This is a genomic window from Nocardioides litoris (assembly GCF_006346315.1).
Classification (GTDB): domain Bacteria; phylum Actinomycetota; class Actinomycetes; order Propionibacteriales; family Nocardioidaceae; genus Nocardioides; species Nocardioides litoris.
Genome location: NZ_VDMR01000003.1, coordinates 57,032 through 168,879, shown reverse-complemented (window position 1 = coordinate 168,879; position 111,848 = coordinate 57,032). Strand labels below are relative to the sequence as shown.

At 73.6% G+C, this 111,848-nt stretch carries 109 protein-coding genes, 1 tRNA gene and 1 pseudogene (2 of these 111 running past the window's edge); 69 read left to right on the top strand and 42 right to left on the bottom strand.

From position 1 onward, the window contains the following. Positions 1-450 carry the 3' end of a DUF4192 domain-containing protein gene (locus FJQ57_RS12975; RefSeq protein ID WP_139980931.1) on the top strand. The gene continues 582 nt to the left of window position 1, outside the view, so the window shows 450 of its 1,032 coding nt (coding positions 583-1,032); the start codon falls outside the window, past its left edge; its stop codon occupies positions 448-450. Between the two features lie 53 nt (positions 451-503). Further along, positions 504-1,985 (top strand): glutamate-cysteine ligase family protein, encoded by a 1,482-nt coding sequence (locus FJQ57_RS12970; protein WP_139980929.1) that lies wholly within the window; start codon positions 504-506, stop codon positions 1,983-1,985. 53 nt (positions 1,986-2,038) lie between these two features. On the opposite strand, the gene FJQ57_RS12965 is transcribed toward FJQ57_RS12970, so the two are convergent. After that, positions 2,039-2,464, bottom strand: a complete 426-nt coding sequence (locus FJQ57_RS12965) for a hypothetical protein (protein ID WP_139980927.1) — start codon at positions 2,462-2,464, stop codon at positions 2,039-2,041. 131 nt (positions 2,465-2,595) lie between these two features. On the opposite strand from FJQ57_RS12965, the gene FJQ57_RS12960 reads away from it, so the two are divergent. The 3 genes from FJQ57_RS12960 (at position 2,596) to FJQ57_RS12950 (ending at position 5,285) form a co-directional block, all read left to right on the top strand. Beyond that, the gene (locus tag FJQ57_RS12960; RefSeq protein WP_139980925.1) at positions 2,596-2,970 is read left to right on the top strand and encodes a universal stress protein; all 375 of its coding nucleotides are present in this window, start codon (positions 2,596-2,598) and stop codon (positions 2,968-2,970) included. Between the two features lie 36 nt (positions 2,971-3,006). Next, a complete protein-coding gene (locus tag FJQ57_RS12955; protein WP_211348915.1) occupies positions 3,007-3,624 on the top strand; it encodes an HhH-GPD-type base excision DNA repair protein in 618 nt (205 codons plus the stop codon). A 131-nt stretch (positions 3,625-3,755) separates the two neighbouring features. Next, positions 3,756-5,285 (top strand): RNA polymerase sigma factor, encoded by a 1,530-nt coding sequence (locus FJQ57_RS12950; RefSeq protein ID WP_139980921.1) that lies wholly within the window; start codon positions 3,756-3,758, stop codon positions 5,283-5,285. Positions 5,286-5,369: 84 nt separating this feature from the next. On the opposite strand, the gene FJQ57_RS12945 is transcribed toward FJQ57_RS12950, so the two are convergent. Both FJQ57_RS12945 and FJQ57_RS12940 read right to left on the bottom strand, forming a co-directional pair. Further along, a complete protein-coding gene (locus tag FJQ57_RS12945; RefSeq protein WP_139980919.1) occupies positions 5,370-6,221 on the bottom strand; it encodes an EamA family transporter in 852 nt (283 codons plus the stop codon). A 90-nt stretch (positions 6,222-6,311) separates the two neighbouring features. Beyond that, entirely contained in the window at positions 6,312-6,539 is a 228-nt protein-coding gene (locus FJQ57_RS12940) for a DUF7455 domain-containing protein (RefSeq protein ID WP_139980917.1), read from the bottom strand. A 305-nt stretch (positions 6,540-6,844) separates the two neighbouring features. On the opposite strand from FJQ57_RS12940, the gene FJQ57_RS12935 reads away from it, so the two are divergent. Continuing rightward, complete coding sequence (locus FJQ57_RS12935; protein ID WP_139980915.1) at positions 6,845-8,974, top strand: DNA gyrase/topoisomerase IV subunit B; 2,130 nt, start codon at positions 6,845-6,847, stop codon at positions 8,972-8,974. Positions 8,975-8,983: 9 nt separating this feature from the next. On the opposite strand, the gene FJQ57_RS12930 is transcribed toward FJQ57_RS12935, so the two are convergent. Genes FJQ57_RS12930 through FJQ57_RS12915 form a run of 4 tightly spaced genes read right to left on the bottom strand, consistent with a single transcriptional unit; the run spans position 8,984 to position 14,440 of the window. Next, positions 8,984-9,478 (bottom strand): beta-class carbonic anhydrase, encoded by a 495-nt coding sequence (locus FJQ57_RS12930; protein ID WP_139980913.1) that lies wholly within the window; start codon positions 9,476-9,478, stop codon positions 8,984-8,986. Positions 9,479-9,492: 14 nt separating this feature from the next. Then, on the bottom strand, positions 9,493-11,202 hold the full coding sequence (locus FJQ57_RS12925) for an MFS transporter (protein WP_139980910.1): 1,710 nt from the start codon (positions 11,200-11,202) through the stop codon (positions 9,493-9,495). Next, positions 11,199-11,942: an LppX_LprAFG lipoprotein gene (locus FJQ57_RS12920; RefSeq protein WP_139980908.1), complete on the bottom strand. Its 744-nt coding sequence runs from the start codon at positions 11,940-11,942 to the stop codon at positions 11,199-11,201. Before FJQ57_RS12920 ends, FJQ57_RS12925 begins: the two co-directional genes overlap by 4 nt. 5 nt (positions 11,943-11,947) lie before the next feature. Further along, the gene (locus FJQ57_RS12915) at positions 11,948-14,440 is read right to left on the bottom strand and encodes a DNA gyrase/topoisomerase IV subunit A (RefSeq protein ID WP_139980906.1); all 2,493 of its coding nucleotides are present in this window, start codon (positions 14,438-14,440) and stop codon (positions 11,948-11,950) included. Positions 14,441-14,517: 77 nt separating this feature from the next. Between FJQ57_RS12915 and FJQ57_RS12910 the strand changes: the two genes are divergently transcribed. The 4 genes from FJQ57_RS12910 (at position 14,518) to FJQ57_RS12895 (ending at position 20,467) form a co-directional block, all read left to right on the top strand. Further along, positions 14,518-17,223, top strand: coding sequence for a bifunctional acetate--CoA ligase family protein/GNAT family N-acetyltransferase (locus FJQ57_RS12910; RefSeq protein WP_139980904.1), 2,706 nt, complete (start codon positions 14,518-14,520; stop codon positions 17,221-17,223). 286 nt (positions 17,224-17,509) lie between these two features. Continuing rightward, entirely contained in the window at positions 17,510-18,550 is a 1,041-nt protein-coding gene (locus FJQ57_RS12905) for a hypothetical protein (protein ID WP_139980902.1), read from the top strand. 189 nt (positions 18,551-18,739) lie between these two features. Then, complete coding sequence (locus FJQ57_RS12900; RefSeq protein WP_139980900.1) at positions 18,740-19,330, top strand: DUF5998 family protein; 591 nt, start codon at positions 18,740-18,742, stop codon at positions 19,328-19,330. Between the two features lie 3 nt (positions 19,331-19,333). Continuing rightward, positions 19,334-20,467: an alkaline phosphatase family protein gene (locus FJQ57_RS12895; protein WP_246081787.1), complete on the top strand. Its 1,134-nt coding sequence runs from the start codon at positions 19,334-19,336 to the stop codon at positions 20,465-20,467. A 13-nt stretch (positions 20,468-20,480) separates the two neighbouring features. On the opposite strand, the gene FJQ57_RS12890 is transcribed toward FJQ57_RS12895, so the two are convergent. The 3 genes from FJQ57_RS12890 to FJQ57_RS12885 are packed head-to-tail and all read right to left on the bottom strand — an operon-like array spanning position 20,481 to position 25,110. Continuing rightward, positions 20,481-21,134 carry a thymidine kinase gene (locus tag FJQ57_RS12890; protein WP_139980898.1) on the bottom strand — a complete coding sequence of 218 codons (654 nt, stop codon included), beginning with the start codon at positions 21,132-21,134 and terminating at the stop codon, positions 20,481-20,483. A 3-nt stretch (positions 21,135-21,137) separates the two neighbouring features. Further along, complete coding sequence (locus FJQ57_RS22540; RefSeq protein ID WP_170215395.1) at positions 21,138-21,314, bottom strand: DUF6104 family protein; 177 nt, start codon at positions 21,312-21,314, stop codon at positions 21,138-21,140. Positions 21,315-21,324: 10 nt separating this feature from the next. Next, complete coding sequence (locus FJQ57_RS12885) at positions 21,325-25,110, bottom strand: multifunctional oxoglutarate decarboxylase/oxoglutarate dehydrogenase thiamine pyrophosphate-binding subunit/dihydrolipoyllysine-residue succinyltransferase subunit (protein ID WP_139980896.1); 3,786 nt, start codon at positions 25,108-25,110, stop codon at positions 21,325-21,327. 179 nt (positions 25,111-25,289) lie between these two features. Here FJQ57_RS12885 and FJQ57_RS12880 point away from each other — a divergent pair, with 179 nt between their 5' ends. Both FJQ57_RS12880 and FJQ57_RS12875 read left to right on the top strand, forming a co-directional pair. After that, a complete protein-coding gene (locus FJQ57_RS12880) occupies positions 25,290-25,907 on the top strand; it encodes a hypothetical protein (protein WP_139980894.1) in 618 nt (205 codons plus the stop codon). Continuing rightward, positions 25,907-26,830: an LCP family protein gene (locus FJQ57_RS12875; RefSeq protein WP_139980892.1), complete on the top strand. Its 924-nt coding sequence runs from the start codon at positions 25,907-25,909 to the stop codon at positions 26,828-26,830. Before FJQ57_RS12880 ends, FJQ57_RS12875 begins: the two co-directional genes overlap by 1 nt. On the opposite strand, the gene FJQ57_RS12870 is transcribed toward FJQ57_RS12875, so the two are convergent. The 3 genes from FJQ57_RS12870 to FJQ57_RS12865 form a co-directional block, all read right to left on the bottom strand. Continuing rightward, positions 26,814-27,464: a response regulator transcription factor gene (locus tag FJQ57_RS12870; RefSeq protein WP_170219423.1), complete on the bottom strand. Its 651-nt coding sequence runs from the start codon at positions 27,462-27,464 to the stop codon at positions 26,814-26,816. The two genes, FJQ57_RS12875 and FJQ57_RS12870, sit on opposite strands and share 17 nt — an antisense overlap. Before the next feature lie 56 nt (positions 27,465-27,520). After that, positions 27,521-28,504 (bottom strand): hypothetical protein, encoded by a 984-nt coding sequence (locus FJQ57_RS22535; protein WP_170219422.1) that lies wholly within the window; start codon positions 28,502-28,504, stop codon positions 27,521-27,523. Between the two features lie 1,001 nt (positions 28,505-29,505). Next, positions 29,506-29,578: transfer RNA gene (locus FJQ57_RS12865), tRNA-Arg, on the bottom strand. 87 nt (positions 29,579-29,665) lie between these two features. Between FJQ57_RS12865 and argS the strand changes: the two genes are divergently transcribed. From argS to FJQ57_RS12740, 25 genes are all read left to right on the top strand, one after another. Then, positions 29,666-31,333: an arginine--tRNA ligase gene (argS, locus tag FJQ57_RS12860; RefSeq protein ID WP_139980888.1), complete on the top strand. Its 1,668-nt coding sequence runs from the start codon at positions 29,666-29,668 to the stop codon at positions 31,331-31,333. Further along, positions 31,330-32,730 (top strand): diaminopimelate decarboxylase, encoded by a 1,401-nt coding sequence (gene lysA, locus FJQ57_RS12855; protein WP_139980886.1) that lies wholly within the window; start codon positions 31,330-31,332, stop codon positions 32,728-32,730. Before argS ends, lysA begins: the two co-directional genes overlap by 4 nt. After that, positions 32,730-34,043, top strand: a complete 1,314-nt coding sequence (locus tag FJQ57_RS12850) for a homoserine dehydrogenase (protein WP_139980884.1) — start codon at positions 32,730-32,732, stop codon at positions 34,041-34,043. The genes lysA and FJQ57_RS12850 overlap by 1 nt, the downstream gene beginning before the upstream one ends. Beyond that, on the top strand, positions 34,040-35,101 hold the full coding sequence (gene thrC / locus FJQ57_RS12845; RefSeq protein WP_139980882.1) for a threonine synthase: 1,062 nt from the start codon (positions 34,040-34,042) through the stop codon (positions 35,099-35,101). Before FJQ57_RS12850 ends, thrC begins: the two co-directional genes overlap by 4 nt. Positions 35,102-35,118: 17 nt before the next feature. Next, on the top strand, positions 35,119-36,042 hold the full coding sequence (gene thrB, locus FJQ57_RS12840) for a homoserine kinase (protein WP_139980880.1): 924 nt from the start codon (positions 35,119-35,121) through the stop codon (positions 36,040-36,042). A 104-nt stretch (positions 36,043-36,146) separates the two neighbouring features. Further along, positions 36,147-38,126 (top strand): transcription termination factor Rho, encoded by a 1,980-nt coding sequence (gene rho / locus FJQ57_RS12835; protein WP_139980878.1) that lies wholly within the window; start codon positions 36,147-36,149, stop codon positions 38,124-38,126. A gap of 1 nt (position 38,127) precedes the next feature. Continuing rightward, on the top strand, positions 38,128-38,493 hold the full coding sequence (locus FJQ57_RS12830) for a response regulator transcription factor (RefSeq protein WP_139980876.1): 366 nt from the start codon (positions 38,128-38,130) through the stop codon (positions 38,491-38,493). 279 nt (positions 38,494-38,772) lie between these two features. Continuing rightward, positions 38,773-38,994: a 50S ribosomal protein L31 gene (rpmE, locus tag FJQ57_RS12825; RefSeq protein ID WP_139980874.1), complete on the top strand. Its 222-nt coding sequence runs from the start codon at positions 38,773-38,775 to the stop codon at positions 38,992-38,994. 85 nt (positions 38,995-39,079) lie between these two features. Continuing rightward, the gene (prfA, locus tag FJQ57_RS12820) at positions 39,080-40,156 is read left to right on the top strand and encodes a peptide chain release factor 1 (RefSeq protein ID WP_139980872.1); all 1,077 of its coding nucleotides are present in this window, start codon (positions 39,080-39,082) and stop codon (positions 40,154-40,156) included. Beyond that, positions 40,153-40,998 carry a peptide chain release factor N(5)-glutamine methyltransferase gene (gene prmC, locus FJQ57_RS12815; protein WP_139980870.1) on the top strand — a complete coding sequence of 282 codons (846 nt, stop codon included), beginning with the start codon at positions 40,153-40,155 and terminating at the stop codon, positions 40,996-40,998. The genes prfA and prmC overlap by 4 nt, the downstream gene beginning before the upstream one ends. A 4-nt stretch (positions 40,999-41,002) precedes the next feature. Then, the gene (locus FJQ57_RS12810; RefSeq protein ID WP_139980868.1) at positions 41,003-41,770 is read left to right on the top strand and encodes an L-threonylcarbamoyladenylate synthase; all 768 of its coding nucleotides are present in this window, start codon (positions 41,003-41,005) and stop codon (positions 41,768-41,770) included. Then, entirely contained in the window at positions 41,763-42,902 is a 1,140-nt protein-coding gene (locus FJQ57_RS12805) for an MraY family glycosyltransferase (RefSeq protein WP_139980866.1), read from the top strand. The genes FJQ57_RS12810 and FJQ57_RS12805 overlap by 8 nt, the downstream gene beginning before the upstream one ends. A gap of 78 nt (positions 42,903-42,980) precedes the next feature. Then, entirely contained in the window at positions 42,981-43,448 is a 468-nt protein-coding gene (locus FJQ57_RS12800; RefSeq protein WP_139980864.1) for a hypothetical protein, read from the top strand. A gap of 30 nt (positions 43,449-43,478) precedes the next feature. Next, positions 43,479-43,700 (top strand): hypothetical protein, encoded by a 222-nt coding sequence (locus tag FJQ57_RS12795; protein ID WP_139980862.1) that lies wholly within the window; start codon positions 43,479-43,481, stop codon positions 43,698-43,700. Positions 43,701-43,722: 22 nt separating this feature from the next. Beyond that, positions 43,723-44,547, top strand: coding sequence for a F0F1 ATP synthase subunit A (atpB, locus tag FJQ57_RS12790; protein ID WP_139980860.1), 825 nt, complete (start codon positions 43,723-43,725; stop codon positions 44,545-44,547). A gap of 79 nt (positions 44,548-44,626) precedes the next feature. Then, positions 44,627-44,866, top strand: a complete 240-nt coding sequence (gene atpE, locus FJQ57_RS12785) for an ATP synthase F0 subunit C (RefSeq protein WP_425465422.1) — start codon at positions 44,627-44,629, stop codon at positions 44,864-44,866. 5 nt (positions 44,867-44,871) lie between these two features. Beyond that, positions 44,872-45,432, top strand: a complete 561-nt coding sequence (locus FJQ57_RS12780) for a F0F1 ATP synthase subunit B (RefSeq protein WP_139980859.1) — start codon at positions 44,872-44,874, stop codon at positions 45,430-45,432. 21 nt (positions 45,433-45,453) lie between these two features. After that, positions 45,454-46,263 carry a F0F1 ATP synthase subunit delta gene (locus FJQ57_RS12775; RefSeq protein WP_139980857.1) on the top strand — a complete coding sequence of 270 codons (810 nt, stop codon included), beginning with the start codon at positions 45,454-45,456 and terminating at the stop codon, positions 46,261-46,263. 45 nt (positions 46,264-46,308) lie between these two features. Then, the gene (gene atpA / locus FJQ57_RS12770) at positions 46,309-47,940 is read left to right on the top strand and encodes a F0F1 ATP synthase subunit alpha (RefSeq protein WP_139980855.1); all 1,632 of its coding nucleotides are present in this window, start codon (positions 46,309-46,311) and stop codon (positions 47,938-47,940) included. Positions 47,941-47,948: 8 nt separating this feature from the next. Then, a complete protein-coding gene (locus FJQ57_RS12765; RefSeq protein ID WP_139980853.1) occupies positions 47,949-48,866 on the top strand; it encodes a F0F1 ATP synthase subunit gamma in 918 nt (305 codons plus the stop codon). A 2-nt stretch (positions 48,867-48,868) separates the two neighbouring features. Further along, positions 48,869-50,323, top strand: coding sequence for a F0F1 ATP synthase subunit beta (gene atpD, locus FJQ57_RS12760; RefSeq protein WP_139980851.1), 1,455 nt, complete (start codon positions 48,869-48,871; stop codon positions 50,321-50,323). 1 nt (position 50,324) lies between these two features. Further along, positions 50,325-50,711, top strand: coding sequence for a F0F1 ATP synthase subunit epsilon (locus FJQ57_RS12755; protein WP_139980849.1), 387 nt, complete (start codon positions 50,325-50,327; stop codon positions 50,709-50,711). 62 nt (positions 50,712-50,773) lie between these two features. Then, entirely contained in the window at positions 50,774-51,214 is a 441-nt protein-coding gene (locus FJQ57_RS12750; protein ID WP_139980847.1) for a DUF2550 domain-containing protein, read from the top strand. Next, positions 51,215-52,357 (top strand): MFS transporter, encoded by a 1,143-nt coding sequence (locus tag FJQ57_RS12745; RefSeq protein ID WP_139980845.1) that lies wholly within the window; start codon positions 51,215-51,217, stop codon positions 52,355-52,357. Further along, on the top strand, positions 52,354-53,070 hold the full coding sequence (locus FJQ57_RS12740; RefSeq protein ID WP_211348914.1) for an alpha/beta fold hydrolase: 717 nt from the start codon (positions 52,354-52,356) through the stop codon (positions 53,068-53,070). Before FJQ57_RS12745 ends, FJQ57_RS12740 begins: the two co-directional genes overlap by 4 nt. Here the strand turns inward: FJQ57_RS12740 and FJQ57_RS12735 are convergent. Beyond that, positions 53,067-56,255: a DEAD/DEAH box helicase gene (locus FJQ57_RS12735; RefSeq protein WP_139980843.1), complete on the bottom strand. Its 3,189-nt coding sequence runs from the start codon at positions 56,253-56,255 to the stop codon at positions 53,067-53,069. The two genes, FJQ57_RS12740 and FJQ57_RS12735, sit on opposite strands and share 4 nt — an antisense overlap. Positions 56,256-56,491: 236 nt before the next feature. On the opposite strand from FJQ57_RS12735, the gene FJQ57_RS12730 reads away from it, so the two are divergent. Continuing rightward, positions 56,492-57,046, top strand: a complete 555-nt coding sequence (locus FJQ57_RS12730) for a hypothetical protein (protein WP_139980841.1) — start codon at positions 56,492-56,494, stop codon at positions 57,044-57,046. 260 nt (positions 57,047-57,306) lie between these two features. After that, positions 57,307-57,840, top strand: a complete 534-nt coding sequence (locus FJQ57_RS12725; RefSeq protein WP_139980839.1) for a hypothetical protein — start codon at positions 57,307-57,309, stop codon at positions 57,838-57,840. 4 nt (positions 57,841-57,844) lie between these two features. On the opposite strand, the gene FJQ57_RS12720 is transcribed toward FJQ57_RS12725, so the two are convergent. After that, entirely contained in the window at positions 57,845-58,417 is a 573-nt protein-coding gene (locus tag FJQ57_RS12720) for a cob(I)yrinic acid a,c-diamide adenosyltransferase (RefSeq protein ID WP_139980837.1), read from the bottom strand. Between the two features lie 18 nt (positions 58,418-58,435). Between FJQ57_RS12720 and FJQ57_RS12715 the strand changes: the two genes are divergently transcribed. The 6 genes from FJQ57_RS12715 (at position 58,436) to FJQ57_RS12690 (ending at position 63,157) form a co-directional block, all read left to right on the top strand. Continuing rightward, complete coding sequence (locus FJQ57_RS12715; protein ID WP_139980835.1) at positions 58,436-59,053, top strand: hypothetical protein; 618 nt, start codon at positions 58,436-58,438, stop codon at positions 59,051-59,053. Between the two features lie 31 nt (positions 59,054-59,084). Then, complete coding sequence (locus FJQ57_RS12710) at positions 59,085-59,390, top strand: STAS domain-containing protein (RefSeq protein WP_139980833.1); 306 nt, start codon at positions 59,085-59,087, stop codon at positions 59,388-59,390. Positions 59,391-59,466: 76 nt separating this feature from the next. Further along, the gene (locus tag FJQ57_RS12705) at positions 59,467-61,500 is read left to right on the top strand and encodes a protein meaA (RefSeq protein WP_139980831.1); all 2,034 of its coding nucleotides are present in this window, start codon (positions 59,467-59,469) and stop codon (positions 61,498-61,500) included. Positions 61,501-61,525: 25 nt separating this feature from the next. Beyond that, a complete protein-coding gene (locus FJQ57_RS12700) occupies positions 61,526-61,726 on the top strand; it encodes a hypothetical protein (RefSeq protein WP_139980829.1) in 201 nt (66 codons plus the stop codon). Continuing rightward, positions 61,726-62,250 carry a ferritin gene (locus FJQ57_RS12695; RefSeq protein ID WP_139980827.1) on the top strand — a complete coding sequence of 175 codons (525 nt, stop codon included), beginning with the start codon at positions 61,726-61,728 and terminating at the stop codon, positions 62,248-62,250. Before FJQ57_RS12700 ends, FJQ57_RS12695 begins: the two co-directional genes overlap by 1 nt. Positions 62,251-62,263: 13 nt before the next feature. Beyond that, on the top strand, positions 62,264-63,157 hold the full coding sequence (locus FJQ57_RS12690) for an FAD-dependent oxidoreductase (RefSeq protein WP_139980825.1): 894 nt from the start codon (positions 62,264-62,266) through the stop codon (positions 63,155-63,157). Here the strand turns inward: FJQ57_RS12690 and FJQ57_RS12685 are convergent. From FJQ57_RS12685 to FJQ57_RS12665, 5 genes are all read right to left on the bottom strand, one after another. Further along, on the bottom strand, positions 63,097-63,525 hold the full coding sequence (locus tag FJQ57_RS12685) for a hypothetical protein (RefSeq protein ID WP_139980823.1): 429 nt from the start codon (positions 63,523-63,525) through the stop codon (positions 63,097-63,099). The genes FJQ57_RS12690 and FJQ57_RS12685 overlap by 61 nt on opposite strands. A gap of 26 nt (positions 63,526-63,551) precedes the next feature. Further along, positions 63,552-63,887: a hypothetical protein gene (locus FJQ57_RS12680; RefSeq protein WP_139980821.1), complete on the bottom strand. Its 336-nt coding sequence runs from the start codon at positions 63,885-63,887 to the stop codon at positions 63,552-63,554. Between the two features lie 9 nt (positions 63,888-63,896). Then, positions 63,897-64,490 (bottom strand): DUF952 domain-containing protein, encoded by a 594-nt coding sequence (locus tag FJQ57_RS12675; RefSeq protein ID WP_139980819.1) that lies wholly within the window; start codon positions 64,488-64,490, stop codon positions 63,897-63,899. Between the two features lie 10 nt (positions 64,491-64,500). After that, positions 64,501-65,184: an endonuclease NucS gene (nucS, locus tag FJQ57_RS12670; protein WP_139980817.1), complete on the bottom strand. Its 684-nt coding sequence runs from the start codon at positions 65,182-65,184 to the stop codon at positions 64,501-64,503. A 111-nt stretch (positions 65,185-65,295) separates the two neighbouring features. Beyond that, positions 65,296-65,757 (bottom strand): hypothetical protein, encoded by a 462-nt coding sequence (locus FJQ57_RS12665; RefSeq protein ID WP_139980815.1) that lies wholly within the window; start codon positions 65,755-65,757, stop codon positions 65,296-65,298. Positions 65,758-65,854: 97 nt separating this feature from the next. On the opposite strand from FJQ57_RS12665, the gene FJQ57_RS12660 reads away from it, so the two are divergent. Further along, positions 65,855-66,397, top strand: a complete 543-nt coding sequence (locus tag FJQ57_RS12660) for a GNAT family N-acetyltransferase (protein WP_139980814.1) — start codon at positions 65,855-65,857, stop codon at positions 66,395-66,397. A 67-nt stretch (positions 66,398-66,464) separates the two neighbouring features. Continuing rightward, the gene (locus tag FJQ57_RS12655; RefSeq protein WP_246081786.1) at positions 66,465-68,282 is read left to right on the top strand and encodes a 3-hydroxyacyl-CoA dehydrogenase family protein; all 1,818 of its coding nucleotides are present in this window, start codon (positions 66,465-66,467) and stop codon (positions 68,280-68,282) included. 200 nt (positions 68,283-68,482) lie between these two features. Here FJQ57_RS12655 and FJQ57_RS22530 read toward each other — a convergent pair whose 3' ends face one another. Both FJQ57_RS22530 and FJQ57_RS12650 read right to left on the bottom strand, forming a co-directional pair. Continuing rightward, a complete protein-coding gene (locus tag FJQ57_RS22530; RefSeq protein ID WP_170219417.1) occupies positions 68,483-69,991 on the bottom strand; it encodes an MXAN_6640 family putative metalloprotease in 1,509 nt (502 codons plus the stop codon). Positions 69,992-70,076: 85 nt separating this feature from the next. Next, positions 70,077-70,472, bottom strand: a complete 396-nt coding sequence (locus FJQ57_RS12650; RefSeq protein WP_139980810.1) for an FAD synthase family protein — start codon at positions 70,470-70,472, stop codon at positions 70,077-70,079. A 97-nt stretch (positions 70,473-70,569) separates the two neighbouring features. On the opposite strand from FJQ57_RS12650, the gene FJQ57_RS12645 reads away from it, so the two are divergent. From FJQ57_RS12645 to FJQ57_RS12635, 3 genes are read left to right on the top strand one after another with little or no spacing between them, the layout of a single operon-like run. After that, positions 70,570-71,139 carry a hypothetical protein gene (locus tag FJQ57_RS12645; protein ID WP_139980808.1) on the top strand — a complete coding sequence of 190 codons (570 nt, stop codon included), beginning with the start codon at positions 70,570-70,572 and terminating at the stop codon, positions 71,137-71,139. Next, positions 71,136-72,407, top strand: coding sequence for a DUF445 domain-containing protein (locus tag FJQ57_RS12640; RefSeq protein ID WP_246081785.1), 1,272 nt, complete (start codon positions 71,136-71,138; stop codon positions 72,405-72,407). Before FJQ57_RS12645 ends, FJQ57_RS12640 begins: the two co-directional genes overlap by 4 nt. Positions 72,408-72,412: 5 nt before the next feature. Continuing rightward, on the top strand, positions 72,413-72,658 hold the full coding sequence (locus FJQ57_RS12635; protein WP_139980806.1) for an RNA-binding S4 domain-containing protein: 246 nt from the start codon (positions 72,413-72,415) through the stop codon (positions 72,656-72,658). 20 nt (positions 72,659-72,678) lie between these two features. Here FJQ57_RS12635 and FJQ57_RS12630 read toward each other — a convergent pair whose 3' ends face one another. Continuing rightward, positions 72,679-73,056: an FKBP-type peptidyl-prolyl cis-trans isomerase gene (locus FJQ57_RS12630; RefSeq protein ID WP_211348913.1), complete on the bottom strand. Its 378-nt coding sequence runs from the start codon at positions 73,054-73,056 to the stop codon at positions 72,679-72,681. A 91-nt stretch (positions 73,057-73,147) separates the two neighbouring features. Between FJQ57_RS12630 and FJQ57_RS12625 the strand changes: the two genes are divergently transcribed. Beyond that, positions 73,148-76,303 carry a hypothetical protein gene (locus tag FJQ57_RS12625; RefSeq protein ID WP_139980802.1) on the top strand — a complete coding sequence of 1,052 codons (3,156 nt, stop codon included), beginning with the start codon at positions 73,148-73,150 and terminating at the stop codon, positions 76,301-76,303. Here the strand turns inward: FJQ57_RS12625 and FJQ57_RS12620 are convergent. The 3 genes and pseudogenes from FJQ57_RS12620 to hisN all read right to left on the bottom strand — a co-directional run. After that, on the bottom strand, positions 76,277-77,719 hold the full coding sequence (locus FJQ57_RS12620) for an MFS transporter (RefSeq protein WP_246081784.1): 1,443 nt from the start codon (positions 77,717-77,719) through the stop codon (positions 76,277-76,279). The two genes, FJQ57_RS12625 and FJQ57_RS12620, sit on opposite strands and share 27 nt — an antisense overlap. A 50-nt stretch (positions 77,720-77,769) precedes the next feature. Next, on the bottom strand, positions 77,770-78,201 hold the full coding sequence (locus FJQ57_RS12615) for a CBS domain-containing protein (RefSeq protein WP_139980799.1): 432 nt from the start codon (positions 78,199-78,201) through the stop codon (positions 77,770-77,772). 177 nt (positions 78,202-78,378) lie between these two features. Then, positions 78,379-79,197 (bottom strand): annotated as a pseudogene (gene hisN / locus FJQ57_RS12610) (histidinol-phosphatase); the annotation flags it as partial. A 9-nt stretch (positions 79,198-79,206) separates the two neighbouring features. On the opposite strand from hisN, the gene FJQ57_RS12605 reads away from it, so the two are divergent. Next, positions 79,207-79,665: a DUF2231 domain-containing protein gene (locus FJQ57_RS12605; RefSeq protein ID WP_139980795.1), complete on the top strand. Its 459-nt coding sequence runs from the start codon at positions 79,207-79,209 to the stop codon at positions 79,663-79,665. On the opposite strand, the gene rsgA is transcribed toward FJQ57_RS12605, so the two are convergent. The 3 genes from rsgA to FJQ57_RS12590 are packed head-to-tail and all read right to left on the bottom strand — an operon-like array spanning position 79,653 to position 82,464. Further along, positions 79,653-80,654 (bottom strand): ribosome small subunit-dependent GTPase A, encoded by a 1,002-nt coding sequence (gene rsgA / locus FJQ57_RS12600; RefSeq protein ID WP_139980793.1) that lies wholly within the window; start codon positions 80,652-80,654, stop codon positions 79,653-79,655. The genes FJQ57_RS12605 and rsgA overlap by 13 nt on opposite strands. Before the next feature lie 3 nt (positions 80,655-80,657). Next, the gene (aroA, locus tag FJQ57_RS12595; protein WP_246081783.1) at positions 80,658-81,908 is read right to left on the bottom strand and encodes a 3-phosphoshikimate 1-carboxyvinyltransferase; all 1,251 of its coding nucleotides are present in this window, start codon (positions 81,906-81,908) and stop codon (positions 80,658-80,660) included. A 52-nt stretch (positions 81,909-81,960) separates the two neighbouring features. After that, positions 81,961-82,464, bottom strand: a complete 504-nt coding sequence (locus tag FJQ57_RS12590) for a DoxX family protein (RefSeq protein ID WP_139980789.1) — start codon at positions 82,462-82,464, stop codon at positions 81,961-81,963. A gap of 162 nt (positions 82,465-82,626) precedes the next feature. Here FJQ57_RS12590 and FJQ57_RS12585 point away from each other — a divergent pair, with 162 nt between their 5' ends. The 5 genes from FJQ57_RS12585 to FJQ57_RS23805 all read left to right on the top strand — a co-directional run bounded on the left by FJQ57_RS12585 (position 82,627) and on the right by FJQ57_RS23805 (position 85,223). Next, positions 82,627-83,397: an SOS response-associated peptidase gene (locus tag FJQ57_RS12585; protein WP_139980787.1), complete on the top strand. Its 771-nt coding sequence runs from the start codon at positions 82,627-82,629 to the stop codon at positions 83,395-83,397. After that, positions 83,394-84,044, top strand: a complete 651-nt coding sequence (locus FJQ57_RS12580) for an alpha/beta hydrolase family protein (RefSeq protein WP_139980785.1) — start codon at positions 83,394-83,396, stop codon at positions 84,042-84,044. Before FJQ57_RS12585 ends, FJQ57_RS12580 begins: the two co-directional genes overlap by 4 nt. Positions 84,045-84,107: 63 nt before the next feature. Then, the gene (locus tag FJQ57_RS12575) at positions 84,108-84,749 is read left to right on the top strand and encodes a sigma-70 family RNA polymerase sigma factor (RefSeq protein ID WP_139980783.1); all 642 of its coding nucleotides are present in this window, start codon (positions 84,108-84,110) and stop codon (positions 84,747-84,749) included. Continuing rightward, entirely contained in the window at positions 84,746-85,063 is a 318-nt protein-coding gene (gene rsrA / locus FJQ57_RS12570; RefSeq protein ID WP_246081782.1) for a mycothiol system anti-sigma-R factor, read from the top strand. The genes FJQ57_RS12575 and rsrA overlap by 4 nt, the downstream gene beginning before the upstream one ends. Before the next feature lie 85 nt (positions 85,064-85,148). After that, a complete protein-coding gene (locus FJQ57_RS23805) occupies positions 85,149-85,223 on the top strand; it encodes a 50S ribosomal protein bL37 (protein ID WP_425465425.1) in 75 nt (24 codons plus the stop codon). A 70-nt stretch (positions 85,224-85,293) separates the two neighbouring features. Here the strand turns inward: FJQ57_RS23805 and FJQ57_RS12565 are convergent, their stop codons facing one another. The 4 genes from FJQ57_RS12565 to FJQ57_RS12550 are packed head-to-tail and all read right to left on the bottom strand — an operon-like array spanning position 85,294 to position 88,693. Next, positions 85,294-85,662 (bottom strand): thioesterase family protein, encoded by a 369-nt coding sequence (locus FJQ57_RS12565; RefSeq protein WP_139980781.1) that lies wholly within the window; start codon positions 85,660-85,662, stop codon positions 85,294-85,296. Then, positions 85,659-86,147: a GNAT family N-acetyltransferase gene (locus FJQ57_RS12560; protein ID WP_139980779.1), complete on the bottom strand. Its 489-nt coding sequence runs from the start codon at positions 86,145-86,147 to the stop codon at positions 85,659-85,661. The genes FJQ57_RS12565 and FJQ57_RS12560 overlap by 4 nt, the downstream gene beginning before the upstream one ends. 11 nt (positions 86,148-86,158) lie before the next feature. Then, complete coding sequence (locus FJQ57_RS12555; RefSeq protein ID WP_139980777.1) at positions 86,159-87,841, bottom strand: acetolactate synthase; 1,683 nt, start codon at positions 87,839-87,841, stop codon at positions 86,159-86,161. 9 nt (positions 87,842-87,850) lie between these two features. After that, complete coding sequence (locus tag FJQ57_RS12550) at positions 87,851-88,693, bottom strand: DUF2785 domain-containing protein (RefSeq protein WP_139980775.1); 843 nt, start codon at positions 88,691-88,693, stop codon at positions 87,851-87,853. 86 nt (positions 88,694-88,779) lie between these two features. On the opposite strand from FJQ57_RS12550, the gene FJQ57_RS12545 reads away from it, so the two are divergent. Next, a complete protein-coding gene (locus FJQ57_RS12545; RefSeq protein WP_139980773.1) occupies positions 88,780-90,276 on the top strand; it encodes a PAS domain-containing sensor histidine kinase in 1,497 nt (498 codons plus the stop codon). Positions 90,277-90,306: 30 nt separating this feature from the next. Here the strand turns inward: FJQ57_RS12545 and FJQ57_RS12540 are convergent, their stop codons facing one another. Continuing rightward, positions 90,307-90,558, bottom strand: coding sequence for a WhiB family transcriptional regulator (locus tag FJQ57_RS12540; protein ID WP_027863177.1), 252 nt, complete (start codon positions 90,556-90,558; stop codon positions 90,307-90,309). 201 nt (positions 90,559-90,759) lie between these two features. Here FJQ57_RS12540 and FJQ57_RS12535 point away from each other — a divergent pair, with 201 nt between their 5' ends. After that, on the top strand, positions 90,760-91,155 hold the full coding sequence (locus tag FJQ57_RS12535) for a hypothetical protein (protein ID WP_139980771.1): 396 nt from the start codon (positions 90,760-90,762) through the stop codon (positions 91,153-91,155). A gap of 31 nt (positions 91,156-91,186) precedes the next feature. Here FJQ57_RS12535 and FJQ57_RS12530 read toward each other — a convergent pair whose 3' ends face one another. The 4 genes from FJQ57_RS12530 to sodN all read right to left on the bottom strand — a co-directional run bounded on the left by FJQ57_RS12530 (position 91,187) and on the right by sodN (position 94,233). Continuing rightward, a complete protein-coding gene (locus FJQ57_RS12530; RefSeq protein WP_139980769.1) occupies positions 91,187-91,996 on the bottom strand; it encodes an RNA polymerase sigma factor SigF in 810 nt (269 codons plus the stop codon). 2 nt (positions 91,997-91,998) lie between these two features. Beyond that, positions 91,999-92,427, bottom strand: a complete 429-nt coding sequence (locus tag FJQ57_RS12525; protein WP_139980767.1) for an ATP-binding protein — start codon at positions 92,425-92,427, stop codon at positions 91,999-92,001. 79 nt (positions 92,428-92,506) lie between these two features. Further along, the gene (locus tag FJQ57_RS12520; RefSeq protein WP_139980765.1) at positions 92,507-93,496 is read right to left on the bottom strand and encodes an aldo/keto reductase; all 990 of its coding nucleotides are present in this window, start codon (positions 93,494-93,496) and stop codon (positions 92,507-92,509) included. Positions 93,497-93,828: 332 nt separating this feature from the next. After that, positions 93,829-94,233, bottom strand: coding sequence for a superoxide dismutase, Ni (sodN, locus tag FJQ57_RS12515; RefSeq protein WP_139980763.1), 405 nt, complete (start codon positions 94,231-94,233; stop codon positions 93,829-93,831). A 39-nt stretch (positions 94,234-94,272) separates the two neighbouring features. Between sodN and FJQ57_RS12510 the strand changes: the two genes are divergently transcribed. From FJQ57_RS12510 to FJQ57_RS22525, 3 genes are all read left to right on the top strand, one after another. After that, the gene (locus FJQ57_RS12510; protein ID WP_342775392.1) at positions 94,273-94,635 is read left to right on the top strand and encodes a S24/S26 family peptidase; all 363 of its coding nucleotides are present in this window, start codon (positions 94,273-94,275) and stop codon (positions 94,633-94,635) included. Positions 94,636-94,756: 121 nt separating this feature from the next. Further along, positions 94,757-95,872: an NAD(P)-dependent malic enzyme gene (locus FJQ57_RS12505; RefSeq protein WP_139981314.1), complete on the top strand. Its 1,116-nt coding sequence runs from the start codon at positions 94,757-94,759 to the stop codon at positions 95,870-95,872. A 69-nt stretch (positions 95,873-95,941) separates the two neighbouring features. Next, entirely contained in the window at positions 95,942-96,832 is an 891-nt protein-coding gene (locus tag FJQ57_RS22525) for a hypothetical protein (RefSeq protein WP_170219421.1), read from the top strand. 17 nt (positions 96,833-96,849) lie between these two features. Here the strand turns inward: FJQ57_RS22525 and zwf are convergent, their stop codons facing one another. Further along, positions 96,850-98,289 carry a glucose-6-phosphate dehydrogenase gene (gene zwf, locus FJQ57_RS12490; protein WP_211348912.1) on the bottom strand — a complete coding sequence of 480 codons (1,440 nt, stop codon included), beginning with the start codon at positions 98,287-98,289 and terminating at the stop codon, positions 96,850-96,852. Positions 98,290-98,346: 57 nt separating this feature from the next. On the opposite strand from zwf, the gene FJQ57_RS12485 reads away from it, so the two are divergent. From FJQ57_RS12485 to FJQ57_RS12470, 5 genes are all read left to right on the top strand, one after another. After that, positions 98,347-99,315: a zinc-binding dehydrogenase gene (locus FJQ57_RS12485; RefSeq protein ID WP_139980759.1), complete on the top strand. Its 969-nt coding sequence runs from the start codon at positions 98,347-98,349 to the stop codon at positions 99,313-99,315. After that, entirely contained in the window at positions 99,315-100,004 is a 690-nt protein-coding gene (locus FJQ57_RS12480; protein WP_211348911.1) for an SDR family oxidoreductase, read from the top strand. Before FJQ57_RS12485 ends, FJQ57_RS12480 begins: the two co-directional genes overlap by 1 nt. Before the next feature lie 120 nt (positions 100,005-100,124). Continuing rightward, positions 100,125-100,892: a hypothetical protein gene (locus FJQ57_RS22980; protein ID WP_211348910.1), complete on the top strand. Its 768-nt coding sequence runs from the start codon at positions 100,125-100,127 to the stop codon at positions 100,890-100,892. Then, positions 100,889-101,683 carry a HoxN/HupN/NixA family nickel/cobalt transporter gene (locus tag FJQ57_RS12475; RefSeq protein ID WP_211348909.1) on the top strand — a complete coding sequence of 265 codons (795 nt, stop codon included), beginning with the start codon at positions 100,889-100,891 and terminating at the stop codon, positions 101,681-101,683. The genes FJQ57_RS22980 and FJQ57_RS12475 overlap by 4 nt, the downstream gene beginning before the upstream one ends. Before the next feature lie 55 nt (positions 101,684-101,738). After that, a complete protein-coding gene (locus FJQ57_RS12470) occupies positions 101,739-106,526 on the top strand; it encodes an Ig-like domain repeat protein (protein ID WP_139980755.1) in 4,788 nt (1,595 codons plus the stop codon). A gap of 21 nt (positions 106,527-106,547) precedes the next feature. On the opposite strand, the gene FJQ57_RS12465 is transcribed toward FJQ57_RS12470, so the two are convergent. Together FJQ57_RS12465 and FJQ57_RS12460 are read right to left on the bottom strand one after the other, a co-directional pair. Beyond that, positions 106,548-108,020 carry an amidase gene (locus FJQ57_RS12465; protein WP_139980754.1) on the bottom strand — a complete coding sequence of 491 codons (1,473 nt, stop codon included), beginning with the start codon at positions 108,018-108,020 and terminating at the stop codon, positions 106,548-106,550. A gap of 10 nt (positions 108,021-108,030) precedes the next feature. After that, positions 108,031-108,657, bottom strand: coding sequence for an HAD family hydrolase (locus FJQ57_RS12460; protein WP_139980752.1), 627 nt, complete (start codon positions 108,655-108,657; stop codon positions 108,031-108,033). A gap of 47 nt (positions 108,658-108,704) precedes the next feature. Here FJQ57_RS12460 and FJQ57_RS12455 point away from each other — a divergent pair, with 47 nt between their 5' ends. Next, positions 108,705-109,850 (top strand): metallophosphoesterase, encoded by a 1,146-nt coding sequence (locus FJQ57_RS12455; RefSeq protein WP_139980749.1) that lies wholly within the window; start codon positions 108,705-108,707, stop codon positions 109,848-109,850. A 342-nt stretch (positions 109,851-110,192) separates the two neighbouring features. On the opposite strand, the gene FJQ57_RS12450 is transcribed toward FJQ57_RS12455, so the two are convergent. Further along, entirely contained in the window at positions 110,193-110,837 is a 645-nt protein-coding gene (locus FJQ57_RS12450) for a TetR family transcriptional regulator (protein WP_139980747.1), read from the bottom strand. Positions 110,838-110,990: 153 nt separating this feature from the next. Between FJQ57_RS12450 and FJQ57_RS12445 the strand changes: the two genes are divergently transcribed. Next, positions 110,991-111,848, top strand: partial view of a ferredoxin reductase gene (locus FJQ57_RS12445; protein WP_139980745.1) — the 5' portion only. Its footprint extends 264 nt past the window's final position; 858 of the gene's 1,122 nt are visible here — the first part of the coding sequence; its start codon is at positions 110,991-110,993; its stop codon lies off the right edge, out of view.

Genomic DNA, 111,848 nt, shown 5'->3' with positions numbered 1-111,848 from the left:
TCGGCCGAGGTGCTCGCCTCGGTCGCGGTGCAGGCCGACGAAGGTGCCTGGACCCACGCGCTCGTCGACCGCCACCTGGCCGACCCGGCGCGTCCCGCCCCGAGCGACGCGGAGGCGGCGCGACTGCTGGGCGGCATGGCCTCACTGCGGGTGCGCGACGCTGCGTGGGCGGCGATCACGCGCGACCGGGCGCCGGTGGCGACGGCCTTCTTCACCGACCTGCTGCGCCGCGCGCCCGAGCACCTGCGCGCCGCACCGGCGACCCTGACCGCCTGGTCGGCCTGGCAGGCCGGTGACGGCGCGCTGGCGTGGTGCGCGCTCGAGCGTTGCGAGGCCGTCGACCCCGACTACGGCCTGGCCGCCCTGCTGACCGACGCCCTCGAGCGGGCCGTGCCCCCGACGGTCTGGGCCGGGGGCTTCGACTGGCGGGAGGGTCTCGACCTCACCTGATGGGGGGCGCGGGGGTCCTGTCCTGCGGCGCCGGCGGGCTCTAGATTCGGCGCATGGGCGAAGAGGTCGACCACCAGGAGTTCACTCCCGCCGACCGCACGCGCCACCGCGAGAAGGTGCGTCGTTGCCTCGACGTGTTCGCCCGGATGCTGCGCGAGGCCGCGTTCGACACCGACGACCCGATGACGGGGCTCGAGGTCGAGCTCAACCTCGTCGACGAGCAGGGCGACCCCGCCCTGAAGAACGCCGAGGCGCTCGCCGCGATCGCCGACCCCGACTTCCAGACCGAGCTCGGCCAGTTCAACATCGAGATCAACGTGCCGCCCGGCAAGCTGCGCGAGGGAGCCCTCGAGGCCTTCGAGCACGACCTGCGCCGCAGCCTCAACGACGCCGAGACCAAGTCGGCCGCGGTCGGGGCCCACCTGGTGATGATCGGCATCCTGCCGACGCTCGCCGAGGGCCACATGGGCCTGCACAGCATCAGCGCCAACCCGCGCTACCGGCTGCTGAGCGAGCAGATCCTGCACGCGCGGGGCGAGGACCTGGCGATCGTCATCAGCGGTCGCGACCGCCTCGACACCACCTCCGACTCGATCCTGCCGGAGGCGGCCTGCACCAGCACCCAGCTGCACGTGCAGACCGCGCCCGACCAGTTCGCCGCCTACTGGAACGCCTCCCAGGCGATCTCGGCGGTCCAGCTCGCGGTCGGGGCCAACTCGCCCTACCTGCTCGGCCAGCAGCTGTGGCGCGAGACGCGGATCCCGCTGTTCGAGCAGGCCACCGACACCCGCAGCGAGGAGCTCAAGGCGCAGGGCGTGCGGCCGCGGGTCTGGTTCGGCGAGCGGTGGATCACCTCGGTCTTCGACCTGTTCGAGGAGAACGTCCGCTACTTCCCGGCCCTGCTGCCCGTCACCGAGGACGAGGACCCGCTGGCCGTGCTGGAGGCCGGCGGCACCCCCGAGCTGGCCGAGCTCCGGCTGCACAACGGCACCATCTACCGCTGGAACCGTCCGGTGTACGACGTCACCGGCTCCGACGACCAGCGCACACCCCACCTGCGCGTGGAGAACCGCGTGCTGGCCGCCGGCCCCACCGTCGCCGACACGATGGCCAACGCGGCCTTCTACTTCGGGCTGGTCCGGGCCCTGGCCGAGAGCGAGCGTCCGCTGTGGTCGCAGATGTCCTTCAGCGCCGCCGAGGAGAACTTCCACGTCGCCGCCCAGCACGGGGTCGACGCCCAGGTCTACTGGCCGGGTGTCGGCCAGGTGCGGGCGACCGAGCTGGTGCTGCGACGGCTGCTGCCGCTGGCCCAGCAGGGCCTCGAGGCCTGGGGCGTCGACGGCGCCACCGTCGACCGGCTGCTCGGCATCATCGAGCAGCGCTGCCTGCTCGGCACCAACGGTGCGGAGTGGTTCGTGGCCGCCATGGACCGCCGTCGTGACCAGGACCGCTGGGACGGTCTGCGGGCGACCCTGCTCGACTACCGCGAGCGCATGCACACCAACGAGCCGGTGCACACCTGGGACGAGGCCTAGGACGGGCCTCCCGCTCGGGGTGGATGCCGCCCGGGCGGACGAGAAGTCCGGACCTAGCCCGACACCGGCGGCCGGGGGCGCGCCCACGCCCGCCCCACGCCGGTCGAGGGGTCGCGCCACGCCCGGCGGGTCACGACGACCATGGGGAGCGCCGTCGCGAGCTCGGCCGCGGCGGTGCGGGCCGCGGCAAGCCATCGCAGGTCGACGTCACGGACCTCGAGGTCGCCGGACCGGGTGAGCCAGACCAGGGGAGCGGGCACCACACGCCGGACGCGCCGCACCATCGCCTCGAGGGCGTCGACGCGGAGCGCGTGGTCGAGGCGCTGGTCGCCCAGCTCGAGCCGGGCCGAGCCGTCGGGGCGGCCGGGCAGGCCCACGTGCACCACCGGCGGGTGCACCCGCCGTCGCTCCGTCGCGCCGTGGTCGACGACGGCTCGGCGCAGGAGCGCCTCCAGGGCACGGCCGACCGGCTCGGTCACCGCCGAGGCGGGCGGGGCCGGGGCTGGTGGGGCCGGGGCTGGTGGAGGTGGAGCCGGCAGGTGCACGACGCCAGCCTGCCGCACCCGGCCGGTGGGTCGCGGCGTCCTCCACAGGCGGGTAGGTTGCCCGCATGACGGTGGTGGTCGGGTACGTGCCCAAGCCCGAGGGCGAGGCGGCCCTCGACCGCGCGATCGAGGAGGCCCGGCTGCGCGGCTCGGCGCTGGTCGTCGTCCACTCCCACCGCGCCCGGGGCGACGAGGCCGAGCCCGACCTGTCGGGGGTGCAGGCCAAGCTCGAGGCCTCCGGGGTCGAGCACGAGGTGCGTCAGCTGGTGCGCGGGTTCGAGGCGGCCGAGGACCTCGTCAGCGTGGCGGAGTCTGCCGACGCCGAGCTGATCGTAATCGGGCTGCGCCGCCGCACCCCGGTCGGCAAGCTCATCCTGGGCTCCAACGCCCAGCGGGTGCTGCTCGACGCGCACTGCCCGGTGCTGGCCGTCAAGGCCTGAGCCGCTCCTCCGGCCCCGCCAGGCACAATGCCTGGCATGGCGATCCACACCGGCGACGACACGGCCGACCAGCTGCTGCGCGACGACCCGTTCGCGCTGCTGGCCGGGATGATGCTCGACCAGCAGTACCCGATGGAGCACGCCTTCCGCGGCCCGGCCAAGGTCGTCGAGCGGTTCGGGACCTTCGACCCGCAGGCCGTCGCCGACGCCGACCCCGACGAGTTCGCCGCGCTCTGCTCGCAGACCCCGGCCATCCACCGCTTCCCGGGCTCCATGGCCGCCCGGCTGCAGGAGCTCGCCCGCCTCGTCGTCGAGGAGTACGACGGCCACGCCGAGCGCATCTGGACCGAGGCCGCCGACGGGCGCGACCTGGCCGAGCGGCTCCAGGCGCTGCCCGGCTTCGGCGCGCAGAAGGCCCGCATCTTCGTGGCCGTGGTCGCCAAGCACGAGGACGTGCGGCCGGAGGGCTGGGAGAAGGCGGCCGGCGACTACGCCCTCGACGGGTTCCGCTCGGTCGCCGACGTCGTCGACGCCGCCAGCCTGCAGAAGGTGCGGGACTTCAAGAAGGAGCAGAAGGCCGCCGCCAAGGCCTCCCCGGCCTCGTCGAAGGCCTCGTCGTCGTCGCCGTCGAAGGCCTCGGGAGCGGCTACCTGAGGCGTCGGGGCACGCACCTCACCCCGACCGTGGCAGAATCATCCAGGCGGCTCTTGACGACAGGGGTCCTTGTCGCGCCCCGAACCGCCGCACTGCTGGAAGACCCTGATTGACGACCTGCCTGACGAGAGGTGTTCGTGTCCTCGAACGCACGCAAGATCCCCACCGAGGTGCTGGCGCACCCCGCCGTCCTCGAGCTCATCGAGCAGGCCCGCCCGACCGGGGCGTTCAGTCCCGACCAGGTGCGCCGGGCCAGTGACGACGCCGGCGTCGAGCCGCGCCACCTCAAGTCGCTGCTCGAGCACCTCTCCTCGCTCGGCCTGAGCGTCGAGCTGCCCACGGCCTCGCGCGCCGCCGCGGCCGCGAGCACCCGCAAGACCGCGACGGCGACGGCCAAGAAGCCGGCCGCCAAGAAGGCCGCACCGGCAGCCGCTGCGCCGGCCGAGGCCGCGCCCGCCGCGCCCGCCGCGCCCGCCGCGCCCGCCGCACCGGCCAAGAAGGCCGCGGCGAAGAAGACCACGGCCAAGACCGCCGCCAAGAAGGCTGCCGCGCCGGCCGAGACCGCGGCGCCCGCGGTCGGCCCCGACGGCAAGAAGGTCCTGCCCGACGTCCCCGACGACCAGTTCGAGAAGGACGTCGAGGCCGACCCGACCATCAAGGAGGCGGAGGAGGAGGCCACGGCCACCTCGACCTTCGTCATCTCCGCCGCCGACGACACCGACGAGCCCGCCCAGCAGGTCATGGTCGCCGGTGCGACGGCCGACCCGGTCAAGGACTACCTCAAGCAGATCGGCAAGGTCCCGCTCCTCAACGCCGAGATGGAGGTCGAGCTCGCCAAGCGCATCGAGGCCGGCCTGTTCTCGGAAGAGAAGCTGGCCAAGGGCGGCAAGATCACGCCCAAGGTCACCGAGGAGCTCGAGTGGATCGCCGAGGACGGTCGGCGCGCCAAGAACCACCTCCTCGAGGCCAACCTCCGCCTCGTCGTCTCGCTGGCCAAGCGCTACACCGGCCGCGGCATGCTCTTCCTCGACCTGATCCAGGAGGGCAACCTCGGTCTGATCCGGGCGGTCGAGAAGTTCGACTACACCAAGGGCTACAAGTTCTCGACCTACGCGACGTGGTGGATCCGCCAGGCCATCACCCGCGCGATGGCCGACCAGGCCCGCACGATCCGCATCCCGGTGCACATGGTCGAGGTCATCAACAAGCTCGCCCGCGTCCAGCGCCAGATGCTGCAGGACCTCGGTCGCGAGCCCACGCCCGAGGAGCTCGCCAAGGAGCTCGACATGACCCCCGAGAAGGTCATCGAGGTCCAGAAGTACGGCCGCGAGCCCATCTCGCTGCACACCCCGCTCGGCGAGGACGGCGACTCCGAGTTCGGTGACCTCATCGAGGACTCCGAGGCCATCGTCCCGGCCGACGCGGTGTCGTTCACGCTGCTCCAGGAGCAGCTGCACGCCGTCCTCGACACCCTCTCCGAGCGCGAGGCCGGCGTGGTCTCCATGCGCTTCGGCCTGACCGACGGCCAGCCCAAGACCCTCGACGAGATCGGCAAGGTCTACGGCGTCACGCGCGAGCGCATCCGCCAGATCGAGTCCAAGACGATGTCCAAGCTGCGCCACCCGAGCCGGTCGCAGGTCCTGCGCGACTACCTCGACTGAGCCGCTCCACCTGACCTGCGGGTCCCTGCTGGTTTCAACGCAGCAGGGGCCCGCAGCTGTCTTCCGGCCCGGTCCCCAGCGTCCTCAGGCGGCGGCGATCAGGGCGACCGCCACGGCGCACAGCGCGAGCCCGACCGCCTGCGCCCGGTGCACGTGCTCGCGCAGCAGGGCGGCCGCCAGCAGCACCGTGAACGCGGGGTAGAGCGAGGTGATGACGGCCGCGACCGTCAGGTAGCCCGACTGGGTGGCCACCAGGAACAGCCCCGTCGCGCTCGCGCCGAGCGAGCCGCTCACGAGCCCGACGTACGCCGCCGGCTCGCGCGGCACCCAGGGGCTGCGCAGGGACGCGGCGACGGCCGCCACCACGGCGGCCCCGACGACCTGGTTGGCCGCCAGCGGGCCGAAGCCGGAGGCCTCCGGCACCTGGCCCAGGGCGGCGAACAGCACGCCGAACCCGAGCCCGGCCAGCACGCCGTCCAGCACGCCGGTGGCGACCGAGGCGCGGGGTGCGGCCGCGGAATCGACCTCGGGCACCGGCTCCCGCGCGACCAGCCAGATCGCCGGGAGCGCCGCCGCGAAGCCGACCCAGGCCAGCGGCCCGGGCCGCTCGCCGGTGGCCAGGCCGACGACGAGCGGCACGACGGCGGCACCGACACCCGAGACGGGCGCCACGACGCCCATCCGGCCGCCGGACAGGCCGCGGTAGAGGAAGGCGGTGCCGACGCCGTTGCCGGCGCCGGCGAGCACCGCCCAGCCCCAGTCGGCGGGTCGCGGGTCGCCGCCGAGGAGGAGGGCCAGGACCAGGGCGACCCCGCCGCCGCCGAGCTGCGAGAGCAGCGCGATCGCCCACGGGCTCGCGCGACGCGAGGCCAGCCCGCCGACGAAGTCGGACAGGCCGTAGGCCAGGGCCGCGCACAACGACAGCAGGACGGCCACGGCGCAGAGCCTGGCAGACCGGGACACCGCAGACGCACGACGGCCCCGGACCAACAGGTCCGGGGCCGTCGTGGACGGGCGGGTGGGCGCTCAGCGCTCCGAGTCGGTGGTGCCCCCGGTGCTGGAGAGCTTGTGGGTCTCGTCCTGCACGGTGGCGGCGACCTCCTTGAGCTTCTCGCCGTGCTCACGGGCGTGGTGGGCGCAGAAGAGCAGCTCACCACCGCTCTGGAGCTCGACACGGAGGTAGGCCTGGGCACCGCAGCGGTCGCAGCGGTCCTCAGCAGTCAGGGTGGTGCTGGGGGCGGTCGCAGTCGTCACTTGGGGCCTCTTCTCTCATTCAGTCGGTGCCATGTCCAACCTAGCGAGCGGGAGCAAGATTCCCGTTCTGAGGTGGTGCACGCCACGCGATCCCATCACGCTGGTCCTTCCCCGACCGGAGGCCTTCCATGCCGTGGACCTCGGTGTCCGTGGCAGCCGCCGCCGGGGCTGTTCAGTTGTCGTGCCAGGGGTGTCTCGATTGTGCGGGTACGTGCGGTGCCACGGGAGTCGAACGCGCGGACGACCTCGGATCGTGTCCACTTCGTGACGGTCGGGTGAGGGGCGAGCCTGCACCGGGCTGGGGGATGTCTTCCGTAGGATCAACGGTGCCCCGGCACCCTGCGGGGCCACACCACCCCGAAGGGAGCCCGGCGATCGCCGACACGTACAACGCCGCCCACCTGCTGGTCCTCGAGGGCCTGGAGGCGGTGCGCAAGCGCCCCGGCATGTACATCGGGTCGACCGACACTCGCGGCCTCATGCACTGCCTGTGGGAGATCATCGACAACGGTGTCGACGAGGCGCTGGCCGGCGCCGCGCGCCGGGTCGAGGTGACGCTGCACGCCGACGGCTCGGCCGAGGTGCACGACGACGGCCGCGGCATCCCCACCGACAAGGAGCCCAAGACCGGGCTCCCGGGCGTCGAGGTGGTCGCGACCAAGCTGCACGCAGGCGGCAAGTTCGGCGGCGGCTCGTACGTCGCCACCGGCGGCCTGCACGGCGTCGGCCTGTCCGTGGTCAACGCGTTGTCGGCCCGGATGGACATCGACGTCGAGCGCTCACCGGCCCAGCAGGGCCTGAGCTTCCGGCACGGGGCACCCGGCGTCTTCGACGGCGAGGGCCCCGACGCCGGGTTCACCGAGCAGAGCGGCATGACCCGCAAGGGCAGGCGGGTGGCCAAGGGGACCTCCGGCACCCGCATCCGGTTCTGGCCCGACCGGCGCATCTTCACCAAGGACGCCACCTTCGAGATCGACGGACTCGTCGGGCGCGCCCTGCAGACGTCGTTCATCGTGCCGGGCCTCGAGCTGGTGATCCGCGACCTGCGCGGCGAGACGCCGTCGGAGGAGAAGTTCCGCCACGACGGTGGCATCGGCGACTTCTGCCAGTACCTCAGCAAGGACGAGCCGGTCACCGAGGTGCTCCGCATCCAGGGTGCGGGCTCGTTCACCGAGACCGTGCCGATGCTCGACGAAGCCGGCCACATGACCCCGCAGGACGTCGACCGCGAGCTCGGCGTCGACATCGCGGTGCGCTGGGGCACCGGCTACGACACCGAGCTGCGCTCCTTCGTCAACGTCATCGCCACGCCCAAGGGCGGCACCCACGTCGCCGGGTTCGAGGCGGCGCTGGTCAAGCCGTTCAACGAGGCGATGCGCGCCGCCAAGGTGCTCAAGGTCAACGACGCCGACGTGGAGAAGTCCGACATCCTCGAGGGCCTGACCGCCGTCGTCACGGTGCGCCAGGCCGAGCCCCAGTTCGAGGGCCAGACCAAGGAGATCCTGGGCACGCCTGCGGTGCGCTCCGAGGTCCGCAAGATCGTCGTCCGCACGCTCACCGAGTGGCTCGGCAGCACCCGGGCGGCCGACAAGAAGCAGACGCGCCCGCTGATGGACAAGGTCTACGGCGCGGCCAAGACCCGCATCGCCGCGCGCCAGCACAAGGAGACCCAGCGCCGCAAGAACGCCCTGGAGTCCTCGACGCTCCCGGCCAAGCTGGCCGACTGCCGGGCCAACGACAACGAGCGCACCGAGCTGTTCATCGTCGAGGGCGACTCGGCCCTCGGCACGGCCAAGCTGGCGCGCGACTCCGAGTTCCAGGCGTTGCTGCCGATCCGCGGCAAGATCCTCAACGTCCAGAAGGCCTCGGTCGGCGACATGCTCAAGAACGCCGAGTGCGCCTCGATCATCCAGGTCGTCGGTGCCGGCTCGGGGCGCACGTTCGACCTCGACGCCACCCGCTACGGCCGGGTCATCTTCATGGCCGACGCCGACTCCGACGGCGCCCACATCCGGTGCCTGCTGGCCACGCTGTTCTTCAAGTACATGCCCGACCTGATCCGCGAGGGCCGGGTCTACACCGCGGTGCCGCCGCTGCACCGGATCGAGATCTCCAACCCCCGCAAGGGCCAGGACAAGTACGTCTACACCTACTCCGACGACGAGCTGCAGCGCCGGTTGGCGGAGCTGAAGAAGAAGAACGTGAAGTGGAAGGACCCGGTCCAGCGCTACAAGGGCCTCGGCGAGATGGACGCCGACCAGCTGGCCGAGACCACCATGGACCCGCGACGCCGCACGCTGCGCAAGCTCACCGTCGACGACGCCGACGTCGCCGCGAGCGTCTTCGAGCTGCTCATGGGCAGCGAGGTCGCCCCGCGCAAGGAGTTCATCGTGCAGGGCGCCTACGAGGTCGACGTCGAGGCCCTCGACGCCTGAGACCGGGCGTCAGAACCTGCGGTCGAGCAGCCCGGTGTCGACGTCGTAGATGAACCCGCCCACCTCGACGGTGCCGGGGACGAGTCGGTGGGTCCGGATCTTCTGGACGTCGTCGGCCAGGGCCTCGAGCTGGTCGCGCACGACCGGCATCGTGACGTCGGCGGCCGAGTCGCCCGCGGACTCCTCGACCCGGCTGCGCAGCTCCTCCGCGGTGCTGGAGGCGACGGCGCAGCGGGTGTGCGGGATGACCAGGATCCGCTGGACACCGAGCAGGTGCACCGCGAGCACCAGCGCCTCGAGGGTGTCGTGGTTCACGCGTCCGCCGGGGTTGCGCAGGATCTTGGCGTCGCCCTGGGTCAGGCCGAGCATGGCCAGCGGCTCGATGCGGGAGTCCATGCAGGTCACGACGCCGACGCCCGCGCGGGCGATGCCGTCGAACCCACCGAGGGAGAAGCTGGCTGCGTAGTCCTGGTTGGCGCGGATGAGGTCGTCGAAGTCGGGCACGGCCAGGAATGTAGTCAGCCGACGCGGAGGGCCTCGCGGGTGTCCACCCCGCGAGTCGCCGCACCCCGGAACAGCGCGACCGCGGCCACCGCGGCGACCAGGGCGACCAGGGCGGCGCCCTCGAAGACCGCCCGCTCCTGCAGCAGCCCGAGCTCCCGCAGCCCGAGGGAGGGGTCGGCCCGGCGCTCGTCGTACAGGCGGGCCAGGCCGTAGGTCGTCAGGACGCTGATGCCGACGAGCATGCCGATCATCCGGGCGACCACGACGAGCGCACTGGCCAGGCCGTGGGCGTCGTCGCGGGTGGAGGCGAGCATCGCGGCGTTGACCGGCGCGAGGGCCAGGCCGAACCCGAGGCCGCCGAGGACCAGTGGGAGGGTGCTGAGGGTGGAGTCGAGCGAGCCCTGGTCCCACTGCGCCATCCACCAGAAGGCGCCGGAGGCGGCGAGCATGCCGCCGGCGGTGACGGCGCCCGCGGGGAGGCGGCGCACGAGGAGGCCGCCGACCACGGCCCCGACGGGCAGGGCGAGGAGGAACCGCACCAGCACCAGCGCGGCGTCGAGCTGGTCGTAGTCGCGCTCGGCGGTGCGGGCGAAGAGCGGGATGTCGACCAGGGCCGCGATGAGGGCCCAGCCGACCAGCAGGCTGACGACCAGGGCACCCCAGGCCGGACGGGGGGCCAGGGTGCCCCGGGGGACCAGGGGCGAGGCGGCGCGACGCAGGTGGCGCACCAGCCCGACCACCGCCACCGCCGAGCCCAGCAGGAACCACGGCGCCTGGGGGCTGATCGCCGACTGCTCGGGGTCGGCGCTGGCGAAGGCGAGCACCACCCCGCCCAGGGCCACAGCCAGCCAGGCCGCGCCCGCGAGGTCGGCCTCGACCAGGGTGCGGCCCCACGACCGCACGTCGACGAGTGGGCGGCGGGCGAGCAGGCAGCGCAGCGCGAACGCCGCGGCGGCCGCCACCGCGACGAGGCCGACGGGCTGGGTCCACCGGCTGCCGTCGTCGACCAGCGGGATGAACAGCTCGCCCCAGGTCAGGTCGGTGTAGAGCGAGCGCGGCGGCGCCAGCAGGAGGTACGTCGCCCCCACGGCGACCACGACGAGCGCGGCCCCGAGCAGGTCCGGGCGGCCCTCGCGCGGCGGCACCTCGCTGCGGGCCTGCACCCGCACGGCTGCCCACAGCAGCAACCCGCCCGCGCAGGTCAGCCCGAAGATGCTGCGCCACGAGCCGAAGGCCAGCACGGCGGCGCCCGCCAGGGGTCCCAGGACGCTGCCCAGCTCCTGGACGGCCGAGACGAGGCCGAGGGGCAGCCCGCGGCGCTCGACGGGGTAGAGCGCGGCGACCAGGGTCATCGTGGCCGGCACCAGGCCGCCGCCGCCGACGCCCTGGACGAACCGGCCGAGCACCATCGTCACCAGGTCGTACGACGCCGCGGTGACCGCCGAGCCGACGGCGAGGACGACGAGGGAGGCGAGCAGCACCGGCACCGGTCCGCGCAGGTCGGCCACCCGGCCCACGAGGGGGAGCACGGCGACGTACCCGAGCAGGAAGCCGGACACGATGGGGGCCGCGCGCTGCAGCTGCTCCACGTCGATGTCGACGGCGACCATCATGTCGGGCAGGGCCAGCACGACGACGTAGGTGTCGACGGCGGCGAACCCGACCGCGACCGCGGCGAGCGCGAGCAGCGCGCGCGTGCCGACCGGGCTGGTCGGGGTGGTCACGGGCCGTCGGTGGGGGCGGTGACGTCCTGCTCGACGCCGTAGTCGCTGAGGAAGATCGTGTAGGTGAGCTCGGGGGCGCCGGAGAAGAACTCGCCGGTGAGCACCGCCTCGCGCAGCCGACCGTCGGCGTCGACGAGGAAGGTGCCCTCAAAGGTGTCGCCGGGGGCGCAGGGCAGGACGTTCTTCATCGCCGAGCCCGGCACGGTGGCGGTGTAGCGGGTGCCGGTGACCTCGTTGTCGGACTCGGCGCGGGCCTCGTCGCCCTGCTCGACGTCGGTGGCCTCCGCCAGCACCGACGAGACACCGGCGTCGGGGTCGATCAGGGTGGCCGGGTCGGGCGCGCACAGGGTGGCGGGGTCGAAGTCCTGCCACCCGACGATGGGCAGCTCGGCGTAGAAGGTGCCGTCGACCGAGCGCACGGCCACCGTGGCGCTCTGGCCCTGGAAGGTGCCGCTGGCCTGGCCCTCGAACGCCGGCGCCCGGGTGACCACGCCCTCGGCGCTGCCCAGGAACGGGTCGACGTCGGGGGTGTCGGTGGTGGACAGGCGGAGCCGCACGCCGGCGGTCTCGCCGAGCTGCTCCCCGGCGAAGGCCAGGACCTCCGCGGGGCTGGCCTCGCCGCTGCCGTCGGCGTCGGCGTCGGCGTTCTGGGACGGGTCGTCACCGCCGCTGCAGGCCGCCAGCGCGGGCAGCGCGAGGGCCAGGGCTGCGGCGGCGGCGAGGCGGCGCAGGGAGCTCATGGCGGTCAGCCTGGCACAGCGTCGTCGGCCGGGGCCTCGGGCAACCGCGCCGCGAGCGGACCGGCCACGGCCGCGACGGGCTGCGAGCCGGGCAGGCCCGAGCCGTCGCGCCGCGGGTCGGGAGCGGGCAGCTCGACCGGGGCCCCGCTGGCCGCGGCCGCCCGCGGCGGGGCGGCGCCGGCCCAGGCCAGGACGAGCACGTCCTCGCCCTTGAGGAAGCGGTGGCAGCGGACGCCGCCGGTGGCCCGGCCCTTGGCCGGGTAGAGGTCGAACGGCGTGACCTTGACCGAACCGGGCTCGGTGCCGGGCAGGGCGGTCGAGGCGCCGGAGGAGGTGACGACGACCGACCCCTGCGGGGCGGCCGGGTCGATGGCGCCGAACCAGGCGACGCGCTCGTCGGCCCCGAGCTTGATGCCGGCCATGCCGCCGCCGGAGCGGCCCTGCGGCCGCACGGCCGAGGCCGGGAAGTGGAGCAGCTGGGCGACGCTGCTGATGAAGCAGAGGGTCTCCTCGCCGGTGGTGAGCTCGACGGCTCCGACGACCTCGTCGCCGTCCCGGAGGCCGATGACCTCCCACTCGTCGCGGCCCAGCACCTCGGGGTTGACCCGCTTGACCACGCCCTGGCGCGTGCCGAGCGCGAGGCCCGGGCCGGAGGTGGCGAGGGTGCACAGCGCCAGGACCCGCTCCCCGGCGGCGAGGGTGAGGACCTCGCTGACCGGCAGCCCGCCCGACAGGTTGGGGTCGTTGGCCGAGGGCGGCAGCGTCGGGAGGTCGAGGACGGCGAGCCGCACCAGGCGCCCGGCCGAGGTCAGCACCCCGACCTCGCCCCGGGCGGTCGCGGCGACGGCCGAGACGACGACGTCGTGGTTGGCCCTGCCCTCGCCCGTGGCCGGCGGTTCCGCGGAGCTGGTGCGCGCCATCAGCCCGCTGGAGGACAGCAGCGCGTAGCACGGGTCGTCGGGCACCTCCAGGGGTGCGGCGGCCGCGCTGACTGTCGTACCGGCGGACTCGAGCAGGACGGTGCGGCGCGGGGTGCCGTAGGTCTTGGCGACGTCGGCGAGCTCGTCGGAGACGAGCCGGCGCAGCAGCGCGTCGTCACCGAGGATCGCGTCGAGCCGCTCGATCTCGGCCAGCAGCTCGGCCTGCTCCTTCTCCAGCTCGATGCGGGAGAACTTGGTGAGCCGGCGCAGCGCCATGTCGAGGATGTAGTCGGCCTGCAGCTCGGAGAGGTCGAAGACCGTCATCAGCCGCTCGCGCGCCTCGGCGGCGTTGTCGGAGGAGCGGATGAGCTGGATGACCTCGTCGATGTCGAGGATCGCGACGAGCAGGCCCTCGACCAGGTGCAGCCGGTCGGCGGCCTTGCCGCGCCGGAACGTCGTGCGGCGGCGTACGACGTCGAAGCGGTGCCCCAGGAAGACCTCGAGCATCTCCTTCAGGCCCAGGGTGCGCGGCTGGCCGTCGACGAGCGCGACGGCGTTGATGCCGAACGAGTCCTCCATCGGGGTCAGCCGGAACAGCTGCTCGAGCAGGGCCTCGGGGACGAAGCCGTTCTTGACCTCGATGACCAGGCGCAGGCCCTTCTCGCGGTCGGTGAGGTCCTTGATGTCGGCGATGCCCTGCAGCTTCTTGCCCTGCACGAGGGTCTTGATCCGGTCGACGACCTTCTCGGTGCCGACGCCGTAGGGCAGCTCGGTGACCACGATGCCCTTGCGGCGGCCGACGGCCTCGACCCGCGCGGTGGCGCGCATCTTGAAGGTGCCGCGGCCGGTCTCGTAGGCGTCGCGGATGCCGTCGAGGCCGACGATCTTGCCTCCCGTGGGCAGGTCGGGGCCGGGCACGAAGCGCATCAGGTCGTCGACGGAGGCCGCCGGGTGGGCGATGAGGTGGCGCAGCGCCTGGACGACCTCGACCAGGTTGTGCGGCGCGCAGTTGGTGGCCATGCCCACCGCGATGCCCGTGGTGCCGTTGACCACCAGGTTGGGGATGGCCGCGGGCAGCACCGACGGCTCGAGCTCGCGGCCGTCGTAGTTGGGCCGGAAGTCGACGGTGTCCTCGTCGATGTCGGCGGTCATCGCCACCGCCGGCGGGGCCATCCGGCACTCGGTGTAGCGCATGGCGGCCGGCGGGTCGTCGGGCGAGCCGAAGTTGCCGTGGCCGTCGATCATGGGCAGCCGCAGCGACCACGGCTGCGCGGTGCGGACCAGGGCGTCGTAGATCGCGCCGTCGCCGTGCGGGTGGAGGCGGCCCATGACCTCGCCCACGACGCGGGCGCTCTTGACGTGGCCGCGGTCGGGCCGCAGGCCCATGTCGTTCATCGTGTAGAGGATCCGGCGCTGCACCGGCTTGAGGCCGTCGCGGGCGTCGGGCAGCGCGCGGGAGTAGATGACGGAGTAGGCGTACTCGAGGAAGGAGTTGCGCATCTCCTCGCCCACGTCGATGTCGAGGATGTGCTCCTCGAAGTCCTCGGGGGGCTCCTGCTGCGTCGTACGCCGTGCCATGGCGGCATTCTCGCGCCCTCCGCGGCCGCTCCCGACGGGGGCACGCCGGGTCGCCCCGTCCCGGTAGCGTGGGACCCGTGACCGCGGACCCCCACACCGACGCCCCGTCGGCGCCCCGGCACTGGGAGGCCGACGTCCTGCTGCGCGACGGCCGCACGGCCCACGTGCGCCCGATCCGTCCCGACGACGCCGACCTGCTGGTCGACTTCTACGCCCGGGTCAGCGACCGCTCGAAGTACTACCGGTTCTTCTCGCCCATGCCGACGCTGTCCCAGCGCGACGTCAAGCGCTTCACCGAGGTCGACCACGACCAGCGGGTGGCCCTGGTGATGATCCTGCAGGGCCGGATGATCGCCGTCGGCCGCTACGACGTCGTGGGGGAGTCCGAGGCCGAGGTGGCCTTCCTCGTCGAGGACCAGCACCACGGCCGCGGCATCGCCCAGCTGCTCCTCGAGCACCTGGCCCAGGCCGCCCGCGAGCGCGGCATCGGCAAGTTCACCGCCGAGGTGCTGCCCGACAACAGCCGGATGATCCACACGTTCCGCGAGGCCGGCTACAAGGTGGTCAGCGGGTACGAGGACGGGGTGCTCTCCCTCGAGTTCCCCATCGACCTCACCGACACCTCGATCGGCGTCATGCAGAGCCGCGAGCACCGGGCCGAGGCGGCCTCCATCGAGCGGTTCTTCAACCCCCGCTCGATCGCGATCATCGGCGCCAGCCGTCGCCAGGACACGATCGGCCAGGTGCTGGTGCGCAACCTGGTCACCGGTGACTTCACCGGACGCGTGTACGCCGTCAACCCCAGCGCGGCCGCCGTCTCGGGCCTGCCGGCGTTCAAGTCGGTCGGCGACATCCCCGACGACGTCGACGTCGCCATCGTCGCGGTGCCCGCCGACTCGGTGACCGACGTCGTGCTCGACTGCGCAGCCAAGGGCGTGCACGGGATGATCGTCATCTCCAGCGGCTTCGCCGAGACCGGCGAGGAGGGCCGCCGCCGCCAGCGCCACCTCGTCGGCCTGTCCCGCTCCTACGGCCTGAGGCTGATCGGCCCCAACTGCCTCGGGGTCATCAACACCGACCCGGCGGTCTCGGTCAACGCCTCGCTCTCGCCCGTCATGCCGCCGCGCGGCCGCGCCGGGTTCTTCTGCCAGTCCGGCGCCCTGGGCTCGGCGATCCTGGAGAAGGTCCGCAACCGCGGACTGGGCCTGACGACGTTCGTCTCGGCCGGCAACCGCGCCGACGTGTCCGGCAACGACCTCCTGCAGTACTGGGAGGAGGACGACGCCACCGAGGTCGTCCTGCTCTACCTCGAGTCCATCGGCAACCCGCGCAAGTTCTCCCGCATCGCCCGCCGGGTCTCGCTGCGCAAGCCGATCATCGCCGTCCGCTCCGGGCGCACCACCCAGGGCGTGCCGATGGGCCACGCCGTACGCCGCATCGCCGCGCCGCCCGAGGCGCTCGACGCGATGTTCCGGCAGGCCGGGATCATCCAGGTCGACACGCTGGAGGAGATGTTCGACGTCGCCCAGCTGCTGGCCCACCAGCCGCTGCCGCGCGGACGCCGGGTCGCCGTCGTCGGCAACTCCGACGCCCTCGGCCTGCTCGCCGCCGACGCGGCCGCCGCGGTCGGTCTGCTGGTCACCCGGTCGGTGACCCTGAGCGCCGAGCCGACGGCCGAGGACTTCGAGGACGCCCTCGACGACGTCATCGACGACCCCGAGGTCGACTCGGTCATCGCGGTCTACATCCCGCCGCTCAACGTCTCCGGCGAGGACGTCGCCAACGTGCTGGCCGCGGTGGGCGAGCAGTCCGACAAGCCGCTCGTCTCGTCCTTCCTCGGCGCCGAGGGCGTGCCTGAGCTGCTGCGGGTCCCCGACGTGGCGGGCGCCTCGGCCGGGCGCGGCTCGGTGCCGTCGTACCCCGCGGTCGAGGCGGCCGTGCGCGCGCTGGCCAGCGTCGTCGACTACGCCGTGTGGCTGCGCACCCCCGACGGGGCCCCGCCCGACCCGGCCGAGGTCGACACCGGCCGGGCCCAGCGCGTCGTCGCCGAGGTGCTCGACGCCCACCCCGACGGCGCCGACCTCGGCCGCGAGCAGCTCGGTGCCCTGCTCGCCGCCTACGGCATCGAGCTGTGGCCCGCTCTGCCGGTCACCTCCGTCCGGCAGGCGCAGTCGGCCGGCCGCAAGCTCGGCTGGGACGTCGTCCTCAAGGCCACCGCCGAGGGCCTGCGCGAGCGCCCCGACCTCGCCCACGTGTGGCGCAACATCGACAGCACCGCCGAGATGCGCACCGCCTGGGAGTCGCTGACCTCCCTGGTGCGCGACGCCGACGGCGCGGAGTTCGTGGTGCAGAAGAACGCGCCGCCCGGCGTCCCCGTGGCGATCCGCACCATGGAGGACCCGCTCTTCGGGCCCGTGGTCTCCTTCGGCATCGGCGGGCCGATCATCGACCTCCTGTCCGACCGCAGCTACCGCATCCCGCCGCTCGGCTCGCGCGACGTCTCCGCGATGGTGCGCGAGGTCAAGAGCTCGCCCATCCTCTTCGGCTACCGCGGCGCCGAGCCCGTCGACGTCGGCGCCGTCGAGCGGCTCATCAGCCGGGTCGCGCAGATGCAGGACGACCTGCCCCAGCTCAGCTCCCTCGAGCTCTCCCTCGTCCTCGCCGGTGCCCACGGCTCGACGGTGCTGACCGCCGTCGGTCGGGTCGCCCCGGTCACCGAGCCGCGCTCCGACCTCTTCGTGCGCCGCATGGCCGACCACCCGAGCGACACGATCCCGGAGTAGGCGCGCGGTCCTGTCGCTGGCGCTGGCGCCGGCGCTGGGGTGGGCCTGGGCGGCCCGGGGCGAGGAACACCCGGTCGACCGGGTGTTCCGTCAGCCTGCCAGGGAGTTCTCGCGCTGGGAGGGCAATGCACTGCCCACCCAGCGCGAGTTCTCCCTGGCAGGCTCGACCGGGGCTGTGCGGGTCCGGTGCTCCCGGGCAGCGCGCGCCACGCTCGTCGCCGGCTGGCTGTCCACAGGCCGCGGGTGGTCAGGTGTGGCCGGCACCGGGCTGAGCACCGTGGTGGGCGTGACCATCGACGTGCGACCCACCGCCGAGTCCAGCGCCGAGCCGGCGCCGCTCGTGCTCCTGCCCGCGCCACCGGTCTCCGCCGCGCTGGCCGCGCGGCGTACGGCGTGGATGCTGCGGATGTCGCTGCGCCGCGAGCTCGTGGTGCAGGGGTGGTCGGACCGCGCGTTGCTGTGCGGGGTCCGCGACCGGCAGCTGGCCCGGCCCCGGCGAGGGGCCTACTCGCCGTACGACGGGTTCGTCGCCCTCGACAGGCTCGGCCGCCACGCGGTGACCTCGCGCGCGGTGCTCGCGCAGGCCGACGTCCCGGTCGCGCTGTCCCACCTCAGCGCTGCCGTGTGGTTCGGCGCTCCCGAGTGGGGACTCGACCTCTCCGAGGTGCACGTGACCCGCTTCGACCGTCGGTCCGGTCGACGCGAGGCGGGCGTCGTGCAGCACCGAGGGGCGCTCCTGCCCGGCGACCTGGTCGAGGTGCACGGCCTGCCGATGGTGAGCCCGACCCGGGCCGCGATCGAGCTGACGACTGCCGTCGACACCGAGGTCGGCCTGGCCCAGGTCAACCACCTGCTGCACACCCGGCAGACCACCCCCGAGGCGCTGCGTGAGCGGCTGGACCTGATGCGGGACTGGCCCGAGACCCTGCGGACCGAGATCGTGCTCAGGCTGGCCGACCCCCGCATCGAGAGCGTCCTGGAGTCGCGGTTCGTGCACTTCTGCTACCGCAACAGCCTGCCCCGACCCGAACCGCAGGTCGAGGTGAGGTGTGACGAGACCGGTGACCTGCTGGCCTGCCTCGACTTCGTCTGGAAGGCCGGCCGCCGTCGGCCGAAGTACGCCGAGCTGGACGGCAAGGTCAAGTACGGCGAGCTCCTCCGGCCCGGTCAGACCGCGGCGGACGTCGTCCTGCGCGAGAAGGAGCGCGACAAGATGGTCAAGCGCCGGACGGGCATGGACGGCGAGCGGTTCAGGTGGGCGGACCTCGAGCCGGCCCGCGAGGCCATCACCGCCGAACGAGTTCGTCGGCTCCTCGCCGACGACTGACCAGGTCCGGTGACCCGGGCCGGACAGGGAGAACGTGCGCTGGGTGGGCGTTGCACAGGCCTCCCAGCGCAGGTTTTCCCTGCCGAGCCGGAGGAACACCCGGTCGACCGGGTGTTCCTCGCCCGGCCCCGGCTGGGCACGTCCGCCCTCGGCGTCGAGACAACCGCGTGGCAGTGACAGACTGCGGCCATGCGTCCCCTCCGACCCGCGGCTGACGACGTCGACCACGCGCGTGAGCTGAAGAAGGCGATCGACCGCACGGGCTACTACCCCGAGGTCGTCGCCGACGCGGTCCACGACGCGGTGGCGGGGGAGCAGGTGGTCTCGTTCTACGTCCACCACGAGCCGACGTTCGACAACGACGAGGTGCGCCGTCACCAGAGTGTCGTGGTGCTGACGCCGACCCGGCTGATCCTGGCCCACACCGACGAGCACGCCGGCGACGACCTGCTGCCCGAGCCCTACACCTCCACCTCCACCGAGGCGATCAGCCTCACCTCGGTGAAGTCGGTGGTGGTGACCCGGATGACCGCCAACCCGACCCGCGGCCCGCAGCCGCCCGCCGAGGCCGTCATGACCATCGGCTGGGGCGGGGTCTCGCGGCTCGACCTCGAGCCCGCCGGGTGCAGCGACCCCGACTGTGACGCCGACCACGGCTACACCGGCGTCCTGGCCTCCGACGACTTCTCGCTGCGCGTCTCGGCCGCCGCCGACGGCCGCGACGCCGTCGGGGGCCTGCTGTCCTTCGCCGCCTCCCTCGCCGCCCGCACCCAGCACTGACCCGTGGCCGAGGTGCCGTCCGGGCTCGTCGAGCCCGCCTACGGGCGTCGGTCGCTGGCCGACGTCGTCCCCGCCGTGGCCCGCGCGCTCGGCGCGCCGGTCGGCGTGCCGCCGTCGGGCCTCGAGCTGCCCGACGCGTCGTCGTACGTCGTGCTGCTGGTCGACGGCCTCGGGGCACGGCTGCTGCAGAAGCACGCCCACGCGGCGCCGTACCTGGCGGGGCTGCTGGCGTCCTCCGGCGGCCCCGGTACGGCGGGGGTCCCGTCGACCACCGCGACCAGCCTGACCTCGCTGGGCACCGGGCTGGCGCCGGGGCAGCACGGGCTGGTGGGCTTCACCGCGCGGGTGCCCGGCACCGACCAGCTGCTCAACCACCTCGCCTGGGACGCCGACGTCGACCCGTTGGAGTGGCAGCCCCACCCCACCGCGTTCGCCCGGCTGGTGCAGGCCGGGGTCGAGGTCACGGTGGTCAACAAGCGCGAGTTCCGGGGCTCGGGGCTGACCGTCGCCTCCAGCCGCGGCGGTGAGTTCGTCGGGGCCGACAAGGTGGGGGAGCGGCTCGCCGCGGCCGTCGCCGCGTCGGTCTCGCGCCCGTCGCTGACCTACCTCTACGACAGCGACCTCGACTGGACCGGCCACCGCTGGGGCGTCTCGTCGAGCCAGTGGCTGCAGCAGCTGGCCATGGTCGACGCCGAGGCCGAGCAGCTGCGCGAGACCCTGCCGTCCGACACCCGGCTCGTCGTGGTGGCCGACCACGGCATGGTCGACTGCCCCGACGACCGGCGCGTCGACGTCGACGACCACGCCGACCTGCTCCACGGGGTCGCCCTGCTCGGCGGCGAGGCGCGCTTCCGGCACCTGTACTGCCGCGGCGGCGCCGTCGACGACGTCCTGGCCGCCTGGACGGCGGTGCTCGGCGACCGGGCCACCGTGCTGACCCGCGACGAGGCCTGCCGACGGGGCTGGTTCGGGACGGTCGATGCCGCCGTACGACCGCGGCTCGGCGACGTGCTCGTCGCCTGCCACGACGACCACGGCGTCTTCTCCTCCGAGCGCTTCCCCTACGAGAAGACGCTCGTCGGGCTGCACGGCTCGCTCACGCCCGAGGAGATGCTGATCCCGGTCCTGGTCGACTGAGCGCGCAGGCGGGCTAGCCGAAGGGGAGCGGCTCCGGCGCCAGGCTGACCGCCTGCGCCCGCGCGGCGGTGAGGCGTCGGCGGTGGTGCTGGCGGCAGAGCACCTCGTAGGCGACCTCCGCCGGTGGGCCGCCGCCCTCGTCGACGTCGCCCACCACGATGACCTCGCCCTCGACGACCATCCGGCCGTCCTCGGTGCGCGCGTTGTGCGTGGCCCGCTTGCCGCACCAGCACAACGCCTCGACCTGCAGCACGTGCATCCGGTCGGCCAGCTCGACCAGCCGCCGGCTGCCGGGGAACAGGTCGGTGCGGAAGTCGGTGAGGATGCCGAACGCGAACACGTCGACCTGGAGCTCGTCGACGACCTTGGCCAGCTGGTCGATCTGCGCCGCGGTGTAGAACTGCGCCTCGTCGCAGATGAGGTAGTCGATGCGCCCGCCGTGGGTCAGCGAGTCGACGACGTAGGTCCAGAAGTCGAAGTCGGCCGGCACCTCGACCGCCTCGTGCACCAGCCCGAGGCGGCTCGACAAGATGGCCTCGCCGGCCCGGTCGTGGGCGGTGAAGATGCGGCCGTGTCGGCCGCGCGCGGCGTGGTTGTGGTTGGTCTGCAGGGCCAGGGTGCTCTTGCCGGAGTCCATCGTGCCCGTGAAGAACTGCAGCTCGGCCACGCCTCAGTCCTCGGGGTCATCGAGGCGTGCCAGCCAGGTGGCGAAGCGCTCGACGGGCGTCTCGAACTCGGGGTGCGCGTCGACGAACCCCTGCAGCTGCTCGGCGACCCACGCCAGGGTGACCTCCTCGTCACCCCGGCGCTTCTCGAGCTCCTCGATGCCGCGGTCGGTGAAGTACACGCCCGTCCCGTCAGCGGAAGGCCCGCTCGACGAGCTCCTTCTGCTCGGCGAGGTGCCGCTTGACCGTGCCGACGGACGGCGACGACGACTGCGGACGGGTGACGGGCTCGACCTGCGCGTCGACGTCGTTCCAGACGTTGAGCGCGTAGTGCGGCCACGGACCCATGTTCTCGGGCTCGTCCTGCACCCAGCGGACCGCCTTGAGCTTGGGGAAGCGCGCGATCTCGGCCTTGATCTCGTCGACCGGGCGCGGGTAGAGCTGCTCGACGCGGGCGATGGCGAAGCGCTGCTTGTCCTCCCGCTTGGCCCGCTCGACCATGAGGTCCCAGGTCACCCGGCCCGAGCACAGCAGCAGGGTGTCGACGGCGTCCTGGTCGGCCTCCGCGTCGCCGATGAACGGCCGGAAGGTGCCCTCGGTGAAGTCGTCGGGCTGCGAGGCCGCCTCCTTGCGCTTGAGCATCGACTTCGGCGTGAAGACGATGAGCGGGCGGTGGGCCTCGCCCAGCGCCTGCTTGCGCAGCAGGTGGAAGTACGACGCCGGCGTGGACGGCTGGGCCACGGTGAAGGCGTCGTCGGCGGCCATCTGCAGGAACCGCTCGATGCGGGCCGAGGAGTGGTCGGGGCCCTGGCCCTCGTAGCCGTGGGGGAGCAGCAGGACGACGCCCGACTGCTGGCGCCACTTGGTCTCGCCGGAGGAGATGAACTCGTCGATGACGGTCTGCGCGCCGTTGACGAAGTCGCCGAACTGCGCCTCCCACAGCGTCAGCGCCTCGGGCCGGGCCACGGAGTAGCCGTACTCGAAGCCGAGCGCGGCGTACTCGGAGAGCAGCGAGTCGTAGACGTAGAACTTCGCCTGGTCCTCGGTGAGGGAGGACAGCGGGGTCCACTCGTCGGCGTTGGTGCGGTCGATGATGGTGGCGAACCGGGACACGAACGTGCCGCGCCGGGAGTCCTGGCCCGCGAGCCGGACCGGTCGGCCGTCCATCAGCAGGGCGCCGAAGGCCAGGACCTCGCCGGTGCCCCAGTCGATGGGGCCCTCGGTGATCGCCTTCGCCCGGCGCTGCAGCTGGGGCATCACCTTCGGGTGGACGGTGAAGCCGTCGGGCGGGGAGACGTAGGCGTCGCTGATGCGCTTGAGCACCTCGCGCGAGATCGCCGTGGTCGTCTCGGCCGCCGGCTTGTCGGGGTAGTCGGGGACGGTGGTCCACTCGCTGGGCTGCGAGGTGGCCTCCTTGACCTCGGTGAACACCCGCTCCAGCTGCTGCTGGTAGTCGGCCAGCACCCGCTCGGCCTCGTCGATGGTGATGTCACCGCGACCGATCAGCGACTCGGTGTAGAGCTTGCGCACCGAGCGCTTCTGCTCGATCAGGTCGTACATCAGCGGCTGGGTGTACGACGGGTCGTCGCCCTCGTTGTGGCCGCGGCGGCGGTAGCAGACCAGGTCGATGACGACGTCCTTGCGGAACGCCTCGCGGTACTCGAAGGCGAGCCGGGCGACCCGGATGCAGGCCTCGGGGTCGTCGCCGTTGACGTGGAAGATCGGCGCCTGCACCATCCGGGCGACGTCGGTGCAGTACAGCGAGGAGCGCGAGGAGCCGGGGGAGGTGGTGAACCCGACCTGGTTGTTGACGACGACGTGGATGGTGCCGCCGGTGCGGTAGCCGCGCAGCTGGCTCAGGTTGAGCGTCTCGGCCACGACGCCCTGGCCGGCGAAGGCGGCGTCGCCGTGGATGAGCAGCGGGAGGACGGGGAACTCCTGGCCCCGGTCGAGCACGTCCTGCTTGGCGCGGGCGATGCCCTCGAGCACCGGGTCGACCGCCTCGAGGTGCGAGGGGTTGGCGGCCACGGAGACCTTGACCGTGGCACCCTTCTCGGAGGTGAACTCGCCCTCGGCGCCGAGGTGGTACTTCACGTCGCCGGAGCCCTGCACCGTGCGCGGGTCGATGTTGCCCTCGAACTCGCGGAAGATCTGGCTGTACTTCTTCTGCACGATGTTGGCGAGCACGTTGAGGCGGCCGCGGTGGGCCATGCCGATGGTGACCTCGTCGAGGTCGGCCTCGGCTGCGGCCTCGCAGATCTCGTCGACGACCGGGATGGTGGTCTCGCCGCCCTCGAGGCTGAAGCGCTTCTGCCCGACGAACTTGGTCTGCAGGAACGTCTCGAAGGCCTCGGCCTGGTTGAGCTTGAGCAGGATCCGCAGCTGCTCCTCGCGAGGCGGCTTGGTGTGCGGCTGCTCGACCCGCTCCTGGATCCAGCGCCGCTGCTCGGGGTCCATGATGTGCATGTACTCGATGCCGGTGGTGCGGCAGTAGGAGTCGCGCAGGATGCCGAGGATGTGGCGCAGCTTCATGAAGCGGCGGCCCTCGCCGCCGAACTGGCCGGTCGGGAACTCGCGGTCGAGGTCCCACAGGGTCAGGCCGTGGGACTCGATCTGCAGGTCGGGGTGGCTGCGCTGGCGGTACTCCAGCGGGTCGGTGTCGGCCATCAGGTGCCCGCGCACCCGGTAGGCGTGGATCAGCTCGAGGATCCGGGCCTGCTTGTCGATCTGGTCGTCGTGCGACGCCGCGATGTCGGCGTTCCAGCGGATCGGCTCGTAGGGGATGCGCAGCGAGCGGAAGATGTCGTCGTAGAAGCCGTCGGCCCCCAGCAGCAGCTGGTGCAGGCGCTTGAGGAACTCACCCGACTGCGCGCCCTGGATCACGCGGTGGTCGTACGTCGAGGTCAGCGTCATGACCTTGCTGATGCCGTTGCGCGCGATCGCCTCCTCCGAGGCGCCCTGCCACTCGGCGGGGTACTCCATCGCGCCGACCCCGATGATCGCGCCCTGGCCCGCCATCAGGCGCGGGACCGAGTGGACCGTGCCGATGCCGCCGGGGTTGGTGAGGCTGATCGAGGTGCCCTTGAAGTCCTCGACCGTGAGCTTGTTGTCGCGCGCCTTGCGCACGATGTCCTCGTAGGCGGTCCAGAAGGCCGCGAAGTCCATCTGCTCGGCGGCCTTGATCGACGGCACGAGGAGCTGCCGGCTGCCGTCGGGCTTGGGCACGTCGATGGCCAGGCCGAGGTTGATGTGGGCCGGGGTGATCAGGTTGGGCTTGCCGTCGACGGTCTCGAAGCCGTTGTTCATCTCCGGCATCGACGTGACGGCCCGGACCAGCGCGTAGCCGATGAGGTGGGTGAAGGAGACCTTGCCGCCGCGCGCCCGGGCGAGGTGGCTGTTGATGACGATGCGGTTGTCCCACAGGAGCTTGACCGGCACGGAGCGGACCGAGGTGGCCGTCGGCACCGCGAGCGAGGCGTCCATGTTGGCCGCCGTGCGTGCAGGGGCACCGCGGAGCACGGTGTAGGTCGGCTCGTCGCTGGCCGCGCTCGGCTCGGCCGGCGCCGGCTCCTTGGGCGTCGGGTTGGCCTTGGCCGCGGGCTTGGCGGCGGGCTTGGCCTCGGGCTTCTTCGGCTCGGGCTTCTTCGGCTCGGGCTTGGCGGCCTCGGCCTTCGCGGCGGGCTTGGCCTCGGGCTTCTTGGTCTCCGGCTTCGCCGGCTCCGACCCGGCCTCGGGCTTCGTGGTCTCGGGCTTCGTGGTCTCGGGCTTCGTGGCGGCGGCCGTGCCGTTGCCGTTGCCCCCGCTCGTCTGGCCGTTGCCCTGCCCGCCCTCGAAGTACTCCCGCCACGCGGCGTCGACGCTCGCGGGATCCGCGTCGTAGGCCTCCCGCATCGCCTCCACGAGCCACTCGTTGGGCCCGAAGTCCGAGCCGGGTTGCGGAGCGGTGGAGCTGGTGGACGGGCCTGACGACTGCGGCACGGCTGGGTTCGCCTCTTCCGAAGGTGATGTGGTGGGCTTGAGCGCAACGTTGCTCGGGGCGCCTCAAAGGCTAGACCCACGGGCCAGCAAATGCGCGGCCCCGGGTGGACTTTCAGGCACCCTGTCACCGACGCCACATCCGTCCCACCGTTGTCCGACCGCTGGAGCGCCCACCCGCCATGTCCCGACCTCCCGGCCCCTGGCCCCACCGCGCCCGTCCGGCCCTCGCCGGACTCGCCGTCGCCGCCGTCCTGCTGACGGGCTGCAGCGGGGGCGACGACTCCCCGGGCGGCCCGCCGGGTTCCTCCGGTGGAGGCGGTGCGTCCGCGTCCGGCCTCGCCGAGACCACCGCCACCGTGCGCACGGTCTCGGGCGGCAAGCTGTCGGCCAAGGCGCAGCGCACCATGACCCAGGAGCTGACCGCGGTGGTCGACGCCTGGTTCGACGCGGCCTACCTCGGCGGCGAGTACCCCCGCGACGACTTCGACGACGCGTTCCCCGGGTTCACGCCGGGAGCGGCGGCTCGCGCCCAGGGTGACCGGCAGCTCATGAGCAACCGCGGGGTCGGGCCCACGACGTACGCCGTGGCCGCCACCACGCGCCAGGTCGAGATCGACACCCTCGCCGAGAAGGGCCGCACCAGCACCGCCTCGGTCCAGTTCGAGCTCGGCATGGACCGCACCGGCGAGACCGGCTCGGTCCGCTCCGAGGTGGTCACCGGCCACCTCTACCTGACCAAGTCGAAGGGCAAGGGCTGGCAGGTCTTCGGCTACGACGTCCAGCGAGGAGACGCCTGATGAGCACCCCCCAGCGCACCCGGTCCCCACGGCTGCGCCGCGTCGCGGCGCTCGGCCTGCTGCTGGCCGCGGTCGGCCTCGCGGTGCCCGACGCCGGCACCGCCTCGACCCAGGCCAGCCTCACCGAGTTCCGTAAGGCCGCGGGTGTCGCGGTCGGCGACGACGACGTCGTCTGGATCCTCGGCGTCGGCTCCGACGCCCGGCCCGGCGAGGACATGACCCGGGTCCGCGGCGACGCGATCCAGCTGGTCGGCATGGACACCGCCACCGGTGCGGCGACCTCCATCGGCATCCCGCGCGACGCCTACGTGCAGATCCCGGGCTACGGCTCCGACCGCATCAACGCCGCGATGGTCTACGGCGGGCCGCAGCTGCTCGGCGAGGCGGTCCAGGAGCTGGTCGGCGTCGCCCCCGACTACATCTTCGTCACGCGCTTCCCGTTCTTCGAGGCGATGGTCGACGACATCGGCGGCATCAGCGTCGACAACCCCCGCGCCTTCTCCGACTCCAACCTCAAGGACGACGGGTTCGACGAGGGCCGGATCAAGCTCAACGGGTACGACGCCATGGCGTTCTCCCGCATCCGCAAGACCCTGTCCGACGGCGACTTCGGCCGCTCGGCCAACCAGCAGCGGGTGCTCGCCGGCATCCAGCGCAAGATCGGGGCCAAGGTCGACGAGCCGGGCTTCGTGGACCGGGGCGTCCTCACGGTCATGAAGCACACGCAGACCGACCTGCCGCCGGCCGACCTGTTCCGCATCGCGCACGCCATCGCCCAGGTCAAGCCCAAGAAGGTGACCGGCTGCGTGGTGCAGGGCGGCATCGGCGACGTCGGGGGCGCGAGCGTCGTGCTGCCCGACACCGCCGCGGCCCAGCGCTACGGCGACGACGCCCGCGACGACGCGGTCATCGAGAGCTGCTGAGGTCGAGCCAGCCGCTGCGACGGGCGGCGGCCACGGCCTCGAGCTGGCTGCCGACGCCGAGCTTGGTCAGCACGCCCCGCACGTGCGAGCGCACGGTGGCCTCGCTGACGCACCACGCCTCGGCCAGCCTGCCGACCGAGGTGCCGTCGGCGAGCTCGCGCAGCACCTCGGCCTCGCGCTGGCTGAGGCGGTCGAACGGCGCCAGGGCCTGCTCCTCCTGATGGCGTGACGCCCGGGCCGCGGCGACCACGTCGCGGCGCTCCTGCAGGCCCATCACGGCCTCCCCGCGCGCGGCGGCCACGACGGTGGCGACCAGGCGGTCCAGGGCGACGTCCTTGCGCAGCGACCCCACGGCACCACGCTCGATCGCCCGGGCCGCCCGGTCCGACGACGACCCGGTCAGCACCAGCACCCGAGCCCCGGTGGCCAGCAGCGGCGCGACGAGCGTCGTGCCGTCGACCAACGGCTCGCCCAGGTCGAGGTCGAGCAGCACGAGGTCGGCCGGGAGCGCGACCGCGGCGGCCGTGACGGCCTCGACGGAGTCGAGCGGGGCCACCTCCGCCCGGATGCCCCGCGCCGTGAGCGCGAGCTGCAGGGTCTGGGCGAGCAGCGCGTGGTCGTCGACGACGAGCACGCGCGCCCCCTCCCCGGGAGCCTGGCCCGTGGCCCTGCCGGTGGTCTCGCCGGTGCTCACGCCGTGCGCCGCAGGCTGCCGGCCACCACCAGGCCCTCGAGCTGGTCGAGGCTGCCGACCGCTGCCTGCCGCAGCCGGAGCGCGGTGTCGCGGTCGAGGTGGTCCTCGTCGGTGAGCAGGTCGACGGCCATCCGCACGACTGCGCAGGTGTTGCGCGCGTCGTGCACCAGGGCCGAGGTCCGGGCCGCGCCCTCCTCCTCCGCGGCCCGTACGACGGCGAGGGCCGCGCCGGCGCTGCGTCGCGCGCCGGCCCACGACCGCACCAGGTGGGCCGTCGCCACCAGGAGCACGAGCCCGGCGGCGAGCAGGGCGAACGTGCCGGACTCCGGGCCGTCGAGGCCGCGGAGCACCGGAAGGGTGCCCACGGCCAGCACGAGGACCAGGGACGCCGGGGGCGGTTCACCGGGGGCCAGCCGGCGGGCGGTGCCGACCGCCACCACGGCCCACCCGACCGACAGGAGCCCTCCGGTGAGGAGGTGGTCGGTCGCGTCGAGCGGCTGGCGCCAGGCGCCGTCGGCCGCGACGAGCACCACGAGGGTCACGAGCGGCGCGAGCACCGCGAGCTCCCGGCGCCCGGGTCGCGCCCGGCCCAGCAGGACCGCGCCGACGGCGAGCAGCGCCAGGGCCTGGCCCGCGCGCCCCACGGGCACGGCCGGGCCGTGGCCGACGAGCAGGCTGGCCAGGGGGCCGACGGCGAGGTAGCCGGCCAGGCCGAGCGTCACCGGGCCCGGCGACCGCCGTCCCTGGGTCGGGCCGACGACCTGCAGCAGCAGGCCGCTGGCGAGGAGCAGGGCCGCGGCCACGAGCAGCACGCCGGCGACGTGGGCGGGGGTCGGCGAGGCGACCTCGACGGCCGCGGCGTCGAGCCGGCCGGCGGCCACCGCCAGGCCGCCGGCCTGGGCGACGCACGCCGCGGTGACGACGATGCGGAGGCGGCGGTCGTGCGGGATGGGCCGCGGGGTCTGGTTGCTGTCCGTCATTGGAGTCTCCCTGGTCAGGTGCCGCGTCCCCGGCACCTGCGCCGCATCCTGGGGTCCAGGTCCGGCGCAAGACGCGGTATTACGGGATTTGTCCGAGCGGGGACGCGAACGGTCCAGACCGCACCCGGCCGCGCCTCATCAATCTGGATGATTCCGGCCCGTTCCGCTCCCATCAGTCCCGACGGTGACCACGGTTCGCGGTCCCCGGCACGGTGGCCCCATGAGGTTCGTGTCGCTGGTGGTGGCGCTCGTGCTCGTCGCCCTCGGCGCCGGCGGCGCGGCCGCTGCCACGGACCCCTGGTTGACCGTGCGCATCGAGGGCGGTGGCTCGGCGCTGCAGTTCGCCCCGATGGCGCCCGGCGAGCCCGTCTCGCAGGACGTGGCGCTGACCGTGGCCGAGGGAGCCGCGGGGCGCCTCGCCCTCGGCGTGGCCGACGTCGTCTCCCACGAGGGCGGCTGCCTCGACAACGAGGTCCGTGCCGGGGACACGACGTGCGGGACCGAGGCCGGCGAGGGCGAGCTCCTGCCCTGGTTGAGGGTGCGGGTCGAGCGGCTCGACGGCGGCGTGCCGGCGATCGCGGAGGCCGCCTTCGCCGACCTTGTCGACGACCGCCTCGACCTGGGCGACGCGCGTGCGGGCGTGCCCGTGCCCCTGCGCATCAGCGTCTGGCCCGACCGGGCCGCCGGCAACGACACGATGACCGACGAGATCACCTTCGCGCTGCGCTGGTACGGCGCCGGGCGGGTCGCCACCGCCGACGCCGGTGGCGCGGCCGGCACGGGCGTGGGCGATGCCCCGCTGGCGGACGGGCCGGGCCGGGAACGCTCGTCGGGCTGGGCCGGGCTCGGGGACCTCGGTGACCTCGGGGACCTGGCCGGGCTGGGCCGGACGCTGCCGGGGACGGGCACGCCCTTCGGGCCGTGGCTGCCGGCGGGGGGCGTGGCGGCGCTGGTGACCGGTCTGGCGCTGCTGCGCCGACGTCCGGCGCGGGAACGGGGGGCGCCTCCGGCAGGAATCGAACCTGCGACACCTGGTACCGGAAACCAGTGCTCTATCCCCTGAGCTACGGAGGCAACGCGCCCGGCGGGCCGGGCGCGCCACGGACACTACCCGCCGAAACCGGCGGGAAGCGAACCGGTACCCGTCGATAGTCTTGGACGGTGAACCCAGCCGAGCTGTCTGCCACCGTCGTCGGCGCCCTCGCGGCGCTCGTGGACCGGGGTGCGCTCGTCCTGCCGGACGGCGTCCCGGCCGAGGTGACGGTGGAGCGACCGCGCGACGCCAGCCACGGCGACTACGCCACCAACGTCGCGCTCAAGCTCGCCAAGGCCGCCGGCACCAAGCCGCGCGAGCTGGCCGACCTGCTCGCCGAGGAGCTCCGGGACGCACCGGGCGTCGGCGCGGTCGACGTGGCCGGGCCGGGCTTCATCAACGTCACCGTGGCCGCCGACGCCCAGGGCAAGGTGGCCGCCGAGGTGTTGGCCGCCGGGGCGGCGTACGGGCGGTCGGAGACGCTGGCCGGGCAGAAGATCAACGTCGAGTTCATCTCGGCCAACCCCACCGGGCCCCTGCACCTGGGCCACACCCGGTGGGCGGTGCTGGGCGACGCCATCGCGCGGGTGCTGGCCGCGGCCGGGGCCGAGGTGCAGCGGGAGTTCTACATCAACGACCGCGGCGTCCAGATGAACCACTTCGCCGACTCCATCGTCGCCTCGGCGCTGGGCGAGCCCACGCCGCCCGACGGGTACGCCGGCGCCTACATCGCCGACCTGGCCACCGCCGTCCAGGCCGCCGACCCCGAGGCCATGTCGCTGCCGGCCGACGAGCGGCGGGTGCGGGTGCGCGAGCTGGGCTACGAGATCCAGCTGCGCGAGCAGCGCGAGTCCCTCGAGGCCTTCAACACCAGCTTCGACACCTGGTTCTCCGAGCAGTCCCTGCACGCCTCCGGGTCGGTGCCCGAGACGTTGCAGCGCCTGCGCGACCTCGGCCACGTCTACGACCAAGACGGCGCGCTGTGGATGCGCACCACCGACTTCGGCGACGACAAGGACCGGGTGCTCATCAAGTCCGACGGCGAGCTCACCTACTTCGCCTCCGACACCGCCTACTACCTCGACAAGCGGGCGCGGGGCTTCGACCGCTGCCTGTACCTGCTGGGCGCCGACCATCACGGCTACGTCGGGCGGCTCAAGGCCATGGCGGCGTGCGTGGGCGACGACCCGGCGCTGACCCTCGACGTGATGATCGGCCAGCTGGTCAAGATCCTCCAGGACGGTGCCGAGCTGCGGCTGTCCAAGCGGGCCGGCACCATCGTCGCCCTCGACGACCTGGTCGCTGCGGTCGGCGTCGACGCGCTGCGCTACTCCCTCGCGCGCTACCCGGCCGACTCCCCGCTGGTGCTCGACGTCGCCGAGATCACCAAGGCCAGCAACGACAACCCGGTCCACTACGTCCAGTACGGCCACGCCCGGACCGTGCGGATGATGGAGAACGCCGTCGACCTCGGCGTCACGCTGCCCGACGACTTCGACCCCGCGCTGCTCGCCCACGAGCGCGAGCGCACCCTGCTGCGCGCCCTGGCCGACTTCCCCAAGGTCGTGGCCAGCGCGGCCGAGCTGCGCGAGCCCCACCGGGTCGCGCGCTACCTGGAGGACACCGTCTCGGCGTTCAACAAGTGGTACGACACCAAGGAGTGCCGGATGCTGCCGATGGGCGACGAGCCCGTCAGCCCGCTCAACCAGGCTCGCCTGGTGCTCGTGGTCGCCGCCCGCACCGTCATCGCCAACGGCCTCGACCTGCTCGGCGTCTCCGCCCCGGAGCGGATGTGAGCACCACGCACGAGGCCGGATGGGCCCACGCGCCCGGCGGCCTGCGCGGCCCGGCCTGGCTCAGCCCACCCGCCGACCCCAACGCGCTGGTGCCGTCGCTGTGGAGCAGCACGGCCCACAAGCGCGACGGCGACCTCGTCGTCGGCGGCGTCGCGGTGGCCGACCTGGTCGCGGAGCACAACACGCCGGCGTACGTGCTCGACGAGGAGGACTTCCGGGCCCGGGCCCGCGCCTTTCGCGACGGGTTCGCCGGCTGGAAGGTCTACTACGCCGCCAAGTCGTTCCTGTGCACCACCGTCGCGCGGTGGGTGGTCGAGGAGGGGCTGCGCCTCGACGTGTGCAGCAACGGCGAGCTGACGGTCGCCCTGCGGGCGGGGGTCGACCCGGCACTGCTGGAGTACCACGGCAACAACAAGTCGCTGCCCGAGCTGCGCCGCGCCGTCTCGGCCGGGGTGGGCGCGATCGTGGTCGACTCCCTGGTCGAGGTCGAGCGCCTGGCCGCGGCGACCGCCGACCTCGGCGCGACCCAGGCCGTCATGGTCCGCGTCACCGCCGGCGTCGAGGCCCACACCCACGAGTACATCGCCACCGCCCACGAGGACCAGAAGTTCGGCTTCTCCATCACCAACGGAGACGCGCTCGAGGCCGTGCGCCGCGTGCTGGCCGCCCCGGGCCTCGACCTGCGCGGCCTGCACTCCCACATCGGCAGCCAGATCTTCGACGCCGCGGGCTTCGAGGTCGCCGCGCGGCGGGTGCTGCGCCTGCACGCGCGGGTCTCCGACGAGCTCGGCACGACGATGCCGGAGATGAACCTCGGCGGCGGGTTCGGCATCGCCTACACCACCCAGGACCGGCCGATGAGCCCGGCGCAGCTGGCGGCCGAGATGACCCGGATCGTCGGGGAGGAGTGCCGCGGCCTCGGGCTGGAGCCGCCGCAGCTGTCCATCGAGCCCGGCCGGGCCATCGTCGGGCCCTCGATGTGCACCGTCTACACCGTCGGCACGGTCAAGCCCGTCACGCTCGACGGGGGAGCGGTGCGCACCTACGTCAGCGTCGACGGCGGCATGAGTGACAACGTCCGCACCGCCCTGTACGACGCCGACTACTCCTGCACCGTCGCGGGCCGCGCGAGCGAGGCGCCGCCGGTGCTGGCGCGCGTGGTCGGCAAGCACTGCGAGGCGGGCGACGTGGTCGTGCGCGACGAGTTCCTGCCCGCCGACGTGGCCCCGGGCGACCTGCTGGCGGTGCCCGGCACGGGTGCCTACTGCCGCTCGATGGCCTCCAACTACAACCACGCGCTGCGGCCCCCGGTGATCGCGGTGCGGGACGGGCAGGCCAGGATCCTCCTCCGGCGGGAGACTGAGGACGACTTGCTGGCGACGGACGTGGGTGCGTGATGGGTGAGGGCGACGGCGCCCTGAGAGTGGCGGTGCTCGGCTGCGGGGTCGTGGGGTCCCAGGTCGTGCGGCTGCTGCAGCAGCAGGCGGGCGACCTGGCCGCGCGGGTCGGCCGACCCGTCGAGCTGGCGGGCGTGGCCGTGCGGCGCCTCGACGCGCCGCGCGACGTCGACCTGCCCGAGGGGCTGATCACCACCGACGCCGCGGGCCTGGTCGCCCGCGACGACGTCGACCTGGTCGTCGAGGTCATCGGCGGCATCGAGCCCGCCCGCGGTCTGATCCTCTCGGCCCTCGAGCACGGCGCGAGCGTGGTCACCGCCAACAAGGCGCTGCTGGCCGAGGACGGCCCGACCCTGTTCGAGGCGGCCGAGAAGGCCGGGCGCGACCTCTACTACGAGGCCGCGGTGGCGGGCGCGATCCCGATCCTGCGGCCGCTGCGCGAGAGCCTCGCCGGCGACCGGGTGACCCGCGTCCTCGGCATCGTCAACGGCACCACCAACTACATCCTCGACGCCATGGACACCTCCGGCGCCGGCTTCGCCGAGGCGCTCGAGGCGGCGCAGCGGCTCGGCTACGCCGAGGCCGACCCCACCGCCGACGTCGAGGGCTTCGACGCCGCCGCCAAGGCCGCGATCCTGGCCTCGTTGGCCTTCCACTCCCGGGTCACCGCCTCCGACGTGCACCGCGAGGGCATCAGCGAGGTCACCGCGGCCGACATCGCCTCGGCCCGCGAGATGGGCTGCGTGGTCAAGCTGCTCGCCATCTGCGAGCTGCGTGAGGACGACGGGGGCGAGGAGTCCGTCGCCGTGCGGGTGCACCCCGCGATGATCCCGCGCAGCCACCCGCTGGCCAGCGTGCGCGAGGCCTACAACGCCGTCTTCGTCGAGTCCGACGCGGCCGGCCAGCTCATGTTCTACGGTCCCGGCGCCGGCGGCGCGCCCACGGCGAGCGCGGTCATGGGCGACCTGGTGACGGTCGCCCGCAACCAGGTCGCGGGCACCAAGGGCGCCGGCGAGTCGGCGTACGCCGACCGGGCGGTGCTGCCGATGGGGGAGACCCGCACCCGCTACCACGTCGCCATCGACGTCGACGACCGTGCGGGCGTGCTCGCCTCGGTCGCGCTCGCGTTCAGCGAGCACGGCGTCTCCATCCAGACGGTGCGCCAGGAGGGCCGCGGCGACGACGCCCAGCTCGTCGTCGTGTCCCACGGCGCCACCGACGCCCAGCTGAGCGCGACCGTCGACCACCTGCGCGGCATGGACATCGTCCGCGAGGTCACCTCGGTCATGCGTGTCGAAGGAGCAGACGAATGAGCCAGTGGCGCGGGGTCATCGAGGAGTACCGCGAGCTCCTCGACCTGCCCGACGGGGTCGAGGCCGTCACCCTGCGCGAGGGCGGTACCCCGCTGGTGCACTCGGCCTGGCTCTCCGGCCTCACCGGCGGGCAGGTCCACCTCAAGGTCGAGGGCGACAACCCCACCGGGTCCTTCAAGGACCGCGGCATGACCGCCGCCATCTCCTGCGCCGTGGCCGAGGGCGCGCAGGCCGTCGTGTGCGCCTCCACCGGCAACACCTCGGCCTCGATGGCGGCGTACGCCGCGAAGGCCGGCCTCAAGCCGCTCGTGCTGGTGCCCGAGGGCAAGATCGCCGCCGGCAAGATGGCCCAGGCCATCCTGCACGGCGCCCAGGTGGTCATGGTGCGCGGCAACTTCGACGACTGCCTCTCCATGGCCCGCGGGCTCGCCGTCGACTACCCCGTGGCCCTGGTCAACAGCGTCAACCCCGTGCGCCTCGAGGGCCAGAAGACCGCCGCGTTCGAGGTCGTCGACTTCCTCGGCGACGCCCCCGACGTCCACCTGCTGCCGGTCGGCAACGCCGGCAACGTCTCGGCCTACTGGCTCGGCTACACCCAGTACGCCGAGCTCGGCCGCGCGAGCAAGAAGCCGGTCATGCGCGGCTTCCAGGCCGCCGGTGCCGCCCCGCTGGTCACGGGTGAGCCGTTCCCCGACCCCGACACCAAGGCCACGGCGATCCGCATCGGCAACCCCGCCTCCTGGCACCTCGCCGAGCAGGCGGCCAAGGAGTCCGAGGGTCGGTTCGAGTCCGTCACCGACGACCAGATCCTGGCCGCCCAGCGCGACCTGGCCCGCCGCGACGGCGTGTTCGTCGAGCCCGCCTCGGCCGCCGGCGTCGCCGGGCTGCTCCAGGCCCTCGAGCGGGGCGAGTCCTTCGCCGGCGCCACCCTGGTCGTCACCGTGACCGGCCACGGCCTCAAGGACACCGCGACCGCGCTCGAGGGCGTCGGTCCGCTGGTCGACACCGTCGTCGACGCCGACGTCGACGCCGCGGCGGCCGCCGCCGGCCTCGCCTGAGACCCGCGGCGCGCCCCATGACCTTCGTCGCCGGCCCGGTGCGGGTCGACGTCCCGGCCACCTCGGCCAACCTCGGGCCCGGGTTCGACACCCTCGGCCTGGCGCTCGACCTGCACGACGAGCTCGAGGGCGAGGTCGTCGACCGGCCCGGGCTCGAGGTCGTCGTCGACGGGGAGGGGGCCGGCGGCGGCGTGCCCCTCGACGAGACGCACCTCGTCGTCCGCGCCATGCACGCCGCCTTCGACGCCCTGGGGGAGCGCCCGGCCGGGCTGCGGCTGCGCTGCCGCAACCGGGTCCCGCACGCCCGCGGGCTCGGCTCGTCGTCCGCGGCCATCGTCGGCGGCGTGGTGCTGGCCCGCGCGCTCGTGGTCGACGGCGCCGAGCGCCTGGCCGACGCCGACGCCTTCGACCTCACGGCCCGGCTCGAGGGCCACCCCGACAACGTCGCTCCCGCGTTCTTCGGCGGCTTCACGGTCTCCGGCCACGCCGAGGGGCGGTTCTGGAGCGTGCGCTCGCCCGTGGCCGACGGCATCGCCGCGGTGGCGTTCGTCCCGCCCGACGGCGTCTCGACCGAGGCCGCCCGGGGCCTGCTGCCCGACGCCGTGCCGCACCGCGACGCCGCGGCCAACGCCGGTGCCGCAGCGCTGCTGGTGACCGCGCTGGCGGGAGCGCCCGAGCGGCTGCTGCTCGCCACCGCAGACCGGCTCCACCAGGACTACCGCGAGCCCGCGATGCCGGCCTCGCTGGCGCTCGTCCGTGCGCTGCGGGGGGAGGGGCACGCCGCCGTCGTGTCGGGCGCCGGACCCACCGTGCTCGTCCTGACGACGCCGACGAGCGACGTCGACGGACTGGTGCGCCGGGTGCCGGAGGGCTGGCGGGTGCTGCGCCTCGCCGTGTCCGACCGCGGCGCGGCGGTGCACGGCGCTCCCGGTGTAGCCTGACCGCGCTCCTTCCTCGGAGCGGCGTCTGCGGCTTCCGCGCGACGCGACCCCGCACGGGCGTCGGCCCCGTGCCCCTGGCCCCACGACTGTCTGAAGGACGCCACGTGACGGAGACGACCGAGCCCGACCAGTCCGCCCAGCCGGACAAGCCCAGGAAGCGTCCGGGCGGGTTGAACGGCATGCTGCTCGCTGACCTCAAGGCGATGGCGGGCGGCATGGGCATCGCCGGCGCCGGGTCGATGAAGAAGGCGCAGCTCGTCGAGGCGATCAAGTCGGCCCAGGCCGGGTCGTCCCCGTCGGCGGACCGCCCCCCGCGTGAGGAGGCGCAGCGCGGGCGCCCCCGCCGCGACCCCGACCAGCCGACCCTCGACGAGGCCACCACGGAGCAGCCCACCCAGGACCGTCCCCGGCGGGACCGTCCGAAGCAGGACCCGCCCACCCAGGAGCAGCCCAGCCAGGAGCAGCCCAGCCAGGAGCAGCCCAGCCAGGAGCAGCCCGCGCAGGGCCAGGAGAAGCAGGAGCGGGTCAAGCGGGACCGGCCGAAGCAGGGCAAGCAGGACCAGCCCCAGGAGGGCACGCAGGACCAGGGCGCCCAGGACCAGCCCCGGCAGGGCAAGCAGGACCAGCCCCAGCAGGGCAAGCAGGACCAGGGCGCCCAGGACCAGCCCCGGCAGGACCAGCCCGACCACGGCGACCGCGGCCAGGACGACGGCGGTCAGGACGACGGGGAGGGCCGCACCGGTCGCAACCGGCGTCGCCGCGGCCGCGACCGCAACCGGGCCGGCGGGCAGCAGGGCCCGGGCAGCGGCCAGCAGGGCGGTCAGCAGCAGGGGGGCCAGTCCCAGGGCAGCCAGCAGGGCAGCGGCCAGCACGGCGGCGGCCAGCAGGGCGGCCAGCAGGGTGGCGGCCAACAGGGCGGCCACGGCGGCCAGGGCCAGCGCCACGAGCCCGACACCACGATCCTCGAGGACGACGTCGTCGTGCCGGCGGCCGGCATCCTCGACGTCCTCGACAACTACGCCTTCGTGCGCACCAGCGGCTACCTGCCCGGGCCCGACGACGTCTACCTGTCGCTGTCGATGGTCCGCCGCTTCGGCCTGCGCCGCGGTGACGCGCTGGTGGGCCAGGTGCGCCACCCTCGCGAGGGCGAGCGACGCGAGAAGTTCAACCCGATGGTCCGCATCGACAGCGTCAACGGGCAGGACCCCGAGACGGCCAAGACCCGGGCCGACTTCACCAAGCTCACCCCGCTATTCCCCTCCGAGCGCCTGCGCCTGGAGACCGGCGCGGGCGACGTGCTGGGCCGCGTGGTCGACCTCGCCGCCCCGCTCGGCAAGGGCCAGCGCGGCCTGGTGCTCGCCCCCGCCGACGCCGGCAAGACGACGCTCCTGCGCTCGGTGGCGGCGTCGATCTCGGCCAACCACGCCGACTGCCACCTCATGGTCGTCCTCGTCGACGAGCGCCCCGAGGAGGTCACCGAGTTCGAGCGCTCCGTCAAGGGCGAGGTGATCGCCTCCACCTTCGACCGTCCGCCGGCCGACCACGTCACCGTGGCCGAGCTGGCCATCGAGCGGGCCCGCCGGCTCGTCGAGCTGGGTCACGACGTCGTCGTGCTGCTCGACGGCCTGACCCGCCTCGGCCGCGCCTACCACCAGACGGTGGCGGCCTCGGGCCGGGCCCTCGGCACGGGTGGCCTCGAGCCGGCCGCGCTGCACCCGCCCAAGCGGTTCTTCGGGGCCGCCCGCAACGTCGAGAACGGCGGCTCGCTCACCATCCTCGCCACGGCCCAGGCCGACACCGGCTTCCCGACCGACGAGGCGTTCCTCGAGGCGCTGCAGGGCACGGCCAACCACGTCGTCCACCTCGACGGCGACCTGGCTGCCCAGAGCCTGTGGCCGGCCGTCGACCTCGGTCGCTCGGGCACCCGCCGCGAGGAGCTGCTGCTGGGCGAGGGGGAGCGCGAGGTGCTCGCCCGCCTCCGCTCCTCGGTCGCCGACCTCGCCCCCGCCAAGGCCCTGACGACCGTGCTCGACCGGGTCCGCGGCACCCAGAGCAACATCGAGCTGCTGAGCAGGAAGGCCTGAGGTGGCCCGCATCGTCGTCGCGGACGACGACATCGACATCCGCGAGCTCGTCGAGTTCAAGCTGAGCAGCCTGGGCCACGACGTCACCGTCGTCGGTGACGGCGCGGCGGCCCTCGAGGCCTGCCGGGCCGAGCGCCCCGACCTGTGCGTGCTCGACGTGATGATGCCGGGCGTCTCCGGCCTCGACGCGATCCGGCTCATCCGCGAGGACGACGCCCTGCGTGACCTGCCCGTCATCCTGCTCACCGCGCGTGCCCAGCAGGCCGACGTCGCCACCGGCCTCGACTCCGGCGCTGACGACTACATCACCAAGCCGTTCTCACCCCGCGAGCTGGCGGCACGGGTCGAGGCGCTGCTCGCGCGTTGAGCCGGCCTGCGGGCCGGCGTGGTCGGTGTTGGTGGGTGGGGTCGGGTGGCCGCGCGCGTGGCAGGCCGCGTCTCGGCGTCAAGGACGCCGGCGGTGCCGCTTCGCGGCCGCTTCGCGGTCCTTGACGCGGAGACCCGATCGACTACGCGCGCGGCCGCCACACCAGCCACCCAAGACCCCAGGAATTGTCCGGACACCTCCGGTGTTCCTACGATCGTCAGTCGGTCCCGGTTCACGTGGCGCGCCGTGCCACGACCCGGGACATCGTGAGAGGACACCATGAAGAACGACATCCACCCCGACTACGTCACCACCGAGGTCCGCTGCACCTGCGGGGCGACGTTCACCACCCGCAGCACCGTCACCTCCGGCACCATCCGGTCCGACGTGTGCTCCCAGTGCCACCCGTTCTACACGGGCAAGCAGAAGATCCTCGACACCGGCGGTCGCGTCGCCCGCTTCGAGGCCCGGTACAAGAAGAAGGCCGCCGACTCCAAGTAGTCGCCCTGCCGAGCGCCGACCCCCGTCCGCGGGGGTCGGCGTCTTCTTTTCCCGCCGCCCCACCGATCCCCCGAGGAGGAGTCCCGTGTTCGAGGCTGTCGAGGGGCTGCTCGACGAGCACCGCGAGCTCGAGGGCCGGCTCGCCGAGCCCGAGACCCACGCGGACGCCCGCCTGGCCAAGCAGCTCAACCGCCGGTACGCCGAGCTGAGCGCGATCATCGCCGCCTGGCGTGACTGGACGACCCTCGGCGACGACCTCGGCGCGGCCCGGGAGCTGGCGGGGGAGGACCCCGCGTTCGCCGAGGAGGCGGCCGCGATCGAGGCCCGGCTGCCCGGGGCCGAGGAACGGCTGCGCCGCCTCCTGGTCCCGCGCGACCCGGCCGACGGGAACGACACCCTGCTCGAGGTGAAGTCGGGCGAGGGCGGCGAGGAGTCGGCACTCTTCGCCGGCGACCTCCTCCGCATGTACACCCGGTACGCCGAGCGGCGCGGCTGGTCCGTCGAGGTCCTCGACGCCACCGAGTCCGACCTCGGTGGCTACAAGTCGGTGACCGTGGCGGTCAAGGCCAAGGGCCAGGTCGAGCCGGGCCAGGCGCCGTACGGGCTGCTGAAGTTCGAGGGCGGCGTGCACCGCGTCCAGCGGGTGCCGGTCACCGAGTCCCAGGGCCGCGTGCACACCAGCGCCGCGGGCGTGCTGGTGCTGCCGGAGGCCGAACAGGTCGACGTGGAGATCCACGACAACGACCTGCGCGTCGACGTCTTCCGCAGCAGCGGCCCGGGCGGCCAGAGCGTCAACACCACCGACTCCGCGGTCCGCATCACCCACCTGCCCACGGGCATCGTGGTCAGCTGCCAGAACGAGAAGAGCCAGCTGCAGAACAAGGAGCAGGCCCTGCGCATCCTCCGGGCCCGGCTGCTCGCGGCCGCCCAGGAGGAGGCCGACGCCGCCGCCGGAGAGGCCCGGCGCAGCCAGGTGCGCACCGTCGACCGCTCCGAGCGCATCCGCACCTACAACTACCCGGAGAACCGGATCTCCGACCACCGCACCGGCTACAAGTCCTACAACCTCGACCAGGTGCTCGACGGCGACCTGCAGCCGGTCCTCGACTCCTGCGTCGAGGCCGACCTCGCCGAGCGGCTCGCCGCCCTCGAGCAGTCGTGAGGCCCCGCGCGCTGCTCGCCGCCGCAGCGGCGCGGCTCGAGGCCGCCGGCGTCGCCAGCCCGCAGCACGACGCCGCCGAGCTGCTGGCCCACGTGGTCGGCGTGCCCCGCGGCCGCCTCCCGCTGCTCGACGAGGTGGGCGAGCGCCACCTCGCGGCGTACGACGCGCTGCTGGCCCGCCGGGCCGCCCGCGAGCCCCTGCAGCACCTGACCGGGGTCGCGGGGTTCCGCCACGTCGACCTGGCCGTCGGCCCGGGGGTGTTCGTGCCGCGGCCGGAGACCGAGCTGCTGGCCGGGTGGGCCGTCGAACAGGCCGGGCCCCTGGCCGCGCCCGTCGTGGTGGACCTGTGCACCGGCTCCGGAGCGATCGCCAAGGCGGTGGCCGACGAGGTGCCGCACGCCCGGGTGCACGCGGTCGAGCTCGACGAGGGGGCGCTGGCCTGGGCCGAGCGCAACCTGGCCGGCACGGGGGTCGACCTGCGGGCGGGCTCGCTGGCCGACGCGTTCGACGACCTGCTCGGCACCGTCGACGTGGTCGTCTCCAACCCGCCGTACGTCCCCCTGGAGGCGTGGGAGTCCGTTGCCCCGGAGGCCCGCGACCACGACCCGCACCTGGCGTTGTTCTCCGGCGACGACGGCCTCGACGCGATCCGGCTCATCGCCGTCCGCGCCCGCGCCCTGCTGCGCCCCGGTGGCGTGGTGGGGGTCGAGCACGCCGACGTCCAGGGGGAGTCGGCGCCGGCCGCGTTCGTGGCGGCGGGCGGGTGGAGCGACGTCCGTGACCACCGCGACCTCGCCGGTCGGCCACGGTTCACCACGGCCCGACGTGTGCTGGCAGGATGACCGGGTGACGTCCGAGCGCTACCCGACGACGACCGACGAGGAGCGGGAGGCGGCGGTCCAGGCCGCGACGGTGGCGGTGCAGCGCGGAGACCTCGTCGTGCTGCCCACCGACACCGTCTACGGCATCGCCGCCGACGCCTTCGACCCCGACGCGGTGGCCGACCTGCTCGAGGCCAAGGGCCGGGGCCGCGAGATGCCGCCGCCGGTCCTGGTCAGCAACGCCACCACCCTCGACGCCCTGGCCCGCAACGTGCCGGGGTGGGCCCGCGAGCTGGTCGACGCGTTCTGGCCCGGCCCGCTCACGCTGGTCTGCAAGCAGCAGACCTCCTTGATGTGGGACCTCGGCGACACCCGCGGCACGGTCGCGGTGCGCATGCCCGACCACGACGTCGCCCTCGAGGTGCTGGAGCGCACCGGCCCGCTGGCCGTCAGCTCGGCCAACCTGACCGGCTCGCCCGCCGCCACCGACGCCGACCAGGCCGAGGAGATGCTGGGCGAGGCGGTCGCGGTCATCGTCGACGCGGGGGAGTCGCCGGGGGGCGAGGCCTCCACGATCGTCGACGCCACCGGCCCGCAGGGCCGGGTGCTGCGCGTCGGTGCCCTCAGCATCGAGCAGCTCAACGAGGTCCTCGAGCCGCTCGGCGCCACCATCACCGACGGCGCCGACGGCGCCGACGGTTCCGATGGCGTCGTTGGCGCCGGCGGTTCGGAGGACGCCGGACCGCCGAGCCTGGCCAAGCGCGAGACCCCCGACAGCGGTGCCGATGCGTGAGTACCTCGTCGTCTTCCTCGTCGCCGGCACCGTCACCTTCCTGCTGACGGTCATCGCCCGCGAGATCGCGGTGCGCACCGGCGCGGTCGCGCAGGTGCGCGACCGCGACGTGCACGACGAGCCGATCCCCTACCTCGGCGGCATCGCCATGCTGGGCGGGCTGGTCGCGGCCTACCTCGTGGCGCGGGAGCTGCCGTTCCTGTCCAACAGCGGCGCCTTCACGTTCTCCGACGCCCGTGCGGTGATCCTCGCCGGGGCGTTGATCTGCGGCGTCGGCATCCTCGACGACATCTTCGACCTCGACGCGCTGACCAAGTTCGGCGGCCAGGTCATGGCGGTCGGGCTGCTGGTCTACTCCGGCGTCCAGTTCCGCTTCTTCTTCCAGACCGACTCCGAGCAGTTCGTGCTCGACCCCGCCCAGGGCGCGATCCTGACCGCGATCATCGTGGTCGCCACCGTCAACGCGGTGAACTTTGTCGACGGCCTCGACGGCCTGGCCGCTGGCGTCGTCGGCATCGCCGCCCTCGCCTTCTTCGTCTACTGCTACGAGCTGAGCGCGGCCAACGGCGTCACCCTCGCCACCTCCGGCGCGCTGCTCTCGGCGGCGCTGGCGGGCGTGTGCGGCGGCTTCCTGGTGCACAACTTCCACCCCGCGCGGCTGTTCATGGGTGACAGCGGGTCGATGCTCATCGGCCTGGTCCTCTCGGCCTCGGCCATCACCGTGACGACCCAGTTCAGCGCCGAGGACATCGCGCTCGGGTCCGACGGCGCGCGGGCCAGCTTCCTCCCGATGCTCCTGCCGGTGGCCCTGCCGATCCTGATCCTCATCGTGCCGCTGGCCGACCTCGTCCTCGCCGTCGTGCGCCGCACCCGGGCCGGCCGGTCGCCGTTCGCACCGGACAAGCAGCACCTGCACCACCGGCTGCTCGAGATCGGCCACTCCCACCGTCGTGCGGTCCTCATCATGTGGGCCTGGGCCGGGCTCATCGCCTTCTCCACGGTGCTGGCGAGCCTGCGCACCGGGCCGGTCGTGCTGGTCGCGATCGGCCTCGGGTTCGCCGTCACGCTCCTGCTGACGTTCGTGCTGCCGGTGCTGCGCAAGCCCCGGGTGCTGGCCGACGAGACTTTGTGATAGCATTCACAAGCACCTGAAGGGCTCCTGAGAGGGGTCCTCCCCGAGCACCGACCCCGCACAGGACGGCCGCCGACGATGACGACCGAAGCCCCCTCCGCCGATCGACGCACCCGCCCCTACGGCGTGGCCGCGCTCGGCCTGGCGGTGCTCGCAGCCGTCGCGGTGGCCTTGGTCGTGGCCCTGCTCGGCCTGCTGCTCGGCGGCTCGACTGCCCTCGTCGGTGCCCTCGTCGGCGCGGGGGTGACGCTGCTCGTGCTGGCCACCGGCTTCGCCGTCGTCGACATGGTCGCGGGCCTGCTGCCGCAGGCCTCGATGGTCGTCGCGCTGCTCACCTACACCCTGCAGATGGTCGCCCTGGCCGCCCTGCTGGTCGTCCTGCGGGGCAGCGACGACCTCGCCGGGACGCTGTCCCCGGAGTGGTTCGCCGCCGGCGTCATCGGCGTCGCGCTGGCCTGGACGGTGTGCCTGCTCGTGCACGCCACGCGGGCCCGCGTGCCCCTCTACGACCTCCCGTCCCCCCGCGCGACGGCGAGTGAACGATGACCGGCGGTCACTGCTATCGTCCGGCACGCGATGAGTCAGCCCGACGACGCTCCGGCAGGGACGCCGACCGGCGACCCGTGGCTCGCCTTCGGCTACCTCGTCGCGGGAGTGCTGCTCTACGGCGCGGTCGGGTTCCTGCTCGACCTCTGGTGGGGCACCAGCTTCATGGTCGTGATCGGCATCCTGACCGGCGCCGGTTTGGCGATCTTCCAGACTTTCGCGCGCTTCCGGGCGCCCACCGACGAGACGTAGCCGAGAACCAGGAGTGCACGAGATGATCCTTCGCGCCGCCAGCGGTGAAGAAGGGGGATTCACCCCGCCCGGCCCCGCTGAGTTCGACCTCCCGCCCATCGGCGGCAGCCTTGGCTCCTTCGACGCCTTCGGCCAGACCTTCGAGATCGGCGTCACCAAGCCGATGATCCAGCTGGTCCTCGTGGCCCTCCTCGTCTTCGGTCTGTTCTTCGCCGCCTCGCGCAAGCAGGCGATGGTCCCCGGCAAGCTGCAGTTCGTGGGCGAGGAGGCCTACGGCTTCGTCCGCAACTCCCTGGGCCGCGACATCATCGGCAGCCGCGACTTCCAGCGCTTCGTGCCCTACCTGTTCGCGCTGTTCTTCTTCGTGCTGTTCAACAACCTGATGGCCACCATCCCGGTCATCCAGTTCCCGACCTTCTCCCGCTCGGGCATGGTCTACGCCCTCGCGGCGCTGACCTGGATCGTCTACAACGCGGTCGGCATCCAGCGCCACGGCTTCGTGGGCTACTTCAAGCACCAGTCGGTCCCGCACGGCGTCAAGGGCCCGATCCTGCTGCTCCTGGTCCCGCTGGAGTTCCTCTCCAACATCTTGGTCCGCCCGGTCACGCTGGCGCTGCGTCTGTTCGCCAACATGTTCGCCGGCCACCTGCTGCTCATCCTCTTCGCGCTCGGCGGCGAGTACCTCGTCCTCGAGATGGGCGGCGCCTACGCCGCGGTGGGCGTGCTGGCCTGGATCCTCTTCATCCTCGTCGCCTTCCTGGAGCTGCTGATCCAGTTCCTGCAGGCCTACGTCTTCGTGCTGCTGACCGCGATGTACATCGGCAGCGCGCTCGCCGACGAGCACTGACCCGTCAGGGCCTCGGCGCCGCACGACCCGCACCACCTCTGATACACCACCGCAGTTCCACCACCGAAAGGGAAACCTGATGTTCCTCCCCATGGCCATCGAAGGCACTCTCGCCGACCTGGGTAGCCTCAACATGATCGGCTACGGCCTCGCGGCCATCGGCCCGGGCGTCGGCATCGGCCTCATCTTCGCGGCCTACATCAGCGGCGTCGCGCGCCAGCCGGAGGCCCAGGGCCGCCTGCAGTCGATCGCGATCCTCGGCTTCGCGCTCGCCGAGGCGCTGGCGATCATCGGTATCGCCCTCGCCTTCGTGCTCTGACGACCATGGACGCACTCACCGCTCAGACGCAGGTGATGGCGGCCGCGGGCGAGGAGCTCAACCCGCTGCTCCCGCACCTGATCGAGATCCCGCTCGCCCTGATCGTCTTCGGCATCTTGCTGTTCGGCGTGAAGAAGTACGTCGTCCCGAACTTCGAGGCGACCTACAACGCGCGCACCAAGGCGATCGAGGGTGGCCTGGCCGCGGCCGAGACCAAGCAGGCCGAGGCCGACGCCAAGCTCGCCGAGCTCGAGCAGCAGCTCGCCGACGCCCGGCACGAGGCCGCGCGCATCCGCGAGGAGGCGCGCGAGCAGGGGGCCACGATCATCGCCGAGATGCGTGAGCAGGCCCAGACCGAGGCGGCGCGGATCGTCGAGCACGGCAAGACGCAGATCGAGGCCGAGCGCCAGCAGGCGGTCACCTCCCTGCGGGCCGAGGTCGGCACCCTCGCCACCACGCTGGCCGGTCGCATCGTGGGGGAGAGCCTCGACGACGACGCCCGCCAGAGCCGGGTCGTCGAGCGCTTCCTGGCCGACCTCGAGGCCGGCACGCCGGCTCAGAACTAGCGCGAGAAGAAGGGGTAGACGATGGACCTGCGCGGAGCCTCCGCCGAGGCGCTCGACGCCCTCACCGACGAGCTCGAGCAGCACCTGGGCTCGGGCGAGACCAACGCACGGCTGGCCGACGAGCTGTTCTCCGTCGCCGGCACCCTCCGCGCGGAGGGCACCCTGCGCCGGTTCGCCACCGACGGCTCGATCCCGGCCGAGGCCAAGCAGGGCCTGGTCGGGCAGGTCTTCGGTGGCAAGGTCGGCGAGGGCGCCCTGGGGGTGCTCACCTCGGCGGTGTCCCGCAGGTGGACCGCCACGCGCGACCTGGCCGACTCGCTGGAGCACCTCAGCGTCGTCGCGCTGGTCAAGGCCACCGACGCCGACGGGGCCCGGCTGGCCGATGAGCTGTTCGCCTGGTCGCGTGCGGTCAAGGACAACCCCGAGCTGCGCGACGCCCTGTCCGACCCCGCCCGCTCCAACGCCGACAAGGCCGGCCTCGTCCGCGGCCTGCTCGAGGGGCGTGCCCTGCCCTCGACGGTGACCCTGGCCGTCCAGGCGCTCTCCGGCAGCTTCCGCACGGTCTCGGCCGCGCTGGAGGACTACCAGCGCACCATCGCCCGCGTCCACGGCGAGGGCGTGGCCACCGTGCGGGTCGCCCGCGAGCTCTCCGAGGACGAGACGCGTCGGCTCGCCGACGTACTCTCGACGCAGTACGGCCGTCCCGTCCACCTCAACCTGCTCGTCGACCCCTCGGTGCTCGGCGGCATCCGGGTCGAGATCGGTGACGACGTCATCGACGGCACCGTCGTCAGCCGGCTCGACGACGCCCGACGCCAGCTCGCCGGCTGACCCCTTTACCACTCACGACGTTCCACCCAAGAGAGAAGGCAGATGATGACGGAGCTCTCGATCCGTCCGGACGAGATCCGGGACGCGCTGCAGAAGTACGTCGCCGACTACCAGCCCGACGCCGCCAGCAAGGAGGAGGTCGGCACCGTCGCCCAGACGGCCGACGGCATCGCCCGCGTCAGCGGCCTGCCCTCCTGCATGGCCAACGAGCTCCTCGAGTTCGAGGACGGCACGCTCGGCCTCGCGCTCAACCTCGACACCCGCGAGATCGGCGTCGTCGTGCTCGGCGACTTCGACAAGATCGAGGAGGGCCAGACGGTGCGGCGCACCGGCGAGATCCTCTCGGTCCCCGTGGGTGACGCCTTCCTCGGCAGGGTGGTCGACCCGCTGGGCGCCCCGATCGACGGCCTGGGCGACATCGCCTCCGAGGCCCGCCGTGCCCTGGAGCTGCAGGCGCCGTCGGTGATGCAGCGCAAGTCCGTGCACGAGCCGCTCGCGACCGGCATCAAGGCCATCGACTCGATGACCCCGATCGGCCGCGGCCAGCGCCAGCTCATCATCGGCGACCGCGCCACCGGCAAGTCGACGATCGCGATCGACACGATCATCAACCAGAAGCAGAACTGGGAGACCGGCGACCCGGCCAAGCAGGTCCGCTGCATCTACGTCGCCATCGGCCAGAAGGGCTCCACCATCGCCGCGGTGCGCGGTGCCCTGGAGGAGGCCGGCGCCCTGGAGTACACCACCATCGTCGCGGCCCCCGCCTCCGACAGCGCGGGCTTCAAGTACCTCGCCCCCTACACCGGCTCGGCCATCGGCCAGCAGTGGATGTACGACGGCAAGCACGTCCTGATCATCTTCGACGACCTGACCAAGCAGGCCGAGGCCTACCGCGCGGTCTCGCTGCTGCTGCGCCGCCCGCCGGGCCGCGAGGCCTACCCGGGTGACGTCTTCTACCTGCACAGCCGGCTGCTCGAGCGCTGCGCCAAGCTCTCCGACGACCTCGGCGCGGGCTCGATGACCGGTCTGCCGATCATCGAGACCAAGGCCAACGACGTCTCGGCGTTCATCCCGACCAACGTCATCTCGATCACCGACGGCCAGATCTTCCTGCAGTCCGACCTCTTCGCGGCCAACCAGCGGCCCGCGATCGACGTCGGCGTGTCGGTCTCCCGCGTGGGTGGTGCGGCGATGACCAAGGCGATGAAGGCCGTCACCGGCTCGCTCAAGGTCGACCTGGCGCAGTTCCGCGCCATGGAGGCGTTCGCGATGTTCGCCTCCGACCTCGACGCCGCCTCCCGGCAGCAGCTCGACCGCGGCCAGCGCCTGATGGCCCTGCTCAAGCAGCCCGCCTACTCGCCGTACCCGCTGCCCGAGATGACCGTCTCGCTGTGGCTCGGCACGACCGGCCGCCTCGACAAGATCGCCGTCGACGACGTGCTGCGCTTCGAGCGCGAGTTCATCGACTACGTCCGTCGCTCGCACGAGGGCATCCTCAACGCGATCCGCGAGTCGACGAAGTTCGAGGACGAGGCCGGCCTGGAGTCCGCCTACGACGAGTTCCTCGGCCAGTTCGAGCCCTCGGACGGCAGCTCGGTCGAGCCGGGCTCCGAGCCCGCTGCCGAGGCGCTGGACTCCGAGGAGCAGGAGACCGTCGTCAAGCAGAAGCGGGGCTGAGCGCCGCCATGGCAGTTTCGCTGCGTGAGTACCGCGCGAGGATCAAGTCGGTCGAGTCGACCAAGAAGATCACCCGCGCCATGGAGCTCATCGCTGCGTCCCGCATCATCAAGGCGCAGCAGCGGGCCCAGGCCGCCGCTCCGTACGCCCGCGAGCTCACCCGGGCCGTCACCGCGGTGGCGACGTTCTCCAACGTCGACCACCCGCTGACGACCGAGGTCGAGAACCCGACCCGGGCCGCGGTGCTGGTCGTGACCAGCGACCGCGGTCTCGCGGGGGCGTACTCCGCCAGCGTGCTCAAGGAGGCCGACCGCCTCCGCGAGAAGCTGAAGCAGGAGGGCAAGGAGGTCCAGACCTACCTCTGCGGCCGCAAGGGCGTGGCGTTCTACAAGTTCCGCCAGCGTCCCGTGGTGCAGGCGTGGACCGGCTTCTCCGACCAGCCGTCCTACGACGCGGCCGACGAGGTCGCCGACGCGCTGATCGCGGCCTTCTTGACCGAGTCGGGCGAGCCGGTCGAGGGGCACGAGGGCGTGGGGGTCGACGAGGTGCACGTGGTCTACACGCGCTTCCGCTCGATGCTCACCCAGGAGCCCACCGCGACGCGGCTGCTGCCGCTCGAGGTGGTCGAGAAGCAGACCGGCATCCTGCCGCTCTACGAGTTCGAGCCCTCCCCGGAGGCCGTGCTCGACGGGCTCCTGCCGCAGTACGTGCGCAGCCGGGTGTTCTTCGCCTTCCTGCAGTCGGCCGCCTCCGAGCTGGCCGCGCGGCAGAAGGCGATGAAGTCCGCCACGGACAACGCGGAAGAGCTCATCAAGAAGTACACCCGTATCGCCAACCAGGCCCGCCAGGCCGGCATCACCCAAGAGATCAGTGAGATCGTCGGCGGCGTGAACGCGCTCGCCGATGCGAACGCAGGGAGTGAGTGACCATGACCGCAACGCTTGACAAGTCCCCCGAGGCTGGGGCGGCCGGCACCGGTCGCATCGCCCGCGTGATCGGGCCGGTGGTCGACGTGGAGTTCCCCGTCGACGCCATGCCCGAGATCTACAACAAGCTCGAGGTCACCGTGACCCTGAGCGGCGAGGACACCGTCCTCCCGCTCGAGGTGGCCCAGCACATCGGTGACGGCATGGTGCGAGCCATCTCGCTCAAGCCCACCGACGGCCTGGTCCGCGGCGGCCTGGTCACCGACACCGGCGAGCCGATCATGGTGCCCGTGGGCGACGCGACCCTCGGCCACGTGTTCAACGCCACCGGCGACGTGCTCAACCTCGAGGAGGGCGAGTCGTTCGAGGCCGCCGAGCGGTGGGGGATCCACCGCAAGGCGCCGGCGTTCGACCAGCTCGAGGCCAAGACCACGATGTTCGAGACCGGCATCAAGGTCATCGACCTGCTCACGCCCTACGTGCAGGGCGGCAAGATCGGCCTCTTCGGTGGTGCGGGCGTCGGCAAGACAGTGCTCATCCAGGAGATGATCGCCCGCGTCGCCAAGGACCACGACGGTGTGTCGGTCTTCGCCGGGGTCGGCGAGCGCACCCGCGAGGGCAACGACCTCATCGTGGAGATGCAGGAGGCCGAGGTCTTCGACAAGGTCGCCTTGGTCTTCGGCCAGATGGACGAGCCGCCGGGCACCCGGCTGCGCGTGGCCCTCTCGGCTCTGACGATGGCGGAGTACTTCCGCGACGTCCAGGGCCAGGACGTGCTGCTGTTCATCGACAACATCTTCCGGTTCACCCAGGCCGGCTCCGAGGTCTCGACCCTGCTGGGTCGCATGCCCTCCGCCGTGGGCTACCAGCCCAACCTCGCCGACGAGATGGGCACGCTCCAGGAGCGCATCACCTCCACGCGTGGTCACTCGATCACCTCGCTGCAGGCGATCTACGTGCCGGCCGACGACTACACCGACCCGGCCCCGGCCACGACGTTCGCCCACCTGGACGCCACCACCGAGCTGTCGCGCGAGATCGCCTCGCTCGGCATCTACCCGGCCGTGGACCCGCTGACCTCGACCTCGCGGATCCTCTCCGCCGAGTACATCGGCCAGGAGCACTACGACTGCGCCATCCGGATCAAGCAGATCCTGCAGCGCAACAAGGAGCTCCAGGACATCATCGCGATCCTCGGTGTCGACGAGCTGTCCGAGGAGGACAAGGTCATCGTCAGCCGGGCCCGCCGCATCCAGCGGTTCCTGTCGCAGAACACCTACGTGGCCAAGCAGTTCACCGGCATCGAGGGCTCCACGGTCCCGGTCTCGGAGACCATCGAGGCGTTCAACAAGATCGCCGACGGCGAGTACGACCACGTCGCCGAGCAGGCGTTCTTCATGTGCGGCGGTCTCGACGACGTCGAGGCCAAGTGGGCCGAGATCCAGAAGAACCTCTGACATGGCAGGCGAAGGCTCGCTCCAGGTGGAGCTCGTCGCGGCCGACCGGACCGTGTGGTCCGGCGAGGCCACGTCGGTCATCGCCCGCACCGTCGAGGGTGACATCGGCATCCTGCGGGGCCACGCTCCGTTGCTCTCGCTGCTGACCGAGTCGGCGGTGGAGATCGACGGCGTCGACGGCAAGATCGTCGCCGCCCTCGACGGCGGGTTCGTCTCGGTCGCCGACGACCGGGTCTCGATCCTCTCGGGCCGGGCCCTGCTCGCCGAGGAGATCGACGAGAACGCGGTGCGGGCGGAGCTCGGCGAGCTCCGCACCGCCGCGGAGCTCGACGACGACCGCATCCGGCACTACGAGGCCCAGCTCCAGGCCGTCGACCGGGCCCGGTGAGGCACCCGCTAGTCTGACGCTCCCCGGCACCGGGGAGGGAGCAGAGGGGCAGACCCATCGACATGCCGTGGTGGCAGTGGACCATCGACGTCGCGGGCGCCCTCCTGATCCTCGTCCTCCTGTACGGCCTCGCGCTGGTGGTCCGCCGCCGCGTCATCGGCCGCCAGGGCGGCACCTTCGAGCTCAGCCACCGCGTCCGTCCCTCCGGGGACGGGCGCGGTTGGGTTCTCGGGGTCGGTCGCTACTCCGGCGAGACCCTCGAGTGGTTCCGGGTGTTCTCGCTGTCCTCGCGGCCCCGCCGGGCGTGGCCGCGGGAGTCGCTGAGCTACGACGGTCGTCGGCAACCCCTGGGCGCCGAGCAGACCTCGCTCTACCCCGACCACCTCGTCATCTGCTGCCAGTCGACCGACGGCCCGGTCGAGCTCGCCATGAGCGAGGCATCGCTGACCGGCTTCCAGTCCTGGCTCGAGGCCCGGCCTCCCGGCACCGACTGGAACCGCTGAGTGGTCGGCCGCGTCGCGGCGGTCTTCGCGCTCAACGGCGCGTTGTTCGCCTCCTTCGTCTCGCGGGTCCCCGACCTGCGTGAGGCCCTCTCGCTCGGCAACGGCGGGCTCGGCCTGCTGCTGCTCGCCATCGCGGTCGGCTCGCTGGTCGCGCTGCCCACCACCGGCGCGCTCGTGGCGCGGTGGGGCCCCGCGCCCGTGCTGCGCGGCGGCCTCGCCCTGGCCACGGCCGGGTTGGTCCTCGCGCCGCTGGGGGCCGACCTGGCTGCCTCGGTGCCGGTGACGGTCGCCGGCCTCGTGCTGTACGGCGCCGGGGTGGGGGTCTGGGACGTGGCGATGAACGTCGAGGGCGCCGAGGTCGAGCGCCGGGTCGGGCGCACGGTGATGCCGCGCTTCCACGCCGCCTTCAGCCTCGGGACCGTCGGCGGGGCGCTTCTCGGCGTGCTCGTCGTCCGGGTCGGTGTACCGATGTCGGTGCACCTGCCGGTGCTCGCTCTGCTGTCGGTACCGGTGGTCCTGGCCGCCACGGCCGGGTTCCTGCCCGCGGTGCGGGTCGAGGGCGGCTCGGGCGCCGCGGGGGCCTGGCTCGAGCCGCGCACCCTGCTGGTCGGCCTGATGGTGCTGACCTTCGCCGCGGGCGAGGGCTCGGCCAACGACTGGCTCGCGCTGGCGCTCGTCGACGGCCACGGGGCGGCCGACTGGGTGGGGGTGGCCGGGTACGCCGGCTTCGTGAGCGCGATGACGCTGGGCCGGCTGGTCGGCCCCCAGGTGCTCGACCGGTGGGGCCGGGTGCCCGCCCTGTGGGCCACGGCCGGTCTCGTCGCCGTCGGGGTCGTCCTCGTCGTGCACGCCCCGGCCTGGCCCCTCGTCGCCCTCGGGTGCCTGGTGTGGGGTCTCGGGGCGTCGCTCGGTTTCCCGGTCGGCATGAGCGCGGCGGCCGACGACCCGGTCGGTGCGGCGGCGCGGGTCAGCGTGGTCTCGACCATCGGGTACGCCGCGTTCCTGGCCGGCCCGCCCCTCCTCGGCGCGCTCGGCGACCGCGTCGGCACGCTCGACTCGCTGCAGGTCATCGCCGTGCTCATGGTCCCGGCGGCGCTGCTCGCCCTGGCGACCCGCGCCCCGGTGGCCAAGGTCTCCGCGTGAGCGGGCCGCGGCCCCGGATCGTGCTGGTGCACGGCTCGCGGCTGGCGAGCAGCCAGTGGCTGCCGCAGGTGCCGCTGCTCGAGCCGCACGTCGACGTCGTCCGCGTCGACCTGCCGGGGCACGGCAGCCGGGTGGGGGAGCGGTTCACCCTCGACCGGTGCGCGGAGGTGGTGCAGGAGGCGGTCACCGCCCACCCGGCGCCCACCGTGGTCGTCGGGCACTCGCTGGGCGGGTACGTCGCCATGGCGCACGCCCAGCGGCACCACGCCTCGCTGGCCGGGCTGGTGCTCGCCGACTGCTCGGCGGCTCCCGTCGGCCCCGGGGCCGCGATCTACCGCGGGGTCGCCGCGCTCACCGACCGCATCGGACCGGAGCGGATGACGCGCATCAACGACCGGGTCCTGCGGCGGGTCTACCCCGCCGAGATGATCGAGCCGGTCATCGCCGGCGGCTACTACTTCGACGCCACGCCCGACGCGTGGCGCGAGGTGATGACCCACTGCCGGCCGTCGATGCTGCACGGCGTGCGCTGCCCGGTGCTGTTCCTCAACGGCCGCTGGGACCAGTTCCGGCTGGGTGTCCGGACCTTCCGGCGGGCCTGCCCGCACGCCGAGGTGCGTGTCATCCCGGGCGCGGCCCACGTGGCCAACCTCGACCAGCCCGACCTCTTCGCCCAGGCCCTGCTCGACTTCGTCGGGCGGCTGCCCGGCTAGTCGAACAGCGCCCGGATGTCGTCGGCGGTGATCGACTGCGAGGTCGTGCCCTCGCCGTCGAGGACCTTGGCGAACAGCTCGGCCTTGCGGGCCTTGAGCGCCATCACCTTGTCCTCGATGGTGTCGGTGGAGACCAGCCGGTAGACCATGACAGACCGGGTCTGGCCGATGCGGTGGGCGCGGTCGACCGCCTGCGCCTCGGCGGCGGGGTTCCACCAGGGGTCGAGGACGAAGACGTAGTCGGCCTCGGTGAGCGTCAGGCCGACGCCGCCGGCCTTGAGGCTGATGAGGAAGACCGGGGCGTGGCCGTCGCGGAACTCCTGGATGACCTCGGCGCGCCCGGTGGTGGTGCCGTCGAGGTAGGTGGTGGCCAGGCCGATGGACTCGAGCCGCTCGCGCACCCGGCGCAGGAACCCGGTGAAGGTGCTGAAGACCAGCGCGCGATGGCCCTCGGCGGCCATCTCGAAGACGTGCTCGACCAGGGTGTCGATCTTGGCCGAGCCCACGTCGGCGTGGTCGTCGTCGACGAGGGCGGGGTCGAGGGCGAGCTGGCGCAGCCGGGTGAGCGCGGCCAGGATCGCGACGCGGTTGCGGTCGAAGTCGTCGTCGACCAGGCCCAGGATGCGCTGGCGCTCGCGGGCCAGGTGGGTGTCGTAGATGCGGCGGTGGCGCGGGGTGAGCTCGACGTCGAGCACCTGCTCCTGCTTGGGCGGGAGGTCGGCGGCGACCAGCGCCTTGGTGCGGCGCAGCACGAAGGGACGGACCCGGGCGGTGAACCGGCGCAGTGCCGCGTCGTCGCCGTCCTTCTCCACGGGCCGGACGACGTGCTCGGTGAAGGACCGCGGGTGGGGGTAGACGCCGGGGGCGACGATGGAGAGCAGCGCCCACATCTCCATCAGTCGGTTCTCGAAGGGCGTGCCGGTGACGGCCAGCCGGAACGGGGCCTCGACCTGCTTGATCGCGGCGTAGGTCTTGGACTGGTAGTTCTTCACCTGGTGGGCCTCGTCGAGGACCAGCCCCGCCCACTCGACACCCTGGTAGGACCGTGCCTCGAGCCGGTGGAGGGTGTAGCTGGTGACGACCAGGTCGGCGTCGGCCGCGAGGTCGGCCACCGAGGTGCCGCGCTTGGCGCTCGAGGCGGTGATGGTCGCGACCCGGAGTCCCGGCGTGTGCAGCGCGGCCTCGCGCGCCCAGGCCGAGACCACGCTCGTGGGCGCCACCACCAGGAAGGGCCGGTCGGTGGTCGCGCGGGTGTGGGCGACCAGGCTGAGCACCTGCAGCGTCTTGCCGAGGCCCATGTCGTCGGCCAGGATGCCGCCGAGCCCGTGCTCCCAGAGGAACGCCAGCCAGTGGAACCCGTCGCGCTGGTAGGAGCGCAGGGTCGAGACGACGCCGGTCGGCTCGGGCCGCGGGATGTCGGTGAGGTCGCGCAGGGCCTGGGCCCGACGCACCCACTCGTCGGCCTGCTCGTCGACGATGCCGAGGTCGGCCAGCTGGGCCCACAGCCCCAGGTCGTGGGCGCCGACCCGGATGCGGTCGGGGTCGTCGTCGTGGCGCAGCTCGTTGGCCGCGCGGACCAGCCCGTGCAGCTGGGCGAACTCGGGCCGGTCGGTGCGGAAGAACAACCCGCTCGGCAGCACCACGTGCTCGTCGCCGAGCGTGATGGCGGCCAGCACCGCGGCCAGCGGCACGGCCTCGCCGTCGACGCTGATGGTCACCCACAGGTCGAGCCAGTCGGTCGCGTCGTCGGCCTTGTCGGCCTCGGGGGGCGTGTCGAAGGCGATGACCGGCGCGGCCTCGGTCTCGCGGAACTCCGGGGCGTCGACCTCGACCACGTCGACGTCCTGCTCCCGCCAGGCCGGCAGCTCGAGCAACGCGAGGTGGAGGACGTCGACCCCGCTCACCTCGCGGCGCTCCGGGTCGGGGCGCTCGGGCAGCCGGGCGAGGACCTCGCGCTCGGCGCGGTGGTCGCGCAGCGGGGAGTCGTCGTGCCAGGCGACCGAGCGCTCGCCGTACAGCCAGGACCAGGCGAGGACGGCGGCGTCGGCGCCCTGCCAGGTCACGGTGAGCCGCAGGCGCGGCGGGGTGGCCTCGGGCAGGTCGACGGAGCCGTCGCGCGAGCCCAGGGGAACGGCGCGGCGCAGGCGCGCGAGCTCGTCGGGCAGCGCCTCGGCCGCCTCGGGGGGCAGGGCCAGGGGAGCGGCGTCGATCGTGCGCGCGACCTGGCGGGGGAGGCGGCGGGCGAGCCGGGCGAGCGTCAGTCGGCTCTGGTCGTGGACGAGGAGCGCGGTGTGGGCGGGCTCGCCCCACAGGCCCACCTCGTCGCCACGCCACAGACGCCCCTCGTGGTCGAGACCGGCCTGCAGCAGCGGACCCTCGTCGCCGGTCGAGACGTCGACGGCCACGTCGACCGGCTTCTCGGCGAGCTCGACCTCGGCGACGTGCTGGGTGAGCAGCGTGACACCCGCCGCCCGGGCCTCGAGGAGCAGCGGCACCACGTCGGGACCGAAGTCGCCGACGACGGGCTCGCGGCCGGCGTACCAGTGGCCGCCGTGGCGCACGAGGGCCGAGTGCAGCGCGTTGACGACCTCCAGGTGGGCCGGGTCGTGCTCCTGGCGGATCATCGCGCCGGGCACCGACGCCCACCCGATGCCGGACTTGATCCACCCCGTCTTCTTGCCGGGCTGCATGGGTCGCAGGCGCAGCAGGGGCCCGGACTGGTAGTAGACCCGGTGGCCGCGGCCCTCGTCCCACGACAGCTGGAGCGCGAGCGGCCGGGGCTCGTGCGGCGGCGGCGCGAGCACCTCGAGGTCACCGACCCACCGCTGCAGCCGCCGCTCCCACGACCCCTCGTCGACGCCGGCGAAGGTCTGGCCGAGCTTGAGCGCCAGCGCGGCCCCGTGCTTGCACTGCAGGTGGATCGGGCAGGTGCACGACGTCGCGATCGAGAGCACGCCGTCGGGCGCCGAGGCCCGCAGCCGGGTGACGTAGGGGGAGTCCTCCGTGCCCCACACCAGCCCGGTCGCGCTGACCGTCCTCGGGTCGAGGTCACCCACGGCGACGTCGTCGACCAGGTCGACGTAGGGCTCGGCGCGCCGCATCGTGTCGGCGGCGAAGTGGCGCGCGACGCGGTCGGCGGAGAGCAGGCGCAGGACGTTCATGACGCCGTCCATCGTGGCACGCACCGGGGACAGTCCTGGGGGCCCGAACGGGTTGTCCACAGGTGCGTGCCCGGGCCGCGCGCATGCAACTCACCGTCCGGTGCACCTACCCGCCCGCATTCGGGCGGGTGAGCGGGTCCAGCGGTGAGGGAGTTGCCTGCGCACGGCCACCCAGCGCCGTCGTCCACAGGTGCGGGCGCGGGCATCGACGCCGGCGGCGGGGCGTGGGTACGGTGCCCGCAGGTCCTCTTCTCTCGGGAGTGCTCACCATGCGTCCACACCGCGCCGCGCTCGCGGCCGCCCTGGCCGGTCTGGTCCTGCTGACCGGCTGTCAGTCCGACCCGGAACCCCGATTCGCCGATCCGACGGCGAGTCCGCCCCCCGTATCTGGGCAGCCCACTTCTGCGCCCCCCACGCCGTCAATCACGGAAACGAGCACCGAAACAGCACAAGAGTTCCTCCGGCGGTTCCAGTCCGAGGCCTTCGAAATGCAGCGGACGGGGGACACGAGCGTCTACCGCCGAATGACGTCGACATGTTCTGCCTGTAAGCAATTTGCGGACTCGGTCGACGACGTTTACCGCTCGGGCGGTTCCGCCGAGGTTGGCGAAGGAAGTGTCACGGCGATCCGTCCCCTGGGCCGCCGCAACGGCTTCCTGATATTTGATTACGACCTCGACACCGCGCCGGGTCGGATCCTCGATGCGGGCGGCAAGGTGGTGCAGCGCTTCGATGGAGGGCCGTCGTCCTTTCAAGTGAGCGTGCGCAAGGTCAAGGGCACGTGGGTTGTCACGGATCTGACGGAACTCACGTGAGGGGCGCTGCGCTCCTATTCGTAAGCCAGGTCCTGGCCCTGGTGCCAATGAACGTCGGTGTTGGGAAAGAGCCATCGCCTGGCCCGCCGAACGTTGGGTGGATGAATACACAAGTGGGCGACCGGGATTCAGCCAGTCAATCTTCCGCAGTTGCGCCGACCAGCGGCGATGGGAGAAGCGTGACGCTCGTCCCGGACGTTGCATGCGGTCTCGGAGGGGCCCAGCAGTGCTACGGAGCGCAACCCTGTTCGGTCGACGGCGTGTTCGGCACGCAGTACTCGGTCTTCGTTGACGGCGCAGACACTGGCGGGTCCTACTGCGATCGCGAGCTCCCGGCCGCGGCCGCGCCGCCGCAGGTGACGCCGGCGATGGTGCAGCGGGCGTTCGAGTCCTACTCGTGGCCGGCCAGCGAGCTGCAGGTGCAGCCGCCCAACGGCCGCACGGCGGTCAACTTCGAGACCTTCTTCTACACCGAGGACGACGAGCCTGTGACGCACGCGTTCACGCTGCTCGGCCGCCAGGTGGAGGTGGAGGCGACGCCGGCGTCGTACACCTGGGTGTGGGGCGACGGGGAGCAGGCGACCACGGCCGGACCGGGGGCGCCCTACCCGGCGGGCGACGTCACCCACGAGTACCTGCGCAAGGGAGCGGTGCAGGTACGGCTCGACACGACGTACGCCGGCCGCTACCGCGTCGACGGCGGACCGTGGACCGGGCTGCTCGGCACGCTGACCGTGCCCGGGACGCCGCAGGGCCTGCAGGTGGTCGAGGTCCAGCCGACCCTGGTCTCGTAGCGGGCTACCGCTCCCCGCCCGGCACCCAGAGCACGTCGCCGCGCTCGCGGTTGGCGTGCCGGGCCAGGATGAACACCAGGTCCGAGAGCCGGTTGAGGTAGGTGATCGCGAGCTTGTTCATGCTCGCCTCGTGCTCCGACCACGCGGCCCAGGCCGACCGCTCGGCCCGGCGCACGACGGTCCGGGCGACGTGCAGGTGGGCGGCGCCGGGGGTGCCGCCGTTGATGATGAAGGAGCGCAGCTTCTCCAGGGGCTCGTTGTACTCGTCGCACCAGGCCTCGAGCCGGTCGACGTAGTCCTGGGTGATCCGCAGCGGCGGGTACTCCGGGTCGGGGACGACGGGGGTGCAGAAGTCGGCCCCGACGTCGAAGAGGTCGTTCTGCACGTGTGTGACGATGCGGACCACGTCGTCGTCGAGCCCGCCGATGGCCACCGCGACCCCGAGGTGCGCGTTGGCCTCGTCGACGTCGGCGTAGGCGTGCAGGCGCGGGTCGTTCTTGGTCGTCACGCTCATGTCGCCGAGACGGGTCTCCCCGCCGTCGCCGGTGCGCGTGTAGATCCGGGTGAGGTTGACCATGCCGGGCACAGTAGCGAGATGAGCCCCCGACTCCTCCCAGCGGTCGTGCTCGCGGTCCCGGGGGTGGGCCTCGGCGCGGCGGGCCTGTTCCACCCGCACCGCCTGCTGCCCGCCAACGCCGACCAGTGGTACGTCGTCCACCTCGGCGGCCTCGTCCTCTTCCCGCTCGTCGGGGTCGCCCTGGCGCTGCTGGTGCGCGGACGGGTCGACCCGCTCGCGTGGCTGGTGCGGGTGGGCGCCTTCGGCTGGGCGGTCTTCTACACCTCCCTCGACGTCGTGTACGGCGTCGTGGCGGGTCGGGTGACCGCGCAGATGGAGGACGGCTACCAGCGCAGCGCCGACTTCACCCTGATGCTGCGGACCGCCGAGGACCTCGGCCGCGTCGGGTCGTGGTCGCTGATCGCGACGGCGGTGGTGCTGGTCGTGGACACGACCCTGCGGCGCGGCCCGGCGGTGGCGGCGCTCGCCCTGCCCATGGTGCTCGGGGGCTACCTGGTCCACGCCGACCACATCTTCTCGCCGCAGGGCGCGCTCGGGGCGGCGCTGGTCGGGCTCTCGACGGGCGCCCTGGCGTGGAACCTTCCGGAAACTCGCTGGCGTGAGAATGCAACCTCCGGGAGCCTGACCGCGTCATAGTGGGTGACAGAGCCCACACGGGAGGCCCGGCATGGACATCGCGACCGACGGACCGACGCTGGTGCTCGCGGGCGACTTCGACGTCCGCAGCACCTGGCAGGTGCGCACCGCCCTCTACGACCTGCTGGCCGCGCACGACCAGGTCGTCGTCGACCTCAGCGGGGTCGGCTCGGTCGACGTGACCGCCCTCAGGGTGCTCGCGGCCGCCTCCCGCCAGGCGGCCCGTGCCGACCACCACGTGACGCTTCGCGGCTGCAACGGCGCCGTACGTCGCTTGCTCCACATGACCCACCTGATCCGGTTGGTCGAGGTCGAGCGGCACGCGGCTGCGGTCTGAGCAACGCCCGGGGCTGTCGGATACTTCACTCGCGAAGCGGTTAACAGCCGGTAACTTCGGTCCTAGGCTTCGGCGCATGACCGAGACCGAGCGGCCCGTCAAGGACAAGCCCTGGGTGATGCGCACCTACGCCGGCCACTCCACGGCCGCCGCGTCCAACGCGCTCTACCGCACCAACCTGGCCAAGGGGCAGACCGGCCTGTCGGTCGCCTTCGACCTGCCGACCCAGACGGGCTACGACCCCGACTCGGTGCTCGCGCGCGGCGAGGTCGGCAAGGTCGGCGTGCCCGTGATGCACCTGGGCGAGATGCGCCGGCTCTTCGAGGAGATCCCGCTGACCGGGATGAACACCTCGATGACGATCAACGCCACCGCCATGTGGCTGCTCGCCCTCTACCAGGTCGCCGCCGAGGAGCAGGCCGGCGCCGTCCCGGGGGGCGACCTCGAGCCGTCGGAGGTCGCCCACCAGCTCGCGGGCACGACCCAGAACGACATCATCAAGGAGTACCTCTCGCGGGGCACCTACGTGTTCCCGCCGCAGCACTCCCTGCGCCTGATCGGTGACATGATCGCCTACACCGTCCACGAGATCCCCAAGTGGAACCCGATCAACATCTGCAGCTACCACCTGCAGGAGGCGGGTGCGACCCCGACGCAGGAGCTCGCCTACGCCCTGTGCACGGCGATCGCCGTGCTCGACGAGGTCAAGAGCTCCGGCCAGGTCTCCGACGACGACTTCGAGAAGGTCGTCGGTCGCATCTCCTTCTTCGTCAACGCCGGCGTCCGCTTCATCGAGGAGACCTGCAAGATGCGGGCCTTCACCCGGCTGTGGGACGAGATCACCCGGGAGCGGTACGGCGTGCAGGACCCGAAGATGCGCCGGTTCCGCTACGGCGTGCAGGTCAACTCCCTCGGCCTGACCGAGGCCCAGCCCGAGAACAACGTGCAGCGCATCGTGCTCGAGATGCTCGGCGTGACGCTGTCGAAGAACGCCCGCGCCCGCGCGCTGCAGCTGCCGGCGTGGAACGAGGCGCTCGGCCTGCCGCGCCCCTGGGACCAGCAGTGGTCGCTGCGCCTGCAGCAGGTGCTCGCCTTCGAGTCCGACCTGCTGGAGTACGACGACATCTTCGAGGGCAGCCACGTCATCGAGGCCAAGGTGGCCGAGCTCGTCGAGAGCGCGCGGGCCGAGATGGACCGTGTGCAGGCCATGGGCGGCGCCATCGCCGCCGTCGAGTCCGGCTACATGAAGCAGGAGCTCGTCTCCGCCCACGCCGCCCGCCGCGCCCGCATCGAGAACGGCGAGGAGGTGATCGTCGGCGTCAACAAGTTCGAGACCACCGAGCCGTCCCCGCTCACCGCCGACCTCGACGGCGCGATCATGGTCGCCGATCCGAAGGCCGAGCAGGCGGCGCTCGACTCCCTGCAGGCCTGGAAGGACCAGCGCGACGGTGCCGCCGTCGAGGCGGCGCTCAAGCGGCTGGCCGACGACGCCAAGACCGACCAGAACCTGATGGCCGCCACCCTCGAGGCCGCCCGCGCGGGCGCCACCACGGGGGAGTGGGCCGGCACGCTGCGAGAGGTGTTCGGCGAGTTCCGCGCCCCGACCGGCGTCGGCGGTGCCGTCGGCGTGGCCGAGGCGGGCGCCGAGCTCACCGAGGTGCGCGAGCGCGTGCGTCGCACGGGCGAGGAGCTCGGTGGCCGGCTGCGCCTGCTCGTCGGCAAGCCCGGCCTCGACGGCCACAGCAACGGCGCCGAGCAGGTGGCCGTCCGCGCCCGCGACGCCGGCTTCGAGGTCGTCTACCAGGGCATCCGGCTCACGCCGCAGCAGATCGTCTCGGCCGCCGTGGCCGAGGACGTGCACTGCGTGGGTCTCTCGATCCTCTCCGGCAGCCACATGGAGCTGGTGCCCGCGGTGCTCGAGGGCCTGCGGGCCGAGGGCCTCGACGACGTCCCGGTCATCGTCGGCGGCATCATCCCCGACTCCGACGGCAAGCGGCTGCTCGAGGCGGGCGTGGCCGCGGTCTACACGCCCAAGGACTTCGGCCTGACCGAGATCATGGGCGGCATCGTCACCGTGATCAGGGACGCACACGGGCTCGATGACGACTGACCCTGGCTAGGTTAGGCTTGCCTTCGTGGGCAAGAGCAAAGGCAAGGGCACTGTCGCCAAGCTGCCGAAGGTGAAGTGCTGCGAGTCGCGCAAGAAGTGCGGCCGCTGCCCCCTCCGGATGCTGAAGGAGGGCACCCTGCCCGCCGGCTACACCGTCAAGCGGCGCCAGCTCGTGCGCCTCGACGGCACCAAGGTGACCAAGAAGAAGCTCGCGAAGGCCGCCTGATGCCCGGGGAGAAGTTCGCCGCGCTGCTCAACGCCCAGATCGGCCACGAGCTCGCCGCCCACAACCAGTACGTCGCCATCGCGGTGCACTACGACGCCCAGACGATGCCGCAGATGGCGGGCCTGTTCTACGCCCAGGCCCTCGAGGAGCGGGACCACGCGATGATGATGGTGCAGTACCTCCTCGACACCGACGCCGAGGTCGCGATCCCCGGCGTCGACGCCCCGGTCTCGACGTTCACCGACGTCGTCTCGCCCGTCGAGCTGGCCCTGGAGCAGGAGAAGCGGGTCACCGCGCAGATCAACCAGCTGCTGGCCACCGCCCGCGAGGAGCTCGACTTCGCCTCCGAGCAGTTCATGCAGTGGTTCATCAAGGAGCAGGTCGAGGAGATCGCCTCGATGAGCGACCTGCTCGCCGTCGTACGACGCAACGCCGACGACATCGACGACATCGAGGACTACGTCGCCCGCGAGCACGCCGCCGAGGGCGCCGACGCCACCGCCCCCCGCATCGCCGGCGCGTGAGAGCCTGGCCCGCATGGGTCGGGTCATCGTCGTCGGAGCAGGCGTCGTCGGTCTGACCTGCGCCGTCCGCCTGCTCGAAGCGGGTCACCGGGTCGACGTCGTCGCCCGCGACCTGCCGCTCGAGACGACCTCCGCGGTCGCCGCCGCCCTGGTCTTCCCCTACCGCGCCGGGCCGCCCGAGGCGGTGGCGCGCTGGACCGCGCGCAGCGAGGAGGTCTTCACCGACCTCGCCGGCCGGCCGGACGAGCACGGCGACCACGGCGTGCGGGTGCTGCCCGGCACCGACGCCCAGCGCGGCGAGGTCACCGCCCCGGTCGTCGACATGCCGCGCTACCTGCGCTGGCTGGTCGCCCGGGTCGAGGACCTCGGCGGCACGATCACGCGACTCAACCTCGCGCGCCTGCCCGACCCGCCGGGCGACGGCGAGGACGACCTGGTCGTCAACTGCTCGGGCCTCGGGGCGCGCCTCCTCGGCGACGACCGCTCCGTCACCCCGGTGGCGGGCCAGGTGGTGCTGGTCGAGCAGGTCGGGCTCGAGCGCTGGGCGCTGGACGGGCGCGGTCCGACGTACGTCGTGCCGCGGCGCGAGGAGATCGTGGTGGGCGGCACCGCCGACGACGGCGAGTGGAGCCGTACGCCGTCGCCCGAGGTCGCGCGCGACCTGCTGGCCCGCGCCACGGAGCTGGTGCCGGGCCTGGCGGGAGCGCGGGTGCTGCGGCACAAGGTCGGACTACGACCCGGCCGACCCGAGGTGCGTCTGCACCGGGCCGGCCGGGTGGTGCACTGCTACGGCCACGGCGGGGCCGGGGTGACGCTGTCGTGGGGCTGCGCCGACGACGTCGTCGCTCAGCTGGCGCCCTCGGTGGGCTCCGAGGGGGCGTCACCCGGGGCGGCGCCGGGCACGTAGTCGGCGCAGGTGGTGTCGGCGTAGGCGATGAACGCCTCGCCGTCGGCCTTGTCGTCCTGCGGGACCTCGACGCTGGTGACGTCGCCGTTGGCGGTGCCGCCCTCGTCGTTGAGCGCGTCGACGTACAGCTCGAAGCCGTCGCGCTCCTGCTCGCCGATGCCCTCGGGCGTGCCGGTCTCGGCCAGCTTCTGGGCGACGTCCTCGGCGGAGGACTCGAGGTCGTAGTAGGTGGTGCAGAACTCCTCGACGCTGGCGTTGGTGGGCGCGTCGTCGGCGATGCCACCACAGGCGGCGAGGGAGAGGAGGGCCGCGGCGACGAGGCCGGCACGGAGCACGGGGCGGATTCGGGTGGGAGTCACGGCAGTCACGGCGTTCAACCTAGCCTGGATCGGGCTCAGCGCGACGCCGTGGGGGTGGCGCTCGGGGTCGGGAACGCGCTGACCTCCTGCAGCGGCTCGTCGGCGTCGGCGTCGCGGCACCCCTCGAGCAGCCGCGCGGCCATCGTCTCGCGCGTCGCGGTGTCGGCGTCGGCGTACGCGCGTCCCGGGTCGCCCTGGCTGCGGGCCAGGGCCGCGAGCAGGTCGAGGCGCTCGGTGGCCGTCATCGCCCGGACCTCGCCGCAGGTCGTGGAGGCCACGTCGCTCGCCTCGTCGCCGGAGCAGCCGGCCGTCGCGGCCGCGACGGCGATCAGCAGGGCCGGCACGGCGAGCGCGGGACGTCGGGGCAGCACGCGGGGAACCTACCTGCCGGCCGGTCGCGGCAGCCGTCGGACCAGCAGGACCCCGACCACCAGGCCGACGACGGCCCCGGTGATCGGGCCCCACTCGCCGGCGAGGCCGCCGAGCAGGGTGCCGGCGACCACGACGGCCAGGACGATGCTCGCGACGAGCAGGTTGCGGAACATCTCCTGGAAGTAGACGCGGCTGAACGACGCCTCGGACGGTGCCCCGGACGGCGTCGGTGCCGGCGCAGGCGCGGCCGGGTCGGTGGGCACAGCGGCGGGCTGGGGCGCGGGCGCTGCGTCGTCGAGGGGGATCGTGCGGACCACCGCGGCGACGTCGATCGGCCCGTAGACGTGCGGGAACACCTCGCCGCCGGGCACCTCTTCCTCGATGACGGGGGAGGTCAGCAGCTCCGGGTCGACGACGAGCAGCACCAGCGGCTCCTCGACGCCGGCGTACCAGCGCTCGCGCACGGCCTGCCACTGGTCACCGCGGCTGGCGTGGATGAAGCCCTCCTCGGCCAGGGTGCGGCCCCGGGTGGAGGTCGTGTAGCGGCCGGTGGCGCGGGCGGCGTCCCAGTCGGCGACGGTCGCGATGTGGAAGATCCGCACGGCCGGTCTCCTAGAAGAGCCGGTGCTCGGAGTCGTCGATGCCGCGCAGGGCGTCGTAGTCGACGACCGCGCACGCGATGCCGCGGTCGGTGGCCAGCACCCGGGCCTGGGGCTTGATCTCCTGGGCGGCGAGGATGCCGCGGACCGCGCCGTTGGCGGTGAGCAGCGGGTCGCGGTTGAGCAGCTCGAGGTAGCGGGTGAGCTGCTCGACCCCGTCGATCTCGCCGCGCCGCTTGATCTCGACCGCGACGCTCGACCCGGCGGCGTCGCGGCACATCAGGTCGACCGGGCCGATGGCGGTCGGGAACTCGCGGCGCACGAGGGTCAGTCCCTCGGCCAGGGTCGCCGGGTGCTCGGCCAGCAGCTCCTGCAGGTGCTTCTCGACGCCGTCCTTGCGCAGGCCCGGGTCGACCCCGAGGTCGTGCGAGGAGTCGTGGACGACCTCCTCGATGAGGATGCGGAGCGTGTCGTCGGTCTTGCTGGTGACGGTCCACTCGAGGGCGCCGTCGTCGGTCGTGCCCTCGCGCAGGGTGCAGGGCGGGCTCATCCAGTTCAGCGGCTTGTAGGAGCCGCCGTCGGAGTGGACGAGGACCGAGCCGTCGGCCTTGATCATCAGCACCCGGGTCGCCATCGGCAGGTGCGCGGTGAGGCGACCGGCGTAGTCGACCTGGCAGCGGGCCACGACGAGTCTCACGAGGGGTGAATCTACGCGTGGCCCGCGCCCGGGTCACCGGGGTGGGTCAGCTGGGCAGACCAGCTGGGCAGATCAGCTGGGCAGATCAGCTGGGCAGATCAGCTGGGCAGATCAGCTGGGCAGGTCGGTCGGCAGGTCGGTCGGCAGGTCCGAGGTGTCCGGCAGGTCGGCGGAGACGCACTCGGTCAGGGCGTCGGAGGAGAAGAAAGCCTCGACCTGCTTCTCCTCCTCCCCGCTGAAGGAGCTCTCGGGGTCATCGGACTGCAGGTCCTCGATGTCGCCGTCGTCGATGCTGGAGAGGAAGTCGACGAAGACCTCGTAGCCGCTGCGGGCGTCACCCGTGACCGACTCCGGTGTCCCGACCTCCTCGAGCTTGTCGGCGTAGTCGTGCACCTCGTCGACGGATGGTTCACCGCCGTCGCCCGGCCGGGCGTTGAAGGCCTGGCAGAACTCCTCCTGCGAGGCGTCCTCCGGGGCGCTGTCGCCGCCCCCGCCGCAGGCGGTCAGGCTCGCGACGAGGAGGGCGGCACCGGCGAGGCCAGGGGCGACGCGGCGTGTGGCAGGGTGGAACATCCGGGTGTCCTTCCGTGGGGTGGCGCCCGGGCGTCGTGCCCGCGCGTCCTCGACTCCTGTCCGGTCGGGCCGCCCCCAAACCGAGAGCAGGTGGATCGTGACCGGCCCGGTCGTGCGTCCCGCGCGCCCCTCCGACCTGCGCCGCGTGGCGGCGGTGGAGGACGCCGGGGGAGCGATGTTCGCCGAGCACTTCGGCGACCGGGTCGTGCCTGCGCTGCTCGCCCGGGCCCCCAGCGGCGCCGAGCGCGACAGCGTCGGCCACCTGCTCGTGGCCACCGAGGACCGACGGCTCGTCGGGTTCGCCCACGTCGTCCCGCACGCCCTGCACGCCCACCTCGACCAGGTCTCCGTGCTGCCGGCGTACACGCGGCGGGGCACCGGCACCGCGCTGGTGCGGGCGGCGATGGAGGAGGCCCGGTTATCCGGGTACGACGTCATGTCGCTCACCACCTTCCGCGACGTGCCGTGGAACGGCCCCTTCTACCTCGGCCTGGGCTTCGTCGAGGTGCCCGAGGAGCGGTGGGAGCCGTTCCAGCGCGACCTCCGTGCGGCGGAGCGGGCCTTGCTGCTCGACGAGCCCGGTCCGCGGGTCGTGATGGAGCGCCGCCTGGTGCGTCCGACCCGTCCTCGAGTGCGGTGAAGGTCACAAGTTACCGACGAGTGAACATCGGTCCCGGGGCCCGTTCCTGCGTGCCATGATGCGCGCCATGACGAGCCAGAGCAGCCCGGAGACCACCGAGCCCGGCACCCGCACCTTCACCACGATCGGCGTCGTCGGTCTCGGCACCATGGGCGCCGGCATCGTCGAGGTCTTCGCCCGCCACGGGTACGACGTCGTCGGCGTCGAGGTGGACGACGCCGGTGTCGAGCGCGGGCGCCAGCACGTCACCGCCTCCACCGGCCGCGCCGTCAAGCGCGAGAAGATGACCGCCGAGGAGCAGTCCGCGCTGCTCGACCGGGTGCGGTTCACGACCGAGCTCAAGGACCTCGCCGACGCCGACCTCGTGGTCGAGGCCGTGGTGGAGTCCATGGACGTCAAGAAGGGCATCTTCCAGGACCTCGACGGCATCGTCCGGCCCGAGACGGTGCTGGCCACCAACACGTCCTCGCTGTCGGTGACCGAGCTGTCCTCGGCCACCTCGGCCCCCGGGCGCGTCATCGGCGTCCACTTCTTCAACCCCGCGCCCGTCCAGGACCTCGTCGAGGTCGTGCGCACCGTGGTCACCGAGCCGTCGGTGCTGGCCGACGTGCAGGCGCTGCTCGGCTCGCTCGGCAAGAGCCCGGTCGTGTGCGGCGACAAGGCCGGCTTCATCGCCAACACGCTGCTCTTCGGCTACCTCAACCACGCGGCCTCGATGTTCGAGGGCCGCTACGCCACCCGCGAGGACATCGACGCCGCCATGCGCTTCGGCTGCGGCTACCCGATGGGTCCGCTGGCCCTGCTCGACCTGATCGGCCTCGACACGGCGTACGAGATCCTGGAGACGATGTACCGCCAGGGTCGCGACCGCCTGCACGCGCCGACCCCGATCCTCAAGCAGATGGTCACCGCGGGCCTGCTCGGCCGCAAGACCGGCCGCGGGTTCTACACCTACGAGTCGGTCGACAGCCCCGTGGTCGTCCCCGACGCCGCCACGCCGTCGGCCGACGAGGCGCCGCAGCTCCGGCACGACATCCGCCAGGTCGGTGTCGTCGGCACCGGCACCATGGCCGCGGGCATCGTCGAGGTCTTCGCCAAGGCCGGGTACGACGTGCTGTACGTCGGCCGCAGCCAGGACAAGGTCGACGGGGTCGTCACCACCATCACCAAGAACTTCGACAAGCAGATCCAGCGTGGTCGGGCCACCGAGGAGGCCAAGACCGAGGTGCTCGGCCGCCTGACCGGCTCGATCAAGCTCGACGACCTCGGGTCCGTCGACATCGTCGTCGAGGCGATCGCCGAGGACCTCGCGGTCAAGACGACCCTGTTCGAGAACCTCGACGAGATCTGCAAGCCCGGTGCGATCCTGGCCACCACGACCTCCTCGCTGCCGATCATCGCGATGGCCAAGGTGACCCAGCGGCCGCAGGACGTCATCGGGATGCACTTCTTCAACCCCGCCACCGTCATGAAGCTGGTCGAGGTCGTCTCGACCGTCTCCACCGACGACGACGTCACCGAGACCACCCGGGCCCTGTGCGCGAAGGTCGGCAAGGTCGCGGTCTCCTGCGGTGACCGGGCCGGGTTCATCGTCAACGCGCTGCTGTTCCCCTACCTCAACGACGCGGTCAAGATGCTCGAGCAGCACTACGCCACCGCCGACGACATCGACACTGCGATGAAGCAGGGCTGTGCCCTGCCGATGGGCCCCTTCGAGCTGCTCGACGTCGTCGGCAACGACGTCTCGCTGGCCATCCAGCGCGAGCTCTACCAGGAGTTCCGCGAGCCCGGCTTCGCCCCGGCGCCGCTGCTGGAGCACCTCGTCACCGCGGGCTACCTCGGCCGCAAGACCAAGCGCGGGTTCCGGGACTACTCGCGGCGCTGAGCGCGGCACGGCCGCGCCTGGTGCGCGCGGCCGGCAAGATCTCCGGTTGACCGGAGAAACTGCCACTTCTGGCACGGAACTCCGTGCCAGAAGTGGCAGTTTCGTGCCGGGAGTGCAGCGGTGGGGGCAGAAACTCCGGTTAACCGGAGAAACTGCCACTTCTGCGACGGAACTCCCGGGCGCGACCGGACGCGCGGGACTCAGCGACGGGCTGCGCGGCGCAGGACGGCCTCGACGACGAACGGCTGGCGGTCGTCGACGGCGACGCCGCGGCAGGAGAGGGTCGAGCTGCGGTCGCAGCGGAAGCGCGTCGAGGCGTTGACGACGGCCACGGTGACCGAGCGGACGCGGCGGCGGTCGAGGCGCACGACGGCCCGACCCAGTCCCCGCTCGGTCAGGGCGATCGGGCGGGCGCGCACCCGCCCGTCCCGTCGTACGACGAGGAGCCGGGCGGCCGGCGCGGTGACCCGGTCGGGGGCGTCGACGGTCACGGTCACCTTCCAGCCCCCACCCGACCGCTTGCCGAGGCCGCGGGCCGGGACGAGGCGCACCGAGCGGGACGTGAGGTGGTCCAGGCGGGTGCGCAGCACCGCGCGCCGGTCGGTGCGGGAGAGGGTGCGCCGCGCCACGGGGGCCGCGGGCCAGGAGGCGCCCTCGGGGTAGGTGCGCGCGGGCACGGTGTTGTCGGCGGCGTAGGAGGCGTAGGCCGCGGGGAGGCCGCCGCGGGCCGCGAGGACGCTCGCCAGCGCCTGGGTGGAGTACTCGTCGGGCAGCCCGTCGCCGGTGCCGGCGCGCTCGATGACCCGGCGGACCAGGCCGGGACCGAAGCGGTCGGTGAGGTGCTCCCAGAAGGTCCAGTTGCCGTAGTGGGCGTACCCGGTGGTCTCGAACAGGTCGAGGGGGACGCGGGGCCGGCCGAGCTGCCCGAAGCGCAGGTAGGCCCGGTTGTCGTCGACCCGGTCGGCGAACCGCTCCTCGATCCAGGTGGCCGTCGACTCCAGCAGCCAGGGGTCCTCACGCACGTCGTAGGCGAACTGCACGGCGTGGAAGAACTCGTGGGCGGCGGTGACCTCGAGCGTCTGCTGGGGGGCGCGGCCGAACTGGGAGCGGGCGAAGTCGTCGTCGAGCACGCAGAAGCCGCTGGCCTGCCGCGGCTGCCCGGGCACGAGCGCCTCGGGGGCGCAGTAGCCGTACAGGCCGCGGACGCCGAGGTCCTTGAGGTAGACGTCGAAGCGGGCGTCGCCGCCGCGCTGGCCGTCGGGCCGCGGGGCGCGGAAGCCCATCCGGGTCACGTGGTGGCGCCACACGCGCTCCACCACCCGGAGCGTGGTGGCGGCCCAGCGGGCCGAGGGCGGCGCGTCGGGCCCGGAGCGCACCCAGTGCACGCAGACGCGGGGGCCGCAGCGCCGGGTCGAGGGGGTGTCGTACCCGTCGTCGAAGGGGTCGCCACCGCGGTCGGTGGGCCGGGCCAGCAGCCCGCCGGCGAAGTCGTCGCCGAGGCCGCCGAGGGTGGGGCGAGCCAGGAACAGGTCGCGCAGCGCCAGGGTCGCCTCCCGGCCCGGCTCGTCCAGCGCCCGGGCGGCGGCGACCAGCGGCGGCGTCGGCGCGGGCTTCGCGCGCACGGTGGTGACGTCGGCAGCGGCGCCAGCGGGGGCGGGGGCCGGGCCGGCCGAGGCGGGCACCACCGGGAGGAGCAGCGCCGCGAGCACGCAGGCCGCGAGGACGGGGAGGCAGGAAAGGGAGGGGATGGTCTGCTCCGGGGAAGAGGAGGCGGGACCGGCCGGTCGGGGTGGATCAGCCGGTGCTGGAGATCTTCTCGATGAGCGCGGTGGTGGAGATGGCGGGCGTGCGGGGGAGGTAGACCACCTCGCAGGCGTCCTTCAGCTCGTCGAAGCGCCCGGCCCAGTCGTCGCCCATGACGAGCACGTCGGCGCGGTGCTCGGTGACGTACTGGCGCTTGAGCTCGAGGCTCTCCTCGACGAAGACCTCGTCGACGGCCCGCAGGGCGGCGACGATCTCGAGGCGCTCGGCCTGGCTGAAGACCGGGGCCCGCCCCTTCTTGCGGAGGTTGAGCTCGTCGGCGGAGACCCCGACCACGAGTCGGTCGCCGAGGGCGGCCGCCCGCTCGATGACCCGCAGGTGCCCGACGTGGAAGACGTCGAACGTGCCAAAGGTGATGACGGTACGCACGGGGGCAGTGTTCCACGTGGGGCCGCTGGGACCGGGGACCCGCGCGGCCCCGGGCGGGTGGCGTCGGCGCCGCGCCCGGTGGGGGAGACTCGCCCCCGTGTCGACACCCCTGCCCGGCGCGGCCCACCCGCCGCCGTCGTACGACGACCGGCGCACGCCGGTGGTCCCCACCTCCGTCACCGTCGCGGTCTGGTCGTTCCGCATCGCCGCCCTGTACGCCGTGGGCTCGGCCGCGGCCTTCCTGCTGTGGGTGCGCGGCACGCTGGGCGACGCCGACAAGGCGGCCTCGGCGGCCGACTTCATCAACGACCGCGGGCTGGAGGGGCGCTCGGCCGAGGTCGTCCGCCGGGTGGCCGACGCCGCGTCGGACGAGCGGTGGCGCACGGTGCTGACCGTGGTCGGGGTGGTGTTCCTGGTCCTCGCGCTGCTGGCGGGCGTGGTCTACCTCCTGCTGGCCCGGGCCCTGCGCCGCGGCCGGGGGTGGGCGCGGGTGGTCGCCACGGTGCTGGCCGTCGTCTCGCTGCTGTGGCTGGTGCTGGGCCCGCAGGCCTGGCTGTGGGTGGCCATCGGGGTGGTCGGGGTCGTCGCGTCGTGGCGGCCGTCGGCCTCGGCGTACCTCGACGCCTGCCGGGCCGACCGCCTGCGCGTCCGGCAGGGGCGCCCGTGAGCGCCGCGACCGCGGGTCCCCAGGTCTCCGGCGACACCGCCGCCGACGCCGAGCGGCGTCGCGCCCTGCGCCGGATGCGCGGCGTGGCCGGTGGGCTGCTCGCCCTCGCCGCCGTCGTGTACGTCGTCACGCTGGGCCAGGACGGGTTCCTCGGCTTCGTCAACGCCGGCGCCGAGGCCTCCATGGTCGGCGCGATCGCCGACTGGTTCGCCGTGACGGCGCTCTTCCGCCACCCGCTCGGCCTGCCCGTCCCGCACACCGCGCTGGTGCCCCGGCGCAAGGACGAGCTGGGCCGCGGCCTCCAGGACTTCGTCACCGACAACTTCCTGCAGGAGCAGGTCATCCGCGAGCGCCTCGACGCCGTCGGCGTCTCCGCCCGCGTGTCGGCCTGGCTGGGCGAGGAGGAGCACGCCGAGCGGGTCGTGCGCGAGGTCGCCGAGGTGGCCACGATCGCCCTGTCCAAGGTGCGCGACGAGCACGTCGAGGCCCTGGTGACCGAGGCCCTGGTGCCGCGGTTCCACGAGGAGCCGATCTCACCGCTGCTGGGCGGCCTGCTGACCAGCGTGCTCGACGACGGACTGCACCACCAGCTGGTCGACCTCGGCCTGGCCGAGCTGCACGATTGGCTGCGCGAGAACCCGCGCACCGTGCAGGACGTGCTGGGGGAGCGGGCGCCGTGGTGGGCGCCCGAGAGCGTCAACGAGCGGGTCACCGCCCGGGTGCACGTGGAGATCGTGCGCTGGATCGGCGACATCCGCTCCGACCCCGACCACCGCGCCCGCCAGGCCATCGACCGGCTGCTGCGGCAGCTGGCCACCGACCTCCTCGAGGACGAGGACACCCAGCAGCGGGCCGAGCGGCTCAAGGACCGGCTGCTCGACCACCCGGCCGTCGTCCGCACCGGCATCTCGGTGTGGCAGGCCCTCCAGCGCGCGCTCTCGGAGTCGCTGGCCGACCCGCAGGGCGCCGTACGGCTGCGGCTGATGACCGAGGTGGAGGCCTTCGCGACCCGGCTCGGCGACGACGCCGAGCTGCGGGCGCGCCTCGACGGCCGTGCGGCGGACGCCGTGGTGTTCGTCGTCGACCGCTACGGACGCGAGCTGACCACCGTCATCACCAGCACCATCGAGCGCTGGGACGGCAAGGAGGCGGCCGACCGGATCGAGCTGCACGTCGGGCGCGACCTGCAGTTCATCCGGATCAACGGGACCGTGGTCGGCGGACTGGTCGGGGTGCTGATCCACGCCGTGTCCGTGGTGATTGACTAGTCACCATGTCTGAGATCAGGAACGTCCGCATCGAGGACGAGTCGATCAAGCTCGGCCAGTTCCTCAAGCTGGCCGACCTCGTCGACTCGGGCTCGGCGGCCAAGGAGCTGCTGGCCGGGGGCGTCGTGCGCGTCAACGGCGTGCCCGAGACCCGCCGGGGCCGGTCGCTGGTGAACGGCGACCTGGTGCAGGTCGCCGCCCAGCAGGCGCGGGTCGCCGACGGGTCCACGCCCGACGACTTCCCCTGGTAGACCGGGGCTGACCGGACCGGTCAGCGCACCTCGAGCAGGTCGACGACGAAGATCAGCGTCTCGCCGGGCTTGATGACACCGCCGGCGCCGCGGTCGCCGTACCCGAGGTGCGGCGGGATGACGAGCTGGCGGCGTCCGCCGACCTTCATGCCCTGCACGCCCTGGTCCCAGCCGGAGATGACCTGGCCGATGCCGAGGCGGAACTGCAGCGGCTCACCGCGGTTGTAGGAGGCGTCGAACTCCTCGCCGGTGGAGTGGGCGACGCCGACGTAGTGGACCTTGACGGTCTGGCCGGCGGCGGCCTCGGGGCCGTCGCCGACGGTGACGTCGGTGACGACGAGGTCGGTCGGCGTCTCGGGGCCGGGGAAGTCGATCTCGGGCTTCTGGGCTTCTGACATGCCCTCCACCCTAGGGACGCCGTTCATGGACGGCGCCCGAGGGGGTACAGGGCCGAGCGAGGTTCCCCCCACCCTCCCTCGGAGTGCTCCCATGTCCCTGCCCGTCCTGCGTCCCCTCCCCGTCCTGGGCACCGCCCTGGTCACCATCGCGGCCACCGCCGTCCTGGTCTCCCCGCCGGCCGACTCGGCCCGCGCGGCCGCCCCACCCGGTGGCTACGCCGCTGCGGCCCACGGCGACATCGTGTCCGTCGACGCCGACCTGGTCGGCGGGTCGCTCGCCGACGTCGCCGTCGGCCACGCGCAGACCGGCACCGACCCGGCCGCGTCCCCGGCCACCACGTCGACGGGCGCCAACGCCGAGCTCGCCGTCGGCGGCACCGACGTGCCGGTCGACCGGGCCACGGTCACCGCGCCGCCCGGCGGCGACCCCCGGGAGCGGGAGCTCCTGCCCCTGCGCCTCGGCTCCCTGGCCGACGTCGGGCTGCTCTCGACCGACCTGGCCGCGGCGTACGACGCCGAGCGCTGCCTGCCGCAGCTGGGCTCGGCCCGCACCGAGCTGGCCGCGCTGACCCTGGCCGGGTTCAGCCTGCCCGGGCTGCCGGCGGTGGCGTCGGTGGCGCAGGTCGCGGCGTCCACGACCACGTCGACGACCGAGGTCGTCGACCGGCCCGGGGACACCGACCTCGTCCGGTCCACCACGACCACCGAGGTGGGCGACGTCTCGCTGCTCGGCGGCCTCGTGGTGGTCAAGGTGGCCGACCCGGCCGTGCTCACCGCCACGTCGGGCGGCGCGGCCGGCGAGGTCGACTACGACGCGCCGCTGGTCACCGTGGTCGTCGGCGGGCGGACCCTGACCGTGCCCAACGACGGCGGCACCCTCGACGTGCCGGTCGACCTCGGGTTGCTGACCGTCGACCTCGGCCTGCGCGCCGCCCGGCCGCAGTCGACGACCACGGCCACGTCGGCCACCTCGACCCTCGAGTCGGTCGTCGCGGTCGACCTCTCGGTCGCCGCCGCCACCGGGCCGCTGGTCGACCTCGCCCTCGCCGTCGGGCCGATGGCCGTGTCCGCGACGACCCCGGCCGGCGGGCTGGCGTGCCCGGCCGGTGGCGGCGGCTCGGCGGTCGACACCGACGCCGACGGTCTCAGCGACGCGGAGGAGCAGACCGCTGGCACCGACCCCCGCGACCCGGACAGCGACGACGACGGCCTGACCGACGGCGCCGAGGTCAACACCACCGACACCGACCCGCTCGACGCCGACACCGACGACGGTGGGGTGCGTGACGGTGACGAGGTCGCGGCCGGCACCGATCCCCGCGCCGGCAACGGGGCCGACGATGCCGTCGCCGGCCTCGACGTCGACGGCGACGGGCTCGACGTGGTCCAGGAGGTCGCGGCCGGCACCGACCCGGACGACCCGGACACCGACGGCGACGGCCTCTCCGACGGGGTCGAGGTGCGCAGCACCGACACCGACCCGACCGACGCCGACACCGACGACGGCGGGGTGACCGACGGGGCCGAGGTGGGCTACGGCACCGACCCGCGAGCGGGCAACGGGGCCGACGACCTGCCCACGGCCTCGGTCGACCGCGACGGGGACGGGCTCACCGACGCCCGCGAGGCCGCGCTCGGCACCGACCCGGCCGACTCCGACACCGACGACGACGGTCTCCCCGACGGCGTGGAGGTGAGCATCGGCACCGACCCGAAGGACGCCGACACCGACGACGGCGGCGTGCCCGACGGTGCCGAGGTCGGGGTCGGGACCGATCCCCGCCCGGGCAAGGGGGCCGACGACCGACCGGTCAGCCCGGACGGCGACGGCGACGGGCTCACCGACGCCCGCGAGGCCGAGCTCGGCACCGACCCGGCGGACGCCGACACCGACGACGACGGCCTCGCCGACGGGGTCGAGGTCGGCGGGAGCCGGACCGACCCGCTCGATGCCGACACCGACGACGGCGGCCTGGTCGACGGCGTCGAGGTGGCCTACGGCCTCGACCCGCGCGACGCCGCCGACGACCGCCCCGCCGGCGACGCCGACGGCGACGGCCTGACCGCGGCCGAGGAAGCCCGGGCCGGCACCGACCCGACCAAGGCCGACACCGACGGCGACGGCCTCGCCGACGGGGTCGAGGTCGGCCGGACCGGGACGGACCCGACGAAGGCCGACACCGACGGCGGGGGCGTGCCGGACGGCCAGGAGGTCGGGCTGGGCACCGACCCGCTCGTCGCGGCCGACGACCCGGCCGTCGACGGCGACGGGGACGGGCTCACCGGGCCCGCCGAGCAGGTCGCCGGCACCGACCCGGCCGACCCCGACACCGACGACGACGGGCTGGAGGACGGCGCCGAGACCAGCACCACCGGCACCTCGCCGGTCCGGCCGGACACCGACGGTGACGACGTCACCGACGGGGTGGAGGTCTCGGAGGGCACCGACCCCCTCGACCCGGCCTCGACGCCCACGGTCGCCGACAGCGACGGCGACGGCCTGACCGACGCCCAGGAAGCGGCGCTGGGCACCGATCCGCTCGACATGGACAGCGACGACGGCGGGGTCACCGACGGCGCCGAGGTGGCGGCCGGGACCGACCCGAAGGCCCCCGCAGACGACCGCGCCGACCCCGGCTCGCTCGACCGCGACAAGGACGGCCTGACCGACGCGCAGGAGCGGGCGCTGGGCACCGACCCGCGCGACGCCGACAGCGACGACGACGGCGTCGGCGACGGGGTCGAGGTGCTCCGGGTCGTCGTGCCGTACGCCGGCTGCCGGACCAGCCCGCTGCGGCGCGACACCGACCGCGACGGCCTCGCCGACGGCGTCGAGCGCCGCGGGCCGGTGCTCGAGCAGAAGCTGGTGCTCCGCAGCGGCCGGTCGACGATCGGTCGCGTGCGGCCCAACCCCTGCGCGGCGGACACCGACCGGGACGGCCTGCGCGACGGCCAGGAGACCAGCGGCTCCCGCATCGCGCAGCGGGTGCGCACCCGGCAGGGCTCGTTCGTCATCGGCCGCCGGGTGACCAACCCGGTGCGACGCGACACCGACGCCGACGGCCTGACCGACAAGCAGGAGGTCACCGGCAGCGCCAACAAGGCGCACCGCAAGCGCAAGTCCGACCCGACCGACTACGACACCGACAACGGGGCGGTCAGGGACGGCGTCGAGGTGCGCAAGCGGGCCGACCCGAGCGACGTCCGGTCGGGCCCGTCCTCACCGCGGGGGCGTCGGGCCGGCTGAGCGACGGGTGCCCGGGCGCAGCGGGGGAGCGCCGACCGAGCAGTCCCGGTGGGGCGGCTCGGCCGGCGCGGCGCCCCGGTCGGGCGTGGTGCCCGGCTCGTCGGGGTCGAGGACGTCGCTCCGCACCGTGAGGGCGGCGACGACCCCGCCGAGCACCAGCAGGCCCGCCGCGATCCAGCACGCGTGCCGGAACCCGTCGGGGGCCCCGTCGGCCACCCCGGCCAGCACCGGGATCGCGGCCACGGCGACCAGGCCGCCGGTGCGGGCCACCGCGTTGTTGACCCCCGAGGCCATCCCGGCGTGCTCGTCGGGGGCCGCGCCCAGCGCGGCCGCGGTCAGCGGCGCGACCAGGGTCGCCAGGCCGAGCCCGAGCAGCACGACGCCCGGCAGCACGTCGGGCACGTAGGAGGCGCCGTCGCCGACGCCCGAGAGGAGCAGCAGCGCGCCGGCGCACACCAGCGGGCCGAGCGTCATCTGCAGCCGCGGACCGATGCGCGCCGCCACCGCCCCCGAGCGGGCGGAGAGCAGCAGCATGAGGCCGGTGACCGGGAGCAGCGACGAGCCCGCCGCGACCGGGCCGAACCCGGCCGCGTCCTGCAGCTGGAGCACCAGCAGGAAGAAGACGACCCCGACGCCGCCGTACACCAGGAAGGTCACGCCGTTGACGGCGCTGAACTGCGCCGTGCGGAAGGCCTCGAGCGGCAGCACGGGGTAGCGGGCCCGGCGCTCGCGGACCACGAACGCGACGGCGCCGAGGAGGCCCACCACCACGCCCGGCACGACGACCGCGGGTCCGCGGGCGGCCTCGATGAGCGCGAGCGTCACCCCGCCCAGCGCCACCGCGCCCAGGAGCCCCCCGGTCCAGTCGACCGGGGTGTCCTCCGCCGCCTCGTCGTGGGAGTCGGGCACGTGCCGCAGCGCCAGCACCACGACCACCGCGGCCAGCGGCAGGTTGATGAGGAACACCCAGCGCCACGACGCGACGTCGACCAGCCAGCCGCCGAGCAGCGGCCCGATCGCCGTGGCCACGCCGCCGAGGCCCGACCAGGCGCCGATGGCCCGGGCCCGGTCCTCGGCGCGGAAGGTGACCTGCAGCAGGGCGAGGCTGGCCGGAGTGAGGAGCGCCGCGCCGACGCCCTGGACGGCGCGGGCCACCACGAGGACGACGACGTCCTGGGCCAGCCCACAGGCCAGGGACGCCACGGCGAACCAGACCACGCCGACCACGAACACCCGGCGCCGTCCGAACCGGTCGCCCAGCGTCCCGCCGAGCAGGATGAACGAGGCCAGCGTCAGGGCGTACGCCGAGACCGTCCACTGCAGGGAGGAGAACCCGGCGTCCAGCGACTCGCCCAGGGCGGGCAGCGCGACGTTGACGACCGTGGCGTCGATGCCGGCCAGGGCCGAGCCCAGCACGGCCGCGAGCAGGACCCAGCGCCCGGCGGCGCTGGAGAGCGAGAGGGTGCTCAGGACTGGTGGACGTAGGAGTCGAGCTGGTCGCGCTCGAACTGCAGCCGGTCGATCTTGTGCTTGACGACGTCGCCGATCGAGACGATGCCGGCGAGCCGGTCGCCGTCGACGACGGGGACGTGCCGGAAGCGGCGGGAGGTCATGGTCGACATCACGGCGTCGAGGTCGTCGTCGGGAGCGCAGGTCTCGACCGCGGAGGTCATGATCGCCGCGACGGTGTTGTTGATGACCGTGCCGTCGTGGTGCAGGTGGCGCACCACGTCGCGCTCGCTGACGATGCCGTCGACGCTCGCACCGTCGCGACTGACGATGAGGGCCCCGATGTTGTGCTCGGCGAGCAGCGCGATCAGCTCACGCACGCCCGCGTCGGGGGTGATGGTGACGACGCCACCACTGGCCTTGGCCTCGAGGATCTCGCCGATGCGCATGCGCGGAACCTACTGCGGGTCGTCGCCCCTGTCACTGGTCCGATCACTGGTCCTGTCACTGGTCCTGTCACTGGTCCTGTCACTGGTCCGGGGCCGGGGCGCGTGCAGGCGGCTGACGCTGCCGGGACCGGTGGCCGGCCAGTCGGGATCGCCATCGTGGTCGTCGGGCAGGCCGCCGAGGAACGACAGCGCCGCCTCGTGGAGGTGGCCGTTGGAGGCCAGCGCGTTGCCGCCCCAGGGGCCGGGGCTGCCGTCGAGGGAGGTGAACCGTCCGCCCGCCTCGCGCACGATGACGTCGAGGGCGGCCATGTCGTAGACCTCGAGCTCGGGCTCGGCGGCGAGGTCGACCGCACCCTCGGCCAGCAGCATGTAGGACCAGAAGTCGCCGTAGGCGCGGGTGCGCCAGCAGCGGCGGGCCAGGGAGTGGAAGTCCTCGAGCCGGCCGCGCTCCTCCCAGCCGGTGAAGGAGGAGTAGGACAGCGAGGCGTCCTCGAGGCGGCGTACGTCGGAGACCTGCATGCGCGAGGCCTTGAGCAGCGACCGGCCGGTCCAGGCGCCGTGGCCCGCCGAGGCCCACCAGCGGCGCTGGAGCTGGGGCGCGGAGACGACGCCGAGCACGACCTCGTCGTCGACGGCCAGGGCGATGAGGGTGGCCCAGACCGGGACGCCGCGCACGAAGTTCTTGGTGCCGTCGATCGGGTCGACGATCCAGCGCCGCTGGGAGTGGCCGCTGGAGCCCTGCTCCTCGCCCGTGACGGCGTCGCGGCTGCGGACCCGCGACAGGGTGCGCCGCACGCCCTCCTCGACGGCCTGGTCGGCGTCGGTGACGGGCGTCAGGTCCGGCTTGCTCATCACGTGCAGGTCGAGCGCCTTGAACCGGGCGGTGGTCAGCGCGTCGGCGTCGTCGGCGAGCACGTGCGCGAGGCGCAGGTCGTCGGTGTAGTCCACTGGTGAGCCCGGCACGTCGCTCACCCTAATCTCAGCCGTCTGGTCCATCCTTCATCCATGTCGATCAACGGGCTGCCGCTGCACGCTCTCGTCGTCCACGCGGCCGTCGTCTTCGGCCCCCTCGCCGGCCTGGCCGCGGTGCTCTACGCCGCCGTGCCGAGGTGGCGTGACTGGCTGCGGTGGCCGCTGGTCGGCGTCGCCGCGATCGCCCTGGTCTCGATCTGGGTGGCCTACTTCTCCGGCGAGAGCGTGGAGGAGGCCAACCCGACCTTCTACACCGACCCCGCCCGGGCGGCGCTGCTGGAGACCCACGAGGAGCGGGCCGGGGTGCTGCGCATCTCGGTGACCGTGCTGGCGCTGGTCAGCTTCGGCGCGGCCTGGCTGCACACCCGCACCGGCGCGACGCGGATCGCCCTCGGCGTCGGCGTGGCCGCGCTCGGTGTGCTGACCCTGGTCTACACCGTGCTCACCGGCGACGCGGGCGCGGAGCTGAAGTGGGCGGGCTACCAGTCCTGACCTGACCGCGCGGCGAGCAGGCGGCGGAACGACGCGACCCGGTCGGGGTCGGCCTCGCCGCGCTCGAGCGCGTCGTCGAGCCCGCACTCGGGCTCGTCGTCGCCGTGGGTGCAGCCGCGCGGGCAGTCCCCGGTCAGCTCGGCGAGGTCGGGGAAGGCGTCGATGAGGTCCTCGGGCCTGACGTGCGCGAGGCCGAAGGAGCGGATGCCGGGGGTGTCGATGATCCAGCCCCCGGTGACGCCGTCGTGGTCGGGCAGCGGCAGCAGGTAGGCCGAGGTGCTGGTGTGGCGGCCCCGCCCGGTGACGGTGTTGACCCGGCCGACCTCGCGGCCGGCGTCGGGCACGAGGGCGTTGACCAGCGTCGACTTGCCGACGCCGCTCGACCCGACCAGCACGCTGGTGCGGCCGGCCAGGCGCTCGCGCACCGCGTCGAGCTCGCCACCGCGGCGGGTGACCACCCACGGCACCCCGAGCGCACGGTAGGTGTCGAGGAGCTCGTCGGGGCCGCGCAGGTCGGACTTGGTCAGGCAGAGCAGGGGCGCCATGCCCGCGTCGTACGCCGCCACGAGGGCGCGGTCGATGAGGCGCGGCTGCGGGTCGGGGTCGGCCAGGGCGGTGACGACGACGAGCTGGTCGGCGTTGGCCACGACCACGCGCTCGACCGGGTCGTCGTCGTCGGCGGTGCGCCGCAGGGTGGTGGTGCGGTCGACGACCTCGACGATGCGGGCCAGGGCGCCCTCCTCGCCCGAGGTGTCGCCGACGACCCGCACCCGGTCGCCGACCACGACGCCCTTGCGCCCGAGCGGGCGGGCCTTGACCGCGAGCACCGTGGTGCCGTCGACCAGCAGCGTGAAGCGGCCGCGGTCGACGGTGACGACCACGCCGTCGACGGCGTCGTCGTAGGTCGGGCGCTCCTTGGTGCGCGGCCGGGTGCGGCGGCGGGGTCGCTCGTAGTGCTCGGGGTCGTGGTCGGAGTAGCGCCCGGACATGGCTCAGGCGGGCCCGGCGCCGACGACCCCGGACCAGAAGCCCGCGAAGTCGGGGAACGTCTTGCTCGTGGTGGCGACGTCCTCGACGAGCACACCGTCGGTGGCCGCGCCGATGATCACCCCGGCGTGGGCCATGCGGTGGTCGGCGTAGGTGTGCCAGACCCCAGCCCGCAGCGGACGCGGCGTGATCGACAGCCCGTCGGGGTGCTCGACGACCTCGGCGCCGAGGCCGGTCAGCTCGGTGGCGAGCGCGGCGAGCCGATCGGTCTCGTGGCCGCGGATGTGGGCGATGCCGCGCAGGTGGGACGGCCCCTCGGCCAGGGCGCACAGGGCGGCCACGGCCGGGGTGAGCTCGCCGACGTCGTGGAGGTCGAGGTCGACGCCCTGCAGCCGGTCGGCGCCGATGACCTGCAGGCCGTCGTCGGTGGTCTCGACGGTGCAGCCCATGAGGGCCAGGATCGTGCGCAGCTCGTCGCCGGGCTGGGTCGTGCTCGCCGGCCAGTCGCGCACGGTGACCCGCCCGCCGCTGAGGGCGGCCAGGGCCAGGAACGGAGCGGCGTTGGACAGGTCGGGCTCGACGGTGGTGTCGACGGCACCGACGGGGCCGGGCGCGACGGTCCAGCGGTTGGGCTCGGAGTCGTCGACCTCGACGCCGCGCTCGCGCAGCACCGCGACGGTCATCTCGATGTGGGGGAGGGAGGGGACCGGCTTGCCGTCGTGGCGGACGTCGACGCCGCGCTCGAAGCGGGCGCCGGCCAGCAGCAGCGCGGAGACGAACTGCGAGGACGCCGAGGCGTCGATGGTCACCGTGCCGCCGGGCACCGAGCCGGTGCCGCGCACGGTGAAGGGCAGCCCGCCGCGCCCGCCGTCGTCGACCTCGACGCCCAGGGCCGTCAGGGCCGTCAGCACCTCGCCCACCGGTCGCTGGCGCATGTGGGGGTCGCCGTCGAAGGCCACCGCCCCGGAGGACAGCCCGGCGATCGGCGGCACGAAGCGCATCACCGTCCCCGCGAGCCCGCAGTCGACCGCGGCGTCGCGGTCGAAGGGGCCCGGCGTGACCGGCCAGTCGGCCTCGGCCGTGTCGACGGCCGAGCCGAGCGCGGACAGCCCGGACGCCATCAGGAGCGTGTCGCGCGACCGCAGCGCCCGGCGTACGACGGAGGGCCCGTCGGCGATCGCCGCGAGCACGAGCGCACGGTTGGCCAGCGACTTGCTGCCCGGCAGGGAGACGGTCGCCTCGACCGGCTCCCGCACGCGGGGAGCCGGCCAGGGGTCGACCGGACGAGCGGCGGGGGCGTCCGCCAACTCAGGAGACCTTGGCCTTGGCCACCGTGCGCAGGTGCTTGGCCTCGCGCTGGGCGTCCTTGGCGGCGCGACGGGTGCGCCACGCGACGCCGGGCTTGCCGTCGGTGTCACCGGCCACGACGATCAGCGAGCCGATCATGGTGAGGTTCTTGAAGAACTGCAGGGTGTGCGTCTTCTTGGCCGCCGGGTCGGACTCGGCCCAGAACGCGTGGCCCGCGATGGTGGTCGGCACCAGGGAGGCGGCGACGATCGCGGCGCCCAGGCGCGGGGCCCGGCCGGTGCCGATGGCGAGCGCGCCGACGATCTGGGCGGCCGCGTTGAGCCGGACCAGCTGCACGGTGTCCTCGGGCAGCGGCAGGCCCGCACGCTGGGCCGCCGGGACGATCTTGTCGGTCACCGGGGCGGCCTTGGGCGCGACCGGCGCCGGGTTGCGCAGCACGCCCTGGGCTCCGTAGAGGATGCCGGAGGCGATGAGGGGACGGGCGACGAGGCGGCTCAGGCTCATGCGACCAACCTAGGGGACCGCGCGCCGCCGCTGGCCACCCCTCGAGGCAGGTGGACGCCTGGGATCGCCGATCTGTCCGAGGGGAGCCGGCGGTGTGCGGGCGGCGGGCGGCGTCGTCCGGCGCCGCCCCGTCCGGGTCGGCGGTTCCCTAGGATCGGAGCCATGTGCGGCAGGTACGCCTCGACGCGGCGCCCCGACGACCTCGCGGAGGAGTTCGACGTCCTCGAGACGCGCCTGGAGGAGGACCCGCCGGGGCCCGACTGGAACGTCGCCCCCACCAAGGCGGTGTACGCCGTCCTCGAGCGACCGGCCAAGGACGATCGCGCGGAGCCGGCCCAGCGCCAGCTGCGGGTGCTGCGGTGGGGCCTGGTGCCGTCGTGGGCCAAGGACCCCGCGATCGGCAGCCGGATGATCAACGCCCGGATGGAGACCGTCGCGGAGAAGCCGGCCTTCCGCAAGGCGTTCGCCTCGCGGCGCTGCCTGCTCCCCGCCGACGGCTACTACGAGTGGTACCCGACCGAGGGCGGAGGGAAGGGTGGGAAGGGCGCCAAGCAGCCGTTCTTCATCCGGCCCGCCAACGGGGGTGTCCTGGCCATGGCCGGGCTCTACGAGATCTGGCGCGACCCCACCCGCGACGACGACGACCCGCGGCGGTTCCGCTGGACCTGCACGGTCATCACCACCGATGCCCCCGACGACCTCGGCCGCATCCACGACCGGATGCCGCTGATGGTGGAGCGCGAGAAGTGGGGGGCCTGGCTGGCCCCGGACGCCCCGCGCGACGACCTGCTCGACCTGCTGGTCCCGGCGGCGCCGGGCCGGCTCGAGGCGTTCCCCGTCTCCCCGGCGGTCGGCAACGTGCGCAACAACGGGCCCGAGCTGGTCGAGCCGCTGCCCCTCGACGGGGACGGCGAGGAGGGGACGCTGCTGTGACCAGCACCGAGCTGCTCGTCGACACGCCGTACGGCGAGGGCCGGCTCGTCACCGACCGGGCCCGCCGCCCGATCGCGACCGTCCTGCTCGGCCACGGCGCCGGGGCCGGCATCGAGACGCCCGACCTGGCCGCGCTGGCCCACGCCCTGCCGCGCAACGACGTCACGGTCGTGCGCTTCGAGCAGCCGTGGGTGCGGGCCGGGCGCAAGGTCGCGACCGCGCCGCCGACCCTCGACGCGGCCCTGGTCGCGGGGGCCGACAAGCTGCGCACCCGCTCGCCGCTGGTGGTGGGTGGCCGGTCGGCCGGCGCCCGGTCGGCGTGCCGGACGGCCAGGAGGCTCGGGGCCGTCGGGGCGCTGGCCCTGGCGTTCCCGCTGCACCCGCCGGGCAAGCCGGAGAAGTCGCGCCTCGACGAGCTGCGCGGCGCCCGGCTGCCGACGCTCGTGGTGCAGGGCGAGCGGGACACGATGGGGCGCCCCGAGGAGTTCCCCGACGACGTCGAGGTCGTGCCCGTCCCGGGCGCCGACCACTCCTTCGTGGTGCCCAAGCGGGGGGTGCTGTCGCAGGACGACGCGCTCGACCTGCTGGTCGAGGCGGTGCTGGGCTGGATCGTGCGCGAGGTGGTCGGGAATCCCGCGCGCCGGTGAGGTGTTGTGCAGGTCGTGATGGCACTGCTGGAGCGCCCGGTCGCCGACGTAGGCTGGGACGCGATGACCGAGATCGAGCCCGACCCCGTCGACGTCCCCGTGGACGTCGAGACCGAGACCGAGGCAGAGCGCTCGCTGCGCTTCGAGCGCGACGCGCTGCCCTACCTCGACCAGCTCTACTCCGCGGCGATGCGGATGACCCGCAACCCCGCTGACGCCGAGGACCTGGTGCAGGAGACCTTCGCCAAGGCCTACTCGGCGTTCCACCAGTTCAAGCCGGGCACCAACCTCAAGGCCTGGCTCTACCGGATCCTGACGAACACCTTCATCAACACCTACCGCAAGAAGCAGCGGCAGCCGCAGCAGTCGATGTCGGAGGACGTGGAGGACTGGCAGCTCGCCCGTGCCGAGTCGCACAGCTCCAGCGGCTTGAAGTCGGCCGAGATGGAGGCGCTGGAGCACCTGCCCGACTCCCAGGTCAAGGACGCCCTGCAGCGGCTGCCCGAGGAGTTCCGGCTGGCGGTCTACCTGGCCGACGTCGAGGGGTTCGCCTACAAGGAGATCGCCGAGATCATGGAGACGCCCATCGGCACGGTGATGTCGCGCCTGCACCGGGGGCGCCGCCAGCTGCGCGACATGCTCGCCGACCACGTGCGTGCCCACGACCTGCTGCCCGCCGCGACCGTGGAGGCGAAGACCCGATGAGCGACCCGATGAGCGACCGGATGAGCGACCGGATGCACGAGCACGCGCACGCCGACCAGGACTGTGCCGACTTCCTCGAGCAGATCGTCTACTTCCTCGACAACGAGCTCGACGACGCCGACTGCGCCGCGGTGCGGGTGCACCTCGACACCTGCAACCCGTGCCTGGTCAAGTACGACCTCCAGCGCACCGTGAAGGCGGTCGTGGCGCGGTCGTGCACCGAGGTCGCCCCGGCCGACCTGCGCGACCGGGTGCGGCTGCGCATCCGCGAGGTGCAGGTGCAGATCGCCAGCACCAGTCGCGTGGAGGGCTGAGCGCACCGAGGCCCCGGATTGGGCCGCGCCCGGCTCACCTGGGACACTGGACCGTTCACAACCACCGCTCGACCGGGAGGTCATCATGGGCAAGACCGGCCGCAAGCGTCGCTCGCGTCGCAAGAAGGGCGCCAACCACGGCAAGCGCCCCAACACCTGAGCCGACGCTCAGTGCTCCCGACCCCCGGTCCTCCGACCGGGGGTCGTTGCGTTCCCCCCGCGCTGCGTTCCTAGAGGCGGCCCAGGAAGCGCTCGGCGTCGACCACGACGCGGGTGACCTCGCCCGAAGCCACGACCTTGCCGGCCGCGCCGTCCTCGCCCACGTGGCGGGCCGCGACGGTGAAGCGGTGCAGCCGGCCGTCGACGTACGCCGAGGACGCGGTGACCTCGACCCGCTGGCCGACGGGGGAGGCGGCCTGGTGCTGGAGGTCGACCCGCGTGCCCACGCTCGTCGAGCCCTCCGCCAGGTCCGGCTCGAGCTCGGCGCAGGTGGCGGCCTCGAGCCAGGCCAGCAGCCGCGGTGTGGCCAGCACGGGCAGCGAGCCCGAGCCGAGGGCCGCGGCGGTGTCGTCGTCGGTGACGGTGAAGGTGAGGCTCACGGGTGCAGCTCCAGGCGGTAGACGAGCAGGTCGACCCCGGGCGCAGGCGTCCAGTCGCGGGCGGGGTCGCGGACGAAGCCGAGGCTCTCGTAGAGGCGGTGGGCGGTGGTCATGGTCGTGGTGCTCGACAGGGCCACCGCGGCGAACCCGCGGCGCCGTGACTCCGTGAGCGCCAGCTCGGTGAGGGCCCGGCCGACCCCCCGGCCCTGGGCGGCCGGGTGCACGGCCAGCATCCGGAACTCGCCCTCGTCGTCACGTGCGACCTCCCGGTAGGGCGACCCGGGCGGGCAGAACGTCACCGTGCCGAGCACCTGCGGGCCGTCGGCTGCCACCCAGACCTCGGCCTCGCGGTCGCGCGAGCCCAGGTCGGCCAGCCGCTCGGCGTACGCCGGCTCGGCGCGGATGTGGTCGGCGTACGCCGCGAGGAGCGCCGCGGCGGCCTCCTCGTGGTCGGCGGGCGCGATCCGACGGATGTCGAACGCCATCGGGTCCCGGCTCAGATCCCGAAGGTGGAGCGTGGGTAGGCCGCGTCGACGTCGGTGATGACGTTGACCAGGTAGGGCACGCCGGAGGCGAAGGCGCGGTCGAGGGCCGGCCCGATCTGGCGCGGGTCGGTCACGGTCTCGCCGGCCCCGCCGAGGGCCTTGACCACGCCGTCGTAGGCCGTGCGGGGGGCGAGGTCGGCCACGACGTCGTAGCCGTAGAGCATCTGCATCGGGCCCTTCTCCAGGCCCCACGCGGCGTTGTTGCCCATGACCATGACGACGGGCAGGCCGTGGCGGACGAGGGTGTCGACGTCCATGAGCGAGAAGCCGGCCGCGCCGTCGCCGAGCAGCAGCACGACCTGCGCCGACGGGCGGGCGATGCGCGCGGCGATGGCGGCGCCGAGCCCGGCGCCGAGGCAACCGTAGGGGCCGGGGTCGAGCCAGCCGCCGGGGCGCTTGGGCTCGACGTACTTGCCGGCGAAGGACACGAAGTCGCCGCCGTCGCCGATGACGACGGCGTCGTCGGCCAGGCGCGGCACCAGCTCGCCGTAGATGCGGGCGGGGTGGATCGGGTCGGCCTCGGCCGTGAGCAGGGCGCGGTCGCGCTCGGTGGCCTGGGCGACGGTGTCCTGGAGGGTCGCGACCCAGGCGGTGAAGTCCCAGCGCGGGCCGCGCTCGAGCGCGGCCAGCACGCCGTCGAGCACCGCGGTGAGGTCGCCCGCGACCGAGGTGGCGAGGTCGGCGTGCCGCGAGACCTGGCCGGGGGAGTCGGCCACGTGGACGACGGGGGTCGGTGACTCGGGGTCGCCGAAGACGCCGTAGCCCAGCCGGAAGTCGAGCGGGGTGCCGACCACGACGACGAGGTCGGACTCCTTCAGCGCCTGGCTGCGGGCCTTGGTCACCAGCAGCCGGTGGCCGCCGGGGACGACACCGCGGCCCATGCCGTTGGTGATGGCGGGGACGCCGGCGGTCTCGACGAGGCGCAGCGCGGCTTCCTCGGCGCCGTCGGCCCACACGTCGGTGCCGAGCACCAGCACCGGCCGCGAGGCGCCGGCCAGCAGCGCGGCCAGGCGCGCAACGGCCTCGGGGTCGGGGTCGGCGCCGCGGGGCCGCTCACCGGTCGGCGCCGGACCCGAGGAGGAGGCGAAGAACTCGTCCATCGGCACGTCGACGAACACCGGGCCGCGGTGCGAGCTGCCGGCCAGCCGGAACGCCTCGTCCATGCCGCCGAGGACGTCGCCGGCCGTGGCCAGGGTCGCGGCGTGCTTGGAGATGGAGGCCACGATCGGCGGCTGGTCGAGCTCCTGGAGGCTGCCGCTGCCCCAGCGGTTCTGCGGGGCGCGGCCGCCGACGACGACCATGGGCGAGCCCGCGAACTGGGCCTGGGCGATCGCGCTGACGCCGTTGGTCACGCCCGGTCCGGCGGTCAGCACGGCCAGGCCCGGCACCCGCGTGAGCTTGCCGGTGGCCTCGGCGGCGAAGGCCGCGGTCTGCTCGTGGCGGACGTCGAGCAGCGTGACCGGCGGGGGGCCGTCGCCGTCGGGCCCGGCCTGCTCGGCCTGCTGCTGGGTCTTCACCGCGCCGTCGTACATGGGGAAGACGTGGGCGCCCGAGAGCGTGAACATCGTCTCCACACCGTGCGCCCGGGCGGCCGCGACCGCCAGCTCTCCTGCGTGCCCGCTGACCTCGTCCATGCGGGAAGGCTAGTGCGGGTGCTGGAACCCCGGGTTGGTGGACCGCAGGACGCCGACGAGCACGAGCATCAGGTCGGCCCGCACCGAGGGCGGGCGGCTGCCGATGGCGAGCTGGAGGTAGAGGCCGCGCAGGAAGGCCTGGGCGTTGGCGCTGCGCGCCTCGACCGAGGGTCCGGCGTCGGCGGCGACGCGGTTGACCCACGGCTCGAGCACCGTCAGCGGCACCTGGCCGCGGCGCAGCACCGCCAGCGTGGTGCCGACCAGCCGGTCGGCCTCGCCGTGCGCCCAGACGGCATCCACGGGGGCCAGCAGGCGGTCGGCGACCACGTCGAGGACGACGGTCAGCTCGGGGCGGGCCAGGTGGGGGGAGGAGGCCAGGGCGGCGAGCGCGTCGGCGCCGTGGGCCACCGCGTGGGCCCAGCCCTTGCCGGCGACGTGGCCGCGCAGGTCCTGCTCGCGCAGGACCCAGGTGGCCAGCGCGTCACCCCACTGCAGCACCTTGCCACCGAGCACCAGCGGCCGGGCGTTGTCGCGGGCGATGCACTCGGCCAGCACCAGCGCGGAGAACGACCGCCGGAAGACCGAGTCGGTGCCGACCTCGCCCAGCCCGCTGGCCAGCCCGGCGACCATGCCGTCGCCCAGGCCGGGCAGCAGGTCGTCGTACACGCCGCGGGAGACCCAGGCGGCGAGCGTGGGGTAGGCGGTCTCGTCGCGGCGGCCCGGGTCGGGGTCGCCGAGCATGATCGTCAGCTCTTCGGTGAGGTCGCTCAACGCGACCTCCGCGGGGACGCGGAAGTCGCTGTCGTGCACCTGCTGCCAGTCGACGAGGGGCTCCCGAGACGCGCGCTTCATCGCCGCCCATCCTCGCAGAAGTCGGCGGGACACACCCACTCGGGCGGGACGAACCGGAGTGTTCCGGCCGTCCTATCCTCGGCTGCGTGCCGTCCTTCGCCGAGATCGTCCGCACCCGCACGGCGCTCGCCCCGGCCGACGTGGCCTGGCTGCAGCTGCTGCAGGCCGACTGGCAGATCATCGCCGACCTCTCCTTCGCCGACCTCGTGCTGTGGCTGCCCGACCGGGACGGCGCCGGGTTCTGGGCGGCGGCGCAGATGCGTCCGACGACTGGCCCCACGGCGTACGTCGACGACGTGGTCGGCACCCACGTCGCCCGCGGCCGGCGGCCGATGCTCGACGCGGCCCACGACCAGGCCCGCACGGTGCGCGAGGGCGACCCCGAGTGGCGCGACGAGGTGCCGGTGCGGATGGAGTCGATCCCGGTGGTCCGAGCGGGCCGGGTGATCGGCGTCATCGGTCGTCACACCAACCTCCTGGGGGTGCGGACCCCGAGCCGGCTGGAGCTGTCCTACCTGCAGACCGCGGCCGACCTGACCCAGATGATCGCGACCGGCGACTTCCCGGCCACGGGCCAGCGCAGCGACCACGCCGACTCGCCGCGGGTGGGCGACGGGTTCGTCCGCGTCGACGCCGACGGGCGGGTCTCCTACGCCAGCCCCAACGCCCAGTCGGTCTTCCGGCGGCTCGGCTGGTCCGGGGACCTGGCCGGGCAGGCGCTGGCCGACGTCGTGCGCGACCTCGTGCCCCCGCGCCGCCGTCCGGACGAGGAGACACTGAGCGCGGTCCTCGGGGCCCGGGCACACCGCGACGTCGAGATCGGCACCGACGGTGGCGACGAGGTCTCGCTGATCGTGCGCTCGGTGCCGCTGCGCGCCCAGGGGCGTCACATCGGCGGCCTGATCCTGGTCCGTGACGTCACCGACCTCCGGCGCCGCGACCGCGAGCTGGTCACCAAGGACGCCACGATCCGCGAGATCCACCACCGCGTGAAGAACAACCTGCAGACCGTCGCCGCCCTCCTGCGGCTGCAGGCGCGCCGGGTCGACAACGAGGCCGCGACGCTGGCGCTCGAGGAGGCCGTGCGGCGGGTCGGCTCGATCGCGATCGTGCACGAGACGCTCAGCCAGGCCGTCGAGGAGACGGTGGCCTTCGACGAGATCGCCGACCGGCTCGGCGTCATGGTGACCGAGGTGAGCGCCGTGACCGGACGGGTCCGGGTGCGCCGCGAGGGCGACTTCGGGGTCCTGTCCTCAGCCGCGGCCAACGCGCTGGCCATGGTGCTGACGGAGCTGCTGCAGAACGCCGTCGAGCACGGCTACGGCGAGGGGACGGCCCCGGGGTCGCCGGACGCGCCCGGCGAGATCGTCGTGCGGGTCGACCGGACCGGCGGCCCGCTGGAGGTCGTGGTCGAGGACGACGGCCGGGGTCTGCCGGCCGGGTTCGACCTCGACGGGTCGACCAACCTCGGGCTCTCGATCGTGCGCACGCTGGTTGAGTCTGAGCTCGGCGGCCACCTGTCGGTGGCGGACCGGCCCGGGGGCGGCACGCGTGTCGTCGTGGCGGTCTCGGAGGTCTCCTAGCTCCCTGCCGTCAGGTCCGCAGCCGCAGCCTCAGGCCGTGCGCACGCGAGCGCGGGCGTTGCGGCGCTTGAGGGCGCGGCGCTCGTCCTCGCTCAGCCCGCCCCACACCCCGTGGTCCTGTCCCGCCTCCAGCGCCCACGCGAGGCACTGCTCGCGGACGTCGCAGCGTCGGCACACCTGCTTGGCCTCCTCGATCTGGAGGATGGCCGGGCCGGTGTTGCCGATGGGGAAGAACAGCTCCGGGTCCTCGTCGAGGCACGCGGAACGGTGACGCCAATCCATGGAAGGTGGATCCTTTGGGGTAGACACGTGCAGGCAGGGGTGCTCAGGCCTGCGGGCGCGCGCGGAACCTCGTGTGTGAAGGACTTCACGAGCGCCTCGCAACTCTCGCAACTATCGGTGGAACGTTCAAGTGTTTCGGGTGGTCTGCTGAGTCACAAGGGGCTCGCGGTCCCGAGTGCCGCCGACCGTAGGCTCGGGGTCGTGACCGACGTCCGCCGCCCCGCCCCGCTGACCGTCGCCGCCGTGCTGGTCGCCCTGCAGGGCCTCGTGCTCGTCGCGCTGGCCGTCCTCGGCCTGCTCGACGTGGCCCCGGGCAACCTCGAGGTGGGCCTGTCGCTGGCCGTCTTCTTCGGCGCGTACGGCGCGCTGCTGCTGTTCGCCACGGTGGCGCTGCTGCGCGTGCAGGGCTGGGTCCGCGGCCCGGTGCTGCTGACCCAGCTCCTCCAGCTGGGCATCGCCTGGAACGCCCGCGAGAACCCCGCCCTGGCCGCACCGCTCGCGGTGGCCGCCCTGGCCGCGATCGCCGCGATGCTGCACCCCGCCTCGGTCGCCGCGCTGCTCGGCGTACGCGAGGACGAGGGGGACGCGGCGGCCTAGGCGCCGCGCGCAGGCCGGAGCGACCACAGACTCAGCTGGGGTCGGGGGCCTCGAGCGAGGTGCGCAGCTGCTCGAGCGTGCGGGCGAGCAGCCGGGACACGTGCATCTGGGAGACGCCGATCTCCTCGGCGATCTGCGACTGCGTCATGTTCTTGAAGAACCGCAGCAGCAGGATCTTCTTCTCGCGCGCGGGCAGGGCCTCGAGCAGCGGCTTGATCGACTCGCGGATCTCGACGTGCTCCAGGCCCTCGTCGTCGACGCCGATGGCGTCGAGCATGCTGGTCGAGCCGTCCTCGGAGCTGTCGGTGGCGTCGAGGGAGAGGGTCGAGTAGGCGTTGCTCGACTCGATGCCCTCGACGATCTCCTCGACCGTGCACCCGATGGCCTCGGCGAGCTCGCGGGGGGTGGGGGAGCGGCCGAGGCTCTGGGTGAGCTCGGCGGTGGCAGAGCCGATCTGCATGCGCAGCTCCTGCAGCCGGCGCGGGACCCGGATGGCCCAGCCCTTGTCGCGGAAGTAGCGCTTGATCTCGCCGATGATCGTGGGCGTCGCGTACGTCGAGAACTCGACGCCACGCTCGGTGTCGAAGCGGTCGATCGACTTGATCAGGCCGATCGTGCCGACCTGCACGAGGTCCTCGAACGGCTCGCCGCGGTTGCGGAAGCGGCGGGCGCAGTGCTCGACCAGCGGCAGGTGCAGGTGCACGAGGGAGTCACGGGCGTGGGCGCGCGAGGCCTCGGAGCCGAGGTCGTCGCGCAGCTCGACGAACAGCTCGGCGCTGCGCTTGCGGGTCAGCTCGACACGGGTCAGCCGCGCCTCGTCCGGCTGCTGGTCCGACGCCATGCTCAGCTGCCGGGCTGGGCGGCGGTGGAGGTCATCGTCATCGTCACGGCGAACGTGCCGCCGGAGGACTCGATGTCGGCGTCGTCGGCCAGCGTGGTGAGCACCTGCCAGGCGAAGCTGTCGAGGTCGGGCACCGGGTTGCCGGCGGCGGTCACCGCGAGCGTGATGGTGATGGCGCCGGGCGCGAGCCGGAACGCCGCCACGAGGTCGCTGCCGGTGTCGGCCTGCTCGAGCACCAACGCGCTGGCCTCGGCGACGGCGATGCGGAGGTCCTCGATGTCGTCGATGGTGAAGTCCAGGCGCGCGGCCAGGCCCGCGGTCGTGGTGCGCAGGACCGAGGCGTAGGCGCTGTCGGCGGGCACCCGGAGCTCGACGTCGGCGCGGCCGTCGGGGGCGGCAGGCTGGTCGACGGGGTGGGACGTCACAGGCATGGGGCGGGTCCTTCGCTCGGGCTCGACGCAGGCGACCCTACTCGGTGGTGACAGCCGCGGAGCAAGGGTGCGGCGGCGCTCAGCGGTCGATCCAGCGCTGCATGGCCTCGGGGTAGCGCGCCCCCTGCACCTCCACCGCGGCGATGGCCTCCTCGATCGCCGCGAGGTCGGCGCCGGTGAGCTCGACGTCGGCGGCCGCGGCGTTCTCGCGCACCCGCTCGGTACGTCGGGTGCCGGGGATCGGCACGATCCAGGGCTCCTGCGCCAGCAGCCACGCCAGGGCCACCTGGCCCGCGGTGGCGTCCTTGGCCTCGGCGATCCGGGCGAGCAGGTCGACGACGGCCTGGTTGGCCTCGCGTGCCTCGGCGGTGAAGCGCGGCATCGAGGCCCGGATGTCGGTGCTGTCGAAGGTCGTCTCGGCGGTGATGGCACCGGTGAGGAAGCCGCGCCCGAGCGGGCTGAACGGCACCAGCCCGATGCCGAGCTCCTGCAGGGTGGGCACGATCTCGGTCTCCAGCTCGCGCCACCACAGGGAGTACTCGCTCTGCAGCGCGGTCACCGGGTGCACCGCGTGGGCGCGGCGGATCGTGCCGGCGCCGGCCTCGGACAGGCCGAAGTGGGCGACCTTGCCGGCCTCGACCAGCTCCTTGACCGTGCCCGCGACGTCCTCGATCGGGACGTCGGGGTCGACGCGGTGCTGGTAGAGCAGGTCGACGTGGTCGACGCCCAGCCGGCGCAGCGACCCGTCGACCGCCGCGCGCACGTCGTCCGGCCGGCTCGTGACGCCCCCGGTCTGCCGGCCGTCGTCGTCGAAGGCGAAGCCGAACTTGGTGGCGATGACGACCTGGTCCCGCACCGGGGCCAGCGCGCGCCCGACGAGCTCCTCGTTGGTGCGGGGGCCGTAGACCTCGGCGGTGTCGAAGAACGTGACGCCGAGGTCGACGGCGTCGCGCAGGACGCGCGTCATCTCCCCGGTGTCCGAGGCCGGCCCGAAGCCGTGGCTCATGCCCATGCAGCCCAGGCCGATCGCCGAGACCTCCAGGCCCTGTCCGAGGGTGCGGGTGTGCATCTCCCCAGCGTGGTCGTCGGCCCGGCTGGTGTACACACCCCTCGTGGCGGGAGCCGTGGGCCGCGGACCCTTCGCGCTCCGACGCGCGCACGGCACAAGGCCCCGCACCCGGCTGCAGGTCGGTGCAACGCGGTGGCGGCGCGGCGGCCTCCGTGTGAGGGTCGGCCCGCGCGACCGGCCGGGTCGTGGCGGGCCGGGCCCGCCGGGGGATCGTCCGGACCGGCCGGGTGGGCACAGTGGACGTGGGGTCCGGTGCCCGGGCCCGGACGCGACACCGCCCCGGACCCTGAGCGGGGTCCGGGGCGGCAGCGGCGTACGGCGAGAGGCTGGCCTCAGGCCTTCTTGGTCTCCCAGAAGATCTCGGCGATCTCGTCGATCTTGGCCAGCAGCTGGTCGGCCGTGTCGGCGTCCATGGTCGCCTTGGTGCCGCCGCCACCGCCGGCGAGCTTGGTGGCCTCGTTGACCAGCTGGTGCAGCTGGGGGTACTTCTCGAAGTGCGGGGGCTTGAAGTAGTCGGTCCACAGCACCCACAGGTGGTGCTTGACCAGCTCGGAGCGCTGCTCCTTGATCAGCACCGCGCGGGTGCGGAAGTCGGGGTCGTCGCTGTCGGCGACCTTGGCGATGATCGCCTTGATCGACTCCGCCTCGATGCGGGCCTGGGCGGGGTCGTAGACACCGCAGGGCAGGTCGCAGTGGGCCTGGACCTCGATCTGCGGGGCGAAGAAGCGAGACAGCATGGCAGTCCTCTCGTGGCGCTCGGGTGAGGCGTTCGGGCAGTGCTTGCGACACTACTCTTCGTGCGCGCGCCCGGACCCAGACCCCTCGGGGTGGCGATCGTGCGCGGCCGGTCGATGCTCCCGTCGCTGCGCGACGGCGACCGGCTCCTCGTCCGGTACGCCGCGCGCCCGCGCGTCGGTGACATTGTCGTGGCGCGCTTCCCCGACGGGACGGTGGCGGTGAAGCGAGCGGCCGAGCCGCGCCGCACGCGCACCGGGGCGCCGGCGTGGTGGCTGCTCTCGGACAACGCCGTCGAGGGCCTGGCCGACTCGCGGGCCCGCGGGCCGGTGGCGCAGGACCAGGTGCTGGGCGTGGTGCTGCTGCGGTTGTGGCCGCGTCCGGGGCGGGTCCCGCGGGTGTGACCCGTCTCTCCCGAGACGGTCCCTACCGCCCGGTACGCCTGTGGAAGTATCGCCGACCGTGGCTGAGCACGAGCACCCGCACGCCGGTGACCCCGTCTTCGACCTGCACGCCGGCGGGAAGATGCAGACCGTCTCGACGGTCCCGCTGACCGGCAAGGAGGAGCTCTCCCTGGCCTACACGCCGGGCGTGGCGCTGGTCTGCGAGGCCATCGCGGCCGACCCGGGCATGACCCAGCACTACACGTGGGTGCCCAACGTGGTCGCCGTCGTGACCGACGGCACCGCGGTGCTCGGCCTCGGCGACATCGGGCCGTCGGCGGCCATGCCGGTGATGGAGGGCAAGGCCGTGCTGTTCAAGCAGTTCGGCGGCGTCGACGGCGTGCCGATCTGCCTCGACACGACCGACACCGAGGAGATCATCGAGACGGTGGTGCGCCTCGCCCCGAGCTTCGGCGGCATCAACCTCGAGGACATCAGCGCCCCGCGTTGCTTCGAGATCGAAGACCGGCTCAAGGAGCGGCTCGACATCCCGGTCTTCCACGACGACCAGCACGGCACCGCCGTGGTCTCGCTGGCCGCGCTCGAGAACGCCCTCAAGCTCACCGGCCGCGACCCCGGCACCACGCGGGTCGTCATCTCCGGTGCCGGCGCCGCGGGCGTCGCGATCGCCAAGATCCTGCTCGAGGCCGGCATCAGCGACATCGCGGTCACCGACCGCAAGGGGGTCGTGCACTCCGGTCGCGCCGACCTGACGCCGGTCAAGAAGGCGCTGGCCGAGCTGACCGCCGACCGCACCGGCCGCACCGGCACCCTCGCCGAGGCCCTCGACGGCGCCGACGTCTACCTCGGCGTCTCCGGCGGCACCGTGCCCGAGGAGGACGTCGCCCGGATGGCGCCCGACGCGATCATCTTCGCGATGGCCAACCCGACGCCCGAGGTCCACCCCGAGGTCGCCCACCGCTACGCGCGGGTCGTGGCCACCGGCCGGTCCGACTTCCCCAACCAGATCAACAACGTCCTGGCGTTCCCCGGCATCTTCCGCGGGGCCTTCGACGCCCGCGCCACCGCGATCACCGAGGGCATGAAGGTCGCCGCCGCGACCGCGCTGGCCGACCTCGTCGGCGACGACCTGCGCGAGGACTACGTCATCCCCTCGCCGTTCGACCCCCGCGTCGGCCCCGCCGTCGCGGCGGCCGTGGCCGCGGCCGCGCGCGCCGACGGCGTCGCCCGCGCCTGAGTCGCCCGGAGGGAGCCGGCCCGGCGCGCGCCCGGGGTTGGGGCGGCCCGTTCGGGGCAGCAGGGAGAGGTGTCCCGACCACGTGCTGCCGCCTCGGCCGCCGCGGTCTGCGCCCTGGTCGTCGCCGGCTGCTCGGACACACCCGTGCAGCCCCTGCCGGCGGCGGAGCCGGCGCCGCCGACCCTGCCGCCCGTCTGCGCAGGGGTGGGGGCCTCCGCTCTCTCGGCGGCCCTCGGACGCGAGCTGCGGGACGTCACCACCGAGGAGTCGGCCGAGCGGTGGTCGTGCTTCGGTGGCGGCAGCGTGCGGTGGTCGGCCAGCACCACGCCGTACGACGAGGTCGTCGCCGACGAGTGGGCGATCGCCTCTGCCGACGAGGAGCGACCGCAGCCGGTGACCCTGGTGGGGGCCGATGACGCGGTCGCGTTCGACCAGCGCGACGGCCTGGCCCGGCACCTGGTCACGGTCGCGGCGGCCGACGGTGCCACGTGGCGGCTCTCCGTGCCCGCCGCGACGCGGGCCGAGGAGGCGCGCCTGGCCGAGGTGCTGTGGACCGTCGTGCGGGGGACCGACGTCGCACCCACCGAGGTGCGCCCGACGCCGTCGGTGTGCGCCCGGGTGGACGTCGACCGCGTCCGGGCGTTGCTGGAGCGGCCAGTCCGCCCGGACCCGGTCGTGCCCGGCGCGTGCGTCCTGGGGACCCGGGACGGCGGTCGGCCGGTCATCGCGAGCGACCTCGGCCGCTGGCGCATCGACGGCTACGTCGAGGCAATGGTGCAGCAGGAGGGGACCGACCCGGTGGTGCTGTCCGGCGACGCCCCCGCCTACCTCCTCCCGCTCCGGGACGGCGACCGCACGCTGCTCGTCGTCGCCGACGACCACGGCGGCCTGGAGCTCAGCGTCGCCACGGGCGACCCCGCCGAGGACGAGCGCGTGGCCCGCGCCTACGCCGCGACCTGAGGCGGCTCCCGACGACGTCAGCTCGTGGTGTTGGTGTCGCGCCAGGCCCGCTCGAACGGCAGCCGCCAGGCGTGCGGCGCGATGAGCTGGTGGATGGCGTTGGGGCCCCAGGAGCCCTGCGGGTAGGTGCGCACCGGGGGCGGGTTGTCGAGCAGCTGCTGCGACTTCTCCCACAGCGTCTCGATGCCCTCGGCGGAGGTGAACAGGGTGCGGTCGCCCCGCATGGCGTCGTGGATGAGCCGCTCGTAGGCCTCCAGGACGAGCCCGGTGCTCGCGGTGTCGCTGGTCGCGAACTGCATCGAGAGCTTCTCCAGGCGCATGCCCGTGCCGGGGCGCTTGCCGTAGAACGACAGCGACATCTTCGACTGGTCGGCCAGGTCGAAGGTGAGGTGGTCGGGCCCCGCGGTGCCGGCGTGCGAGCCGGCCGGGAACATCGACAGCGGGGGCTCCTTGAACGCGATGGAGATGATCCGCGCGCCCTCGGCCAGCTTCTTGCCCGTACGGAGGTAGAAGGGCACGCCGGCCCACCGCCAGTTGTCGATCTCGACCTTGAGGGCGATGAAGGTCTCGGTGTCGGAGTCCTCCGCCACGCCCTGCTTGCCGCGGTAGCCGTCGTACTGGCCGCGGACGACGTTGTGGGGCTCGATGGGCCGCATCGAGCGGAAGACCTTGAGCTTCTCCTCGCCGATGGGCGCGGGCTCCAGGCGGGTCGGGGGCTCCATCGCCATGAACGCCAGCACCTGCATCAGGTGGGTGACGACCATGTCGCGGTAGGCGCCGGTGCCCTCGTAGAACGCGGTGCGGGTCTCCAGGCCGAGGGTCTCGGGCACGTCGATCTGCACGTGGTCGATGAAGTTGCGGTTCCAGATGGGCTCGAACAGGCCGTTGGCGAACCGGAAGGCGAGGATGTTCTGGGCGGCCTCCTTGCCCAGGAAGTGGTCGATGCGGAAGACCTGGTCCTCGCTGAAGACCTGGTGGACCTCGTGGTTGAGCCGCTGCGCGCTGGCCAGGTCGACGCCGAACGGCTTCTCCATCACCACCCGGCTGCGCTCGACGAGCCGGGCCTCGCGCAGCTCCTTGATCACGTCGAGGGCCGCCTTCGGCGGCACGCTGAGGTAGTGCAGGCGGCGTACGTCGTCGCGCGGGCCGAGCTCGTCCTCCAGCTCGCGGACCAGCGCGGCCAGGGCCTGCGGACCCTGCGAGGTCGGCAGGTAGTGCAGCCGCTCGCTGAAGCGCGCCCACCGCTCGTCGGTGATGTCGCCCTCGCCGAACTCCTCGCACGCCTCGCGGGCGAGCGCGTCGAACGCCTCGCGGTCGAGGTCCTCCAGCGAGGAGCCGATGATGCGCATCTCGGGCACCAGCTCGGCCTCGTGGAGGTGGAGCAGGCCGGGGAGCAGCTTGCGCTTGGCGAGGTCGCCGGTGGCGCCGAACAGCACGACGACGGTCGGGTGGTCCATGGGTCCACCGTAGGGCTCCCACCCCCCGGGCGCGCCGCCCGTCGGTACGGTCGGGCCATGTTCGCCGTCTACGCCGAGTCCTTCCACCCCGACGACCCGCTGCAGGGCCTGGTGCTCGGCGAGCGCCCCGACCCCGAGGTGCCCGACGGGTGGACCACGGTCACGGTCAAGGCCGCCTCCCTCAACCACCACGACGTGTGGTCGCTGCGGGGGGTCGGGCTCAAGGAGGAGCAGCTGCCGATGATCCTCGGCTGCGACGCCGCGGGCCTCGACGAGGACGGCAACGAGGTCGTCGTGCACGCCGTCGTCAGCGACCCGGCGTGGACCGGCGACGAGACCCTCGACCCGAGGCGCTCGCTGCTCTCCGAGCGCCACCAGGGCACCCTGGCCGAGAAGGTCGCCGTGCCGCGCCGCAACGTCGTGCCCAAGCCCGCCTCGCTGTCCTTCGCCGAGGCCGCCTGCCTGCCGACCGCCTGGCTCACCGCCTACCGGATGCTCTTCACCCGCGGCCGGCTGACCGCCGGCGACACCGTGCTCGTGCAGGGCGCGGGCGGCGGCGTGGCCACCGCGTGCATCATCCTGGCCCGCGCGGCCGGGCTGAGGGTGCTGGCCACCTCCCGCGACGAGGCCAAGCGGGCCAAGGCGCTCGAGATCGGCGCCCACGAGGTCTTCGAGTCCGGTGCCCGGCTGCCGGTCAAGGTCGACGGCGTGATGGAGACGGTGGGCCGCGCGACCTGGTCGCACTCGATCCGCTCGCTGCGTCCCGGCGGCGTCCTGGTCACCTCCGGCACCACCTCGGGCCCCAAGCTCGACGACGCCGAGCTGACCCGCATCTTCTTCCTCCAGCTCTCGGTCGTCGGGTCGACCATGGGCACCCGCGACGAGCTGGCCTCGCTCGTGACGCTCCTCGACGCCACCGGGACCAAGCCGCTCATCGACCGCGAGGTCGCGCTGACCGACGCCCGCGAGGGCTTCGCGGCCATGGCCGACGGCGACGTGTTCGGCAAGATCGTCTTCACCGCCTGATGCGCCACCTGGTCACCGGCGCCGGGTCGGGCATCGGCGCGGCGCTGGCCGACCGGTTGCACGCCCGCGGCGACGAGCTGGTGCTCCTGGCCCGCTCGGACGAGCGGGCGGCCGCCCTGGCCGAGCGGTACGCAGGGGCCCGCACCCTCGTCGCCGACCTCGCCGACCCCGCCTCGCTCGAGGACCTCGACCTGTCCGGCCTCGACCGGCTCGACTCCCTGCACCACGTCGCCGGCGTCGTCGACCTCGCGCCGGTCGCCGACCTGACGGTCGGGGCGATGCAGGAGCACCTGGCGGTCAACCTCGTCGCACCCGCCGCCCTGACCCGTCCGCTGCTGCCCGCGCTGCGCCGGGCCCGCGGGCTCGTGGTGCTGGTCAACTCCTCGGCCGGGCTCACCGCCAACGCCGGGTGGGCGGCGTACGCCGCGTCGAAGTTCGGCCTGCGCGCCTTCGCCGACGCGCTGCGCGCCGAGGAGGTCGAGCACGGCGTGCGGGTCACCACGGTCTTCCCCAGCCGCACCGTCACCCCGATGCAGGAGAAGGTGCACGAGCAGGAGGGCCGCACCTACGACGCGTCGCGGTGGATCAGCGCCGCCACCGTGGCCGAGACGGTGCTGCACGTGCTCGACCTGCCCGCCGACGCGACGATCCCCGAGGTGACCGTGCGGCCGGTCGTGCCGCGCTCCTGACGTTCACCTGACGGTCGGCCGACGGTCGGGCGGGAGGAGGGCGACGGCCACCGGTGGTGGGTTGTGTACGCCGCGCGGTCGAAAGTCGGCCCAGCCGACCGACCCCCTCGGAGCACGATCGTGTCCCTGCTCGACCCCGCCCTGCTGCGCCCCGCCCTGCTGCGCCCCGCCCTGCTGCGCCGCGGCCTGCTGCGCCGTGGCCTGGTGGCCGCAGCGGCCGCCCTCGTCGCCTGGCTCGCGGCCGCCACCCTGGCCGCACCGCCGGCCGCCGCCCACCCGTTCGGCGACCCGCAGACCGTCGAGGTCGCGGGCACCGGCGACGGTGAGGTCCGGGTCCGCTGGCGGGCCGGGGCCGGCGACGACCTGACCGCGTTGGCCCAGCACCTCGGCCTGCTGCCCGCCGAGCGGGTGCTGCTCGACGGCGCGGTGCTGACCGAGCCCGGGGACGCCGACCTGCTGGCCGGGTCCGACGCCCTGTCGGGCTACCTGCTCGGGCACGTGCGCGTCACCGCTGACGGGCGGGGCTGCCCCGGGCGGACCGCGCCCGTGGCCGACCTGGCCGTCGACGGGGTCGACCTGCTGTTCGCCTGCGGGACCGGCGCCCCCGTCGGGGCGGCCGAGGTCGAGGTCACCACCCTCACCGACCTGCACCCCGCCTACCGGACGCTGGCCACCGGTCCCGACGGCCAGCGCGCGGCGTACGACGCCGGGCACCCGGTCCACGCCTTCGCGCTGGCCGACGGAACCGGCGGCGGGACCCGGTCCAGCGCCGCCGGGGCCGCCCTGCAGATGGGCGGCGTGCTCGGCCTGGCCGGCGCGGCCGGGGTCGGCGGGGCGTTCTGGGTGCGCCGGCGCGGGCGCCGCACCGAGCCCACGGCGGTCGCGTGACCGGCGTCCCGGCGACGCTGGGGGAGCGGCTCCCCGAGCTCGTCACCGACCCGGGGTTCGTGCCGCTGGCCGTGCTGGTCGCGTTCGTGGCCGGTGCCGCGCACGCCGTGGGGCCCGGGCACGGCAAGAGCCTGGCCGCGGCCTACCTCGTGGGCAGCGGCGGCCGGGCCCGCGACGCGGTCTGGATGGCCGGGTCGGTCGCGGCCATGCACACCGTCTCGGTGCTCGTGCTGGCCGTGGCCTGGACCTTCCTCTCGCTCTCCGACCTGGTGCGGCTCGAGGCGCTGACGGCGGGCCTGCGCCTGGTGGCCGGGCTGCTCGTCGTGGCGACCGGCGTGTGGCTGCTGCGCCGCCACCTGCGGGCCCACCGCGGCCACGGGCACGGCCACGGGCACGGCCACGGCCACGGCCACGGCCACGGCCACGGCCACGGCCACGGCCATGGCCACGGCCACGGGCACGGGGCGAGCCGGCCGGGCGTGCTGCTCCTCGGCGTCTCGGGTGGGCTGGCGCCGTCGCCGACGGCGTTCCTGCTGCTGGTGACCGGCATCTTCACCGGGCGGAGCGGCCTGGCCCTGGTGCTCGTGCTGGCGTTCGGGCTCGGCCTGGCCGCCGTGCTCCTGGGGGTCGGGCTGGTCGCGCTCGCCGGGTCCGGCTGGATCGCCCGCGCCGCGGAGTCGCGGCCCGCCCTCACCGTCGCGACCCGCGTCGGCCCCCTCGTCACCGCCGTCGGCATCACCGGCGTCGGCGCCGCCCTCGCCGTCCTGTCCGCCCAGACCCTCCTCGCCTGACCGACCCTCCTCGCCTGACCCGACCCTCCCGACCCCCGAACCAGGAGACACCCCCATGACGCACCCCTGGCGCCCCCGCGGGCGCGCGGCGGCGGTGACCGTGACGGCCGTGCTGGCCACGGTCCTCGGCTCCACCGCCGTGCCGCCCGCCTCGGCAGCCCCCGCTCCCGCCGTGCCCGCGGCTCCCGCCTCACCGGCGGCGGCCGTGACCGACCCGACCCCACCCACCCTGGTCCCGGCCGACGGACGCTGGCTGGAGGGCACGGTCACCGTGGCCTCCGACGCGACGACCGCGGGCGACGAGGTCACCGCGCTGACCGTCGACGGCGAGCCGCTCGAGGCGACGGCCACGCCCGGCACGTCGCGGCTGTCCTTCGACGTCGGCGACAACTCCATCGAGACCCGCTTCGGCAACTACCTGCTGGTCAACGGCACCCGGATCGGGCTGACCGACGCCATCTCCGAGCGCGTGACCGTCGAAGTGCCCAACACCGCGCTGCGCACCGGCGACAACGTCGTGGAGATCCGCACCGGGGCCATCGAGAGCAGCTGCGGGCTCAACAACGACGACTTCACCGTCTCCGAGGTGCGCCTGGAGCTGCTGGGCGAGACGGCCGACGGCGAGGACAACGAGTACACCTACGCGATGGGCGACGGCAGCTGCGGCACCAACCCCGCCCTGCTCACCAGCGCCACCCTGCACTTCTTCGCCATGGGCACTCCCGGCGCCACGACCGGCCTGACCGCCGAGCTCGACACCCGCACCCTGCCCAACGGCCGGCACCGCATCGCCGCGACCACCGCGTCGGGGGCGACCACCGCCCACACCGTCCGCGTCAACAACGCCCCGGAGGGCGCTCCCCGGGTCTCCCCGGTCGACGGCACCCTCGTCGCCGGGCGCCAGACCGTCACCGCGGCCACGTCCGCGTCCGGGTCGGGCTCGGTGGCGTCGTTGCTCGTCGACGGTGCAGTGCCGCCCGCCACGACCACGCTCGCCGCCGGGGACGCCGAGGTGCGCTTCACCGTCGGCAGCAACTCGATCGAGGCTCGCTACTACAACCACCTCCTCGTCAACGGCCACCGGGTCGAGATCGGCGGCGAGTGGGTCAGCCAGACGGTCGCGGTGCCGGTGCCGCGCCACTACCTGCTGCCCGGGGCCAACGAGGTCCGCATCGTCACCGGCGACATCAACAGCGGCTCCGGCGCCACCCTGTGCGCCAACCACGACGACTTCGACCTCAGCGCCGTGTCCCTCGTCGTCGACGGCGGCACCGTCACGGGCCCGGCCGCCGCGACGTACGCCATGGGTGACGGCACCTGCGGCAGCAGCACGACCCGGCTGACCGAGGCGGCCCTGTCGTTCTCCGTCGAGGGCGCCCCGACCGCGCGGACCCTGCCGACGCTGGGGTCGGGCGAGGCGCACCTTCGCTTCCTCGTGGGCGGCAACGGCACCGAGGCGCGCTACTACAACCACGTCCTGGTCAACGGCAACCGCTACGACCTCGCCGACCACGTCGGCGTCACCGCCGACCTCGCGATCCCCAACGAGTGGCTGCTGCCCGGCACCAACGTCGTGGAGGTCGTCGCCGGCTCGATCCCCTCGGAGTGCGGCGACAACTTCGACGACTTCTCGCTGGCCGACATCGTGCTGGCCCCGGCCGCCGGCACGGCCCGCCTGACCACCCGGTCGGTCACCGCCGCCGGCGCGGCCGTCCCGGTCGCGATCGGCGACGGCAGCTGCGGCAGCAGCTTCACCGGCACGCTGCGGGTCGGCCTGGTCTTCGACGTCGACGCCCCGGCGCAGGGCCTGCGGGCCGACGTGCCGACGGCCCAGCTGGCCGACGGCGACCACACGGTCAGCGCCACCTCGGGCTCGGGCGCCACCGCGACCCGGACGCTGGTCACCGACAACACCGCCCCCGTCGTGGCCGGCAGCGTGCCGGCCACGGGCCAGCGCCTCACCTCTGCCGTCGCCTTCGACCTCGACCTCGACGACCTCGCCGGCGTCGCCGGGACGCCGACCACGCTGCTCGACGGGCAACCGCTGGCCCCCGGTGACCCGGTCGGGCCCGGCCTCGCCGCCGGGCCGCACGAGATCACCGTCGACGCGGTCGACGCCCTCGGCAACCGGGCGACCCGCCGCATCCGCTTCACCAGCGCCGGCGTCCCCGACGCGCCCACCGACCTCCGGCCGGTCCCCGGCACGACCGACGTCGCTCGCAGCGCCGACCTGTCGGCCGTCGTGGCGGTGCCCGGCGGCGGTGACGTGACCGCGCAGTTCACCGCCGCCGACGTGGTCGTCCCGACCGCCGGCTTCCAGGGCACCGCCACCGCCGTGCCGACGACCCTCGAGGTCGCGGGCGAGCAGCAGGTCGACGCGTCCTCCCTGACTCCGCTCGGCACGGGTGAGCTGGCGGCGCCCGCCGGTCGCGACGTCACCTTCCAGCGCTTCGACCTCCGCGTCGGTGGCACCGGCGCCACCGCGCCCGTGCTCCGCTGGACCGGGACCGTCGACCCGGAGCGGGTCGTCGCCCTGCGGGCGTGGAACGCCACCACCCGGGCCTGGGACATGCTGGCGAGCAGCCGCGGGGCCCTCGAGGGCGACACCGTCCTGACCGCGCCCGCCCCCGCGCGCTACGTCGACCGCGGTGCGGTGCACGTGCTCGTGACCGGCGAGGACCCCTTCGCCGACGACCTCGAGCCCCGCAACCCCGACGGGTTCGCCGACCCCTCGACCTACGACTTCTCGCTCGTGCACTTCACCGACACCCAGTACCTCGCCGAGGGCGCGGTCGAGCAGGAGTCCGAGGCCGAGCGGGCCGTGTGGCGCGCGGCGTACGGCGCCACGACGGAGTGGATCGCCGAGCAGGCCCGCGACCGCAAGATCGCCTACGTCGCCCACACCGGCGACATCACCGAGAACAACATCGGCGCCCCGACCACGCCCGAGATGCAGGCGCAGGTCACGGGCGAGTTCGAGGTGACCAGCGAGCTGCAGGGCACCCTCGACCGGGCCGGCGTGCCCAACCAGGTCATCGCCGGCAACCACGACAACCAGCGCGGGCTCGAGACCGGCCCCTCCTCGACGTACAACCAGTACTACGGGCCGGGCCGCTACGAGGCGGCCGACGACGCGTGGGGCCAGGCGTCCTACGGCGGGCCGTGGAAGGAGGGCGACAACCAGAACAACTACGTCCTGTTCTCCGCCGGCGGGCTGGAGTTCGTCGCCGTCGGGCTCTCCTACGGCGTGACCCGCGAGGAGGCCGACTGGGCCGCGTCGGTGTTCCGGCGCTTCCCCGAGCGCAACGGCATCCTGCTCTCGCACGACTACCTCAAGCCCTCGACCAACCCCGACGGCCGCGGTGCCGCCTTCGCCGCGCCCGACGGCTCGCTGCTCTACAAGCTGGTCGTGGAGTCCAACCCCAACGTGTTCCTCGTGCTGGCCGGCCACGAGCACGGCGTCGGCACCAACGTGAAGGCCGGCGTCGGGGCGACGGTGACGCACGACGTGGTCGAGATGCTGGCCGACTACCAGTTCTACACCGTCAGCGCCGACCGGCTCGGGCTCACCGAGGTCGGGGGCTACGCGCCCACCGACCGCCTCCGCTTCGGGGCCAGCTTCCTGCGGCTGCTGCAGTTCGACGTCGACCGCGGCGAGATGGTCGTCGACACCTACTCGCCGTTCCTCGAGGAGTTCGACGCCACCGAGCACGACGAGGACCTCCGCTACGACGGCACGGAGGACGACATGGTGCTGCCGGTCGACCTGACCAGCCGGACCACGTCGTTCACCACCGACGACGTCGCCGCGTTCGTCCCGCGCGAGGACCTGGGCACCAGCAGGGTCGCCTCCGGCGGCACCGCCACCACGACGTGGTCGGGCCTGCGCCCGGGCACGACGTACGGCTGGGTCGTCAGTGCCACCAGCGCCGGCGGCGGCCGCACCGCCTCCGAGCCGGCGGTCTTCCGCACCGCGCCCGCACCGGCCGCGACCGTCACCGCCGCCGACGCCACCGCGCCGTACGGCGAGGACGTCGTCGTCCCCGTCACCGTGCGCCCCGCCACCGCGGGCGACCCGGTCGAGGGCACCGTCACCGTCCGCGAGGGCGAGCGGGTCCTGGGCTCCGCCGCCGTCACCGACGGGCTCGCCCGGGTCACCGTGCCGGCCGGGCTCGCGCCGGGTCGCCACGACCTCGTGGCGTCGTACGCCGGCAGCGGCTGGGTGGGCGACGGTCGGTCGGCCTTCGCGCTGACCGTCGGCTCGGCGCCCTCGTCGGTCGTCGCCGCGGCGCCGAGCGTCACGGCGGGCCAGGTGCCGACCGTGGCCGTCCGGGTCGACAGCGGGGCCGAGGGTGTCCCCGCGACCGGTGAGGTGCGGGTCAGCGAGGCCGGCCGGGTGCTCGGCACGGGCACGCTCACCGACGGCGCGGCGCTGGTGGGGCTGCCCGCGACGCTCGCGAGCGGGCCGCACCGGCTCGTCGTCGACTACCTCGGCAGCGCGCAGGTCGCCGCGGCCCGCACCTCCGTGGTGCTGACCGTCCGGCCGGCACCGCGGGTCGCGTCGACCACGACCGTGCGGGCCACGCCCGGTGCGGTGCGCCGCGGCGCCCGGGTGGCGTTCGCTGCGACCGTCCGGTCGACGGCGGGCGTGCCGACCGGTCGGGTCAGCCTGTGGCGGGCCGGCCGGCAGGTCGCCTCGGCCCCGCTCGCCGGGGGCCGGGCCGTGCTGCGGGTCCGGGTCGACGCTCCGGCCGGGCGGCGCCCCTTCACCCTGCGCTACGCCGGCTCCGCCACCGTCCTGCCCAGCCAGGACCAGGTGGTCGTGCGGGTCCGCCGCCGCTGAGCCGGAGCGGGCCGGCGTCCCTCAGAGCGGGGGACGCCGGTCGGCCCAGGGCGCGGCCTCCTCGAGCTGCGCGGCGAGCCGCAGCAGCAGGCCGTCGGCGCCGAGGCGTCCGACGAGCTGGGAGCCGATGGGCAGGCCGGCGGGCGACCAGTGCAGCGGCACCGACATCGCCGGGCGTCCGGTGAGGTTGGCCAGCTGGGTGTAGGGCACCCACCCGAGGTTCTGGGTGATCATCTGGTCGACGACCGGCGTCAGCCTCAGCACGCTGGCCGCCCGCGCGGTCAGCAGCGCCCTCTGGGCGAGCCGCACCGGCGCCGGGGCCTCGAACGCCCCGATGCGCGGGGGAGCGGTCGCGGTGGTCGGCGTGAGCAGCAGGTCGTAGGTCTCGTGGAACTCCGAGAGCCGCCGCACGTGCTGGTGCCGGTGCTCGATGGCCCGCACGAGGTCGACCGGGCTCGTCGCCCGCCCCAGGGCAGCCATGGTCAGCGTGTCGTCCTCGAAGCCGCCGTCGCCGCTGCCCGAGACCCGCTTGGCCTCATCGACGGAGTAGGCGCAGTAGGCGAACCAGCTGGTGAGGAAGTCCTTGGCCAGCGCCGCGTCGTCGAAGGGCGCCGTCTCCAGGAGCTCGACGTGGTGGCCGAGGCCCTCCAGCAGCTCGCCGGTCGCCGTGGCCGCCGCGACGGCCTCCGGGTCGGGGCTGGGGTTGATCGAGCTGGCGGTGCACAGCCCGATGCGCAGCCTGCCCGGGTCGCGGCCCACCTCCTCGGCGTACGGCGTCGCGGGCTGCGCAGGCAGGTACGGCGAGCGCGGGGTCGGCCCCACCAGCAGGTCGAGCATGGCGGCGGTGTCGCGCACGCTGCGCGAGACCACCCCGTCGGTGGCCGTGCCGCCGAGCGGTTCACCGGCGTCGGGGCCCGAGGGCACGAGGCCGCGGGTCGGCTTGAGCCCGAAGAGGCCGCAGGCCGAGGCCGGGATGCGGATCGAGCCGCCGCCGTCGCTGGCGCCGGCCGCCGGCACGATGCCCGCGGCGACGGCGGCCGCGCTCCCGCCCGAGGAGCCGCCCGGGGTGTGGTCGGTGTCCCACGGGTTGCGGGCCGGGCCGAAGAGGGCGGGCTCGGTGATGCCCTTGGCGCCGAGCTCGGGGGTGTTGGTCTTGCCCAGCAGCACCAGCCCGGCGGCGAGCCAGCGGTCGACGACGTCGGCGTTCTCGGTGGCCGGGGTGGTGGACATCGACCGCGAGCCGCCGCTGGTCGGGTGGCCCGCGACGTCCTGGTGCAGGTCCTTGACCAGGAACGGCACCCCGGCGAACGGCGCGTCGTCGAGGTGCTCCCCGGTGACGTCGGGCAGGTCGACCACGACCGCGTTGACCCGCTCGTTGACCGCCTCGATGCGCGCGCGGGCGGCTGCGACCAGCTCGGCCGAGGTCACCTCCCCGTCGCGGACCAGGGCGGCCAGGCCGACCGCGTCGTGCGCGGCGTACTCCTCGTGCTGCATGCCCGGGACCCTATCGACCAGCAGCCCCCAGGGACTCGCAGAACGCCCGGAGCCCCGCGACACCCGTGAAGTGGTGCACCGTGATGCCCAGCGCCGCGGCGGCGTCGGTGTTGACCGCCTTGTTGTCGACGAACACGGTCTGCTCGGGGCCGACGCCGAGGCCCTCCATCGTGCGGCGGTAGATCTCGGGGTCGGGCTTGACCAGGCCCATCTCGGCACTGACGAAGACCTGCTCCATCAGCGTGGCGAACGGCGTGCGCCGCAGCGGGTCGCCGAAGTCGAGGCCGGCGTTGGACAGCAGCGCCAGCCGGGTGCCGCCCTCGTGCAGCTCGACGAGCAGGTCGACCACCGCCGGCTCGGGCTCGAACCAGCTCGTGAAGTCGATCGTCCACAGCCGCTGCACCTCGCTCAGGCTGTAGGTCCGGCCCAGCCGCTCGCCCATCGCCCGCCAGTAGTCGACGACCCCGAGCTCGCCGCCGTCGAGGGCCAGCCGGTCGACGTCGTACGCCGCCTCGAGCTCGGCGAGCGGCACGCCGGCCGCCTCGGCCAGCGCCGTGCGGGCGGCGGGGGACGGGGAGCGGGAGATGACCTCGCCGTAGTCGAGGACGACGACGCGGTCGGGGATGCTGATGGCCACGGGCCGACGCTAGCCGGGGCCAACCGGCTCTCCGGCAGGCTGGTGGCGTGGGAGACGTCGTCCGGCTCGTCGTCGGGCTCGTGGTCGGGCTGGCCGTGCTGGGCGGGTACGCCGTGTGGCTGCACCGGCGCCTCGCCGTCGCGCCCGACTGGGCCCGTCGCACCCGGCGGGCCGTGCTGGTCGCCGAGGTGGTCGCCGGCGTCGTCTTCGTGGTCGGCGCCTCGCTCCTGCGGCGCGGCGACCCCGCGCCGACCCGCGTGGTCGTGTGGCCGGCGATGACCCTGCTCGCCGTCGTCCTCTACCTCACGATCGGGCTGGTGCTGCTCGCCCTGGTGTCCCTGGGGCTGCGGCTCGCCGGGCGCCCCGAGGCGCGGCGCCGGCTGCTGCGGGCCGGCACCCCGACCGTCGTGGTGCTGGCCCTGCTCGTCACCGCCGTCGGCGTGGTGGCGGCCACCCGGCCGGCCGTCCGGACGACCGAGGTCACCGTGGCCGACCTGCCGGCGTCGTACGACGGGCTGCGGGTCGCGCTCGTCACCGACCTGCACGTCGGGCCGCTGCACGACGACAGCTGGACGCGCCGGGTGGTCGCGATGGTCGAGGCCGAGGACCCCGACCTGGTCGTCCTCGGCGGCGACCTGGTCGACGGCTCGCCCGAGCACGTCGCGCGCTACCTGGAGCCGCTGCGCGACCTCGACCCGCGTCTCGGCGTGGTCGGCGTCATCGGCAACCACGAGCTCCTCGGAGGACTCGACGAGGCCCGCGAGTGGGTCGAGACCTACCGCGGCCTCGGGGTCGAGGTGCTGGTCAACGAGTCGCGCGAGCTCGCGCCCGGTCTGGTCGTCACCGGCGTCAGCGACGCCACCGGCACCGACGACCTGGCGCCCGACGAGGCCGCCGCCCTGGCCGGCGTCGACCCCGAGGGCTTCGTCCTCCACCTCGCCCACGAGCCCCACCAGGTCGAGGACCTGCCCCGCGGCAGCGGTGTCGACCTGGCGCTGTCGGGCCACACCCACGGCGGCCAGCTCTGGCCGATGCACCTGCTCACCCCGCTCTCCGACCCCGTCACCCAGGGGTACGCCGAGGTCGCCGGCGTCCCGACGCTGGTCAGCCGCGGCGTCGGCACCTCCGGCCCGCCGGTGCGGGTCCTCGCACCCGCCCAGGTCGACCTGGTGGTCCTGCGCTCGGCCGGCTGACCCAGCGCGGCGGTCGCGTGGTCTCGAGACAGGCCGCCAGGCGGCCTTCCTCGACCACCGTGCGGCCGGGCCGGGGCGCGATCCTGCGGCAACCGACCTGGAGTCGGGCCCGCGGTGCCGGGCCGGCGGCAGCGGGGCCAGGTGGCGCGGGTCCGCCGGACGGAGCCGGTCGGTCTCGGGCCCGAGGATCCTGAGGCGCCCGGGCCACAGCAGGTCCGGGCCACGGGGCGCACGGAGCAGCCGGTCGGGTCGGGGTCCGGGTCGGGCCCGCGGTGCCAGGCCGGCGGCAGCGCGGCCAGGTGGCGCGGGTCCGCCGGACGGAGCCGGCCGGTCTGCGACCGGTTAGTGAGAGCGCCAGGAGAAGGCGCCGATGAGCACCATGCGCAGCTGCTGGCGGGCCCGCTCGCCGACGGCCCGCTCGAGGTCGGGGCGGCCGGCGGCGACGAGGATGTCCTCGGCCGTGGCGACCATCGCGGTCACGATGAGGTTGGACAGCACGTGCAGGTCCTCGTTGCTCCACTCCTCGGTGCCGGGCAGGCGGGCGATGTCGGTGGCCAGCTCGCGCTCGCACAGCTCGACCTGGTGCCGGATCGCGGCGCGCACCGACAGGGGGCCGGCGGCTCGCTCGCGGACGATGAAGTTGAAGTGCTGGCGCTCCTTCTGCACGTGGCTGACCAGCGTGTCGACCGACCGGTCGACGATGTCGCGGAACGACGGCTCCTCGCGGCCGGGCCGGCCCGGCCGCCGTACGTCGCGCAGCATGGCCCGCAGCGAGACGAAGGACTCGTCGACCAGGGCCAGGCCGAGGGACTCGATGGAGTCGAAGTGGCGGTAGAACGCGGTCGGCACGATGCCGACCTGCTTGGCGACCTGGCGCAGCGAGAGGGCGACGAGGCTGCTCTCCTCGCACAGCTCGAGCGTGGCGTCGAGGATGGCGCGGCGGGTGCGCTCCTTGCGCTCGACGCGCGTCTCGGTGGCCTCGGTCACCCGTCGATCCTAGGACGTGCGCTGAGGGCGGCCCCGGGTCCGCAGCGCGGAGGACGTGTGTCCACCCTCACCGCCGGGGTTGGTTGACCGTCGGTGGCCGGTCGACCATGCTTTGGGAGTACAAACGTACACCGAATCTTCGGAGGCCACCCCATGAGCACCACCGCACCGCTGCCGGCCCTCGGCCGGCGCATCCTGGGCTCGAAGGTGCTGGCTGCGCTGACCTCGCCGCACGGGGTCGACCGCTACCTCGAGATGATCAACCCGATGTGGGCCGCGCAGGACGTGCGCGCCCGGGTCGTCTCGGTCCACCGGGAGAACCCCGACAGCGACGCGGCACCCGTCGCCACCATCACCTTGCAGCCCACCGCCACCTGGCGCGGTCACCGTGCCGGCCAGTACGTGCAGGTCGGCCTCGACCTGCCGGGCTCGGCCAAGCGGATGACCCGCTGCTTCACCATCTCCTCGGCCGCGAGCACGCCGGGCGAGCAGATCACCCTGACCGTGCGGGCGCACGAGGAGGGCCAGGTCTCGAAGTACCTCGTGGCCGCCGAGCCGGGCACGATCGTGCACCTCAGCCAGGCCCAGGGCGACTTCACGCTCGACGAGAGCCCGGCCACCCCGACCAACAACCACCTGCTGTTCGTCACCGGCGGGTCGGGCATCACCCCGGCCATGTCGATCGTGCGCACCCTCCTGCGCGACGGGTACGACGGCCGCGCGGGTCGCAAGGTCACCTTCCTGCACTACGCCCGCTCGCCCGAGGACCAGATCTTCGCCGACGAGCTGGCCGAGATCGCCGCGGCCGACAACGACGTCACCGTCCACCTCTTCCACGGCGACCACGTGTTCTCCGAGTTCGAGCTGCGCCGCCTCGTGCCGCGCCACCGCGACACCGACACGTGGGCCTGCGGTCCGGCCCCGATGATGGAGCTCGTCGTGGCGGCCTACGACGGCGCGCCGGAGCACCGGTTGCGCACCGAGTTCTTCAAGGCGCCCAAGCCGGCTGGC

Excerpts from the sequence above, each read along its gene's own strand:
- FJQ57_RS12970 (WP_139980929.1), top strand. The coding sequence starts at position 504 with ATGGGCGAAGAGGTCGACCACCAGGAGTTCACTCCCGCCGACCGCACG.
- FJQ57_RS12960 (WP_139980925.1), top strand. The coding sequence starts at position 2,596 with ATGACGGTGGTGGTCGGGTACGTGCCCAAGCCCGAGGGCGAGGCGGCC.
- FJQ57_RS12955 (WP_211348915.1), top strand. The coding sequence starts at position 3,007 with ATGGCGATCCACACCGGCGACGACACGGCCGACCAGCTGCTGCGCGAC.
- FJQ57_RS12935 (WP_139980915.1), top strand. The coding sequence starts at position 6,845 with ATGTCTTCCGTAGGATCAACGGTGCCCCGGCACCCTGCGGGGCCACAC.
- FJQ57_RS12920 (WP_139980908.1), bottom strand. The coding sequence starts at position 11,942 with ATGAGCTCCCTGCGCCGCCTCGCCGCCGCCGCAGCCCTGGCCCTCGCG.
- FJQ57_RS12915 (WP_139980906.1), bottom strand. The coding sequence starts at position 14,440 with ATGGCACGGCGTACGACGCAGCAGGAGCCCCCCGAGGACTTCGAGGAG.
- FJQ57_RS12900 (WP_139980900.1), top strand. The coding sequence starts at position 18,740 with ATGCGTCCCCTCCGACCCGCGGCTGACGACGTCGACCACGCGCGTGAG.
- FJQ57_RS12880 (WP_139980894.1), top strand. The coding sequence starts at position 25,290 with ATGTCCCGACCTCCCGGCCCCTGGCCCCACCGCGCCCGTCCGGCCCTC.
- FJQ57_RS12875 (WP_139980892.1), top strand. The coding sequence starts at position 25,907 with ATGAGCACCCCCCAGCGCACCCGGTCCCCACGGCTGCGCCGCGTCGCG.
- FJQ57_RS22535 (WP_170219422.1), bottom strand. The coding sequence starts at position 28,504 with ATGACGGACAGCAACCAGACCCCGCGGCCCATCCCGCACGACCGCCGC.
- FJQ57_RS12850 (WP_139980884.1), top strand. The coding sequence starts at position 32,730 with ATGGGTGAGGGCGACGGCGCCCTGAGAGTGGCGGTGCTCGGCTGCGGG.
- thrC (WP_139980882.1), top strand. The coding sequence starts at position 34,040 with ATGAGCCAGTGGCGCGGGGTCATCGAGGAGTACCGCGAGCTCCTCGAC.
- thrB (WP_139980880.1), top strand. The coding sequence starts at position 35,119 with ATGACCTTCGTCGCCGGCCCGGTGCGGGTCGACGTCCCGGCCACCTCG.
- rpmE (WP_139980874.1), top strand. The coding sequence starts at position 38,773 with ATGAAGAACGACATCCACCCCGACTACGTCACCACCGAGGTCCGCTGC.
- FJQ57_RS12805 (WP_139980866.1), top strand. The coding sequence starts at position 41,763 with ATGCGTGAGTACCTCGTCGTCTTCCTCGTCGCCGGCACCGTCACCTTC.
- FJQ57_RS12800 (WP_139980864.1), top strand. The coding sequence starts at position 42,981 with ATGACGACCGAAGCCCCCTCCGCCGATCGACGCACCCGCCCCTACGGC.
- FJQ57_RS12795 (WP_139980862.1), top strand. The coding sequence starts at position 43,479 with ATGAGTCAGCCCGACGACGCTCCGGCAGGGACGCCGACCGGCGACCCG.
- atpB (WP_139980860.1), top strand. The coding sequence starts at position 43,723 with ATGATCCTTCGCGCCGCCAGCGGTGAAGAAGGGGGATTCACCCCGCCC.
- atpE (WP_425465422.1), top strand. The coding sequence starts at position 44,627 with ATGTTCCTCCCCATGGCCATCGAAGGCACTCTCGCCGACCTGGGTAGC.
- FJQ57_RS12780 (WP_139980859.1), top strand. The coding sequence starts at position 44,872 with ATGGACGCACTCACCGCTCAGACGCAGGTGATGGCGGCCGCGGGCGAG.
- FJQ57_RS12775 (WP_139980857.1), top strand. The coding sequence starts at position 45,454 with ATGGACCTGCGCGGAGCCTCCGCCGAGGCGCTCGACGCCCTCACCGAC.
- atpA (WP_139980855.1), top strand. The coding sequence starts at position 46,309 with ATGACGGAGCTCTCGATCCGTCCGGACGAGATCCGGGACGCGCTGCAG.
- FJQ57_RS12765 (WP_139980853.1), top strand. The coding sequence starts at position 47,949 with ATGGCAGTTTCGCTGCGTGAGTACCGCGCGAGGATCAAGTCGGTCGAG.
- atpD (WP_139980851.1), top strand. The coding sequence starts at position 48,869 with ATGACCGCAACGCTTGACAAGTCCCCCGAGGCTGGGGCGGCCGGCACC.
- FJQ57_RS12755 (WP_139980849.1), top strand. The coding sequence starts at position 50,325 with ATGGCAGGCGAAGGCTCGCTCCAGGTGGAGCTCGTCGCGGCCGACCGG.
- FJQ57_RS12750 (WP_139980847.1), top strand. The coding sequence starts at position 50,774 with ATGCCGTGGTGGCAGTGGACCATCGACGTCGCGGGCGCCCTCCTGATC.
- FJQ57_RS12720 (WP_139980837.1), bottom strand. The coding sequence starts at position 58,417 with ATGGTCAACCTCACCCGGATCTACACGCGCACCGGCGACGGCGGGGAG.
- FJQ57_RS12715 (WP_139980835.1), top strand. The coding sequence starts at position 58,436 with ATGAGCCCCCGACTCCTCCCAGCGGTCGTGCTCGCGGTCCCGGGGGTG.
- FJQ57_RS12710 (WP_139980833.1), top strand. The coding sequence starts at position 59,085 with ATGGACATCGCGACCGACGGACCGACGCTGGTGCTCGCGGGCGACTTC.
- FJQ57_RS12705 (WP_139980831.1), top strand. The coding sequence starts at position 59,467 with ATGACCGAGACCGAGCGGCCCGTCAAGGACAAGCCCTGGGTGATGCGC.
- FJQ57_RS12695 (WP_139980827.1), top strand. The coding sequence starts at position 61,726 with ATGCCCGGGGAGAAGTTCGCCGCGCTGCTCAACGCCCAGATCGGCCAC.
- FJQ57_RS12690 (WP_139980825.1), top strand. The coding sequence starts at position 62,264 with ATGGGTCGGGTCATCGTCGTCGGAGCAGGCGTCGTCGGTCTGACCTGC.
- FJQ57_RS12665 (WP_139980815.1), bottom strand. The coding sequence starts at position 65,757 with ATGTTCCACCCTGCCACACGCCGCGTCGCCCCTGGCCTCGCCGGTGCC.
- FJQ57_RS12655 (WP_246081786.1), top strand. The coding sequence starts at position 66,465 with ATGACGAGCCAGAGCAGCCCGGAGACCACCGAGCCCGGCACCCGCACC.
- FJQ57_RS12635 (WP_139980806.1), top strand. The coding sequence starts at position 72,413 with ATGTCTGAGATCAGGAACGTCCGCATCGAGGACGAGTCGATCAAGCTC.
- FJQ57_RS12630 (WP_211348913.1), bottom strand. The coding sequence starts at position 73,056 with ATGTCAGAAGCCCAGAAGCCCGAGATCGACTTCCCCGGCCCCGAGACG.
- FJQ57_RS12625 (WP_139980802.1), top strand. The coding sequence starts at position 73,148 with ATGTCCCTGCCCGTCCTGCGTCCCCTCCCCGTCCTGGGCACCGCCCTG.
- FJQ57_RS12615 (WP_139980799.1), bottom strand. The coding sequence starts at position 78,201 with ATGCGCATCGGCGAGATCCTCGAGGCCAAGGCCAGTGGTGGCGTCGTC.
- FJQ57_RS12605 (WP_139980795.1), top strand. The coding sequence starts at position 79,207 with ATGTCGATCAACGGGCTGCCGCTGCACGCTCTCGTCGTCCACGCGGCC.
- rsgA (WP_139980793.1), bottom strand. The coding sequence starts at position 80,654 with ATGTCCGGGCGCTACTCCGACCACGACCCCGAGCACTACGAGCGACCC.
- FJQ57_RS12590 (WP_139980789.1), bottom strand. The coding sequence starts at position 82,464 with ATGAGCCTGAGCCGCCTCGTCGCCCGTCCCCTCATCGCCTCCGGCATC.
- FJQ57_RS12585 (WP_139980787.1), top strand. The coding sequence starts at position 82,627 with ATGTGCGGCAGGTACGCCTCGACGCGGCGCCCCGACGACCTCGCGGAG.
- FJQ57_RS12575 (WP_139980783.1), top strand. The coding sequence starts at position 84,108 with ATGACCGAGATCGAGCCCGACCCCGTCGACGTCCCCGTGGACGTCGAG.
- rsrA (WP_246081782.1), top strand. The coding sequence starts at position 84,746 with ATGAGCGACCCGATGAGCGACCGGATGAGCGACCGGATGCACGAGCAC.
- FJQ57_RS12560 (WP_139980779.1), bottom strand. The coding sequence starts at position 86,147 with ATGGCGTTCGACATCCGTCGGATCGCGCCCGCCGACCACGAGGAGGCC.
- FJQ57_RS12555 (WP_139980777.1), bottom strand. The coding sequence starts at position 87,841 with ATGGACGAGGTCAGCGGGCACGCAGGAGAGCTGGCGGTCGCGGCCGCC.
- FJQ57_RS12550 (WP_139980775.1), bottom strand. The coding sequence starts at position 88,693 with ATGAAGCGCGCGTCTCGGGAGCCCCTCGTCGACTGGCAGCAGGTGCAC.
- FJQ57_RS12540 (WP_027863177.1), bottom strand. The coding sequence starts at position 90,558 with ATGGATTGGCGTCACCGTTCCGCGTGCCTCGACGAGGACCCGGAGCTG.
- FJQ57_RS12530 (WP_139980769.1), bottom strand. The coding sequence starts at position 91,996 with ATGGCGTCGGACCAGCAGCCGGACGAGGCGCGGCTGACCCGTGTCGAG.
- FJQ57_RS12525 (WP_139980767.1), bottom strand. The coding sequence starts at position 92,427 with ATGCCTGTGACGTCCCACCCCGTCGACCAGCCTGCCGCCCCCGACGGC.
- FJQ57_RS12520 (WP_139980765.1), bottom strand. The coding sequence starts at position 93,496 with ATGCACACCCGCACCCTCGGACAGGGCCTGGAGGTCTCGGCGATCGGC.
- sodN (WP_139980763.1), bottom strand. The coding sequence starts at position 94,233 with ATGCTGTCTCGCTTCTTCGCCCCGCAGATCGAGGTCCAGGCCCACTGC.
- FJQ57_RS12505 (WP_139981314.1), top strand. The coding sequence starts at position 94,757 with ATGCAGACCGTCTCGACGGTCCCGCTGACCGGCAAGGAGGAGCTCTCC.
- zwf (WP_211348912.1), bottom strand. The coding sequence starts at position 98,289 with ATGGACCACCCGACCGTCGTCGTGCTGTTCGGCGCCACCGGCGACCTC.
- FJQ57_RS12485 (WP_139980759.1), top strand. The coding sequence starts at position 98,347 with ATGTTCGCCGTCTACGCCGAGTCCTTCCACCCCGACGACCCGCTGCAG.
- FJQ57_RS12480 (WP_211348911.1), top strand. The coding sequence starts at position 99,315 with ATGCGCCACCTGGTCACCGGCGCCGGGTCGGGCATCGGCGCGGCGCTG.
- FJQ57_RS12470 (WP_139980755.1), top strand. The coding sequence starts at position 101,739 with ATGACGCACCCCTGGCGCCCCCGCGGGCGCGCGGCGGCGGTGACCGTG.
- FJQ57_RS12465 (WP_139980754.1), bottom strand. The coding sequence starts at position 108,020 with ATGCAGCACGAGGAGTACGCCGCGCACGACGCGGTCGGCCTGGCCGCC.